Annotated in this window: 120 protein-coding genes, 3 tRNA genes and 1 pseudogene (2 of these 124 running past the window's edge); 61 read left to right on the top strand and 63 right to left on the bottom strand. The window is 49.8% G+C overall.

Annotated elements, in window-relative coordinates:
- On the top strand, positions 1 to 158 hold the final stretch of the coding sequence (gene nikR, locus PV02_RS05270) for a nickel-responsive transcriptional regulator NikR (protein ID WP_256622339.1). The gene continues 265 nt to the left of window position 1, outside the view; the window shows 158 of its 423 coding nt (coding positions 266-423); its start codon lies beyond the left edge, outside the window; its stop codon occupies positions 156 to 158.
- On the opposite strand, the gene PV02_RS05275 is transcribed toward nikR, so the two are convergent.
- The 7 genes from PV02_RS05275 to PV02_RS05305 all read right to left on the bottom strand — a co-directional run bounded on the left by PV02_RS05275 (position 153) and on the right by PV02_RS05305 (position 7111).
- On the bottom strand, positions 153 to 524 hold the full coding sequence (locus PV02_RS05275) for an ArsR/SmtB family transcription factor (protein WP_256622340.1): 372 nt from the start codon (positions 522 to 524) through the stop codon (positions 153 to 155). The genes nikR and PV02_RS05275 overlap by 6 nt on opposite strands.
- A 135-nt stretch (positions 525 to 659) precedes the next feature.
- Positions 660 to 3365 carry a cation-translocating P-type ATPase gene (locus PV02_RS05280; RefSeq protein ID WP_256623058.1) on the bottom strand — a complete coding sequence of 902 codons (2706 nt, stop codon included), beginning with the start codon at positions 3363 to 3365 and terminating at the stop codon, positions 660 to 662.
- 60 nt (positions 3366 to 3425) lie between these two features.
- Positions 3426 to 4340, bottom strand: coding sequence for a PfkB family carbohydrate kinase (locus PV02_RS05285; protein ID WP_256622341.1), 915 nt, complete (start codon positions 4338 to 4340; stop codon positions 3426 to 3428).
- 39 nt (positions 4341 to 4379) lie between these two features.
- Complete coding sequence (locus PV02_RS05290) at positions 4380 to 4688, bottom strand: PAS domain-containing protein (protein ID WP_256622342.1); 309 nt, start codon at positions 4686 to 4688, stop codon at positions 4380 to 4382.
- Between the two features lie 343 nt (positions 4689 to 5031).
- Positions 5032 to 5307: a ferredoxin-thioredoxin reductase catalytic domain-containing protein gene (locus PV02_RS05295; protein WP_256622343.1), complete on the bottom strand. Its 276-nt coding sequence runs from the start codon at positions 5305 to 5307 to the stop codon at positions 5032 to 5034.
- A gap of 84 nt (positions 5308 to 5391) precedes the next feature.
- Positions 5392 to 6603, bottom strand: a complete 1212-nt coding sequence (locus PV02_RS05300; protein WP_256622344.1) for an FprA family A-type flavoprotein — start codon at positions 6601 to 6603, stop codon at positions 5392 to 5394.
- A 19-nt stretch (positions 6604 to 6622) separates the two neighbouring features.
- On the bottom strand, positions 6623 to 7111 hold the full coding sequence (locus tag PV02_RS05305) for a ferritin family protein (RefSeq protein ID WP_256622345.1): 489 nt from the start codon (positions 7109 to 7111) through the stop codon (positions 6623 to 6625).
- A 299-nt stretch (positions 7112 to 7410) separates the two neighbouring features.
- Between PV02_RS05305 and PV02_RS05310 the strand changes: the two genes are divergently transcribed.
- Together PV02_RS05310 and PV02_RS05315 are read left to right on the top strand one after the other, a co-directional pair.
- Positions 7411 to 8514 (top strand): inositol-3-phosphate synthase, encoded by a 1104-nt coding sequence (locus tag PV02_RS05310; protein ID WP_256622346.1) that lies wholly within the window; start codon positions 7411 to 7413, stop codon positions 8512 to 8514.
- Between the two features lie 20 nt (positions 8515 to 8534).
- Complete coding sequence (locus PV02_RS05315) at positions 8535 to 9368, top strand: DUF429 domain-containing protein (protein ID WP_256622347.1); 834 nt, start codon at positions 8535 to 8537, stop codon at positions 9366 to 9368.
- Positions 9369 to 9389: 21 nt separating this feature from the next.
- Here the strand turns inward: PV02_RS05315 and afpA are convergent, their stop codons facing one another.
- From afpA to PV02_RS05355, 8 genes are all read right to left on the bottom strand, one after another.
- Positions 9390 to 9944 (bottom strand): archaeoflavoprotein AfpA, encoded by a 555-nt coding sequence (afpA, locus tag PV02_RS05320; protein WP_256622348.1) that lies wholly within the window; start codon positions 9942 to 9944, stop codon positions 9390 to 9392.
- 43 nt (positions 9945 to 9987) lie between these two features.
- Positions 9988 to 10686: a ferredoxin--NADP reductase gene (locus tag PV02_RS05325; protein WP_256622349.1), complete on the bottom strand. Its 699-nt coding sequence runs from the start codon at positions 10684 to 10686 to the stop codon at positions 9988 to 9990.
- A gap of 5 nt (positions 10687 to 10691) precedes the next feature.
- The gene (locus PV02_RS05330) at positions 10692 to 11318 is read right to left on the bottom strand and encodes a flavodoxin family protein (RefSeq protein WP_256622350.1); all 627 of its coding nucleotides are present in this window, start codon (positions 11316 to 11318) and stop codon (positions 10692 to 10694) included.
- 21 nt (positions 11319 to 11339) lie between these two features.
- Positions 11340 to 11531, bottom strand: coding sequence for a 4Fe-4S dicluster domain-containing protein (locus tag PV02_RS05335; protein ID WP_256622351.1), 192 nt, complete (start codon positions 11529 to 11531; stop codon positions 11340 to 11342).
- A 16-nt stretch (positions 11532 to 11547) separates the two neighbouring features.
- The gene (locus PV02_RS05340; protein WP_256622352.1) at positions 11548 to 12921 is read right to left on the bottom strand and encodes a multiheme c-type cytochrome; all 1374 of its coding nucleotides are present in this window, start codon (positions 12919 to 12921) and stop codon (positions 11548 to 11550) included.
- Positions 12922 to 13064: 143 nt separating this feature from the next.
- Positions 13065 to 13382 carry a carboxymuconolactone decarboxylase family protein gene (locus PV02_RS05345; RefSeq protein ID WP_256623059.1) on the bottom strand — a complete coding sequence of 106 codons (318 nt, stop codon included), beginning with the start codon at positions 13380 to 13382 and terminating at the stop codon, positions 13065 to 13067.
- A 127-nt stretch (positions 13383 to 13509) separates the two neighbouring features.
- The gene (locus tag PV02_RS05350; RefSeq protein ID WP_256622353.1) at positions 13510 to 13728 is read right to left on the bottom strand and encodes a DUF2180 family protein; all 219 of its coding nucleotides are present in this window, start codon (positions 13726 to 13728) and stop codon (positions 13510 to 13512) included.
- 8 nt (positions 13729 to 13736) lie between these two features.
- The gene (locus PV02_RS05355; protein ID WP_256622354.1) at positions 13737 to 13976 is read right to left on the bottom strand and encodes a DUF2180 family protein; all 240 of its coding nucleotides are present in this window, start codon (positions 13974 to 13976) and stop codon (positions 13737 to 13739) included.
- A gap of 418 nt (positions 13977 to 14394) precedes the next feature.
- On the opposite strand from PV02_RS05355, the gene mer reads away from it, so the two are divergent.
- The 3 genes from mer to PV02_RS05370 are packed head-to-tail and all read left to right on the top strand — an operon-like array spanning position 14395 to position 16966.
- The gene (mer, locus tag PV02_RS05360; RefSeq protein ID WP_256622355.1) at positions 14395 to 15381 is read left to right on the top strand and encodes a 5,10-methylenetetrahydromethanopterin reductase; all 987 of its coding nucleotides are present in this window, start codon (positions 14395 to 14397) and stop codon (positions 15379 to 15381) included.
- A gap of 27 nt (positions 15382 to 15408) precedes the next feature.
- A complete protein-coding gene (fpoF, locus tag PV02_RS05365) occupies positions 15409 to 16437 on the top strand; it encodes a F420H2 dehydrogenase subunit FpoF (protein ID WP_256622356.1) in 1029 nt (342 codons plus the stop codon).
- A 10-nt stretch (positions 16438 to 16447) separates the two neighbouring features.
- Positions 16448 to 16966 (top strand): nicotinamide-nucleotide adenylyltransferase, encoded by a 519-nt coding sequence (locus PV02_RS05370; RefSeq protein ID WP_256622357.1) that lies wholly within the window; start codon positions 16448 to 16450, stop codon positions 16964 to 16966.
- Between the two features lie 58 nt (positions 16967 to 17024).
- Here PV02_RS05370 and PV02_RS05375 read toward each other — a convergent pair whose 3' ends face one another.
- Positions 17025 to 17555, bottom strand: coding sequence for a (2Fe-2S)-binding protein (locus tag PV02_RS05375; RefSeq protein WP_256622358.1), 531 nt, complete (start codon positions 17553 to 17555; stop codon positions 17025 to 17027).
- Between the two features lie 38 nt (positions 17556 to 17593).
- On the bottom strand, positions 17594 to 18625 hold the full coding sequence (gene arsM, locus PV02_RS05380) for an arsenite methyltransferase (protein ID WP_305891139.1): 1032 nt from the start codon (positions 18623 to 18625) through the stop codon (positions 17594 to 17596).
- Between the two features lie 212 nt (positions 18626 to 18837).
- On the opposite strand from arsM, the gene PV02_RS05390 reads away from it, so the two are divergent.
- Positions 18838 to 19524, top strand: a complete 687-nt coding sequence (locus PV02_RS05390; protein ID WP_256622359.1) for a cobalamin B12-binding domain-containing protein — start codon at positions 18838 to 18840, stop codon at positions 19522 to 19524.
- A 47-nt stretch (positions 19525 to 19571) separates the two neighbouring features.
- Here PV02_RS05390 and cysS read toward each other — a convergent pair whose 3' ends face one another.
- Both cysS and PV02_RS05400 read right to left on the bottom strand, forming a co-directional pair.
- Complete coding sequence (gene cysS, locus PV02_RS05395; RefSeq protein ID WP_256622360.1) at positions 19572 to 21017, bottom strand: cysteine--tRNA ligase; 1446 nt, start codon at positions 21015 to 21017, stop codon at positions 19572 to 19574.
- A gap of 53 nt (positions 21018 to 21070) precedes the next feature.
- Positions 21071 to 21143: transfer RNA gene (locus PV02_RS05400), tRNA-Cys, on the bottom strand.
- 134 nt (positions 21144 to 21277) lie between these two features.
- Between PV02_RS05400 and PV02_RS05405 the strand changes: the two genes are divergently transcribed.
- The 4 genes from PV02_RS05405 (at position 21278) to PV02_RS05420 (ending at position 26904) form a co-directional block, all read left to right on the top strand.
- Positions 21278 to 21595 carry a hypothetical protein gene (locus tag PV02_RS05405; protein ID WP_256622361.1) on the top strand — a complete coding sequence of 106 codons (318 nt, stop codon included), beginning with the start codon at positions 21278 to 21280 and terminating at the stop codon, positions 21593 to 21595.
- A 296-nt stretch (positions 21596 to 21891) separates the two neighbouring features.
- A complete protein-coding gene (locus PV02_RS05410; protein WP_256622362.1) occupies positions 21892 to 24510 on the top strand; it encodes a PAS domain S-box protein in 2619 nt (872 codons plus the stop codon).
- Positions 24497 to 24946 carry a response regulator gene (locus PV02_RS05415; RefSeq protein WP_256622363.1) on the top strand — a complete coding sequence of 150 codons (450 nt, stop codon included), beginning with the start codon at positions 24497 to 24499 and terminating at the stop codon, positions 24944 to 24946. The genes PV02_RS05410 and PV02_RS05415 overlap by 14 nt, the downstream gene beginning before the upstream one ends.
- Positions 24947 to 24957: 11 nt before the next feature.
- Positions 24958 to 26904 carry a PAS domain-containing protein gene (locus PV02_RS05420; protein WP_256622364.1) on the top strand — a complete coding sequence of 649 codons (1947 nt, stop codon included), beginning with the start codon at positions 24958 to 24960 and terminating at the stop codon, positions 26902 to 26904.
- On the opposite strand, the gene PV02_RS05425 is transcribed toward PV02_RS05420, so the two are convergent.
- The 5 genes from PV02_RS05425 to trpD are packed head-to-tail and all read right to left on the bottom strand — an operon-like array spanning position 26901 to position 31329.
- Entirely contained in the window at positions 26901 to 27455 is a 555-nt protein-coding gene (locus tag PV02_RS05425; protein ID WP_256622365.1) for an adenylate kinase family protein, read from the bottom strand. The two genes, PV02_RS05420 and PV02_RS05425, sit on opposite strands and share 4 nt — an antisense overlap.
- A gap of 24 nt (positions 27456 to 27479) precedes the next feature.
- Entirely contained in the window at positions 27480 to 28067 is a 588-nt protein-coding gene (locus tag PV02_RS05430; RefSeq protein ID WP_256622366.1) for an anthranilate synthase component II, read from the bottom strand.
- Positions 28064 to 29638 (bottom strand): anthranilate synthase component I, encoded by a 1575-nt coding sequence (gene trpE, locus PV02_RS05435; protein ID WP_256622367.1) that lies wholly within the window; start codon positions 29636 to 29638, stop codon positions 28064 to 28066. The genes PV02_RS05430 and trpE overlap by 4 nt, the downstream gene beginning before the upstream one ends.
- Positions 29631 to 30308 (bottom strand): phosphoribosylanthranilate isomerase, encoded by a 678-nt coding sequence (locus PV02_RS05440; protein WP_342765629.1) that lies wholly within the window; start codon positions 30306 to 30308, stop codon positions 29631 to 29633. The genes trpE and PV02_RS05440 overlap by 8 nt, the downstream gene beginning before the upstream one ends.
- A complete protein-coding gene (trpD, locus tag PV02_RS05445) occupies positions 30271 to 31329 on the bottom strand; it encodes an anthranilate phosphoribosyltransferase (protein WP_256622369.1) in 1059 nt (352 codons plus the stop codon). The genes PV02_RS05440 and trpD overlap by 38 nt, the downstream gene beginning before the upstream one ends.
- 195 nt (positions 31330 to 31524) lie before the next feature.
- On the opposite strand from trpD, the gene feoB reads away from it, so the two are divergent.
- Genes feoB through PV02_RS05460 form a run of 3 tightly spaced genes read left to right on the top strand, consistent with a single transcriptional unit; the run spans position 31525 to position 34363 of the window.
- Positions 31525 to 33552 (top strand): ferrous iron transport protein B, encoded by a 2028-nt coding sequence (gene feoB, locus PV02_RS05450; protein ID WP_256622370.1) that lies wholly within the window; start codon positions 31525 to 31527, stop codon positions 33550 to 33552.
- Positions 33549 to 33713 (top strand): hypothetical protein, encoded by a 165-nt coding sequence (locus tag PV02_RS05455; RefSeq protein WP_256622371.1) that lies wholly within the window; start codon positions 33549 to 33551, stop codon positions 33711 to 33713. Before feoB ends, PV02_RS05455 begins: the two co-directional genes overlap by 4 nt.
- On the top strand, positions 33710 to 34363 hold the full coding sequence (locus tag PV02_RS05460; protein ID WP_256622372.1) for a metal-dependent transcriptional regulator: 654 nt from the start codon (positions 33710 to 33712) through the stop codon (positions 34361 to 34363). The genes PV02_RS05455 and PV02_RS05460 overlap by 4 nt, the downstream gene beginning before the upstream one ends.
- Before the next feature lie 51 nt (positions 34364 to 34414).
- On the opposite strand, the gene PV02_RS05465 is transcribed toward PV02_RS05460, so the two are convergent.
- On the bottom strand, positions 34415 to 35902 hold the full coding sequence (locus PV02_RS05465) for a cobyric acid synthase (RefSeq protein ID WP_256622373.1): 1488 nt from the start codon (positions 35900 to 35902) through the stop codon (positions 34415 to 34417).
- Between the two features lie 138 nt (positions 35903 to 36040).
- On the opposite strand from PV02_RS05465, the gene cbiT reads away from it, so the two are divergent.
- The 7 genes from cbiT to PV02_RS05500 all read left to right on the top strand — a co-directional run bounded on the left by cbiT (position 36041) and on the right by PV02_RS05500 (position 40416).
- Positions 36041 to 36595: a precorrin-6Y C5,15-methyltransferase (decarboxylating) subunit CbiT gene (gene cbiT, locus PV02_RS05470; RefSeq protein WP_256622374.1), complete on the top strand. Its 555-nt coding sequence runs from the start codon at positions 36041 to 36043 to the stop codon at positions 36593 to 36595.
- A 105-nt stretch (positions 36596 to 36700) separates the two neighbouring features.
- A complete protein-coding gene (locus PV02_RS05475; RefSeq protein WP_256622375.1) occupies positions 36701 to 37312 on the top strand; it encodes a cobalt-factor II C(20)-methyltransferase in 612 nt (203 codons plus the stop codon).
- A gap of 17 nt (positions 37313 to 37329) precedes the next feature.
- Positions 37330 to 38064 (top strand): precorrin-4 C(11)-methyltransferase, encoded by a 735-nt coding sequence (cobM, locus tag PV02_RS05480; protein ID WP_256622376.1) that lies wholly within the window; start codon positions 37330 to 37332, stop codon positions 38062 to 38064.
- 62 nt (positions 38065 to 38126) lie between these two features.
- Entirely contained in the window at positions 38127 to 38573 is a 447-nt protein-coding gene (locus PV02_RS05485) for a cobalamin biosynthesis protein CbiG (protein WP_256623061.1), read from the top strand.
- Complete coding sequence (locus PV02_RS05490) at positions 38570 to 38923, top strand: cobalamin biosynthesis protein (protein WP_256622377.1); 354 nt, start codon at positions 38570 to 38572, stop codon at positions 38921 to 38923. The genes PV02_RS05485 and PV02_RS05490 overlap by 4 nt, the downstream gene beginning before the upstream one ends.
- Entirely contained in the window at positions 38892 to 39695 is an 804-nt protein-coding gene (gene cobJ, locus PV02_RS05495) for a precorrin-3B C(17)-methyltransferase (protein ID WP_256622378.1), read from the top strand. Before PV02_RS05490 ends, cobJ begins: the two co-directional genes overlap by 32 nt.
- A complete protein-coding gene (locus PV02_RS05500; RefSeq protein ID WP_256622379.1) occupies positions 39685 to 40416 on the top strand; it encodes a precorrin-8X methylmutase in 732 nt (243 codons plus the stop codon). Before cobJ ends, PV02_RS05500 begins: the two co-directional genes overlap by 11 nt.
- A 43-nt stretch (positions 40417 to 40459) precedes the next feature.
- On the opposite strand, the gene PV02_RS05505 is transcribed toward PV02_RS05500, so the two are convergent.
- The 6 genes from PV02_RS05505 to PV02_RS05530 form a co-directional block, all read right to left on the bottom strand.
- Entirely contained in the window at positions 40460 to 41116 is a 657-nt protein-coding gene (locus tag PV02_RS05505; RefSeq protein WP_256622380.1) for a cytochrome c biogenesis CcdA family protein, read from the bottom strand.
- Between the two features lie 9 nt (positions 41117 to 41125).
- Positions 41126 to 41632 carry a thioredoxin family protein gene (locus PV02_RS05510; RefSeq protein ID WP_256622381.1) on the bottom strand — a complete coding sequence of 169 codons (507 nt, stop codon included), beginning with the start codon at positions 41630 to 41632 and terminating at the stop codon, positions 41126 to 41128.
- A gap of 90 nt (positions 41633 to 41722) precedes the next feature.
- Positions 41723 to 42409 (bottom strand): 2,5-diamino-6-(ribosylamino)-4(3H)-pyrimidinone 5'-phosphate reductase, encoded by a 687-nt coding sequence (locus PV02_RS05515; RefSeq protein ID WP_256623062.1) that lies wholly within the window; start codon positions 42407 to 42409, stop codon positions 41723 to 41725.
- Positions 42410 to 42467: 58 nt separating this feature from the next.
- Entirely contained in the window at positions 42468 to 43322 is an 855-nt protein-coding gene (locus tag PV02_RS05520; protein ID WP_256622382.1) for a CBS domain-containing protein, read from the bottom strand.
- Positions 43323 to 43336: 14 nt separating this feature from the next.
- Positions 43337 to 43792, bottom strand: coding sequence for a universal stress protein (locus PV02_RS05525; RefSeq protein WP_256622383.1), 456 nt, complete (start codon positions 43790 to 43792; stop codon positions 43337 to 43339).
- A gap of 29 nt (positions 43793 to 43821) precedes the next feature.
- The gene (locus tag PV02_RS05530) at positions 43822 to 44925 is read right to left on the bottom strand and encodes an amidohydrolase family protein (RefSeq protein WP_256622384.1); all 1104 of its coding nucleotides are present in this window, start codon (positions 44923 to 44925) and stop codon (positions 43822 to 43824) included.
- 372 nt (positions 44926 to 45297) lie between these two features.
- On the opposite strand from PV02_RS05530, the gene PV02_RS05535 reads away from it, so the two are divergent.
- Entirely contained in the window at positions 45298 to 45621 is a 324-nt protein-coding gene (locus tag PV02_RS05535) for a DUF167 domain-containing protein (RefSeq protein WP_256622385.1), read from the top strand.
- 408 nt (positions 45622 to 46029) lie between these two features.
- The gene (locus PV02_RS05540) at positions 46030 to 46515 is read left to right on the top strand and encodes a toprim domain-containing protein (RefSeq protein WP_256622386.1); all 486 of its coding nucleotides are present in this window, start codon (positions 46030 to 46032) and stop codon (positions 46513 to 46515) included.
- Here PV02_RS05540 and PV02_RS05545 read toward each other — a convergent pair.
- The 3 genes from PV02_RS05545 to PV02_RS05555 form a co-directional block, all read right to left on the bottom strand.
- A complete protein-coding gene (locus PV02_RS05545; RefSeq protein WP_256622387.1) occupies positions 46508 to 46888 on the bottom strand; it encodes a DUF356 domain-containing protein in 381 nt (126 codons plus the stop codon). The genes PV02_RS05540 and PV02_RS05545 overlap by 8 nt on opposite strands.
- Positions 46889 to 47063: 175 nt before the next feature.
- The gene (gene proC, locus PV02_RS05550; protein WP_256622388.1) at positions 47064 to 47879 is read right to left on the bottom strand and encodes a pyrroline-5-carboxylate reductase; all 816 of its coding nucleotides are present in this window, start codon (positions 47877 to 47879) and stop codon (positions 47064 to 47066) included.
- 57 nt (positions 47880 to 47936) lie between these two features.
- A complete protein-coding gene (locus tag PV02_RS05555; protein ID WP_256622389.1) occupies positions 47937 to 48428 on the bottom strand; it encodes a multiprotein bridging factor aMBF1 in 492 nt (163 codons plus the stop codon).
- 80 nt (positions 48429 to 48508) lie between these two features.
- Here PV02_RS05555 and PV02_RS05560 point away from each other — a divergent pair, with 80 nt between their 5' ends.
- Both PV02_RS05560 and PV02_RS05565 read left to right on the top strand, forming a co-directional pair.
- Complete coding sequence (locus PV02_RS05560; RefSeq protein ID WP_305891141.1) at positions 48509 to 49798, top strand: proteasome-activating nucleotidase; 1290 nt, start codon at positions 48509 to 48511, stop codon at positions 49796 to 49798.
- A gap of 109 nt (positions 49799 to 49907) precedes the next feature.
- Positions 49908 to 50498: an endonuclease dU gene (locus PV02_RS05565; RefSeq protein WP_256622390.1), complete on the top strand. Its 591-nt coding sequence runs from the start codon at positions 49908 to 49910 to the stop codon at positions 50496 to 50498.
- A gap of 42 nt (positions 50499 to 50540) precedes the next feature.
- Here the strand turns inward: PV02_RS05565 and glmM are convergent, their stop codons facing one another.
- Entirely contained in the window at positions 50541 to 51881 is a 1341-nt protein-coding gene (gene glmM, locus PV02_RS05570) for a phosphoglucosamine mutase (protein ID WP_256622391.1), read from the bottom strand.
- A gap of 105 nt (positions 51882 to 51986) precedes the next feature.
- Between glmM and larE the strand changes: the two genes are divergently transcribed.
- The 4 genes from larE (at position 51987) to PV02_RS05590 (ending at position 54616) form a co-directional block, all read left to right on the top strand.
- Positions 51987 to 52799 (top strand): ATP-dependent sacrificial sulfur transferase LarE, encoded by an 813-nt coding sequence (gene larE, locus PV02_RS05575; RefSeq protein WP_256622392.1) that lies wholly within the window; start codon positions 51987 to 51989, stop codon positions 52797 to 52799.
- Positions 52784 to 53221 carry a GNAT family N-acetyltransferase gene (locus PV02_RS05580; RefSeq protein ID WP_256622393.1) on the top strand — a complete coding sequence of 146 codons (438 nt, stop codon included), beginning with the start codon at positions 52784 to 52786 and terminating at the stop codon, positions 53219 to 53221. Before larE ends, PV02_RS05580 begins: the two co-directional genes overlap by 16 nt.
- Positions 53222 to 53231: 10 nt before the next feature.
- A complete protein-coding gene (locus PV02_RS05585) occupies positions 53232 to 53768 on the top strand; it encodes a DUF531 domain-containing protein (RefSeq protein WP_256622394.1) in 537 nt (178 codons plus the stop codon).
- 86 nt (positions 53769 to 53854) lie between these two features.
- A complete protein-coding gene (locus PV02_RS05590) occupies positions 53855 to 54616 on the top strand; it encodes a DUF166 domain-containing protein (RefSeq protein WP_256622395.1) in 762 nt (253 codons plus the stop codon).
- Positions 54617 to 54690: 74 nt separating this feature from the next.
- On the opposite strand, the gene PV02_RS05595 is transcribed toward PV02_RS05590, so the two are convergent.
- From PV02_RS05595 to PV02_RS05610, 4 genes are all read right to left on the bottom strand, one after another.
- Positions 54691 to 56646, bottom strand: coding sequence for a hypothetical protein (locus tag PV02_RS05595; protein WP_256622396.1), 1956 nt, complete (start codon positions 56644 to 56646; stop codon positions 54691 to 54693).
- Positions 56647 to 57104: 458 nt separating this feature from the next.
- On the bottom strand, positions 57105 to 59015 hold the full coding sequence (locus tag PV02_RS05600; protein ID WP_256622397.1) for a hypothetical protein: 1911 nt from the start codon (positions 59013 to 59015) through the stop codon (positions 57105 to 57107).
- A gap of 262 nt (positions 59016 to 59277) precedes the next feature.
- Positions 59278 to 59796 carry a PEF-CTERM sorting domain-containing protein gene (locus PV02_RS05605; protein ID WP_256622398.1) on the bottom strand — a complete coding sequence of 173 codons (519 nt, stop codon included), beginning with the start codon at positions 59794 to 59796 and terminating at the stop codon, positions 59278 to 59280.
- A gap of 574 nt (positions 59797 to 60370) precedes the next feature.
- Positions 60371 to 60967, bottom strand: coding sequence for a PEF-CTERM sorting domain-containing protein (locus tag PV02_RS05610; protein ID WP_256622399.1), 597 nt, complete (start codon positions 60965 to 60967; stop codon positions 60371 to 60373).
- 201 nt (positions 60968 to 61168) lie between these two features.
- Between PV02_RS05610 and PV02_RS05615 the strand changes: the two genes are divergently transcribed.
- Positions 61169 to 62290 (top strand): DUF362 domain-containing protein, encoded by a 1122-nt coding sequence (locus PV02_RS05615; protein ID WP_256622400.1) that lies wholly within the window; start codon positions 61169 to 61171, stop codon positions 62288 to 62290.
- A 26-nt stretch (positions 62291 to 62316) separates the two neighbouring features.
- On the opposite strand, the gene pheS is transcribed toward PV02_RS05615, so the two are convergent.
- The 7 genes from pheS to PV02_RS05650 form a co-directional block, all read right to left on the bottom strand.
- Complete coding sequence (gene pheS / locus PV02_RS05620; RefSeq protein WP_256622401.1) at positions 62317 to 63795, bottom strand: phenylalanine--tRNA ligase subunit alpha; 1479 nt, start codon at positions 63793 to 63795, stop codon at positions 62317 to 62319.
- Between the two features lie 9 nt (positions 63796 to 63804).
- Positions 63805 to 65112, bottom strand: a complete 1308-nt coding sequence (locus PV02_RS05625; protein ID WP_256622402.1) for a tryptophan--tRNA ligase — start codon at positions 65110 to 65112, stop codon at positions 63805 to 63807.
- A gap of 138 nt (positions 65113 to 65250) precedes the next feature.
- Positions 65251 to 66471 (bottom strand): radical SAM/SPASM domain-containing protein, encoded by a 1221-nt coding sequence (locus PV02_RS05630; RefSeq protein WP_256622403.1) that lies wholly within the window; start codon positions 66469 to 66471, stop codon positions 65251 to 65253.
- Positions 66422 to 67237: an RAD55 family ATPase gene (locus PV02_RS05635; protein ID WP_256622404.1), complete on the bottom strand. Its 816-nt coding sequence runs from the start codon at positions 67235 to 67237 to the stop codon at positions 66422 to 66424. Before PV02_RS05635 ends, PV02_RS05630 begins: the two co-directional genes overlap by 50 nt.
- A gap of 161 nt (positions 67238 to 67398) precedes the next feature.
- Positions 67399 to 68007: a translation initiation factor IF-2 subunit beta gene (locus PV02_RS05640; protein ID WP_256622405.1), complete on the bottom strand. Its 609-nt coding sequence runs from the start codon at positions 68005 to 68007 to the stop codon at positions 67399 to 67401.
- Positions 68008 to 68031: 24 nt separating this feature from the next.
- The gene (locus tag PV02_RS05645; RefSeq protein WP_256622406.1) at positions 68032 to 68550 is read right to left on the bottom strand and encodes a 50S ribosomal protein L16; all 519 of its coding nucleotides are present in this window, start codon (positions 68548 to 68550) and stop codon (positions 68032 to 68034) included.
- A gap of 232 nt (positions 68551 to 68782) precedes the next feature.
- Positions 68783 to 69847: a DUF1786 domain-containing protein gene (locus PV02_RS05650; RefSeq protein ID WP_256622407.1), complete on the bottom strand. Its 1065-nt coding sequence runs from the start codon at positions 69845 to 69847 to the stop codon at positions 68783 to 68785.
- A gap of 46 nt (positions 69848 to 69893) precedes the next feature.
- Between PV02_RS05650 and PV02_RS05655 the strand changes: the two genes are divergently transcribed.
- The 4 genes from PV02_RS05655 to PV02_RS05670 all read left to right on the top strand — a co-directional run bounded on the left by PV02_RS05655 (position 69894) and on the right by PV02_RS05670 (position 71724).
- Positions 69894 to 70433 (top strand): MogA/MoaB family molybdenum cofactor biosynthesis protein, encoded by a 540-nt coding sequence (locus PV02_RS05655; protein ID WP_256622408.1) that lies wholly within the window; start codon positions 69894 to 69896, stop codon positions 70431 to 70433.
- A 171-nt stretch (positions 70434 to 70604) separates the two neighbouring features.
- Complete coding sequence (locus PV02_RS05660; protein WP_256622409.1) at positions 70605 to 70964, top strand: RAD55 family ATPase; 360 nt, start codon at positions 70605 to 70607, stop codon at positions 70962 to 70964.
- Positions 70942 to 71310 carry a DUF7504 family protein gene (locus PV02_RS05665; RefSeq protein ID WP_256622410.1) on the top strand — a complete coding sequence of 123 codons (369 nt, stop codon included), beginning with the start codon at positions 70942 to 70944 and terminating at the stop codon, positions 71308 to 71310. The genes PV02_RS05660 and PV02_RS05665 overlap by 23 nt, the downstream gene beginning before the upstream one ends.
- Positions 71311 to 71463: 153 nt before the next feature.
- A complete protein-coding gene (locus PV02_RS05670; protein WP_256622411.1) occupies positions 71464 to 71724 on the top strand; it encodes a YhbY family RNA-binding protein in 261 nt (86 codons plus the stop codon).
- A 16-nt stretch (positions 71725 to 71740) separates the two neighbouring features.
- Here PV02_RS05670 and PV02_RS05675 read toward each other — a convergent pair whose 3' ends face one another.
- Positions 71741 to 72103, bottom strand: coding sequence for a DUF190 domain-containing protein (locus PV02_RS05675; RefSeq protein WP_256622412.1), 363 nt, complete (start codon positions 72101 to 72103; stop codon positions 71741 to 71743).
- Positions 72104 to 72196: 93 nt separating this feature from the next.
- Here PV02_RS05675 and PV02_RS05680 point away from each other — a divergent pair, with 93 nt between their 5' ends.
- On the top strand, positions 72197 to 72661 hold the full coding sequence (locus PV02_RS05680; RefSeq protein ID WP_256622413.1) for a hypothetical protein: 465 nt from the start codon (positions 72197 to 72199) through the stop codon (positions 72659 to 72661).
- Positions 72624 to 73742, top strand: a complete 1119-nt coding sequence (locus tag PV02_RS05685; RefSeq protein WP_256622414.1) for a cytochrome c biogenesis protein CcdA — start codon at positions 72624 to 72626, stop codon at positions 73740 to 73742. The genes PV02_RS05680 and PV02_RS05685 overlap by 38 nt, the downstream gene beginning before the upstream one ends.
- A 28-nt stretch (positions 73743 to 73770) precedes the next feature.
- Here the strand turns inward: PV02_RS05685 and crcB (PV02_RS13270) are convergent, their stop codons facing one another.
- The 9 genes and pseudogenes from crcB (PV02_RS13270) to PV02_RS05725 form a co-directional block, all read right to left on the bottom strand.
- A complete protein-coding gene (gene crcB / locus PV02_RS13270) occupies positions 73771 to 74124 on the bottom strand; it encodes a fluoride efflux transporter CrcB (protein WP_342765634.1) in 354 nt (117 codons plus the stop codon).
- A gap of 150 nt (positions 74125 to 74274) precedes the next feature.
- Positions 74275 to 74640: pseudogene (crcB, locus tag PV02_RS13275) on the bottom strand (fluoride efflux transporter CrcB); the annotation flags it as partial.
- Positions 74633 to 75829 carry a molybdopterin molybdotransferase MoeA gene (locus PV02_RS05695; RefSeq protein WP_256622416.1) on the bottom strand — a complete coding sequence of 399 codons (1197 nt, stop codon included), beginning with the start codon at positions 75827 to 75829 and terminating at the stop codon, positions 74633 to 74635. The pseudogene crcB (PV02_RS13275) and the gene PV02_RS05695, both read right to left, overlap by 8 nt.
- Before the next feature lie 15 nt (positions 75830 to 75844).
- On the bottom strand, positions 75845 to 76129 hold the full coding sequence (locus tag PV02_RS05700; RefSeq protein ID WP_256622417.1) for a ubiquitin-like small modifier protein 1: 285 nt from the start codon (positions 76127 to 76129) through the stop codon (positions 75845 to 75847).
- 80 nt (positions 76130 to 76209) lie between these two features.
- A tRNA-Pro gene (locus PV02_RS05705) sits at positions 76210 to 76287 on the bottom strand.
- Between the two features lie 61 nt (positions 76288 to 76348).
- Positions 76349 to 77122: an ABC transporter permease gene (locus PV02_RS05710; protein ID WP_256622418.1), complete on the bottom strand. Its 774-nt coding sequence runs from the start codon at positions 77120 to 77122 to the stop codon at positions 76349 to 76351.
- Positions 77123 to 77130: 8 nt separating this feature from the next.
- Positions 77131 to 77682: a UbiX family flavin prenyltransferase gene (locus tag PV02_RS05715; protein WP_256622419.1), complete on the bottom strand. Its 552-nt coding sequence runs from the start codon at positions 77680 to 77682 to the stop codon at positions 77131 to 77133.
- Between the two features lie 2 nt (positions 77683 to 77684).
- Entirely contained in the window at positions 77685 to 78062 is a 378-nt protein-coding gene (gene lpdD, locus PV02_RS05720) for a prenylated flavin chaperone LpdD (protein WP_256622420.1), read from the bottom strand.
- On the bottom strand, positions 78063 to 79265 hold the full coding sequence (locus tag PV02_RS05725; protein WP_256622421.1) for an HD domain-containing protein: 1203 nt from the start codon (positions 79263 to 79265) through the stop codon (positions 78063 to 78065). It abuts the gene before it with no gap.
- 87 nt (positions 79266 to 79352) lie between these two features.
- On the opposite strand from PV02_RS05725, the gene cofD reads away from it, so the two are divergent.
- The 21 genes from cofD (at position 79353) to PV02_RS05830 (ending at position 97149) form a co-directional block, all read left to right on the top strand.
- A complete protein-coding gene (gene cofD, locus PV02_RS05730; RefSeq protein WP_256622422.1) occupies positions 79353 to 80270 on the top strand; it encodes a 2-phospho-L-lactate transferase in 918 nt (305 codons plus the stop codon).
- A gap of 150 nt (positions 80271 to 80420) precedes the next feature.
- Positions 80421 to 80828, top strand: a complete 408-nt coding sequence (locus PV02_RS05735; protein WP_256622423.1) for a hypothetical protein — start codon at positions 80421 to 80423, stop codon at positions 80826 to 80828.
- Between the two features lie 35 nt (positions 80829 to 80863).
- Positions 80864 to 81985 (top strand): magnesium chelatase ATPase subunit I, encoded by a 1122-nt coding sequence (locus tag PV02_RS05740; RefSeq protein WP_256622424.1) that lies wholly within the window; start codon positions 80864 to 80866, stop codon positions 81983 to 81985.
- A gap of 11 nt (positions 81986 to 81996) precedes the next feature.
- Positions 81997 to 83385, top strand: coding sequence for a VWA domain-containing protein (locus tag PV02_RS05745; protein ID WP_256622425.1), 1389 nt, complete (start codon positions 81997 to 81999; stop codon positions 83383 to 83385).
- A gap of 51 nt (positions 83386 to 83436) precedes the next feature.
- A complete protein-coding gene (gene hpt, locus PV02_RS05750; RefSeq protein WP_256622426.1) occupies positions 83437 to 83991 on the top strand; it encodes a hypoxanthine/guanine phosphoribosyltransferase in 555 nt (184 codons plus the stop codon).
- 1 nt (position 83992) lies between these two features.
- On the top strand, positions 83993 to 84985 hold the full coding sequence (dph2, locus tag PV02_RS05755) for a diphthamide biosynthesis enzyme Dph2 (protein ID WP_256622427.1): 993 nt from the start codon (positions 83993 to 83995) through the stop codon (positions 84983 to 84985).
- A 3-nt stretch (positions 84986 to 84988) separates the two neighbouring features.
- On the top strand, positions 84989 to 85576 hold the full coding sequence (locus tag PV02_RS05760; protein WP_256622428.1) for an METTL5 family protein: 588 nt from the start codon (positions 84989 to 84991) through the stop codon (positions 85574 to 85576).
- A 78-nt stretch (positions 85577 to 85654) separates the two neighbouring features.
- Positions 85655 to 86518, top strand: a complete 864-nt coding sequence (locus tag PV02_RS05765; RefSeq protein WP_256622429.1) for an exosome complex RNA-binding protein Csl4 — start codon at positions 85655 to 85657, stop codon at positions 86516 to 86518.
- A 26-nt stretch (positions 86519 to 86544) separates the two neighbouring features.
- Positions 86545 to 86823, top strand: a complete 279-nt coding sequence (locus PV02_RS05770) for a DNA-directed RNA polymerase subunit L (protein WP_256622430.1) — start codon at positions 86545 to 86547, stop codon at positions 86821 to 86823.
- A gap of 193 nt (positions 86824 to 87016) precedes the next feature.
- Complete coding sequence (gene pscS / locus PV02_RS05775; RefSeq protein WP_256622431.1) at positions 87017 to 88177, top strand: O-phospho-L-seryl-tRNA:Cys-tRNA synthase; 1161 nt, start codon at positions 87017 to 87019, stop codon at positions 88175 to 88177.
- Positions 88178 to 88244: 67 nt separating this feature from the next.
- Positions 88245 to 89198 carry a mechanosensitive ion channel domain-containing protein gene (locus PV02_RS05780; RefSeq protein ID WP_256622432.1) on the top strand — a complete coding sequence of 318 codons (954 nt, stop codon included), beginning with the start codon at positions 88245 to 88247 and terminating at the stop codon, positions 89196 to 89198.
- Between the two features lie 75 nt (positions 89199 to 89273).
- Positions 89274 to 89344: transfer RNA gene (locus tag PV02_RS05785), tRNA-Gly, on the top strand.
- A gap of 384 nt (positions 89345 to 89728) precedes the next feature.
- Positions 89729 to 90328, top strand: coding sequence for a GxxExxY protein (locus tag PV02_RS05790; RefSeq protein WP_256622433.1), 600 nt, complete (start codon positions 89729 to 89731; stop codon positions 90326 to 90328).
- A 4-nt stretch (positions 90329 to 90332) separates the two neighbouring features.
- Positions 90333 to 90536 (top strand): hypothetical protein, encoded by a 204-nt coding sequence (locus tag PV02_RS05795; protein WP_256622434.1) that lies wholly within the window; start codon positions 90333 to 90335, stop codon positions 90534 to 90536.
- A 210-nt stretch (positions 90537 to 90746) separates the two neighbouring features.
- On the top strand, positions 90747 to 91238 hold the full coding sequence (locus PV02_RS05800; RefSeq protein ID WP_256622435.1) for a GbsR/MarR family transcriptional regulator: 492 nt from the start codon (positions 90747 to 90749) through the stop codon (positions 91236 to 91238).
- Positions 91235 to 92464 carry a COG1361 S-layer family protein gene (locus PV02_RS05805; RefSeq protein WP_256622436.1) on the top strand — a complete coding sequence of 410 codons (1230 nt, stop codon included), beginning with the start codon at positions 91235 to 91237 and terminating at the stop codon, positions 92462 to 92464. Before PV02_RS05800 ends, PV02_RS05805 begins: the two co-directional genes overlap by 4 nt.
- Positions 92465 to 92473: 9 nt before the next feature.
- Positions 92474 to 93682: an ABC transporter permease gene (locus tag PV02_RS05810; protein WP_256622437.1), complete on the top strand. Its 1209-nt coding sequence runs from the start codon at positions 92474 to 92476 to the stop codon at positions 93680 to 93682.
- Positions 93683 to 93684: 2 nt separating this feature from the next.
- Entirely contained in the window at positions 93685 to 94383 is a 699-nt protein-coding gene (locus tag PV02_RS05815) for an ABC transporter ATP-binding protein (RefSeq protein WP_256622438.1), read from the top strand.
- 98 nt (positions 94384 to 94481) lie between these two features.
- Positions 94482 to 95093, top strand: a complete 612-nt coding sequence (locus PV02_RS05820; RefSeq protein ID WP_256622439.1) for a YkgJ family cysteine cluster protein — start codon at positions 94482 to 94484, stop codon at positions 95091 to 95093.
- A 171-nt stretch (positions 95094 to 95264) separates the two neighbouring features.
- Complete coding sequence (locus PV02_RS05825) at positions 95265 to 96038, top strand: CBS domain-containing protein (protein WP_256622440.1); 774 nt, start codon at positions 95265 to 95267, stop codon at positions 96036 to 96038.
- 103 nt (positions 96039 to 96141) lie between these two features.
- The gene (locus tag PV02_RS05830; protein WP_256623064.1) at positions 96142 to 97149 is read left to right on the top strand and encodes a CBS domain-containing protein; all 1008 of its coding nucleotides are present in this window, start codon (positions 96142 to 96144) and stop codon (positions 97147 to 97149) included.
- A gap of 81 nt (positions 97150 to 97230) precedes the next feature.
- On the opposite strand, the gene PV02_RS05835 is transcribed toward PV02_RS05830, so the two are convergent.
- Entirely contained in the window at positions 97231 to 98370 is a 1140-nt protein-coding gene (locus PV02_RS05835) for a hypothetical protein (protein WP_256622441.1), read from the bottom strand.
- Positions 98371 to 98832: 462 nt separating this feature from the next.
- Here PV02_RS05835 and PV02_RS05840 point away from each other — a divergent pair, with 462 nt between their 5' ends.
- Positions 98833 to 99774, top strand: a complete 942-nt coding sequence (locus PV02_RS05840; protein ID WP_256622442.1) for a mechanosensitive ion channel family protein — start codon at positions 98833 to 98835, stop codon at positions 99772 to 99774.
- A 23-nt stretch (positions 99775 to 99797) separates the two neighbouring features.
- Here the strand turns inward: PV02_RS05840 and PV02_RS05845 are convergent, their stop codons facing one another.
- Complete coding sequence (locus tag PV02_RS05845) at positions 99798 to 100799, bottom strand: hypothetical protein (RefSeq protein WP_256622443.1); 1002 nt, start codon at positions 100797 to 100799, stop codon at positions 99798 to 99800.
- Between the two features lie 420 nt (positions 100800 to 101219).
- On the opposite strand from PV02_RS05845, the gene PV02_RS05850 reads away from it, so the two are divergent.
- A complete protein-coding gene (locus PV02_RS05850) occupies positions 101220 to 101936 on the top strand; it encodes a PEF-CTERM sorting domain-containing protein (RefSeq protein ID WP_256622444.1) in 717 nt (238 codons plus the stop codon).
- Positions 101937 to 101995: 59 nt separating this feature from the next.
- Here PV02_RS05850 and PV02_RS05855 read toward each other — a convergent pair whose 3' ends face one another.
- From PV02_RS05855 to PV02_RS05875, 5 genes are all read right to left on the bottom strand, one after another.
- Positions 101996 to 102511 (bottom strand): gamma carbonic anhydrase family protein, encoded by a 516-nt coding sequence (locus PV02_RS05855; protein WP_256622445.1) that lies wholly within the window; start codon positions 102509 to 102511, stop codon positions 101996 to 101998.
- A 556-nt stretch (positions 102512 to 103067) separates the two neighbouring features.
- Complete coding sequence (locus PV02_RS05860) at positions 103068 to 103979, bottom strand: ATP-grasp domain-containing protein (RefSeq protein ID WP_256622446.1); 912 nt, start codon at positions 103977 to 103979, stop codon at positions 103068 to 103070.
- A 1242-nt stretch (positions 103980 to 105221) separates the two neighbouring features.
- On the bottom strand, positions 105222 to 107861 hold the full coding sequence (locus tag PV02_RS05865) for a tetratricopeptide repeat protein (protein WP_256622447.1): 2640 nt from the start codon (positions 107859 to 107861) through the stop codon (positions 105222 to 105224).
- Between the two features lie 262 nt (positions 107862 to 108123).
- On the bottom strand, positions 108124 to 108783 hold the full coding sequence (locus PV02_RS05870) for a dienelactone hydrolase family protein (RefSeq protein WP_256622448.1): 660 nt from the start codon (positions 108781 to 108783) through the stop codon (positions 108124 to 108126).
- Complete coding sequence (locus PV02_RS05875; RefSeq protein ID WP_342765630.1) at positions 108780 to 109439, bottom strand: phosphoribosyltransferase; 660 nt, start codon at positions 109437 to 109439, stop codon at positions 108780 to 108782. The genes PV02_RS05870 and PV02_RS05875 overlap by 4 nt, the downstream gene beginning before the upstream one ends.
- 255 nt (positions 109440 to 109694) lie before the next feature.
- Between PV02_RS05875 and PV02_RS05880 the strand changes: the two genes are divergently transcribed.
- Positions 109695 to 112916, top strand: coding sequence for a tetratricopeptide repeat protein (locus PV02_RS05880; protein ID WP_256622449.1), 3222 nt, complete (start codon positions 109695 to 109697; stop codon positions 112914 to 112916).
- 70 nt (positions 112917 to 112986) lie between these two features.
- On the top strand, positions 112987 to 113084 hold the beginning of the coding sequence (locus PV02_RS05885; RefSeq protein WP_256622450.1) for an HAD family hydrolase. Its footprint extends 547 nt past the window's final position; the window shows 98 of its 645 coding nt (coding positions 1-98); the start codon lies at positions 112987 to 112989; its stop codon lies off the right edge, out of view.

The raw sequence follows: 113084 nt of genomic DNA on the forward strand, positions 1-113084 counted from the left end.
CTGCTATTCACATCCATCTCGACCATGACAATTGCCTCGAGGTGATCATCCTTGACGGGGAGGGTGAGGAAGTCAAGACCGTTGCCGAGAAGATCATGGCCCTCAAGGGAGTGACCTACGTAAAGCTTAACACGGCCCTGCCTGCAGAAAGCCTATAATTCCTTCTGGAATCTGTCGCTGATGGAACGTTCAATGGTGTGTAAAAGGGATCTTCCGAAATCAGTGAGATAATAGGTCTGGAAATTCCTTTCTCTTTTTGATTCCACCATATTTGCATCCTTGAGCAGCTTAAGATGATATGAGAGAGCGGAGTGTTTATAATCCGTGATCTCAGCCAGTACGCAGACGCAGAGCTCGCTCACTTCAAGTGCCCTGAGGATATGTATTCTGACAGGATCGGAAAGGACCTTAAAAAGAGATACCAGGGGACCGACATCCTCCTGCATTGTCTCATGGACCAGCATGGCTACTTTATCAGGAAGGATGTAAGGTTCCGGACACTCTGCATTTGGCTCGATTTTCATCATGTGACTATTGTTCTTGTGAGATAATAAGTTTTGTAATACTCCGCGACAGTCCATATATTATTAGTTCAGGCCCTTTGAACTAAATAACGGAGCGTACTTCCTGCCGCTGGGCCCTGTGTCATTCTGGCTACATCATTTCATACCCCGTACTCCGTATTTGATACCTTCCGCAAAGAGGAGCGTTATGAATGCAACTCCAAGCGGCAGTACCCAGTCGGAGGGTGAAAGAGGCACAAGCTCAAATATATCGTTCAGGAACGGGATGTACATTACCGAGAGTGTGAGCAGGACAGTGCTGAGCACACCTACTATCATCAGCCGGTTGCTCAGGATGCCTATCTTTGTGACAGGTTCTTCAAGGGATCTGAAAGCGAACGGTATGAAAAGGATCATGCTTACAATGGTGGCAAACGTAAGCGTCCTTGCCATTGTGGTATTGCCTGCGGGGTCATTGAGCAGGAACACCAGAAAGGCCGACGACGCCATGGCGGCAGCCATGCTGACCATGATGATCACATTCCTCTTCTTAAGCAGGCTCTCCTCCGGGTCCCTCGGTGGCTTATTCATGATCTTTTCCTGCACAGGATCAAGACCTAGGGCTATTGCAGGCATTATCTCGTCGAACATGTTGATGAACAGGATCTGCAGGGCAAGCAGGGGAATAAGGTCAAAACCCAGCAGTAGAAGTCCCAGCATGATAAGCGTGACCTCTGTGAAGTTCCTGGAGATAAGATACGTTGTGAACTTCTCTATGTTCTCGTAGATCGACCTGCCTCTCTTGACAGCCTCTACGATGGTTGCGAAGTTGTCATCCTGCAGCACCATCAAGCTGGACTGCTGCGCCACGTCAGTTCCTTTAAGTCCCATTGCCACGCCTATGTCAGCTTTCCTCAGGGCGGGCGCGTCATTGACGCCGTCCCCGGTCATGGCGACGATCTCCCCATTCTTCTGCAGCGCTTTAACTATCCTCAGTTTCTGCTCGGGCATTGTCCTTGCGTAGACGCTGATCCTGGAAGCTACCTTCTCGAACTCCTCTTCGCTCAGCTCGTCAAGCTCGGAGCCTGTCACGGCACAGTCTGCCATGATGTGCCGTATCTTTCTGTCACTCTCGCCAAGAGGGCCGGTGTCGGTATGGCAGGCATCCGCATCATCCAGAAGTCCGACGTGCCTGGCTATGGCCTTGGCTGTATCCGGATTATCTCCGGTTATCATAATTATCTTGATACCCGCATCGTGTGCTATCCTCACGGCCTCTCTGACCTCATCCCTCGGAGGGTCTATCATGGCCACGAGCCCTAGGAAAGTCATATCCCTCTCAAGGTCTTCTGCGGAGGGGTCCCCGGGGTTCTCGTTACAGGCAACTCCGAGCACACGGTATGCAGATGAAGCCATTTCATGGTTCATATCCAGTATGATTCTGCGCTCGTCATCTTTCAGGTCGAGGGCATTGCCTTCCTTCTCTATTCGGGAGCAGCGCTCAAGGACATACTCGGGAGCTCCCTTTGTGAAAGAGATTCTCCTGTCCTCCTGCCTGTGGACGGTTGTCATGAGCTTTCTCTCGGAAGTAAAGGCGATCTCGTCGATCATGGGATATTCCTTATCAAGTTCATTCTTCCACAGCCCGGCCTTTGCGGCAACAACCACAAGGGCTATCTCCGTTGGGTCTCCCACGGTGTCCCAGTCTCCTTCTCTTTTCTCAAGGGACGACGTGTTACACAATGCAACAGCCTTGAGTAACTTCTTTGTAGTATCGTGATGGGAGATATCAATCTTCTCTTCTTTTCTCAGGAACTCTCCTTCGGGAGTATATCCTGAACCGGTTACCTCGATAACCTGCCCGCTGGCAAAGACCCTTTCCACAGTCATCTCGTTCCTGGTAAGCGTCCCTGTCTTGTCGGTGCAGATGATCGTAGTTGAGCCCAGGGTCTCGACAGCCAGCATTTTCCTCACGATGGCATTATGCTGGGCCATTCTTCTCATCCCGAAGGCAAGTGTGATCGTCATAATAAGAGGTAATCCCTGGGGTACTGCAGCCACGGCCAGTGCAAGCGCCACCAGCAGGATCTCGGTGAGAGGAGCCCCTGTGAGCAATCCCAGGATGAATGTAGTGAGTGAGGCAAGCAGAGCTATCGCTGCAAGCTTCTTTGATAGGTTTGTAACTTTTTTCTGCAGGGGTGTGGGCTCGTCATCAGCCTGGATGAGGCCTGCTATCTCCCCGATCTTTGTGCCCATTCCTGTGGATATGACCACAGCCCTGCATTTACCGTGAACTATCTGCGTGCCTGCGAATATTGCCTCTCCCACGTCTTTCCATACAGGCTCGCTTTCACCTGTAAGGGCTGCCTCCTCGACCCTGAGGCCGTCCGATCTGAATACAACCGCATCTGCAGGGATATTGTCTCCCATCTCAAGGACCAGCACATCGCCGGGTACGACATTCTTTGTCTGCACGTTCCTGAGCTTATCGCCCCTGATAATCGTAGTCTCGGGCCTGACAATGTCCTTCAGGGATTCAATAGCCTTCTCTGCCCTGTATTCCTGGATGAATCCCAGTATAATCACAAGGGCTATTATGAACAGTATCACCCAGAAATTTATAACCTCGTCAGCCAGAAGAGAAATGATAGCTGCTGCTATGAGCACCCATACAATAAAATCGGCAAACTGCCTTTTGAATATCCGCCAGGCTGTCGTCTTTTTTCTTTCTGTCAGCTCGTTGTAGCCATACTTCTCAAGTTGCCGGGACGCCTGCTCTTCTGTAAGTCCTTTTTCGGAAGTCCCTGCTTTGGCAAATATCTCTTCAACAGACGGAAGCTCATCTTCCACCGGACCTTCCACCAATTCACTCTCCCATACATTGATTGAAGGATTAACATTTATAGATATTTGTACCGCCTTTCAGGATACAAGTCTGAGGGCATACTCCCTGGAGATGTAATTCTCAGTGCTCATGCAGACCTCGGTGGCAAAACCAATGCCATTCCCGATAATGTGGTCCCATGCATCCGCGGGAATGTTCCCGGGCTGCTTCCTCCCAATGCCTTCCCTGCACAAAGTGTACACGATCCCTGCATTGAAGCTGTCTCCTGCACCCACGGTGCTGACAGTCTCTATATCCGGTGTGCTGTAGTATTCTGACAGCGAAGGGGTTCGCAGATACACTCCTCTGCCTGAGGTGGTGTACACAAGGCAGTCGCCTCCTGCACCAAGTACGTAGTCATAGGCTTCATCAGCATTCCTGCACCCGCCAAGAGACATCATATCCTCATCCGAAGCCCTGATAATATCGGCCTTCCGGATGTTACTGTCGATAAGGTGTCCGATGCTGTCAATATCAGGCGTGAAATCCTTCCTGATGTTAGGGTCATACAACACAGTCGCGCCTGTCCTGGCTGCTTTCCCAAGTATCCGGTTCAGCCCTTCACTGAGAGGTTCCAGGCACGCAAGGATGGAGCCGAACATGAGGATATCATCTCCCTTAAGATCCATGTTAGACTTCAGTTCCCTCTCCGACGGGAAGTCCTCATAAAAACTGTAACGGGCATTGTTGGCACTATCCAGTAGCGCCAGGGCCAGAGGGGATTTCCTGTTATCATATCGGGTCACATACTGGCCTGACACCTTGTTCTCTTTCAGGAACCCGCATATGGTGTCTCCAAGGGCATCTCTTCCGAATTCGCTTACCAGTTCGACAGGAATGCCTGCCCTGCCAAGTGAGACCGCGCTGTTGAGCATCGCTCCTCCGGGGCAGGCGGCTACAGGCTTACCCTGTCTGAAAAGTATATCATAGAACGTTTCGCTGATTGCAAACACGCAGGAAATGATAACACCCCGGTATGCAGTGAATGTGCTTCAGTCCAGCAGTGTTATCACTGTCGTGAAGTAGGCAGGCTCTCCGCTATCATCTCTCTGGATGAAGGTATGGTCCTCTGCAGGCATTAGTTCGCCACTCTTTGTCTTTACCCTGTATCTCAGGGTGAGCCTGTAAGCTCCCTCCCTTGCGTTCTCAAGCAGTTCGAGCATTACACCGGGCAGCTCCTGCGGATCGACGATATCCTCATATGTGAGTTCTCCGGAGCTGAAGTCCTCAGGTCTGTACCCCAGGACGGATATCTTTGCTGAGATAATCTTTACAGGTCCATTCTTTACTGCGGGGCGCACGAGGACTATCACCGGCAGCTGCCTGATAAGATCCTCCAGGGCCCTTGTATATGTGCCATATGCGGGCTGGCTTGCAACAGACGTCTTTTCCTGCTCCTCTGCCTGAAGGAATGCCCCTTCTTCCAGATCATTGGCTTCGATGTCCGATATTACTCCCCCTATACCTGTGGCATCTTATTTCCTAAAGATGCCGAATGATCAGTAATCTATCATCCTCTGATTTAAGCCTGTCTTCAGAGAACGTGTTTAAGTATCGGATACTTCCCATCGGTCAAAAAAGCAATGAACTGTTGAAGGAAGGGGGAAAGTTTCCCCTTCCTGTGCAGGAATCGCACCTTAGTCCTTATTTTATGAAAAGACCGCACTTGCAGGAGCCACGCGTCTCAAGGTCCTTTGCCCTTGCGGCACACGGGCAGATGATCTTTTTATCCTTCTCCTTGTCCCCGGTCCTCGGCTGGCAGAAGCAGTACCATTCTCCAAATTGTCTCTTGTTATTGCAGATACCTTTTACCGCAGTGGTGATGACATCCCAGTCACTGTTCAGCTTGTATCCGCCGTTCTCTGCATTCTTCTTCGAGCGTTCATAGAATTCAGCTTCAAGTTCTCCGTCAAATCTCATTTTTACCACGCTGTTTTATTGTTTTTGTTTTACCGTTGTCCTATACTTTTACCATTATTCTATAATAATGCTGCCATATCTAAATCAGGATCTTGTCATTTCCTTTGCAATCTCTGCAAGACGGCCACCGATATCCCTGCATGCTTTCAGGTCTTCTTTGAAAGGCCTGAACTTGACCTGCAGGCTTTCCATGGCAAGTTCGTATCTTGCTGCTTCCATCTCCTTCTCCATACCTTTGGTCGCACCGCCGCCCCAGCCATAGGACCCGAAAAGGAAATATTTCTTATTCTTCGGATGAAGCCCTGTCATGTATGTCAGGAATCCGGCAACTGTGTAGAACATCTTATTGTTCATCGTAGGGGAGCCAATAGCAATGACCGGCGAGTCCATGATCTCCTTCATGGTCATGCTCCAGTCATTCTTTCTCAGGTGACGTATCCTTACTTCCACACCTGCCTCCCTGACACCCTCGGCAATCTCCATCGCCAGTTTCTCGGTGCTGCTCCACATGGTGTCATATATCACAAGCACCTTCTCTGACACCTCCCCCCGTGCCCACCTTCCATAGGCTTCGATTATCCCTGCCGGGTCTTTCCTCCATATTATCCCGTGGGCTGGAGCTATCATCTCTATGCCTATTCCAAGCTCGTTCAGCTTATCGATGTATTTGAGTACCTGCGCACTGAAAGGCAACAGGATGTTAGCATAATAGACAGCTGCATCTTCCATTACATCATCCACTTCGTCATCAAAGCGCTTGGAAGTTGCCACATGCTGGCCGAACGCATCATTGGAGAATAGTATCCTGTCTTCCTTGAGATATGTCTGCATGCTGTCAGGCCAGTGCAGCATGGTCGCCTCTATGAACATCAGCGTCTTCTTCCCCAGTTTTATCTCATCCCCGGTCTTTACCACCCGGAAGTTCCAGTCATCACATCCCATCTCCTTATAATGCTCACATAGTCCTGATTTCCCCTTCGGGCTTGCAATGAGGGTGGCATTCGTGGCAATGTCCATGATAGCAGGCAGTGATCCCGAGTGATCCATCTCCACGTGGTTGGAGATGACATAATCGATCTTTGCAGGGTCAACGAGCTGTCTTATCCTCCTGAGCATCTCGTCCGAGAAACTTGCCTTCACCGTATCGATAAGTGCTATCTTCTCATCGATGATCAGGTATGCATTGTAGCTTCCTCCTTTAGGGGTCTCGTATCCGTGGAAGTCCCGAAGGTTCCAGTCAACAACGCCTACCCAGTAGATCCCTTTCGCTATCTCCAATGGCTGTAGCTCATCCATAATCCCGTCTCCTGTATATTCACGTCTGCATCCTGAACTCGGTGGCTGCTTCAAGAAGCTCGTCTATTATCCTGTAGTGGCCTCTTTCGGCAGCGGCAACATTCTCAAAGAAGGCTTTCTGCTCCTCGTCATCTGTTCTTCTTGCCAGCTCTGTGTAGAAATACTCGCTCTTGTGCTCAAACCTGAGGGCTGCCAGGAGAATACTTATTTCTCCCAGTTCCTTGCCGGAGAACTCCTTTGTGAAGGAAGCCTTGAAATCAGGGTAACTGAATTCCACAACCGGAGCTTTTTTTTGTTCCCTGTACTGACGAAGATATTCTGCATGTTTCTTTTCCTCATCTGCAAGGAAGATATAAAGACCCATGACAGTTTCACTGCTCATACCGGACGCTTTTTCCATATAATACTCCCGTCCTTCGTTTTCAAGTTCAATGGCCATTGCAATTGCTTCGTCAACGGATCCAAGCTTGTCAAGCTTGTCAGATATTTCTTTTAACACATCTTTCATGCTCATATCTCCGACAGAATGAAAGTCAAGTATAGTCAGTCAAATGCGATCCTGTTTTTGTTTGCCTGCCTATGAACAAATCCCACTGCTTCACGTTATCAAAGTCGGGCTTAATATAACTTTCGAAGGTTGGCTCCGTTTAAAGCAGGTATGAACTGGGCATTGTTGATCCTTTTTAGAAAAAAAAGGCTGGCTAAACCTTTATTTAGAAACCTTTTTATTCACTATCATCCTTTACAAAGGTTATATTTAGTTTGATTCCAGTATTTTAAAAGTATTATTTTGATAGAGGTAATGTGATGGATAAAATCAAGATCGCAATTGCGGGTATTGGCAATTGTGCAAGCTCTCTGATCCAGGGTATCGAGTACTATAGGGACAAAAGTGAAAACGACTCCATAGGATTGATGCACTGGGATATCGGTGGTTACAGGCCTTCCGATATTGAGGTGGTTGCAGCCTTCGATATCGACATGAGGAAAGTGGGAAAGGATGTTTCGGAGGCTATCTTTGCGCCGCCTAACTGCACTGCTGTGTTCTGCAGTGACATTCCCAAAACCGGCGTACTTGTAAAAATGGGCTGCACACTCGACGGCTTCTCAGACCACATGAAGGATTTCGATGAGAAGAGGACCTTTGTACCTTCAGGACAGCCTGAAGCCACTAAGGAGGGTATCGTCAAAGAGCTGAAAGACTCAGGTGCAGAGATATTACTCAACTATCTTCCGGTAGGCTCTGAACAGGCAACCCGGTTTTATATGGACTGCGCCCTTGATGCCGGTGTTGCATGTATCAACAACATGCCTGTCTTTATAGCAAGTGACCCGGAGTGGGCTGTCAGGTTTGAAAAGAAGGGTATCCCAATAATTGGGGACGACATCAAGGCACAGCTGGGTGCCACCATCACCCACAGAACGCTGGCGGACCTTTTCAACAAGCGCGGTGTGAAACTGGAGCGAACCTACCAGCTTAATACCGGCGGTAATACTGATTTCCTGAACATGCTCAACCGCAGCAGGCTTGCCTCTAAGAAAACGTCCAAGACAGAAGCTGTACAATCCGTAGTCGCACAGCGTCTGGACGATGACAATATCCACGTCGGACCAAGCGATTACGTTCCCTGGCAGAACGATAATAAAGTTTGCTTCCTGAGAATGGAAGGCAAGCTCTTCGGGGACGTGCCCATGAACCTGGAGCTGCGTCTCTCAGTGGAGGATTCTCCAAATTCCGCGGGTGTAGTGATAGATGCCATCAGGTGCTGCAAGCTTGCCCTTGACAGAGGGACTGGCGGCGTGCTTTATTCACCGTCTGCCTATTTCATGAAGCATCCTCCCAGGCAGTTCACCGACGATCAGGCTCACAAGATGACCAGTGAGTTCATCCGCGGCGAGCGTGCAAACTGAAAGCCGAAACAGGCTGCAGCATGATATATACTGAAGGACAGCGCCGGATATATGGTGTTGACTTCAGTGGCTCAAAGACAGCATGCAATAAGATATGGATAAGTGAAGGTATTGTCAATGAAGGTATCCTTGACATCTCTGCCTGTTACCCTATATCGAAGGTAGTTGCAGGCGGGGCAAAGGACCTTGATTCATGCCTGCTTGCAATGCGGTCCCTGATAAAGGGAAGTGGCAAAGGGATATTCGGTATGGATTTCCCTTTCAGCCTGCCTCATCCGCTGCTTTTTTCCGGGAATAATGATTCTGACTGGAGATCTTTCATAACTGCTTTTTCCGGCAGGTATTCCTCAGCCGAGCAATTCCGTGAGGATATGAGATCACTTGCCCCCGGCAGTGAGCTTAAGCGCCTGACTGACACAGAGGTCAAAGCTCCGTTCTGTGTGTACAACCTCCGGCTCTACAGGCAGACCTATTTCGGTATCCGTGAAGTGCTGAGCCCTCTTGTGACCGAGGATTCGGCACGCGTCCTGCCCATGCAGGAACCTGCCAGTGACAAGCCCTGGCTTATAGAGGTATGTCCCGCCTCTACGTTGAAAAAAGAAGGCCTCTATATCCCTTACAAAGGCAGGTCTTTCCGGGACTCAGAAGCAAGAGAGTACATCCTTGAGGAAATGCTGGACCGGGGAATAACTCTCTCCCCGCTCATAAGGGAGGCCGCCCATAAGAATGCAGACGGGGATGCCCTTGACAGTATAATCGCAGCCTTTGCAGTCTCCAGGGCCGTGAAGCAGCTGGACCTTTTACGGGAATCGCTCCCGCAGATATATCTTACTGAAGGTTACACATTTTTCTGAGGGACGAGCATCTCTGCAGCATCAGGTCCTGTCAGGCCTGCTCACGCCGATTATATCGTACAGGTCTGAAGGCTTCTGGATCACGGTGATATTCTCCATCCCTGCAAGTTTCTCTGTATTGGAAACGTCGATCTCCCTCATCTTCAGGTTGATGGTCTTTCCCTGGGGTGATATGGTCTGCACACTCCCTCTCTTCTGGTCCACTGCCATTATGTAGATCGGGGTTTCGCCCTTTGCTGTCTGGGCAACTGCGTTTGTGAGCAGGGTGTCTGCTATCCCATAGACGATCTTCGCAACGGTGTTGGCAGTGGCAGGAGCAATGACAAGTGCATCATAGTGGCCCACCTGCAGGGGTCCCACAATGAAAGGTGAGTTAGGTCCTCCTTCCTTCTTGAAATCTGGGAAGTCTTTCTGCAGGTCGCCCCACATATGGTACCACTTGAGAACAGTTTCCCCTTCCTTTGAAAGGAAGACTGTTATCTCGACATCACTTCTTTTGCTGATATCCACCATTACGTCGTACGTTTCCTTTATCAGGTCCCCTGAGCCTGTTATCCCCCATACTATCCTCTTCATTTTGTAGTCTCTCCTGGTATTATTGTGTATATTGCCGCCTGTGTCAGTATCCTATCAGCGATTCTTTCTTTATCCTCATGTCCGGTATGCTTAGGGAGCGCAGTATTTCCACCATCGAGTCTACCATGGGAGGCGGCCCGCAAATGTAAAACTCCCTTATTGCATAGTCAGGCAATTCCCTTCTCACAAGGGTCTCGCTGATGCGGTCCCTGGACCCCGTCCAGCCCTCCGAGGCCCTTGTCAGGGTCTGGAACACCTTCAGGTGAGGGTTCAGGCTAAGCATTTCCGATAGCTCCTTCCAGAATATCATGTCCTCTTCGCTTCTGTCACTGCAGATCAGCACAATGTCCGTATCCAGTGACATATCAGTGCAGTATCTGCAGATGCTCCTCATGGGGGTGATACCTATCCCTCCGCTGAGCAGGGCAATCTTCTCGTATTCTCCCTCATAGGTCATCTTGCCGTAGGGACCGCTGATGTTGAAGGTATCTCCTTTTACCATGGAATCCAGTGCATCCGAATATTCATGGCCGGTGAGTTTCTTTGTGAACTCCAGGTGCTCTTTTTCCGTAGGGCTGCTTGAAAGGCTGAACGGTTTGCTTATGCTTTTGCCGTTAACATCAAGCGTTACCACAATGTACTGCCCTGCTTTATAATCAAAATCCTCAGGCCTTCTGAACCTGAAGCTTTTGATATGTTCGCTGCGCCTTATTATCTCACTCACATGTGCCTGGAATTTCAATCTATTTACTCCTGCTCTGCCTTCTTTATTAATAATGTGGTTTCCATCAGTTTTTTCATTGTCCTGCGGAGGCTCCTCAGCCCGTCGGGGTCCTCGGCTACTCCTTCGGCTCCCTTGTCCTTTGACCAGAAGGTTCCTCCCAGGTTGGACCCAAAAGATCCCCCTCCGACAGGTATCATTTCGCTGATAACGTAAAAGTCATGTATGGCCCTGATGGCAGGCTCCTGTCCTCCTATTCGGTCTCCTCCCACGGCTGCTGCAGCACCTACTTTATTCATGAACGCTTTCGGGTCACGGGCGACCACGGCCCTGCACCTGTCCAGTATTGTCTTTGTCTGGGCGCTGAGTGTGCCCTGGTAGACCGGAGTGCCTATTATCCAGGCATCGGCCCGGATCATTTTCTCGTACAGCTCCACAAGATCGTCCTTATGGATGCATCCCTGTTTGGTACGCACGCAGTAGTCACAGTGGATACAGAACTTCATGTCCTTTCCGCTTGCAGAGAAGTATTCGGTTTCTGCACCGTATTTCTCCCGTGCATAACGCAGGGCTTCGTTCACAATATAATCTGTGGCTTTCTTCCTAGGGCTGCCTGATATACCAAGCAGCCGGATAGCTGAACCTTCGGACATATGGCACTCCTGTCTCCTTGATCACTCGATGCTTATTGATTCCGTGGGGCAGGCGTCAATGCATATCCCGCACTCAACGCAATCTTCTGGCCGGGCGACAACGGACCTGAGTTCTCCGCTTCCGTCCTCCTGAAGCTCTATCGCGTTTGTCGGGCAGGCCTGGACGCATGCTCCGATGCCTTCACATTTGCTTTTATCTACTTTTACAGGCACTACTATATCCTCCTTTTCATTGTTTTTTCTCCGGGTTGAGAAGCGTCAATAACAAAGTCAGCGCTATCAGCGCGACAGCTGCCATGGGAGCCGTGAAACCGGGTGTTTCTGCCTGGGCCTCCACAGGCCTGTCAGGGTCATATATGCTGCCTGATGCCTGGACCATGCTTATCACAGGCACTTCATGCACCCCTTCTCCGAACAGGTGGTCCACCAGTCCCTGGGGCGCTGACATATATTTTAAGGTTGCAAGCACAGTTACCGGGTATGCCGTATTTTCCGGCAGGGTGAAAGTGTGCTCCTCGATAACGGTCTCCCTGGGAGCTATCCTGTTATCTGCAATGACCCTGTCCGCAAGCCAGAAGCTCAGGGTCTCGTTCCCTGCACCGTCCCCAAGCACGGTATTATACATCATGCCCGGTTCCATGCCCGGGGAGCTGCCCACTTTTGCTGTGCTGTAGATATTCTGTCCCTTGCTGTCGGTAACTTCCACCTGCAGCCACAACTGGCGGATCTCGGAGACTCCTGTGGGCAGCATGTGGCCTGCACCTGAGTTGGTGATAGCTACCTCGATAGTGACATTGTTTCCTTTGTTTGCAGTAAGGGGTGCATCAAGGCTGAGAGTTGCGGCTTTTTGCAGTCTCTCAATGGCGAGCTTCCTTTGTTTCTCAGCTCCCAGCATCCCAGTTACGAATGCATTTCCTCCTACGGTGCCGTGCAGTGATATGTGCTCCCTCTTTACTGAACTTGATGCGGACCTGCCGGGATTAGCCTTGAATTCGGTAATTCCCGGGCTCATGTGGCAGTCCTGACAGGTCACACCGTTCTGTCCGTAGTAGCTCTCTTTCCATGTGCTGTAGGTATCATCGATCACAAGGCCATTGACAGGATGACTGACCTGGTGGCACATGCCACAGAATTCAGACTGCGTGTGAAGCTCCAGATATTCTGAGGCGTGGTAAGCTGACTTCGAATCATTGAATGGCCCCCATTTCATATTACCCGGACTGGCGATGAAAGGCGCATTGCCGGTGCCGTTACTGCCAGAGACCGTATGGCAGAAGTCACATTGAACTCCTTCATGTGCGATCTCACTGAGCTGTGATCCGTCTGCAGGGGGTATCTCGCCGGCAAGTACGCCTATGGGAGTGTGACAGCGGGAGCAGAACTCATCGACCAGCCCTTCAGTATCCTTGCCGGCTGCATGGAACTCCCGCTGGTATAAGGGGTCAGCATATGCATTTGCATGCATCGTTCCTTCCCATTGGTAATGGATGATTGCATGGCACTGCTGGCATTTGCTGGCAGCTGTGAATTCCGATGAGGAATATTCTCCTGCAGGTGTGGGCTCTGCTGCACTCGTACAGCCTGCAAGTAATGAGAACGCCATGATCGCGGTCAATAGGATGGTGGCTCTGATAGTGTTTCCTCCGTTTTGGTATGGTGTGCCATGCAGCAGGCGCAGCTCGTAAGGTCAGTGCCCGATGCAATGGACAATTAAGATCAAAAGAGGACCAGGGGTCCTCCTGATCCTTATTTAAGCATTCTCAGTGCATGCCTGCAGGCTGCAACAGCAGGTGCTCCGGAGGTGATGAAGATCACATCCATCACTTCCATGATCTCCTCTTTTGTCGCTCCGTGATTGAGGGCGCTCTTCATCTGAGCAACAACGCAGGTCTCACATTGCTTTGAGGCTACTACGGCCAGTGCCATCAGGATCTTTGTCTTTGCAGGAAGCACACCGTCCTTGAGAAGCTTGCTGTTGCACATATTGTACTTGTGGAGGAACTCCGGTTCCAGCTCGTCAAGGGTCTCCAGTATATATGGTGTGAACCCAAGTTTCTCGGACATGTCTCCGAGCAGTCCTTCGTGCCTTGTTTTCTCCCCGTTTATTATTCTGTCCTTATTCCCTTTCTCATCTTCGTATCTCTTTGCGTTTCCACACATATCTTCCAACTCCTTGTTTGAGAATGAACGTTCAGTCGAATCCGTCCTCGATGGTATGATCCAGGCAGTAGCTGCACATTAACCGGGGCAGTCCCTTTGGAAGCCTTTCCACATGAGGCGGCTTTCCCACTGACACCGGCAGCTCAAATTCCCTGGCATGGTCCATACATAGTCCTTTGCCGCATACGATACACACACATGCAGATTCAGTGTCCTTTCCTGTTTCCATGCAATCATAGCATTTCATCATGATATCACCTAGTAGTTTTCCTTCAGGGCCTCATGGCAGGGTATGCACAGTATTTTCTTTATATGCTGCACATCCTCGTATTTGCATTCGACTCCCATGCCGCATTTTAACCTGATGCTGTATTCCCCTTCCCATACGGGAGTGTCTTCCCTTACCAGGTGTTGTTTACATACTCCTCTTCCGCAGACTATACAGATAGCTACAGTATCAGTGTTTTTGTCATTTTTTGAGCATTCATAACATTTCATGCTGATCACTTCTTTTTGATATATCTGTTAATACCAGAGATTTACATTTTCAAGAACAGGTCCGTTAGTGAGGCCTGAATGCCACTATGTGTCCGTGATGCTACCAAGTACTGAACTTCCACCTCCCCATAGATGTTAGTTATTGTTTTGTCAAGGAATCATCTGAAACTTCTGTAATATATCTGTATCGGTGACCGCGTCTTTCACTGCTGTATCCATAGTGGAGTGCGGGTTTTTATATATGTTAGTGGATAATTCCATCAGGACCTGATACAAGGACTTACAGAAAATCAATGTGCTGTTGCCCTACAATTGTTCCCTGTTCTATGTAACTCCCTTTTCTGATGGCGAACCTAACCAACAAAGTTTTAAATATGTATAGCCACCTGAATAACAACACTTTTACAGGAGGATTCAAATGACATTTGGAATAGAGTTTGTACCAAGCGACCCGGTTCTCAAGATCGCTCACTATGCAAAGCTTGCTGAAACACAGGGATTCGATAACGTATGGATCACTGACCACTACAACAACCGTGATGTGTACTCCACCTTAGCTGTTCTTGCCATGAACACCAACAGCATCAAGCTGGGTACCGGTGTGACAAATCCGTACACCAGGAACATCGCTGTGACAGCTTCAAGCATTGCTTCCATCAACGAGATCTCCGGAGGTCGTGCGATCCTGGGCCTTGGTCCGGGAGACAAGGCAACTTTTGATGCAATGGGTATCTCATGGGACAAGCCACTGACCATGACAAAGGAGAGCATTGAGGCACTCCGTGCATTCTTCACCGGCAAAAAGGTCAACCTGGCCGGCGAAATGGTCAAGATCAGCGGTGCAAAGATGGCATTCAAGGCAGGCAACGTACCTATCTATATGGGTGCACAGGGCCCGAAGATGCTCGAGCTTGCCGGAGAGGTTGCTGACGGTGTACTGATCAACGCATCCCACCCCAAGGACTTCGAGGTTGCTGTTCAGCAGATCGCTGCAGGCGCAAAGAAGGCAGGACGCGACCCCAAGGCGGTTGACGTTGCAGCATACGCATGCTTCTCCATCGATGAGAAACCTGAGAAGGCAGTCAACGCTGCAAAGGTCGTTGTGGCATTCATTGTTGCAGGCTCACCTGACATGGTCCTTGAGCGCCATGGCATCGATGTCGCAGCAAAGGCTGACATCGGCGGCGCAATCGCAAAGGGTGACTTCGGTGCACTCATGGGCGGCATGGTAACTAATGAGATGATCGACGCATTCTCCATCTGCGGAACCCCGGCAGACTGCAAGGCAAGGATCAATGACCTGCTTGACATCGGTGTGACCCAGATCGTTGCAGGATCCCCGATCGGACCTGACAAGGAGAAGGCCATCAAGCTCATCGGTAAAGAAATAATCGGACAAAAGTAAACAAATAAAACACGTCGGAGGCAATTAATGGCCCATCCCAAGATATTAGAGGTCATTGAACACGACGTCTGCACAGCTTGCGGGGCATGTGTTTCAACATGCCCTGCCGGCGCTATTGTCATGAACAAGCGTGCAGAGATCCGTGACCCTGATAATTTAGAGTTGTACGTCAAAGGAGCAGCACCCAATGTATGTGAGGGATGTCTTACATGCGCAAGGCTCTGCCCTGTAATTGACGGATATGTGGAAGACGAATTTGCAAATGTGAAAGAGTTCTTTGCAGCAAAGAGTGCTATCAAAGGCCAGGACGGTGGTGTCACTTCAATACTGGCAAAGACTTTGCTCGAGACCGGCACTGTGGATTGTATTGTAGGTATCGCCAGGGATGATCAATGGGGTACTGAACTTATACTTATGACCAAGCCTGAGGATGTTGACCAGACCACAGGTACCAAGTATACTTATGATTCAGTTCTTTCAGCTCTCAGGGAGCCCTTTGAGAAGTATGACAAGATCGGTGTGATCGGCGTCCCCTGCCAGGCACATGGAGCGCGTCTTATCTTTGAGAACGCAAGCGACAAGATCGTTGTTATTATAGGCCTGCTGTGCATGGAAAGCTTCCACCATGATGTGATGACCGAGAAGATAATCCCTGAAGTAATGGGGCTTAAGCTCGAAGATGTGGTCAAGATGAACTTCAATAAGGGGAAGTTCTGGAACTACACGAAGGACGGTCAGGAGCACAGTGTGAAGATCGCGGATGTTGCCCATTATGCAAGGAACCCCTGTCACCACTGCTGTGACTATACCTCAGTGTTTGCCGATATCTCGCTGGGTTCTGTTGGAGCTCCTGAAGGATGGAACAGTGTGTTCATACGCACGGAGGAAGGAAGGAAGATCTTCGACCTCGTGAAGGATAAAGTTGAGATCATGGAAGACCCGAAGCCGGGACTGGACATGGTCAAGAAACTTGCCCAGATGAAGCACGACAACAACAAGAAACACTACCTTGAAGTATGTGAAGAGTTCACATTCGATGAGTGTGGCTTTCACTGATGGTTGTTAAATGCAGATGAGAAGAGCGTTCTATATAGGACGCTTTCAACCATTTCATCTCGGGCATTATTCCGTCATTACCAGCATAGCCCGGGATGTGGATGAGCTGGTCATAGGGATAGGTAGTGCACAGAAGAGCCATGAGGCAACGAACCCTTTTACTGCCGGTGAGCGAGTGATGATGATCCGGCATGCTCTCAGGGACACCGATATCACCCATTATGCAATTCCGATAGAGGATCTCCAGAGGAACGCTGTATGGGTGTCGCATATCGTTTCCATGACCCCTCCTTTTGACATGGTATATTCCAACAATCCCCTGGTCATCAGGCTGTTCGAGGAGGCCGGGATAGAAGTGCACCAGCCGCCAATGTACCACAGGGACGGCTATTCCGGAAGGGAGATCCGCAGAAGGATTATTGCCGGTGAGGACTGGAAGCATCTGGTACCTCCTGCCGTGATTGATATCATCGAGGACATCGATGGCGTTGAGAGGCTCAGGCAGGTCTCCAGGACCGATATCGATTGAGTTTCATCCGGGAAGCCCATTGACACCCATGACGGGTCCAACGGGATAAGGCAAGTGGTCAGTGTTCCTTAAAGCCCTTTGCTTTCTTAATTGTCTCACCGAAGACAGGGCTACAGCACCTACCAGCAGGGTTCTTTATTTTACACTGGCTGGCAGCCTCCGGATCATAATATTTCCTGATGGCATTCATATCCGTAATCTTCTGCTCCCTCACAGCACGTATGACCTCTTCCTGCGTTATCCTGCTGCAGTAACAAGCATACCTGGGGTCGGCATCCTCCTTGAACCACAAAGGTACAATAATATCCTTTTTCCTAAAGGTAGTGCCCGTCCTGTCATTATAGTAGGCTATGTCGCACTTTTCATCCATGCACAAATAATAATCTTCCTGGCCTGCCTTCTCTTCCATTTCCTTTCTGAGCAGGTGTCTCACTGTGGTATTCTCAACATGCCTTCCTTTTTTCCTGCAGAGGGGACACGGGGCACTCTCCCTCGAAGTATCCTGTCCTACCCCGCCGCAACAGTCTGGTGTTAGCGGGATATGTTTAAGCGGTATTCCCTTCCCGGGGCTGCAACAATCGTTTGTCATGAATGCCTCTACTTGATACGGTTTTGGTGCGTGGCTGCTTATTTCTTTCGCAGCTCCAGCTTCAGGCTCTCAAGCGCATATCCAGAGTACTGCCTTTTACTTATGTCCTTATCCTCATCGATTATCCTGATAGTGAAGCCTGCTTCCCGTATGATCCTGAGATACTCGTCTTTCAGCAGGGCTCCGCCCACGCAGGCACATATGAGCTTCTCGTCAATCTTCTCTTCGGGTGTCAGATCCTTCAGGAGAACGATATCCGACAGGTACATCCTTCCGTTGTCTTTCAGCACCCGGTATGCTTCCCTGAAGACCCTTGACTTATCGGGAGCAAGGTTAATGACACAATTGCTCATGACCACGTCCACCGAGCCGGTTTCAACCGGCAGCTTCTCTATGTCCCCCTGCCTGAACTCCACATTCCCGAACCCGTATCTCTCAGCGTTCTCCCTGGCTTTTGCAAGCATCTCTGCTGTCATATCCACGCCGATGACCTTTCCGGTCTTTCCGACTTTCCTTGCAGCCAGGAAGCTGTCAAAACCGGCGCCTGAGCCCAGGTCGAGTACAAGCTCGCCCTCATGTATCTGCCCGAGCGCAGTGGGATTGCCGCACCCGAGGCCGAGGTTTGCATCCGGGAACGAACTGATGTCATCGCTTGAATATCCGATGGAACCTGCTATCTCCTCCCCGCTGAGATCGCCGCAACAGCCGCATCCCTGAACCATGCCCAGGGCGATCTGGCCATAGTTCTTCCTGACAGCACCCTTCCTGGTGTCTGCATCCATCACGCTGCCAGGGCAGCATGAGTCCACCTTCTCCACTCCGCATTTCTCCAGTATTTCCTTCATCATATCATCCTTTATGCTGTAGATCACATATCTGCCATCCTTCTCATATCGCAGGATGCCTGCCTCCGTAAGTATCCTCAGGTGACGCGATATCGTGGTCTGGTCCTTTCCTGCGATAGCAGAGAAATCACAGGCACAGTGGTCCTGCTTCAGTAAGCATCCCACGATAGTCAGTCTTGTCCTGTCGCCCAGAGCCTTAAAGAAGCTGGCTTTATCTTCGATCATTATCTATGTATATTTGTACATATGTACATATAACTAACGATAAGGCCATGATCCTGCTGCAATAACTGCATTATATTATTATAAGCATAGATGCATATTGTCTTATCTTTTGTATATTCGCACGCAATAGCCATATTGCACTCCGTTTATGATATATAGCCCATCTTAGTGATAATCTATTCATTGTTTTATGTCCCACTTTTACCGGGGGGTTGCGGATCCAGGAAAAAAAGCAAGAGATCCTTGAGAGAGCAAAAAAAGCGATCATGGAGTTTGATGACAGGGCGGCAACAGAAGTCGCTGAGGAAGCCCTGGATGCCGGGATCAGTCCTGCCGAGCTCATAGAGGACGGCTACACTGCGGCAATGAATGAGATCGGTGAACTGTTTGCAAAGGGTAAGATATTCCTGCCCCATGTTATCGCAGCATCCGAAGCGATGCAGAGCGCTATTAAGACACTTACGCCTGAACTTGAGAAGACCAGTGCCCGGACCAGCTCCAAAGGCACCATCGTTATCGGTACCATTGAAGGCGATATCCACTCCATCGGAAAGGATATTGTGGCAACCATGCTCAGGATCTCAGGTTACCAGGTATTCGATCTTGGCAGGGATGTCCCTATAATATCCTATGTAGAGAAAGCGAGGGAGGTTAAGGCGGATATAGTAGCTTCCTCGGCACTGATGAGCATCACGATGATCAATCAGATACAGGTAGAAGAACAGCTCAAAGAGGCAGGCCTGCGTGCAAGCCTTAAGACCATGGTAGGCGGTGCACCTGTGACCCTGGAATGGGCAAGAAGGATCGGGGCCGATATCTATGCCGAGAATGCGGGAGATGCTGTGAACAAGATCAACGCATTGTTCCGGGATAAGAACCTAGCGGATCCAGGCAAGTGAATACAGCCGGTTTTTCAGGGCCGGACCGGAAACTGCGGATTCTCTTTTCAGGCTGGTGTCCGCCTCCACCTAACGCCTTCCTTCCCGTCCTCGATTACGATGCCCTTATCCTTTAGCTCGTCCCTGATGGCATCGGCCATTTTCCAGTCCCTGGATCTCCGGGCCTCCTCACGCTGCTGTATCAGGGAATCTATCTGCCCATCGGAAAGTCCTTCGGCTGCTCTCTCCTGCGTGCCACTGATATCTTTCCCGAAAACACCCAGCACATCGTCCATCTCTGAGAAGAGATCAAGGACAGCTTGCAGGGATGCTTTGTCAGGACTGTTACCGGACATGCTGGCATTGACCTTGCGGGAGAAGACAAAGAGATTTGCCAGCGCTTCCCTCGTATTGAAGTCCTCGTCCATTGATCGAATGAAGGCTTCCCTGGCTTCATGGATCTCGCCGTACAGACCAGGGTCCACCCCTCCCTGCTCAGGCGCGCTGTCCATGGCATATCTCACATTGATTATTGTGTTGGCTATCCTTTCATAGGCCCTTCCTGCCTCTTCAAGGTGCAACCTGCTGTAATCGATAGTATTGCGGTAATGGGTATTGAGTATAAAGAACCTGATGACTTCCGGTGGAAACTCCTCAAGTACCTGCTTTATTGTGAAAAAATTACCAAGCGACTTGGACATCTTCTCCTTGTCGATGGTCAGGAAGCCATTATGCAGCCAGTACTTACTGAATGGCTGTTTGCCCGTGCAGCCTTCTGACTGGTGTATCTCGGCCTCGTGGTGCGGGAATATAAGGTCCGCCCCGCCTCCATGGATATCAAGCTGCTGCGAGCCGTACTTCATGGACATGGCAGTGCATTCAATGTGCCATCCCGGCCTTCCCCTCCCCCAGGGGCTGTCCCATCCCGGCTCGTTTGCGGAGGATGACTTCCAGAGCACGAAATCAAGGAGGTATTTCTTGTCCTCTTCCACATCGATGCGGGCACCCGAGCCCTCCATCAGGCCTTCCACTGTCTGGTGGCTCAGTATACCTATCTTGTCCATGGAGCTTGTGAGGTCGTAATAGACATTACCTTCTGGTGTCGCATAGGCAAAACCCTTGAGTAGCAGTAACTTGATGGCATCTATGATCTCGGTTATATGGCCGGTAACCGTAGGTTGCCTGTCAGGCGCTTTTACATTGAGGCTTCCCATATCCTCGATAAAGGACCTGGTGAACCTGGCGGACAGTTCGAAGGGATCCTGTCCCGTTTCCCGTGCCCTGTCCAGTATCTTGTCATCGACATCCGTCACATTGGATATGTAGTTCACATCGTAGCCACGATAGCAAAGGTATCGCCTGATCACATCAAAGGATATGTAACTCCTGGCATGACCCAGGTGGCAGTGGTCGTACACGGTAGGGCCGCATACATACATATTCACTTTCTTTCCGTGGATGGGGATAAACTCTTCCATCTCCCTGGTCAGTGTGTTATAGACTCTCAATGCCATCAGTAAAGCCTCATTGGTATCAAAAGACCCTGCAAAACGTGAAGTGTGGTACATGCCGAGGGGAAGATTCGAACTCCCGGAAAACCGCTCTGCAGGCGGTCACATTGGCCACTCTGTCACCTCGGCGCTCCCATGATGTGACTCATGCTGTAATCTAATGTCTGCGGGTTGCTTTATTTAGTTTTTGCTTGCGGCAATATGGCTGCTGCGTGATTGGGGCTCCTCACCAAAAAATATATCCGATATCATTTCAATGCATTTTGAAATATCTGGTGCCGATCATGCATGTCGTATCCATCGAACAGGTGCTGCCATGTATAGCAGACCCATGGAAGCTCAGGATAATAGCTCAGCTGGACCAGCGTCCGGATCTTCCCCTGCTGGCTAAATACCTCCCCGGGCGCTACAGCGAAGGGCTCGGCGTCGTCATGGCAAAGAGCGGGTACAGGGAGATCACATTCTACAGCGATGGCAAGGTGGCTGTGCGCATGGTGGATACCAGGGAAGAGGCCGAGAAGTTCATTAACAGCATGCTGTCCATGGCTTTGACCAAAGCCCTGCTTCAGGAAGAGATGTAGTTCTCCTGCGGCTGTGTACTGATTGTTGAACAGCACTCCTCCTGTCAGCATAAGAAACAGTCCGGATCGTATGGTGTCAAATTTTATATGCATTGACACATATTATCTATAAAGCCTATATTAATTTATTATGTCTGATGCCGTACTATTGCATTATTCCTGACTGACGCCTGATGCCGGGAGGGAGCAGGTACAGTCAGCTCTTGCACGATTCCTGCAGGATAAGGCCGGAAAAAGGAGTAAATGAAAAATGTACGCATTCCCCGTGGATCATCAGGATGCAAAGGGTGGTTCCTGTGAACTATGAACCGTTAGCCGGCATAATCAGTAATGCAGCATTGCTTCTTGCTCTCTGGGTAGTGTATGAAGCGACCTTTTTAAGCGTGAATGTCAGCACGGGCCTGAAAAAGGTCCTAGCGGGAATCGTCATCAGCCTTATATGTATTGCACTCATGCTGAATCCCTGGGAATTGTCCCCGGGTATATTCTTTGACACACGTTCGATCCTGCTGGGCATCACGGGGCTGTTCTTTGGTCTTGCCCCGACGCTCATAGCCATGTCAGTTGCAGCTATCTTCCGGCTATATCAGGGAGGGGCTGGCGTCTGGATGGGCGTTTCCGTCATAACCACGTCTTCTCTGCTGGGATTGTTCTGGAACAGCCGCCGTGAGAAGCTGAAAAGGGCATTCGGAAAACTTGATCTTTACATTTTTGGGTTCACTGTCCATGCCATAATGCTCCTGTGCACTTTCCTGTTGCCTCCTGAGCTTGTAATGAACACCCTCGGTAAGATCTTCCTTCCTGTTTTGCTTATCTATCCCCTGGTAACTGTCCTTCTGGGAAACATGCTGAACTATCAGATAGACAGGAAAAAGTCCCAGGAGTCACTTGTTGAAAGCGAGGAACTTTTCAAGACGGTTTTTGAACAATCGGCGGTAGGAATGGCCCAGGTTGGCCCAGACTTCATTATCCGTAAAGTGAATGCCTGCTTTTGCAGGATAGTTGGTTCCTCAGCGGAAGAACTGGCAGGAAAGGATATGCGGAAAATGTTCCTGACAGCAGGACCTGATGCTGGGAATGAGGGTATGGGCCAGCTGCTTGAAGGAAATCCCGGATCGTACGATATTGAAAAACAGTACGTGCGTAAAGACGGGCAGCAGGTATGGATACATCTTTACATGAGTGTTGTCAGAAAAGAAGATGGCTCCCTGAAGTACGCCATTGCGGTCATTACTGACATAACCGAGCGGAGGGCTGCCAAGGAATCGCTTGAGGAGAGTGAGGAGCGATTTAAACTTTTCATGGATAACTTCCCTGGATATGCATATATAAAAGACGAAACCGGAAGGCACTTGTTCTGTAACAGGAAGCTGGAGGAAAGGCTTGGGTCGAGGTGTGAGGACCTTGTGGATAAATCCAATGAAGGTGTATTCCCTGCAGATACGGCAAGGCATTTTTCCCTGAATGACCGGTTGGTATTACAAAACAGGGATACTCTTGTTACTGAGGAACAACTGCAGGGAGATGACGGTACTGAGACATTCCTTACCTATAAGTTCGCCATCAACAGGAAGCAAAGATTGCCATATCTGGGTGGTATCTCTCTTGATATCACTGACAGAAAGCAGGCAGCTGAGACTTTAAAGACCTACAACCAGCGCCTGAGCATCCTGCACCGGATAGATACTGGGATAATCAGTGCTCATTCCCCGGAAGAGATCGCAAGTACCGTACTGCAATGTCTGCGCCATATGATCGGTTGTTCCAATGTACACTTAATGCTGTTCGAAAAGGATGTTTCAGAAGCCTATGTATTTGCAAGCAACGGTGATGCGGGCACTACCTTCTCTGAAGAAGCCCGATTTATCGTCCAGGCACACAGGCAATTGAGCGAGCTGCATTCGGGGTATGTACTGTCCTTTCATGAGATCTCGGAGTTTGAAAGCTTGTTCTCTCCCGCCTCGGGTAGCATCTCCCCGGGAACCTTCCTTATGGCTATCAGTGCCCCGCTTTTGCTTGAGGGGGAACTCATCGGCGCCCTTGGTCTTTTGTCTTCCGAGTCTGGTTTTTTCAAGGATGAGCACCTGGAGATAGTCCAGGAGGTCGCTAATCAGCTTGTGATTGCCATTCAGCAGGCCCGCCTCAATGAACAGATAAGACGCCATAGCTGTGACCTGGAGGAGAGAGTAAAACAACGGACAGCACAGCTCGAGGCAGCTAACAAGGAGCTTGAAGCCTTTGCATATTCCGTATCCCACGACCTGCGGTCACCTCTCCGTGCCATCGACGGCTTTTCAAGGATAATAGTGGAAGACTACGCTGACCGCCTGGATGAAGAAGGTAACAGACTGCTCAATGTTGTGAGGGATAACGCGCAAAAAATGGATAAACTTATCACTGACCTGCTCTCTCTTTCACGTGTCAGCAGGAATGAGATGAACCTGACAAACATAGATATGTCCGGCATGGCGGGGTCCGTCTACAGAGAGCTGGCATCGCCTGAGGTAAAAGACAGATTCAATATAGACATAGGTCCGATGCCTGAGGGTTACGCAGATCCTGTCCTGATGAAGCAGGTATGGAGCAATCTGATATCCAATGCCATGAAATACACCCTTCCCCGGGATGAGCCTTTCATATCTATGGGAGGTTACAGGGAGGACGGAAAGAACGTTTACTACGTAAAAGATACGGGAGTCGGATTCGACCCTAAGTATGAGCATAAGCTTTTTGGTCTTTTCCAGCGTCTGCACACAGAGAAAGAGTTCGAAGGGACAGGCGTGGGACTTGCCATTTTACAGCGCATAGTACACCGCCACGGTGGAAGCGTCTGGGCGAAGGGTGCAGTAAACGAGGGTGCCACATTCTATTTCTCATTACCTGTCAGGGAGGTATCAGACAATGATGGAAAGTGAAGTGGAGATATTACTGGTGGAGGACAATCCCAATGATTCGGAGCTTGCTCTGAGGGCACTGAAGAAGAACAAGATAGCAAACAATGTCGTGGTTGTATCTGATGGCGAAGAGGCTCTTGACTTTTTCTTTGCAAGAGGCAAGTTTTCCGGGAGGGATGCGGAGAAGGTTCCAAAAATGGTTCTCCTGGACCTGAAGTTGCCTAAAATGGACGGACTGGAGGTTTTGAAAGTGCTTAAAGACCATCCTTCCACAAGGACCATTCCCATAATCATGCTTACGTCCTCCAAGGAAGAGAATGATATTGTGGAGAGCTATCGCCTGGGTGTTAACAGTTATATCGTCAAGCCGGTGGATTTTGACAAGTTCGTCGAGGCTGTCCGGGATATAGGCCTGTACTGGCTTCTTCTGAACCAGTTGCCCCCAGGTAAAAGGTGAGAGTACGGATCATGGAAGAAAAAGACCAGCTGCGCATACTGTTCGTTGAGGACATGCTCTCTGATATGGAGCTTGCGGAGAGGGAACTGGCCAAAAACGGGCTTATCTTTGTCTCGGCAAGGGTGGAAACGAAAGAGCAATTCCTGAAGAGCCTGGATGACTTCAGGCCCGGCATTATCATCTCGGATTACTCACTTCCCTCCTTTGACGGCATGCAGGCGCTCAGGCTGTCCCTGGACCACGATGATACGATACCCTTTATCGTTTTTACAGGCTCCATGAACGAGGAGACAGCTGTGGCCTGCATGAAAGCCGGGGCTACAGACTACATTATCAAGGAGCATACAAAACGGCTCCCTTACGCTGTACGCGAGGCGCTTGAAAAGAAGAAGATGCGCCTGTCAAGAGACCAGGCTGAGAAGGAACTTGCCCAGAAGAAGGAAGAGCTGAACAACTATTTCGATAACGCTCTTGACATGTTCTCTATAGTGAGCACAGACGGTTTCTTTATACGCCTTAACAAGGCATGGGAAAGGGTGCTCGGTTTCAGTATCGAGGAACTGGAGGGGAGGTTATTTCTGGATTTTGTCCACGAGGAAGACACCGATGCGGCAACAGATGTATACTCCGCCCTGAAAGCGGGTCAGGAAATATCAGGCTTTGCCAGTCGTTTGAGATGTATTGATGGCTCTTATAGGTGGATAGAATGGAAATCCTCGCTAAAGGACGGCCTTATCTATGCAGCTGCCCGGGATATCACGGATCGTAAGCGGGCAGAGGATGCTCTCAGGGAGAGCGAGGAACAGCTGCAGTTAGCGATGGAGGTCTCAGAGCATGGTTTCTGGGACTGGGATATGGACAGCAATAAGGCCTATTTCAGTCCTAAATGGTACAGCATCCTTGGTTACGAACCCGGCGAACTCCCCATGACCTTCGATACGTGGTCGGACCTCCTTCACCCCGATGAACGGGATATGGTGCTCGAGTCCCTGCTGGCCCACCTCAAAGCCCTGCAGTATTTCAAAATGGATTATCGTATGAGGTCAAAGTCCGGTAAGTGGGTATGGGTGACCGGGCGCAGCAGGTCCTTCAGGGTGGACGGGCAGGGCGTGCCTCACAGGGCAGTGGGGACATACGTTGATATAAGCAAGCGCAAGAAGGCAGAAGAACAGATGATCATAGCAAGGATAGCTGCCGAGGATGCTAACCGCAGCAAGAGCGAGTTCCTTTCAAATATGAGCCATGAGCTCAGGACCCCTCTGAGCGGAGTGATCGGTTTTTCGGATATCCTGCTTGAGGAGCTGTCCGAGGGTTTGAACGAAACGCAAAAGAAGTACATCTCCACGATCAATCGCAGCGGCAATCAGCTACTTCATCTGATCAATAAGATACTGGATATATCCAGCATCGACTCGGGCAAGATGTGCATGAGGCCGGACCGCCTGAACCTTCGTTCTGCAGTTGAGCATACGTACACGGTTCTGAATCCCATGGCACTCAGGAAAAGGATCGAACTTAGTTCAGACATAGACAGCAGCCTTATCGAGATAACTGCCGATGTGGGGAAGTTCAAGAGCATACTGTATAATCTTGTGGAGAACTCCATCAAGTTCACGCCCGAGGGCGGGACAGTAACTATCAGTGCTGTTCCTGAGGGGGATTGCATAAGGATCTCCGTGAGTGACACCGGTATCGGTATTCCCCTGCAGGAGAGGGAGCGTATATTCGAGCCTTTTTTTCAGGTGGATGGCTCTGCATCCCGTAATTATGGAGGTACAGGCCTCGGGCTTATGCTGGTCAGGGAGTATGTGAAGATGCACGGAGGAAGAATATGGGTTGACAGTGAGCCCGGTAACGGCAGCACTTTCACATTCATCATTCCTGCAAGGCCACAGTCTGCCGGGAGCCTTTGGCAGGATCTCTCTCCCGGAAGTGGCCGGGCAAAAAAGTTCATCTAGGCCTGATCGAAAAAATCCTCGCTCCAGTCCACAGAACCCGGCCTGTATCTGGCAGCCAGTTTATCTTCCTGACCCGCGGCAAGCCCTTCAAGGATAGCTACAACGTCATCAAAGGTTCTCTCAAGGGATTGGGATGTGGTATCTATCTCAAAGACATTATCGCACCAGTCCACAGCCTCGCAGAGAATTATGTCCAGGGCTTCCGCTTCAAGGTTCTCCTGGACTTTTTCGGCGGAGTACTTCCTTTTCTGCAGCCTTGCCCTGAGCACGTCAGGCTTTGTTCTCAGGACTATGGCGCTGTTGGCAATATGATGAGAGAGGTGGCTGTCAAGCACAGTGATGTTATTGGGGTCCGCCATTTCCCACACACGCCTCTCAACAAGGTCCATATCGGCGACCACACAGTCCCTCTCGGTATCCACTTCCGAGTACAGTTTCTCCTCCTTGATCAGTTCATTGAGGTGAATAACGCGGTACGGAGTCCTGCTCTCAAGCAGACTGGTGACTGCTGTTTTCCCGGTGCCGGGTGTTCCCGTGATACCTATAAGCATAGTATCACATAAGCCTGCAAAGGCTTAATCCTTATCCATGCCCGCTATCCTCAGAAAGTTACCGATGATACGCATGCCGCTTTCCGTAAGGATGGACTCCGGGTGGAACTGCACTCCATAGACCGGGAACTCGCTGTGCTCCACAGCCATAATGATGCCGTCTGCAGTTATTGCAGTCACTCTCAGTCCCTTTGCCAGTTCATCTATTGCCAGGGAGTGATATCTTCCTCCCCTGAAGGTTTCCGGCAGTCCCTCAAAGAGCCTAGAGTCCTGATGCCTGATGTCGGAAGTCTTCCCATGGACAGGCCCGCCCTTTGCATGCTCTATGGTGCCCCCGAAGGCGGCATTTATGGCCTGGTGGCCGAAGCAGACCCCAAGGACCGGTATCCTGGGTCCGAACTCCCTGATGATGTCCAGGCAATTGCCGGAGTCTGCAGGCTTGTGGGGAGTGCCCGGGCCGGGAGATATGACAATGGCGTCAGGTCTCATTTCCCTTATCTCTTCAGGCGAGATCGTGTTGGGGACTACCATGGTATCCGGCTCGAAGACCGAAACGTAGTCCACAAGGTTCCAGACGAAGGAATCCCTGTTGTTCATAAACAGCACTCTCATTGTTTCCCTCCTATGGCTTTTATCATGGCGGCCATCTTTCTCTCGGTTTCCTGGAACTCGTAAGCGGGTTCTGAGTCAGCGACTATCCCCGCACCAGCCTGGACATAGGCTGTGTTCTGCTTGATCAACACCGTCCTTATGACAATGGCAAAGTCAGCATCCCCGTTCCAGGAGTAATAGCCGACCCCACCTCCATAGATGCCTCTGGCTGTCGATTCCAGCCTGTGGATGATTTCCATTGCCCGGACCTTAGGAGCCCCTGACAGTGTGCCTGCCGGGAAGATGGCCCGTGTGGCGTCGAACTGGTCGCATTCGTCCCTCATCTCCCCGCTCACAGTGCTCTCGATATGCTGCACGTGGGAGTACTTGATGACGCTCATCAGGTCATCGACATTTACAGTGCCGCCCTTTGATACCATCCTCACATCGTTGCGCCCGAGGTCCACCAGCATTATGTGTTCGGCCCGCTCCTTCCCGTCATCAAGCATCCGGGAGGCAAGCATCCTGTCCTCCTCCTCGGTGCTGCCCCTGGGACAGGTTCCGGCTATGGGGTTGGTTATCACTTTCCTGTCATAGACTGTCATCAGGGTTTCAGGGCTTGCACCCACGATGCCTATGTCCCTGAAATTGAATATATACATGTAAGGGCTTGGGTTGATATTCCTCAATCGGATGTACAGCTGCAGGGGTGTCTGGCTCATCCTGACAGTGTATCTTCGTGAGAGCACTATCTGGAATATGTCCCCGTCAACAATGTGCTCCTTTGCCCGGAGGACTGCCTTCTCGAAGGTCTCCTGGTCTGTATCGGCCACAGGTTCCTCCGCATCGACATTTCCGAGGATGCTGTCACTTATGCCAATGACTGCTGCCATGTGCAGTGATCTCTCCATCAGCCTTGCATCCGCGCAGGCGTGCTCGTAGACTGCCTCAAGATCGCTCTCCTCTGTCACGAACGGTGTAATGACTATGTAGGTTTCACCGGTCAGATGGTCGAAGACAAAGGTCTTGGTCATAATGGCAAAGTGCATATCCGGGGTGTCCGCATCAGGCTTCTTATCTATTCCCAACCAGGAACCGTAAACAAGGTCGTAGCTGTTGTATCCGATAGCCCCTCCCAGGAATGTCTGCCTGTCAAAACGCTTCCGGTTCAGCAGGACAGTATCATTGCTTGTGGGGAAGATGTCACGGAATGCATCCAGTGCGTCCCTGCCTTCCTTTATCCTTACCCTGTACCTGCCCCCGATAAGTGACTCTGCCGGTCCCATGGCCTTCACCCTCCTGTATATATATTGTGAGAGTTCGGAGCTTACCTGACATTCAATTGTCAGGAAGCTATCCTTTATGGACACCACTATCTCAGGCTCGAAGCCTGCAAAAGAGTACCTGGCATGCCTCTTCTCTTTCTCCACTGATTCCAGGAGATAGGAGTGACCCGCATTCTGCAGGGTCGCGTATAACTGGAGTGGTGTACATACACTCTCCACCTTTGCCATAAGCTGCACGATCGCGGGTTTCTGCGAACCCCTTACAAGGGATACGAACTCTTCCTTACTAAGATCAAAATCAGGCATTGGTACACCTTGCTTCTTTTATGAACCTGCATACCTTTGCAGGGTCCTTCTTTCCGTCCGTCTCAACACCGGAAGCAGTATCCACTGCAAAGGGCAGGACCTCATCAACTGCATGACGGACGTTCTCCGGCTTCAGCCCGCCGGCAAGTATTACCGGAATATCCGTATTTTCCACGATTTCCCTGCTTACCGACCAGTCATGGGTAAGCCCTGTGCCCCCGCTCATCCCGGCCCTTGCTGAGTCAAGCAGTATGGCGTCTACCGATCCGGCATCACTAAGCTCTTCAACTTGTGTCAGAAGGTTCCTGGTATCTCCGGCGGAATCTGCAGGCACCGGGAGAGTCTTGATCACTCTCTGTCTGCTGCCTTTCAGCCCGTCCCTTATGATGCCGATATCCTCCGCTCCCAGGTCGTTATGTATCTGGATAGCATCCGGGCGCACCTGCCCGATAAGCTCCAGGGCCTGTGAGGCACTGTCCGGCATTATGACAAGTACGGAGTCAACGAAAGGAGGCACACGGTCGATAAGCCGGGAGGCTGCAGCTGCGTCTATCTTCCTGGGAGTCTGTACGGGCACCTCGGTGATGAAACCCACTGCATCGGCCCCGCATCTGACAGCCATGTCGATGTCTTCAGCACACTGCATACCGCATATCTTCACTTTTGGCATGTGTCTCATTTAGTGCCTCATAGGTGCGTTTATCATCGCAGAACTCCATTAGCTTCTCAAGCGCCTTGCCGCTGTCTATAGTTTCCTCGACCAGAGGAATGGCCTCTTTTACCGAATCAGTCCGGCCTGCAAGGTAAAGTGCAGCAGCAGCATTAATTACTATGATGTCCCTCTTTGGTCCCCTCTCTCCTTTCAGCACATAGATGATGTCGAGGGCGTTCTCTTTGGGCGTGCCGCCGACAATATCTGTGGCCTTTGCCCTTTTGACGCCAAGCTCTTCCGGTGTCAGTGTATATGTTCTGATCTTGCCGTCCCGAAGTTCGGCCACGCAGGTTTCCGCAAGCGTGGATATCTCATCCATGCCGTCTCCATGGACCACCATCGCCCTCTCCACTCCCATTTTCCTCAGGACCTCAGCCAGGGTCTTGCAGAGCTTCCTGTCAAAGACCCCGACGAGCTGTACCTTCGCATTGGCGGGGTTCGTGAGCGGGCCAAGGATGTTGAACACTGTCCTGCCCAGCTCCTGCCTGATGCCTGCAACCCTTTTCATTGAAGGGTGGAAGACGGGAGCGAACATGAAGCCGATGCCTATGTCCTCTATGCTCTGTCTCACCTCTTCAGGTGCTTTGTCTACCTGTATGCCAAGTTCCCTTAGGACGTCCGCACTTCCGGAAAGTGAGGTAATTGAGCGGTTGCCGTGCTTTGCCACTGGTACTCCGGCTGCTGCTGTGATGATCGCTGAGGCTGTTGAGATGTTGATAGTGTTGTGCCTGTCAGCCCCCGTGCCGACAATATCAACAAGGGTTCCCTCTACTTCCGGATAGATGAGCTTAGCTGCTTTTTTCATACCAAGGGCAAACCCGGCAATCTCATCTGCAGTCTCTCCTTTCATTTTCAGGGCCACGAGCAGACCCGCGATCTGGGCGTCATTGGACTCTGTCAATATCTGTGTGATAGCATCCTCAGCTTCTTTTATTGTCAGGTCCTGCCCCTCACTTACTTTCTTGATATAAGCCTTCATTATCCAAACACCTTGTAATCATTAATGTATAATATTGTACATTAATGACTAAACATGGCTTTATTGTATATATACCTATAGGATGTCCGTATCTCTTTTATAATGCTAAGATTGTTAGGGGTACAAACACTTATATGCTTGAACTAACTATTGGGCATATTATAGGCACGACTACAATTGTGAGGCACATGAAAAATGTTGAACCTTCTTAGTAAGAAAAGTTGCTGCAACTTAGAAAACACTAGTCAAAGCAACCTTGAAAGAATAGTCCTGATAGGGAACCCCAATGTAGGGAAAAGTGTAATCTTTAATCACTTCTCCGACAGTTATGCAGTGGTTTCCAATTATCCTGGAACTACCGTAGCCGTAAGCACGGGTAAAGGAAAACTTTGCGGGAAAGAGTACGAAATAATAGATACTCCCGGGATGTACTCTCTGCAACCGATAACAGATGAAGAGAGGGTTTCGCAGAATTACCTGTTCGATAACAAGGTGTTTGTTTACCTGCATGTGATCGATGCCAAGAACCTTCAGCGCATGCTCCCTCTCACACTCCAGCTGATAGATGCCGCAGTTCCGCTCATACTCGTCCTGAACATGATGGATGAGGCCCGGAACAAGGGGATACGCATCAACGCAGCCAGGCTTGAGCAGAAGCTGGGAATCCCGGTGGTCTGCACAACTTCCATCACGGGAGAAGGGATGGACAAGCTCGAAGAAGCAATATCGACCTACGATCCCGGACATGTTGCCAGTAAGGTGGAGTACGGCAGGGGAATAACATATGCCATCAATTCTATATCCTCTCTGCTCAGGTCTGAATACGCCATTTCGAAAAAAGCGCTTGCACAGTTGCTTCTTCTCAATGACGGACTTGCACTCGGGAAGGTGAGGCAGAACGGTGAGGATATCACAGCGATAGGGAAAATAGTCGAAAGTACCGAAAAAGAGTACTCTGATCCTCTCAACTACGTAATGACCATTGAAAGGCAGGTTTTTGTCAATGATATTACCGACTATGTCATGACAACTGAAGCGGTAGCGGATGAAAACAAGAAAATGGATCACAATGGCACTCGCAAGTCCCTCGGTGAGCGCATCGACAGACTTCTCATACAACCCGTAACCGGCATTCCGATATTGCTGCTTGTGCTGTACTTCGGGTTGTATAAATTCGTTGGAGGATTTGCGGCGGGAACTGTCGTGGACTATCTTGAAAGCACACTGTTTGGTGAGCACATTAATCCGTGGGTGATCGGGAACTTCAATTCACTTGTCCCATATCCGGTCATACAGGACCTGTTTGTAGGGGAGTACGGGATACTCACACAGGCAGTAACATACGCTATAGCACTCATTATGCCTCTTGTCGGGGCTTTCTTTATCGTGTTCTCCATTATAGAGGATACCGGCTATCTGCCCCGCCTTGCAATGCTCATAGACCGTGTTTTCAAGAAGATGGGGATGAGCGGAAGGGCCGTTATCCCGATGGTGCTTGGTTTTGGATGCGCCACCATGGCAACCATGGTCACCCGGACCCTTGAAACCCGGCGGGAAAAGCTTATTTCAAACATGCTGCTGGCCCTGGCAATTCCATGCTCTGCACAACTGGGCGTAATACTGGGCGTGTTGTCATTCAGCTCAGCGGCACTGGCAATATGGGCTGTCGTTATAGGCCTTGAGCTTGTGGTCATAGGTTACCTTGCATCAAAGGTCATTCCAGGGGAAAAGCCCAGTTTCTTTATTGAGATGCCTCCCCTGAGGCTTCCAAAACTGTCAAACGTGCTTGTGAAGACCTATTCGAGGATGCAGTGGTACTTCCTTGAAGTCCTTCCGCTCTTCGTGCTCGCAAGCGTGCTTATATGGGTAGGAAGGCTTACCGGCCTGTTCGATATAGCTGTTCGCCTGCTGGGCTATCCTTCTCAATGGATAGGCCTTCCGGCTGAAGCAGGACTAATGTTCTTCTACGGTTTCTTCAGGAGGGATTTCGGTGCAGCAGGCCTGTTCGATATGTACAATGCACAACTGCTGACCGGCGTGAACCTTGTGGTTGCGTCCATCACGCTGACACTGTTCATGCCGTGTATCGCCCAGTTCCTTGTGACCGTAAAGGAAAGAGGGGTCAAGACAGCGCTGGCAATGGCAGCCTTCATCTTCCCGGGCGCCTTCGCTGTAGGGTTCCTTGTAAATTACTTCCTCACTGCATTCGGGGTGGTACTGTGAAATGTCCTCTTTGCGGTAAGGAGTTCGATGAGCCCGACCGGTCTAAGTGCTCGGGCTGCGGTAGGTTCAGTTCATGCAACATGCAACGCTGCCCCAACTGCGGATATGAGATAGCACCGCAGACCAGGCTGGAAAAGTTCGTCAGAGGTATATTAAAATGAAACTAAGTGAAGATGGCGAGAACATCCTTGAAAGGATGTGGGTGCATATCAATGAAGAGAAGAACGACTCAATGGACCTGGGATCGCTTGGCCTTGAGGCGGGTTCCCCTGTGATACGGGAACTGCTTGAGGCCGGCAATATCACATTGTCCGGCTCCCATGCCCGGCTTTCCGAAAACGGCAGTTCTGCAGGCAGGACTGTTGTAAGAAGACGCAGGCTGGCAGAGCGGCTTCTTGTTGACGTGCTCAACACAAAGGAGCAGCATGTAAGGAGTTCTGCATGCGAGTTTGAGCATATACTGCACAGGGGCATTGATGAGAACGTGTGCATATTGCTGGGTCACCCGCGTACATGTCCCCATGGAAAACAGATCCCTGAAGGGGAATGCTGCAGGAAGGCAAGGGAAGAACTTGAGCATGTGGTTGCACCTCTCTCCGCATTGAAGAACGGGCAAAGGGGCAGGATCGCCTATTTTGATATGAGGGAAGAGCAGAGAATGCAGAAAATGCTTGCAATGGGGGTGCTTCCTGGCATCCCGGTGAGTCTTGTCCAGTCATATCCCTCATATGTCTTCGACCTTAACCACACAAGGTATGCAGTGGATAAAGAGATTGCAGACAGTGTGTATATAAGGATAGAAAGGGATTGAAAGTCCTGACATGCGGTCGGGTGTCAGGGCTAGTTGCAGGGGAGAGCAGAATCATTCCTGCTCTTCAATGATCCTGTATATCTTTTCCATATCAAGGCAGCTTTCCACGACCCCGGCAAGCTCCTCGTAGGCCTCTTCCTCGGTCATGACGACTTCCGGCAGGTACTCGATGCCCTTCTTCTCTGTCAGATATATCATGAGGGCGCGCCTGACGTTTGCATTCTCGAAGAGGCCGTGCAGATAGGTGCCCACAACTGTGCCTGTCCCGTCAATGCTGCCATCGTTGCCAAACACTGTGTTTGAGGTCTTCGTGGCGCCCATGTGTATCTCGTATCCCCAGACCTCCTGTCCCTTTATGTGACTGAATATGGGGCCTCCGGCAACAACTTCCTTACGTACCTGCGTGGTCATCTTCTTGTATTCCCCGAAGGCTGTTTCCGTATCCAGCAGGCCAAGGCCATCGTAGTCCGCTTCCACTCCGTTCTCCACTCCGGAGTCATGTATTGTTCTCCCAAGCATCTGGTAGCCGCCACAGATACCGAATATAGGGACCTTGCCATAGAGACCCCTTATCTGTGCATCCATGCCGCTTTCCCTGAGATCGAGCAGGTCGCTGACTGTGTTCTTGGTGCCGGGTATTATTACGCAGTCCGGCTTGCCCAGATCCTCGTCGAGATTGACATAGCGCACGTGCGCGATCCTTTCCAGTGGCTCGAAATCAGTGAAGTTTGATATCCTGGGCAGGCGGATGACCGCAATATCCACATCGTTGATGCTTTCCTTCTTTTCCTGCCCCTTTTTCTTCTTGCGTATGGCCATGGAATCCTCGGAAGGTATCTTGAGGTTGTAATAGGGCAGCACTCCCAGCACGGGCACGCCTGTAAGCTCTTCAAGCTGCCGCAGGCCCGGCTCGAGTATGGCAGGGTCACCCCTGAACTTGTTGATAACGAATCCCCTGATCTGCTGGCTCACGTCCTTTGGCAGCAGGGCCTTGGTGCCGTAAAGACTGGCGAAGACGCCGCCGGATTCGATATCTCCAACAAGGATAATGGGTGCGCCGGTTATCCTGGCAGTACCCACATTGACGATGTCACGGTCATAAAGGTTGATCTCGGCAGCCCCGCCTGCGCCTTCCATGACTATGAGCTCGTATTCCGATTCAAGCCGTTCAAGCGCTCCCCTGAGGACGCCGTGCATTTCCTCAATGGAGTCGTAATAGTTGCCGGCAGATTTGTCGGCGTATGGCTCGCCCAGCACTATCACCTGCGATGTCCTGTCCCCTTTGGGTTTGAGGAGCACGGGGTTCATGTCGGCTGTAGGCTCGACACCTGCTGCCTTGGCCTGTATCGCCTGCGCGATGCCTATTTCCTTGCCGTCCTTTGTTATCCAGGAGTTCAGGCTCATGTTCTGGGCCTTGAAAGGCGCTACTTTGTATTTCCTGGAAAGGACTTTGCAAAGCCCTGTGACCATTATGCTCTTTCCGACATCTGATGCAGTACCAAGGACCAGTAGTTTCTTTGCTTTTTTGCCATCTGCCATTTGCAACAACCCTTCGAGTGGACTTTAGGTTAATTTGAATCTTGTAATAGTCCAACAGTTTTATGAGGGACAACTTATATCTACTTAACTCCAGTTAATCTTAGTAATAACTCCAGTTTATCTTAGTTAAGGTGGAACATGACTGAACTTTTGCATGTAAGTGGCGGACCTACAAAACCCGAGATAATTGCAATATCCCTATCTAAACTTGATTTAAGAAATGGGGACAGTTTTTTCGATATCGGCTGCGGTACAGGGGCTGTATCTATCGAAGCTAATAAAATTGCGCGTGATCTGAAGATACATGCCATCGATGCCAGGGAAGAGGCAATAGAGGTTGCAAGGAAGAATTTCAGTTCTTTTAATGTGGGCAACGTGACCCTGTACTCAGGCGAGTCTTCGGATATCCTGAGCATGCAGCCTGTCGGAAGCATTGGCTGTGCATTCATAGGCGGCACCAAGAATATTTCCAGGGTGCTTGAGGTGCTTGCAGAGAAGAAGGCCCGAAGCATCGTGGTGAATGCTGTAAGGATAGAAACAGTCGTAAATGTAATAAACAAGTTAAAAGAACTTGGCTTATTCGATGAGGTACTGCACGTTATAGTTTCGCGTGGTGCTCCCCTGACCGGCGAGACAATGTTCAAGCCTGAGAACCCTGTTTATATCGTTGTAGGCAGGTCAGGCACAAACTGACAGGGCGGTTATTAGCGGTAATCATTATCGTAATTATAGTTAACTTACAATCAACTTATGGTAAAGCTATGATAAGCGCAATATTAAGCGTATGGTGATCTAAAAATGCTTGTTGGAGTAGGACTTGGACCCGGTGACCCGGAACTTCTGACATTGAAAGCTGTCGAAACCCTGAAAAAGAGCTACAAGGTCTATGTTCCCGGCCGCCTTGCAGCGGAACTGGTAGCGCCTTATGCGGAAGCCGAAATACTGGACTTCCCCATGCTGACCGATTATAATGTGCTCAATGCGGTCTGGAAGAAGAATGCGGAAATGATAGCAGAAGAATCCAGGGATAAGCTTGTTTCCTTCGGTCTTATCGGTGACCCAAACTTCTTCTCAACATTCACTCATCTCAAGCGTGTGATGAACAGGCTCTATCCTGACGTGGAGACCTCGACCATTCCGGGTATAAGTTCCATCACCTCCTTCGCCGCACAGACAGGCGCAGAGGTGGATGCATCCTTTGAAGTAAGCGATGGCTCCGACAGCAAGTACCGCATAAGGCTCAAAGCCAGCAGGCCTCTTGAGATCATGGACTCCTACAAGAAAGAAGGTTTCAGCAAGTTCATATTTGCAGAGAGGCTCTTCAGCCCGGAAGAAGTGATAATAAAGGAACAGGATAAGTTCCCCGAGAAGGGTAACTATTTCAGTATCATCTTCGCGGAAAAGGAGTGACTCGGAGGGGTATCATAATGACAAACAATAAAGTATACTTTGTAGGCTCCGGACCGGGCAATGAGAAGTACATAACCGTTGCGGGCCGTGAACTGCTGGAGGAGGCGGACCTGGTCATCTACGCAGGGTCCCTTGTGAATCCCAAGGTGCTTGACTACTCCAGAGGGGAAAAGATAGACAGTTATGGCCTGACCCTGGATGAGACCAACAAACTTATCCTTGACAACCTCAGGGCCGGCAAGAAGGTAGTAAGGCTGCACAGCGGCGATCCATCTCTCTATGGCTCCATCGTGGAGCAGATGGAGGAACTGAAGAATGCAGGCGTGGAGATAGAGATAATTCCGGGCGTATCCTCGGTTTTCGCTACGGCTGCCGCTCTCCAGACTCAGCTGACACTGAATAATGTATCCGAGACGCTCATAATCACCCGTCCTGCAGGGCAGACCCTGGAAAAGGACCAGATCAGGGAGCTCTCCAGGCATAACGCCACCATGGCCGTTTTCCTGGGAACCCAGAAGATAGAGGAGATCATGGAAAAGGTCGAGTACCCGCCGGAGACCCCGGTGGCAGTGGTCTTCCACGCGTCATGGCCTGACCAGAAGATTATCAAGGGCACAGTGGCCGATATTGCAGGCAAGGTCAAGGAAGCAGGCATCAAGCGCTCGGCCATGATACTTATCGGCGGAGTCGTGGACCCTGTGAACTACGGGAGGTCTTACCTATACGGAGTGGCACAAGAACCGCTGTCATAACCTTCGAGCGCAATCTCGGGGTAGCACAGCGCCTTGGCAGGCACCTGGAAGCCGATGTCCTGATTTATGACAAGGACGTCTTCAGGAGGGCATTCGAGGAGTACGGTTCCATCGTGGCGGTCTTTGCTACCGGGATAGTGGTGCGTGATATAGCACCGCTAATCCAGGACAAATGGAAGGACCCGGCTGTAGTGGTGGTGGATTCGAATATGAACTTCGCCATTTCCCTGCTGGGAGGCCATCACGGCGGTAACGAGCTGGTCCGGAAGATCTCCGAGATAGGGCCCGTGCCTGTCATCACCACGGCCACGGAAGTGCACAACCGCAATTCCGTGGAAGGTATTGCCAAGTCCCTTGGCTGTGATATCGTCAACAGGCCTTCCACCGTGCAGGTCAATTGTGCCCTGCTCGAGCAGGATGTGGAAGTCCTTGAGATAAAAGGGCCGAAGATCGTTATTGTAGGTGACGACGTGTCCGTCCTGAAGAAAGAAAAGGCAGAGAACTCATGATAATCGGCATCGGAGCGCGCAGGGGAGTCAGCAGTCAGGAGGCAGTGGATGCCATCAGGAATGCTCTGGCAGAACTTGGCAGGGATATCTCCGAGGTGCAGGTGCTTGCATCCGCAAAATTAAAAGAGGACGAAGAGGGCCTGCATGAGGCAGCAAGCGTCCTTGGACTTGAACTGAGGTTCATAGATCACGATGAATTGAACAGATATGATGCGCCGTCTGCTTCCCAGGCAAAACGCTTCGGGCTTACAGGTGTGGCAGAACCGGCTGCACTGGCGCTATCGGAAAAAAAAGAACTGATATTAAGGAAGAAGGTTTATGGTAGGGTCACAATCGCAATCGCAGAGTGAAGCGTCCGGGAAAGGAAGGCTGTACGTCATAGGTATAGGCCCGGGTTCCGTGGAACAGCTTACGGTAAAGGCAAGAGAGGTCATAATCAACTCCGATTATGTTGTCGGTAACGGCACTTACCTTGATCAGATGGCAAGCCTGCTGGACAAGCAGAACATAGTGCGCAGTGCAATGGGCAAGGAAGTCGACCGCGCACGCAAGGCAGTGGAGCTTGCACAGAACAACGTTGTTTCCATGATAAGCGGCGGGGATGCCAATATATACGGCATGGCCGGTCTTGTGCTTGAGGTTGCAGAGCACGCCAACCTCAACGTTGAGATCGAGGTGCTGCCGGGAGTAACAGCCATCACTGCAGCAGCCAGTGTGCTGGGTGCGCCCATTGTCAATGATTTCTGCACGGTTAGCCTCAGCGACCTGCTGACCCCTTGGGAGGTCATCGAGAAAAGGCTTGATGCTGCAGCATCCGCAGACTTCGTAATGTCCCTCTACAACCCGAAAAGCCGCCAGCGCAACTCTAATTTCTCAAGGGCTATCGAGATAATCAGGCGCCATAAGGAGGACTCCGTCCCTGTGGGCCTTGTAAAGAACGCCCTCAGGGACCAGGACCAGGACTACATTGTCACAACACTTGGCGAGGTCCTCAATTATAATGACTGGGTGGACATGAGCACCACCATCCTTATCAGCACGAACGATTCCCGCATATGGGACACGCCTTATGGCAAACGCATAATCACTCCAAGGGGGTATCACAGGAAATATGACTACTGAACCCAGAAAGACAGGTGCGGGTATCGAAGACCTTGTGGAGATGACCACTGAGATCGACCCGGAGCTAGTCGCCATCTGTAACGACCTTGGCTCACAGACCGATGAGGCAAAGGCAATTTACATGACCAGCCGTAACATCGCCCGCAAGCTTGTGGGTGATGAGACCGTTGAGGATCGCGTAAAACAGCGCTGTGTTACCTCAACCGGCGACCCGGCTGTTGCAGATATCATGCGCTTTGTCAACGATCCTGTCAAAGCAGGTGTGGAAGCCATCAAAAGAGGCGCTCCTATTCTTGTTGATATCAATATGGTCAAGGCAGGGATCACCAAAATGGGACACAAGTGTGAGATTATCTGCGTGCTCGATAAGGACGAGGATGCGGAACTTGCCCGCAAGTACGGTATTACCAGGACCGCAGCAGGTTTCCTGAAATGCAGGGACATGCTCGAAGGATCTATCGTCGCTATCGGCAATGCACCATCTGCCGCCTTTGCTGTATGCAGGATGATCGAGAGTGGCATCAGGCCCGCTATCATCGTGGGCACGCCTGTGGGTTTTGTCAATGCGGCAGAATCCAAGGAAGCTGTCCGGAGCATGGATGTTCCTTCAATCACATGTGTCGGGACACGTGGCGGAACTCCAATGGCAGTTGCCTGTGTCAACGAACTTGTTGCAATAGCAAATGAAAGCAAATGTAAGTGCAAGTGTGCGACAGAATAAGGCACACTGCTTCTTTTCTCTTTTTGCCTTGAGATCCTTTCTTTCATACATAGAGAGCTGCAGTATTGGTATACACCATCCAGGAACCTGCAACAATAAGTAGTGCCCCTGCAGCCTTTTTAATAAAGGCGTCATACCTGGCTATCCTGCCGAGCCTTGCAGAAGATATGTTTGCTGAATACGCTATGACCAGCATGGGGATCGCAAAGCCCATGGAGTAGATGAACAACATTGACGCACCGTAGGCCATCTCTCCTTCGAGGGCAACGGCAGCAAGTATTGATCCAAGGATGGGCCCTACACAGGGTATCCAGACAACCCCCAGTGAAGTGCCAAGGAGCAAGCCCCCGAACATACTGCCTTTCTGTATATGTATATCACGGGTGTAAGGTGCCAGGATGCTCAATACGTCCATATCCCGAAGCATGGATATGCCGAATGCCACTATCAGCAGTCCTGCAAGTATCCTTAAGGTACCGATATGGGAGAACAATGCTGCTCCAAAGACTGAGGCCATGATGCCCATGAGGGTGAATGACATGCTAAGGCCCAGTACGATGAAAAGTGGCCGCAGCTTACCTTCCCCGGTTGAATATGCCAGGATGACCGGAAGCAGCGGCAGAACGCAGGGTGAGAGCACACTTACAACACCTGCGAAAAAGGAAGCTATCGGTCCCAGTGTGAGAGTATCAAGAAACATAATTCTGTTTCAGGGACTTGTTCCGCTGCGCTCTGTCAGGCCATAGTCAAGCGTCTGCGTAAGCACTGCCTTTCTGGTAAGCCCTATAAATCTCGCCTCTTCCCTGTTCGTGGTCGCCTGACCATCGGATCTCATGTACACGTACTGCTGATCCTCGATGCCGGTTATGACGAACGAGTCCGGTACGTAGCTCACGCTGAATCCCAGAACCCCTACCTTTTTTGTGTCAATGTACATCACGCTGGCCCGGCCCTTATACTCTGCAGCGATCTCTTCCATAATAGGTTTCTGGGCTCTGCATGCAGGGCATCCGTCATAGCCTATCTCGACAAGCACAGGCCCGTCCTCAAGAGCCCGGTTTATATCGCGCAGGCTGGTTACGGTTAGCATGCTCTCGTTATTCCCGGATGATGTGTTGGTGACACTTCCTTCATTTCCTATGCACCCGCCGGCAGCCAGCACCAGGGCAGTAAGAATGAGGAGGTGCAGGGTCATTTTATGCATGTTGTTCCCCATGATAACTAAATCCTTATTGACTTCCGGATAAATATCTCTTTGGATAGTACACAGCCGTTGCTTTTAATGGCAGGCCGGCTATGGTCCTGCTTAGGGTTCGGGCAGTACTTTCCACCTGCAGAGAATTCCTTCATCCATCCTCTCGGCGCCCAGCAGGTCGAGTTTCAGTATCTCCTTTTCGGGAAATCCGTCACCGTCCACAAAGGTGGGGGCTGTTCTGCCGCCTATAACAAGATTCCCTATGAACGTATATATCTCATCAACCAGGCCAGCAGAAAGCATTCCCCAGTTGAGGGTAGCCCCTCCTTCGACCATGAGCCTCTTCATTCCCATTGCCTTCAGTTTCCCCATCGCTGCAGCAAGGTCTACTTCATCATCGCCTGCGCAGACAACAGTCGCTTTCTCCCGAAGCTTTTCAATCCTGTCGGCAGGCGCGGATCTTGATACGAGTACTATCCGCATACCCTCGCCCTTGATGAGAATATCTGCGTCAAGGGGTGTCCTTGCCTTGCTGTCCACCACTATCCTGGCCGGGTTCTCCTCCAGTCCTGCCTGTTTGCGCTCGAGCTTTCTGCCCTGGGATTTGACAGTAAGGCTCGGGTCATCGGCCAGTACTGTCCCGATACCTACCATAATGGCATCCGATGAGGCACGAAGTGAATCCATCCTGTCAAAATCCTTCCTTCCGGATATCCTCACCTGTTTTCTCTCCTTGGTGGATATCTTCCCGTCAGCAGACATTGCCGAGTTGATGAATACAAAAGGTCTCTCCGTCATGACCATATCCTGTACCGGAAAAAGAGTAAGTGCGGGCCTTCCGGCAGAAGGTCCGTTATCAGTCACTGTTAACAACCGCTTTCAGGAGGTTACGGTCCCTTAGCAGGCCCAGGAACCTCTGGTTGGCGTTCACTATGGGGATCTGGTCGATCCTGTTGCGCTTCATCTTAAGAGCACACTCACTGACACCCGAGATATATGCCGCCTTTACAAGGTCCTTGACCATGATTTCCTTCGCGGGTACTGACGGGACCTTCACCCTGGATACGCTGTAATAGATACTCATGGTATCCCTCATGGATTCCCAGGTCCACTCGTCATCATCTGCGCCATTGGACATGTCAGCCATCTCCACTGTGTCCTCGATGATACTTGCATTTATTATATCCCTGTCTGTGATAATGCCCACTACCTCAAGGTGGCTGTCAATCACAGGGACCGCTTTTGTCCTTGCAAGCTCCATTATCCTTGCAACAACGTTCAAGGGCGTATCTGTCCAGACGGGTACTGAGGAAGGGCTCAGGTACTGGCCAACGTGCTCCACGATATTCATCTCAGCAAGCACCGCTATTATATCGGCAACTGACAATATGCCAACAAGTTTCTCGTCTTCCACAACAGGAAGCCTTCTGATGTTATTCTCCAGAAGGATCTTCGATGCAACAGTTATGTCTACATGGGGTTCGATCGTTATGGGGTTGCGGGTCATAAGCAGAGCAAGCTGCTCTTCTTCCGGGTTTTTCAGCAGGTTTGCTCTGCTGACGATCCCCACGACCTTGCCGTCCTTGAGGACAGGCACTCCTGATACTCTTTTCTCTTTTAATAAACTATGGACTTCATCCCTGGAACCAGGGAGGGTTGCATAGGCAACATCAGTCCGCATTATATCCATAACTTTTACATTCTTTGGCATATCTTACTCCCTCTTTACTCCTTGCCGGACCTGCCGCGCACAACAAGCACTGGCACCCTGGAATTACGAATGACATTCTCAGCCACGCTTCCAAGTAAGAAATGATCGAGCCCCCTCTTTCCAAGAGTTCCCATGATTATAAGGTCCATATCCTGTTTATTTGCAAAATCAACGATCTCTGTTCCCGGATGTCCTTCAAGGATAACGGCTTCAAAAGGAATGCCTTCCTTCTGTGCAATTTCTCCCACTGATGCTGTTATCTCATTTGCTTCCTTTTGAAGGAGTTCATACATCATCTCCCATCCCGCATCCATGGGTATGGAGGCAAAAGCAGCAGTGTCAACAACATACCCTGCATACAGTTTAGCCCCGCACATCTTGGCAAATTCCAGTGCATGCTGGACTGCCTTCTTGTTCTGTTCGGATCCGTCGGTTGCAATAAAAATCTTCTTATAGAGATCGCTTTTCATAGTCCCTCTCCGTAGTGAACACACTTGCTTCATATTATCATGGACAGGATATCATCAGGTCTTCCTCTTCTGACGATAGTGCTTATAGGATTCCTTGCACCTGCAAGGTTATGTGAATTTCCATTGAGGATCATTATTTTTGCTTCATTCTTTTCCAGGATAGAACCGGAGGTCTTAAGTCCTAATACTGCTGCACCCATAAGCGTACACATAATAAATACTTGTCTGTCCTCCAGCCCGAAAACCTTGGACAATATCTCCATTTCCGGGAACATGCTGACCGAGTTGAGCATGACATTATCTGTTCCCACAGCCACTGTGATGCCCTCTTTGAGCATTTCCTGGACCGGTGGCTTTCCTGCTCCCGTTATAAAATTGGATCGCGGACAGACAACAACAGGCAGCTGGCGGTCAGCGATCTCCTTCAGGTCACCTGCCTGAGCTTTGGTAAGATGTATCAGCAGATCAGGGTCCAGGGAGAGAGCTTTCTCGATGTCGCTTCTATCGTTCTCTCCGGCGTGGATGGCGAACATCTTCCTTTTCTCTTTTGTACTTGCTCTTATCTGCTCAAGCACCTTCATATTCACATCATTGGCTCCGCTCATCCCGATGCCCTGGGATCTTTCCAGCAGCTGTTCTATCTCCCTGAGAAGCACATCCGTATCTGCATCATGGTTTCTTGGCCTTCCAAGCTTCATGCACTCTATATCATGTCCCTTGGCAGCCTCCTCGAGCGCAAGGACCCCCTGGAGTCCTCCCTCCCTGAAATCTGCAAAAGCGCAGGTTCCTGTCATGAGCATGTCCCGGATGGAATGTTCCATTGCTTTCACAAGCTCGAGGTAAGGGGTCCTGTTAAGCACCTGATGTTTCAGTCCGTCAGGAGGGCGCACAAGAGCATTCAGGTCCCTTTTTACGCAGTAGTCTATGCATTCTCCCAGTACGGGATCTTTGAGCACTGAGTCGCCTATGTGGGTATGTGCATTGATAAAGCACGGTGCGATAATGTTCTTTGAGTCGTTCCTCTCTTCCGAGACTTCCCTGATGACTCCGTCCCTGATGACCACGCAACCTTGAATGATGTCCATTTCAGGACCGTATATAATGGTTCCGTATACTGTCTTTTCAGTGGTCATGCTCATCCTTCTCTGTAAATAATTGCGACAGTATTTAAAGTTGTAGTGAACATTCTTCCGGCACTATGTTCCGGCACCTGCATCTCTTGAGATGTCGTTAAATTTATATATTGCTTTCTATAAGGTATAGATGCGTATTGCTAGGTCCTTGCATGAGAGCATGGCAGAGCCTATCTGTGATTGTACAGACAACCTCAATGCGCTACACACATGATAATGCGACAAAAGCCTGTCACGAGGGAAACTGGGAGGGACAGCGGGGATCCCATAGGATGAACTTCCGGAGTTAGTGCGCCGGGCGACAGCATTATCACATTGACCTTTTAGTTTCTGATCGGTTACTTCTTTGTTCCTGTTATTCCCGGTGATCTCATGTCCTTTGAGGATGCGATAAAGATAGCTTCAGGCGGTGTCATTATAGATATCGAAGTAACGCCTGGCTCAAGGAGGACATGTATTCCGGGAGGCTATAATCCCTGGAGGAAGAGGATCGAGGTGAAACTCTCGGAGAACGCCCAGAAGGGTAAGGCTAACGAGCAGCTGGTGGAGGGTTTTTCATCCCTGTTCGGTGTCCGGGAAGCAGATATCTCCATCGTCACAGGTCTGAAGAACACCAAAAAGTCTGTCCTGCTCATGGGCGTCAGCCGGGAAGAGGCTGTGTCTGTTATGGGCAGGGGTCTTGATAAGCTCGCCTGATAAGATGAATACTTTCACATAGCTCGGCTTGAGTTAATATAATCAGAATGTCTTTCTAATAACTGAGGTGAAATAGATGGATGATTTCTTTCAAAACCTGGTAGCAAGAGCTGCTTACTACGAACAATTCGAAGAATTCGTTCGCTATTACAAGTGATAGTGCCTTTATCCTGCCGTGCATCCTCCTAATCCCAACAGTCAAGTTCCACGGGCGGCAGGTATCATACTTTCACTTGTTTTCAATTTATATGTTTTTAATGTCCCCATGCAGGACTTGCTGGATATGTATGCATTGACAGTCATCTTTTAATCACATAATGGTTAATTCTCTGTCAGAGCTTAGGGGATATCACTGAACGACAATTTTCCGGCTCAGGCATAGCAGCTGATCCTATTATCCTATACCGCATGACCCATGAAGATAACAACAGGCAGGACCGTGTCTTTAAAGCACCCTTGCAGGTCTATGAGAGGCGACTCGAGAACATTGAAGAGTTATTGGCCGAACTGGTCCTGCTTGCAGAAGAGAACGCGGTGCTTATAGTAGAGGGCAAAAGAGATATCCAGGCACTCAACAGGCTGGGTGTGAAAGGCCACTTCGAGATAGCAACACAGCGCTCGCTCTCAAATTTTTGTGAGAGCATTGCCCGGCTGAATGAAAAAGTGATTATACTTACTGATTGGGACCGGCGTGGGAACCTGTTAATGCTCAAGATGACAAAGCATTTTCAGTCATTTGGTATAACTCCCAATACCCTTTTGAGAGAACGTCTGATGTCCATCGTCCAGAAAGAAATAAAGGATGTGGAAAGCTTACATACCTTTGTGGTAAAACTCAGGCAGGCAACAGGACATTCCACAAGCGAAGATGGTTTTGTAAACGAGATCAGATGATATCCTGATGGTGGTGCGGTTCCCACGTTCTCTCAAACTCAGGATAGAGCTCGGACTTGTCCATCAATTCCGCATATACATCATGCCTTGGACTAACTATCACAACGTGCGCAGGCGGGTGTATCTTTCTCAGTTTACTAATGGCTGCACCTGCATTGTTATCCAGTTCAACCAGTGCTGCTGAGTTACATTTTGCCCTCAGGGGCACGCCAGCGACGCTAACGAGCAGATTGTCTGCAAAGTTTGGCTCAATCCTTTTAGGCTTGGATGCAAACCTCATGTGCCCGTAGTGTTCAAGGTCGTGTAATGCAACATTCACTTTATCCGGATTATCGCCTCGGATAACGGCAAACGATTTTACTTCAATCCCCATTTTATTTTATCCCCCTGTGTTTTTCATGCCAGTAAATCATTCAATCCTTTTTCTACCTCTCCACAAGTAGGTATAGGAATACCAGCCTAAATCTTATTAAAACTTTGCGGATAATAAACCTTTCTCTTAATATATGAGGGAAAATGAGGGAAAAATAATAATAAGAATCAGATTCTTATTTGCCAAGCTCCTTTGAGCGATTGGAGGATGCGATCACCGCTTTCATGAATGCCGCTCTGATACCGCTTTCTTCCAGTTCGTATATGCCTCTTATGGTTGTCCCGCCGGGAGATGTGACCATATCCTTGAGTTGTCCGGGGTGAGTGTTGGTCTCGAGCATCATTTTTGCAGCTCCAAGCACGGTCTGTGCGGCAAGTATCAATGCACTGTTACGGTCAAGTCCTTCATAGACGCCTCCGTCGGCCATGGCCTCGATCACCGGAAATATGAACGCAGGCCCGCTTCCTGAAAGGCCGGTGACGGCATCCATCAGATTCTCCGGGACAGATATCGCACTGCCAACGGAGCGGAATATATTAAGGACATCCTCTGCATCCTCAGCAGATGCGTACTTTCCCTGTGCCACCGCAGAGGCCGCTTCAGCAACAGTTGCAGCTATGTTGGGCATTACCCTGACCACATGTGTTCCTTCGCTGAGCTCGTTCTCAATTGCTTCCAGCTTCACGCCTGCAGCAATGGAGATCATCAGCTTGTCCCCGGTGATGTCATCTTTAATAGAGGAGAGTACGGATTTCAGTATCTGTGGTTTCACAGCCAGGACAATGATGTCGGATTTATTCACAACTTCTCTGTTATCCTGTGTCACATTGACACCCAGACTATCGCGAAGTTCCCTCAATGAAGCCTCGAACACATCACTGGCATAGATGCCTGAACACGGAACGATCCCTGCACCGGATATTCCCTTGATAAGCGCACTTCCCATCTTTCCGGTTCCGATGAACCCTATCTTTTTACCAGCCAGACTCATGATTACCACTTGATTACCAGTTTGTTATTTAAAAATAAAATAAGCAGTCATTTCTAATTATTTCTTCTTTATCGTCACAATGTCTCCAAGTGTGGTGCCCTTGTTCAGGCGCTCCCCACTCCAGTCATCGTCGCCGCTCCTCTCGGTGAGTTTGATATCAAGCTCCCTTTCAAGCTTTTTCCGCACATCTTCTTCCGGAACGATCTCTCCGCGCTCAAGCTTTTTGATCAATGCAGCCTTTTCCTTTATTCTGGAAGCAAGTTCCTCATGGCTTAGCTGCTTCTTTTCCCTGGCTTCTCTGATGATATGGTCGTAATCATCAACCAGTTCACTGCCCATTGGCTCAAAGCGCTTGCCTGCGGGCCTGTTACCGCTGCTTCTCCTTTGGGTTACAGGTGCAACAGGTGAAACCTTCCTGGGGGTTGGTGCACGTTTCTCAACATTCTTCCCGTATTGTGAGCATCTTGGGCATACAGTGAGTTCACTACCGTCTATACTGATCTTGGAAGAAGGCCCTTTAATATCAGCGCCGCATATTTCACATTGCATAGATCTCAACTCGAAAAGTCAAATCCCGTCTTTACGAAAGGGCTATATACCCTTTGCACTTAAATAATGTTCGGAGGCATATGAGCGAGACCAGCGACAGTGATGTGAATCACGGAAGATATGACTTTACCAATGTGAACAAAGCGGAATACGGTTATTTCGGTACTGAAAGCGAGGAGGATTTTTCTAAATACCTCCTGGACCGTATGAGGCAGCTCGAGTCGCGAAATAACCTCCTCAAGGAGCAGTGCGACCAGATCGAGTCCGAAAAGCGTTTTGTGGAAAGTCAGAAACTCAAATACGAAAGGGAAGTCAGAAGGCTTCAGGCTGAGATAGATCGCCTGAAAACGGTTCCTCTTGTAGTTGCAACCATAATGGACGTGATAAGCAACGATAAGGTCCTTGTGAGAAGTTCCACAGGCCCCCAGTTCATGGTAAACGTGTCCCAGTACATAGATGACAAGGATCTGGCCCCGGGAGCAAAGGTTGCTCTCAACCAGCAGACACTTGCGATAGTGGAAGTCATCCCGACGACAGAGGACCCTGCTGTTTCCGCAATGGAAGTAGTGGAATCACAGGATGTTGACTATAGCAACATAGGAGGCCTTGAAGAACAGATACAGGAACTTGTGGAATCCGTGGAACTGCCGCTTACAAAGCCCGAGTCTTTCAGGCGCATCGGTATCTCTCCTCCCAAGGGAGTGCTGCTTTATGGTGATCCGGGTACCGGCAAGACCCTGCTTGCAAAGGCAGTGGCACACCGCACGGAAGCGACATTTATACGGGTTGTGGGTTCCGAGCTTATCCAGAAGTATATCGGAGACGGTGCAAAACTTGTCCGTGACATGTTCGAGATGGCAAGGAAGAAGTCCCCCAGTATCATCTTCATAGATGAGCTGGATGCTATAGCCTCAAGGCGGCTCAATGACACTAACGGGGCCGATCGTGAGGTTCAGAGAACCCTCATGCAGTTACTTGCCGAAATGGACGGTTTCGACAACAGGGGAGACGTGCGCATAATCGCAGCCACTAACAGGCTGGATGTGCTGGACCCTGCCATCCTGAGACCCGGAAGGTTCGACAGGATAGTGCATGTGCCTATGCCGGATGAAGAAGCAAGGATGAGTATACTCCAGATCCATTCCCGCTTCATGAGCCTGAGCGAGGACGTCGATTTCAGGAAACTGTCACATATGACCGAGGGTATGAGCGGTGCCGACCTCAATGCCATCACCATGGAGGCAGGAATGCTTGCAGTGAGGCATGATAAAGAGTCTATTGGCATGGACGATTTCCTTGAATCGGTCAGAAAGGTGATGTCCAAGATAGAGATCAAACCTGAAGAACTGCCTGTAGGAATGTTCGGGTAAATCCGGCCCCCTTTTTTCATTTGTTAATTCATTCTTTTGTTTACTCTCTTTCTGTTATTCCCTGTGTCCCAAAGTAAACTACTTCTGCCATCCATTCATAAATTCTCTTGTGAACAGGTGTTTCCATATAAAGGATGAGATCCGTATTCTCGGGATAGACGACTCGGCGCTTACAGGAGAGAGGATACTCATCGTAGGGGCGTTCTTCAGGGGAGGTATGTGGCTGGACGGGGTGATGAGCTCTTACCTGACCCGGGATGGCATGGACGCCACTGATAGTATTATGTCCATGATAAGATCCAGCAAGCATTTTCCTCAGGTGCGTATCATCATGCTGGATGGCGTAAGCTATGGGGGCTTCAATCCCGTGGATATCGTCCGGCTGCATGAGGGGACAGGTATACCTGTTGTAGTGCTCATGAGAAAATACCCTGATCTTGAAATGATAAGGAAGGCCCTCTGCCATCTTCCTCAGGGAGATGAAAGGATGGCTATATTCAAAAGGGCGGGGGAGATAGTTGAAGTAAAGACTGCTGACCCGCTGAACCCGGTCTATATCCAGTGTTCAGGCATTGGTTTCAGGGAAGCTGCAAGAATAGTTAGGCTCAGTTCCACAAGGAGCAACATACCCGAGCCCCTGCGTGTGGCCCATCTCATTGCAACCGGGATAGTACTGGGTGAATCCAGGGGGAAAGCATGAATCCTTCCCCGCTTTGTTCAGTTCTTGTCTTCTTTATCAATATTAAATGCATCTCTCAACAAGCATGACTCCCTCAGCCATGAGTTCATCAGCTCTCAGTTTGGATTTTGCCTCCGCGAAGACACGTATGATCGGCTCAGTGCCGGAGGGCCTTATGAGTACCCAGCCATCATCGTGCCAGACTTTGACGCCGTCAATTGTATCAGCTTTCTGGCATCCGAGGAAAATGTCCTCCTTCACTTTGTGCATGGTCAGATCCAGGTTCTGGCATCTTATCTTCGTTTTTGAATTATGGTACACAGGGACGCTGGCGGAAAGCCCGGACAGCTTCTGGCCGCTGGCTATTATCTCCAGGAACTTGGCGCATGCCATGCCCCCGTCACGGCAGTACTGATGCTCCGGGAAGATAAGTCCTCCGTTGCCCTCACCCCCGAAGACAGCTCCAATGTCCATCATTTTCCTTGCTACATGTATCGATCCCACTGCAGTCCACACAAGTTCGACCCCTGCCTCCCTGGCAATATCCACCATCCTGGATGACGAACTGACAGGTGTGACGACAGGCCCTTTTTTTCTCTCCAGTACATACTTTGCCATCATAGCAAGCAGTACATCCTCGGGGATGAAATTGCCCTCCTCGTCAATGAAAACCGCCCTGTCCGCGTCACCGTCCTGGGCCACACCCATCACGGAGCCTGTCCTCTTGACAAGGTCTATTATCTCCGTAAGTGCATCAGGGGTAGGCTCCGGGTTCCTCCAGGGGAATGTGCCGTCCACCTGTGCATTCAGGGTCAGTATCTCGCAGCCCAGTTCCTTCAGCAGGAAAGGCAGCGTGGCTGAACCTGCTCCGCAGCCGGTATCAACAACGACCTTGAATCGCTTCTCCCTGATCCTGGCTGAATCCACGGAGTTAACAATACCCCTGATATAATAATCGTTCGCATGCAGGTCCTTTCTCAGATCCCCGGTCCTTTCCCAGCCAGCTGTAGCGAACTCCTTTGAGAAGTATATCTTCTCGACCTCTGCCTCGGCTTCCCTTGACAGTTCAGTACCGTCCTTTGCTATCAGCTTTACTCCGTTGTACTCACGGGGATTGTGCGAGGCTGTTATCACTATGCCTGCGTCGGCGAAGTTCCTTACATAATACTGGATTGACGGCGTTGGAACGATACCGATATCGATCACTGTAAGTCCTGTTGACAGGGCCCCGGCTATTGCTGCTGACATGAGCATATCTCCTGATGCTCTTGTATCCCTGCCTATGGCCACAATTCCCTTTGATTCCATGTATGTGCCAACACTCCTGGCAACATCCATCACAAGTTGAGGAGTAATATATTCGTTAGCAATTCCCCTTACGCCGTTTGTTCCAAAAAAAGCCATGTTCTATCTCCTGCCTTCTCATCCTGTAGTATGATATATCAGACCTGCACTTTATATTTTGTTAACGCGATGCTATTAATAAGAGATTCCTCTATATTGAAGATTATGTACGATGCAAGGACCGACCAGCTGAAAAGAGCAATAATGGACAAGGGTAGTGCCGTTGTGGCTTTTTCAGGTGGTGTCGACAGCTCAACCCTGGCCTATCTTGCTCATGCCGCTCTGGGAAACCGGGCTGTTGCAGTCACAGTAAAGCTGCTCTCCTTTCCGCAAAGGGAGCTCGATAATGCAAGACAGGTAGCCGAAGAGATTGGCATTCGGCACAGGATATTGGAATTCAATGAGCTTAATGTTCCTCTGATAACAGAGAACACTCCTGAAAGATGCTATTTCTGCAAGAAGGAGATACTGAAAATGCTTGCTGCCGTAAAGGATGAGCTTGGCTTTAATGTCATCATGGAAGGTAGTACTGCATCCGACACAAATGCCTACAGGCCTGGCAGAAAAGCACTTTCTGAAGCAGGTGATCTGGTTTATTCTCCATTCCTCGAACAGGGAGTGACAAAAGAGGAAGTTCGTGGAATAGCCCGTCATGCAGGTCTTTCGGTGGCTGAAAAACCTGCCTCCCCCTGCCTGGCATCAAGATTCCCCTACGGGAACGCGCTGACAAAGGACTCTATAAGGCGTGTGGAGGAGGCTGAGAATTTCCTGCTGGACATGGGCTTTACTGACCTGAGAGTAAGGGACCACCAAGGGATGGCCAGGATAGAGCTATATCCCTTCGACTTCCGTGAGCTTCTGCTGCACAGGGAGAAGATACTTTCCTACTTTAAGAAGATCGGGTTTGACTATGTGACTCTTGACATTGAGGGCTTCCGCAGCGGCAGCATGGATGAGGTACTTTGGAACCGGATGTAAGGATACGTGAAGCTCTGCCGGAAGACAGGGACTCTATCCAGGTTCTGATGTCCACGTATTTCCTTGATATCGAGGGAGTGAAAATCGAAGACTTCGCTGTTGCGCTCACTGGTACGAAAATAGTAGGTGCCGGTGCAATTGTGAACGGCCGCTTCCCGGAGGTCCATTCCATAGCCGTGCACCCGAACTACCGCGGAAAAGGCATAGGCTCGTCACTGGTCCGCTATCTCCTGATAAGGATAAAAGGCAGGAGTGATGTTGTATCCTGCGTTTATGCAAGGACCACTTCTCCCAGGTTCTTCGAGAAGCTTGGGTTCATGGAAATAGAACCGACAGCAAAGGCCCGGCTCTGGGAAGATTGCGCAGGATGCGACAGGTTAAATACATGCAGGCAATCTGTCATGTGTCTCAAACTGGGTTAACGGTGAAATAATGCTGACTCTCGGAATTGTCAATACTTATGATAAGATCAAAGTGCTTGACGCACATTACAGGGCCATCGCAAGGGCTGCTCCCATATGCCATGCGTTTGGATTCTCGCTTGCACTGTTCGATTTCCCTTTCAAGATGACCCCCGACGAACTGGTGGATTATGTTGCGGACAAGACAACTATAGGTGAATCCGGGAAATACCTGCGCATGCTTCATGAAAAGCGCAAGCTCTTTGTTTTCGAGCTTCCTAAAAAAGGCTTCCAGTCCCAGTTCGGTGAGGTTGTGGTGACATCCTCAAAGCCGGAGGAAAAACGTGCCGTCACACCGGAAGCACTTGCTGACGAGATCCTGCATAACCGCTCTTTCCTGCTGCTTGTGGGGCTCGGTCACAAAGGCCTTCCGAAGAATCTCTTTGAAGTAGCTCCCTTGCATCTTGATATCACCGGCAGTGGCGTTTCACTGGAAACATGTACTGCCATAGGCTGCATACCTGCCTATCTTATGGGTCTTGTAAGGATGAAGGCAAAAAAGCAATGATAAAAGCATCGATAAAGCTTTCCTGAAAGGTTTTCATAAACATATGCGGGAAAAGCTAATAAACATCCGGGCCGAAACAGAGAGACATGCGAGTGAACATCTTCTATTCGGGCGAGTTTGGGAAAAGGGTAATTGGCAATCTGGTCAATTCCGACAGTTTCTGCGTGGCCTGCGGCGATCTGTGCGATCACTGCAGGGAGCTGCGACCCGGACTTGGCAATATCATCACCGGGATCTTCGAGTTAAGGAATGACCTCCCCGATTTCGTTGAAGAGCCCATGGAATACATGCCGGAGCAGGTACCGGCTTGTGATCTTATTCTCGCTATAGATCTCAATCCTGACTTATTGACAGTGGTCCCTCAGCTTGCAGAAAAGTCCGGCGCAAAGGGAGTCATCATCCCTGTAGACGACTCAAGGGTCGTTCCGGCGGGCCTGGCAGAGCAGGTAAAACAACAACTGGAGCAAAGAGGCATTGAATGTGAATGTCCCAAGCCTTTCTGTGCCCTTGACCTGACAGGAAAGAAGTCTATCGATGATTTTGTAAAGCTGGGCTTTGGAAAACCTGTCTTAAAAGTCGATCTGGGCCATGCTGACGAAATCTTCACTCACGCAGAGGTCCTTAGGGATGCACCCTGCGGTTCAACCTGGTTCGTTGCAAAGAAGCTCAAGTGGTCAGATGTGAAGGATTATAAGGAAACCATATCCGGAGCTCACCATTCCTACCCCTGTACTGCAAGTATGGAGAGAGACCCGCAGATCGGTGATACTATCCTGCACGAAGCGGGTTATATCATAAGGAAAAGCGCTGAAGAAGCAATGGAGAATGCGTCAAGGAAAAATAGATAAGAAAGGGGTGTTTTATCCCCTTCCTTTACTGGACAAGAATACCACATCCAGGATTCCAGCCGTTAATAGCTGGTTCAGGTTGTAACTACTTCTATTATCTGCGTGTCTTCTGTCGTCTCAGTGTCATTCTCATTTTCGGTCTCATTAACGGCTTCCATATCTTCCGTCTCGTTCATGTCCTCAGTATCATCAACGGTTTCCATGTCTTCAGTTTCGTTCATGTCCTCAGTATCATCAACGGTTTCCATGTCTTCAGTTTCGTTCATGTCCTCCGTCTCGTTAACTGATTCCATATCGTCTGTCTCGTTCATGGCTGTTTCATTATCTGTCTCAGATATTTCGCAGAACCCGAGGGTTATCCATGCATTATCGTCTCCCATCTCTCCGATGTTCCTGATGTCTACTGCAATGACATAACCTTCATTGTTTGGCGGAAGCATTCCATCCCATGTGTCTTCGAAGTGGATGACAATGGAGTCAACTACCTCCCCGGTCTGATCAGTCATATTTGTCATGTTGCTGCCAGTCTGGTTTGTCATGTTGGTCATATTGTCACCGGTCTGAGTGCCATTCATGCCCGTTTCCTCTTTCACGAACATGGTCTGGTTCGTCTCGTTGTCTGTCACTTCAGTCCAGTTACCGTTCTCATCACTTACGGATATTATCTGGTCTGCAGGCACATTGAGCATAACACTACCGATGGAAGCATTAGGGAAAGTCTCTGTAGTGTTGTCTGTAAGCTCTATGTTCGCAAAGTAGGGTGTGGTCTCGTTGTTGATAAGCATCGTGGCGTTCAGCTGGCCATCATATTCACTCTTATCCGGCTGGACCACATTCAGGTAGCAGGTTGTAATCCCTTCTCCCTTACAGGTTATCCAGGCCATGTCGTCTCCCGCATCACCGATGTTCTCTACCAGTGCAGCGATGGCATACCCCTGCTCGTTGACCGGGACCGTACCATCCCACTCATCCGTATATGTGATAGTTATAGGACCGCTTACATTCCCAGTTTCTGACATTGTGATCTCTGTCTGGAAATCTCCGAAATCATGTTCCACTTCATCACTCATTATCGCAGTGATCACTACGAGGAACTCTCCGAATGGCATTTCATTCGTTTCGTTTGTCTCTATCTCTGTGAACTCCAGCTCGTTTCCTTCAGCATCGGTAACGTTCTGTATGAGGTCCACAGGTGCATTCACCTGGATCTTGCTTATCTGCGCGTCCTGGAATGTCTCAAGAGTATCATTTGTCAGCTCTATTTCTGCAGTGTTGGACTCATTATCGATCATCACGCTTGCGTTGAGCTGTCCTTCATACTGGCTCTTGTCCTCCTGGACAATGTTCAGATAGCAGGCAGCCTCCTCAGTTGTTTCATTTGCATCAACATCAGTCTGGTTATCATCTTCTGGCTGCTCCTCATCTACCGGTGCTTCATCATCTACTGGGACTTCGCCATCAGTCTGATTACCATCGGTCTGGTTGCCGTCAGTCTGATTATCGTCTACAGGTGTTTCCTCGTCTATGGGCGTTGTCTCATCACAGAATCCAATTGTCACCCACGCACTCATATCTCCGGTTTCCCCGATGTTACTGACCTCAGTTGCTACGAGATATCCTTCATCATTCCTCGGGAATGACTGGTCCCAGTCATCTACGAAAGTCACAGTGACGGTAGTTTCAGGGCTGACCTCGACTTCTTCTCCCGGCTCAAGGCTGGTATTGAAGGTGCCGAAATCTTCTGTATCCTCACTAACCTCATTTATCTGCCATTCATTTCCTTCGGAATCAGTGGCACTTTCTATCTGATCTGAAGGAATGTTGAGCAGTATGGTCTCAATGGCTGCATCAGAAAAGTTTGTTGTGGTCTCATCCGTAAGCATCATTTCCGCGGTATAGGGAGCAGATGTGGACACATCCATACTTACATTCAGCTGTCCTTCAAATTCGCTGTTCGACTCCTGGACATCATTCAGATAACAGGCTGCACTGGCAAATCCTATTGAAAGGAATACCATAACAGCAGTCATCAGTGCTATTCTTAACCTCGTATTATTCATTTTCATATCGTACCACCTACATTTAAGTGTAGTCGATAATGCTTTTGTTTGTAGTATGTTATTCTCTTTGCGAAACATTGATGCATAATTTATATAGTAATTAAATATAGTGTGGCTGTTGGGACAGAAGCAAAATATGGAGCAGGCTACATAGAAAAAACGCGGGTGCTTCTTGACAGGTGTGGACTATGCTCTCAATGGTAAAAAGAACGGCTGTATGATAAAAGGCTAAGGGCCGGAGGATTAAGATAAGAATCAAATATACAAAATCAAAAATGATGGCAAGAAAAATCGAGCAGGGGGCCGGCATAAGGACCGGAGCCTTTTAGCCGTCCGTATTAAGTCCTTCACCGGCCTCCTAATGTATTTTTTACTTACAGTCCTCTAAAAGAGGTTCAGGTATTTTCTCTTGGTATATCGTAGCTCCTTCACACGGTATCGTTCATATCTGCTTCGTCCACGTCCGTCTCGTTCATGTCCTCGGTCTCATTGATTTCTTCCATGTCTTCAGTTTCGTTCATGTCCGTGACATTCTCAGCAGTCTCATTCTCGCAGAATCCAAGGGTTACCCATGCATTATCGTCTCCCGTTTCTCCAATGTTACGGAAGTCAACAGAGATAAGGTATCCTTCCTCATTGACAGGCAGAGTTCCATTCCAGCTGTCGTTGAGATAGATGGTTATGGGCCCTGAATCTGTTGTATTGTTGTCACCCTCATCATCCGCTTCGAATCTCTCGAGCACTGTCATGTTGTCGCTCAGATCGACCAGTGACCAATTGCCAAATGGGGCTGTCACATTGTCTATCTGATCGGCAGGCATATTGAACAGTATTGTCTCGATGGTTGTGTTCGGGAAGATATCCAGGGTTTCGTTTGTGAGTTCGATCTCAATGAAATACGGTGCTGTTTCATTGTTGACCATCATCGTGGCGTTAAGATCGCCTTCGTACTCACTCTTGTTGTCCTCAACATCATTGATGTAACACACAGTAATGTTTTCCATATCATCAGTGACATTGTCCCCTGGTGTCACATTACCGTCTCCAGGTGTGACATTGCCGTCCCCTGGAGTTACATTACCGTTTCCAGGTGTTACGTTTCCGTCCCCTGGAGTTACATTACCGTCTCCCGGTGTGACATTACCGTTTCCAGGTGTTACGTTTCCGTCCGTGACATTCTCCGCTTCACAGAAACCAAGTGTTATCCATGCACTATCGTTGCCCTCTTCCCCTATGTCCTCTACATCTGCAGCCACTACATACCCTTCGTCGTTCTCAGGGAATGTACCATTCCAGCTGTCATTGAAGTATATGGTGACCGGGCCTGTTGCATTGACGCTTTCGTTCATGGTTATCTTTGTGAAGAACCTGCCGAATGGGTTCTCAAGATCCTCATTCATTGTGAGCATTGTTGTGAAATTGCCGAACGGATTCGGTTCTTCTTCAACTATTTCCGAGATATCCCACTCATTTCCGAGGGTATCGTTCGCGTTAACTATCTGGTCCATCGGCACGTTCAGCACGATGGTCGTCAGTGTTGCGTTCGGGAACGTTTCCTGTGTAGCGTTGGTCAGTTCAATCTCCGCTGTGTAAGGCGTGGTCTCATTGTTGACCAGCATTGTAGCGTTGAGATCGCCCTCGTACTGGGTCTTGTTCTCCTCTACAATGTTCAGGTAGCAGGTTGTCACATTGGTGACGTTGTCTGTAACATTATCTCCTGGTGGTGTTACATTACCGTCCCCCGGGGTCACGTTGCCGTCCCCTGGCGTTACATTTCCATCTCCAGGAGTGACATTGCCGTCACCTGGTGTTACATTACCGTCTGTGACGTTATCATCACAGAACCCGAGAGTCACCCAGGCGCTGTCGTTTCCGGCATCACCTATGTTCTCGATGTCGACTGCTATCACATACCCTTCATCGTTCTCAGGGAATGTGCCGTTCCAGCTATCGTTGAAGTTGATAGTCACCGGACCGCTTGCATTCTCAGCATTCTCATCGATCTCAGCCATAACAACTGTGTTGGTCTGGCCTTGTTCATCTATCTCTACTATTGACCAGTTCCCGGCCTCACTGCTCGCACTTTCTATCTGTTCTGCAGGAATATTGAGCAGTATAGTGGTCATCGTGGCATTCGGGAACACTTCCAGAGTCTCATTATCCAGCTCGATCTCGGCTGAATACGGAGTGGTCTGGTTGTTTATGATCAATGTTGCGTTAAGGTCGCCCTGATATTGGCTCTTGTTCACCTCAACCTCATTTATATAGCATGTCGCACTTGCAAATCCGATTGACAGTATCGCAATAGCAACAGCTAAAAACACAATTCTTTGTTTCATAGTTGTACCACCCGCTTAAAGTGTTATACATATGGTTCTTTTTTTAACTTAAGCGACTTGCGAAACTTTATTTCGGAGATTAATGCAGGCGAATAAGTTCTGCAGCATGCTTGGAATCAGAAAGAGTGCAATTATAGTGTCTTTGAGCGGGACATGATAATCAGTGTCCACATGATATGAAGAATTGTTCAAAATAAGAAAGGCTTACGCAAGAAGCAGTTCAGAAAATGGCATAATACGAAAAATAAAGGAAGGAGTGAACTTACTCCTTTCTGCGCTGGAACATGAATGCAAGTCCGAGAATTGCAGCTATTGGGAGCGCAACGGTCGGGAACTCTGGGATTTCCTCTATTTCGCCATCGTCTTCATTAAAGCAGAACGTGACGTGGCTGATGTCCTTGTTTGCAGGTGCAACGAGTCCTTCATCGCCGGTTGCGCCATCAGGGTAATAGTATATGTAGGCCCCGCCGCCGGATTGCTCACTGCCTGCCTTCACAACCACTGCGCACACAGGGTATTCTGACTCCCAGTCGAAAGTTCCACCATTGCTGTTTAAGATTGTAATGTTATTTCCAGCATAAGCATATACGCCATCCATGCCATTCTCTTGATCCCATTCATCGATCTTATATGCAAAGTCGCTGTCGCAATCAGTCTGACTGCACTCGAATTCGGCGTTGCCGGAGGTCCAGTTCAGGATATGGACTGGTGTAATACTGGTTGCTGTTGCCAATGGCATGAGCGCCATAAGTATAAGCAACACTACTAATATTCTTTTCATTTCATACCACCTTTACGATCATTATTTCGGTCTTTTGATAAGACGTTCATCTATCAACCTTTCTTACTATTTATTATTTCCCTACTAATCGCTATCATCATACTCATAATGATGATTTCCTTCGTTTTAGGGAATTTATTCAAATCAATAATGCCACGTTCTTCGGAACTCAAGCTCCCGCTAATTCTTTTAATCGGCTGTTCTTATATAATCTCTATGGGCCACAAGGTCTCTATTGCATGCTGTCGAAACTACTTGCCTGTCTGGGGAATGGAACTTCAACACGGCCTGTCGGGTGGAATCTCACATCTACTCCGGAAAAATGATCGTGTTCTCCTAAAACGGCATTGTTGACGTGTACACGCAGTATTCTCATTATATCAGCGAATAAGACGATGGCGATGCAAAAGAGCACCGAAATCATTACTTTGTAAATGAGGTCCTTTTACGACTCTCATACTAAGACTAAAATAAGAACCTAAATTGATATTACCTGTCCGGAGGACAATATCGTTCAGAGACACGGTGTAATGCCAAAAGCAAAAAAAAGAAAGAGGAACAGGGAGGAGTAAGCTTACTCCTTCCTGCGCTGGAACATGAATGCAAGTCCCAGTATTGCTGCGATTGGCAGTGCAAGTGTCGGGAACTCTGGGATTTCCTGAACTTCTCCATTCAATCCAAGCCATACGCTCTCAGGGTTTCCTGGAAGCCTGGTAACGTGCAGGACTACGGAATAGTCATTCACGTTCTTTGGAAGTACGCCGTCCCATTCCTGGCTCATCTGTATCTTGATGTATTGTACAGTTCCCTGGTCGCCGCTTTCCCTGTCAACTGCTGTGAGCATTGCTCCGAATCCTGCATTGCCCTGTCCCTTGTCATCCTCAACTACCCAGTCGACCTTCGGGTTGTCATCTGAGACACTTGCGATCTGGTCTGCCGGGATGTTGAGAAGCACTGTCTTCATAGAGACCTTTTCAGTGTTAGGCTCCATGACCTCAAGTTCTATTGTTTTGCTGACATCATCCACTGTGATCTTGATATCGATATCGCCGTCATAGTACTCATTGGCATCTTCTTCGGTCAAGTGGAATTCTGTTACTGCTGCACTAGCTGTCCCCACAATCATTAGCAGAAAAACTGCCATGATTAATGCAAGTTTCATATTTTTCATTGTACCACCATTTTTTATGTACAAGCCTAGAGTGGCCTCTTCAAGTATTTATATTTTATTGGCATTATAAAAATGCTCATAATGATGATGAGCACTTAAAGGCTCACTATATATTGTTTTCTACACTTTTGCTCTCCTATAATATTTACATCCAGCTAAATGCCGTAAAAAAGATTAGATACTCTGTCATTAGATGGACTTATGGCCAGCAAAGTCTCCATTATACCCTGCACTGACTACTCCCTTGCCGCAGGGAGTGTCAGAGCCTCGGTCGATCTGATAGGCGGTCTCCTGCCTGTTATCCAAACTGGTGACCGGGTGCTGCTCAAGCCCAACATCCTTGCCGCGCGCAGGCCGGAGAATGCCGTAACTACGCACCCTGCCATAGTTTCCGCAATGTGCGAGCTGGTGCGCGAGGCAGGAGGCATCCCTGTGATCGGCGACGGCGCTGGTATCGCCTGCCCGGGGGCAACTGCAGAGGCCTTTGCAGCATCAGGGATAGCTGCAGTGGCAGAGGAGCTGGATGTTGAGCTCATCAACTTCCAGACTGCAGGTTTTGAAAAAGTGGATGTTCCCCTCGCCATGCATTTCCCAAAGCTCTTTGTATCAAAGGCTGTGCTGGACGCGGATGTCATCATATCCCTGCCCAAGCTCAAGACCCATGAGCTCACCTACTATACGGGGGCTGTCAAGAACATGTTCGGAGCGCTGCCGCTCAAGCATCGTAAAGAGATGCACCTCCTTGCTGAGAGAAAACTGTTCGGGGAGGCGGTCATCGACCTTTACTCCGTTGCAAGGCCCCACCTTGCTGTAATGGACGGTGTAGTCGGCATGGAAGGCAACGGTCCGTCGCACGGCAAGCCTGTGAACACAGGTGTTATAATGGCAGGTTATGACCCGGTTTCCCTGGATATTACTGCATCCAGGCTGATAGGGCTTGACCCGATGGAGGTTCCCACTACAAGGGCGGCGCTTGAGAGGGGATTCGGTACTTGCGAGCCTGAAATTGTGGGAGCTCCGCTTGAAGGGGCATCGGTAAAGTACAAGCCTTCCAATGGTGGCATCCTGTTCAATGTCCCGACTTTCATCACCCGCATATTCGGAAGATACTATTCAGTCATGCCGGGCATTGATAATTCAAGGTGCATCCGGTGCGGGGCGTGTGTGAGTGCCTGTCCTGTTCATGCGATAGGGTACGAGGACGACAAATTAAGCATTGATAAAGAACGATGCATCCTCTGTTACTGCTGCCGGGAAATGTGCCCTGAGGACGCGGTAGGATCCGAGCGTTCACTGCTTGCAAAAATACTTGCAAACGCCTGACATGCGGAACAAAAAAGAACGCCAGCTCAGAGCTGGCATATCTCGCTCCTGCGCAGCCAGTCGATATCGGACTGGTACAGGAGGCGCAGGTCCTTAAGTCCCAGTTTCAGCATGGCCAGCCGGCTCACGCCAAGACCCCATGCCAGTACCGGGTATTTGATCCCCAGTGGGTATGTCACTTCTTTTCGGAACACGCCTGCTCCTCCAAGCTCGACCCACCCAAGCCCGTCCACATAGACCTCGGGCTCGACACTGGGCTCCGTGTACGGGAAGTAACCGGGCCTGAAGCGCACATCCTCGAATCCCATCCTGTGATAGAACTCTTTCAGGCAGCCCAGCAGGTTAGCAAAGGACATGTCCTTGTCCATCACGACGCCTTCAAGCTGCTCGAACTCGGGGGTGTGGGTGGGGTCGATGGTCTCACGGCGGTAGGCCCTGTCGATGGAGAAGGCTTTCACCGGGGGCTCGGGGTTGTCTGCCAGATACCTGATGGTCAGGGCTGTGGTGTGTGTCCTCAAAACATTCCTGCAGGCTATCTCCTCGCTCCAGGTCCCTCCCCAGCCGGTTGAATCGGTATCTCCGCCGTACTCGTGCATGGCGCAGACATTATCCTTGTATTCCCCCGGAAGTTCCGAAGTGCTTGAAAGGTGGAATGTGTCCTGCATCTCCCTTGCAGGGTGATCCTGGGGCTGGAAGAGCGAGTCGAAGTTCCAGAAAGAGCTTTGAACTACCTCTCCCTTTATCTCGGTGAATCCCATATCCAAGAAGATGCGCCGCATCTGGTCTATCAGGCGCTGGTATGGATGGGATTTTGCTCCGTAGACCGGTTTTGGCTTAGTGTGGATGTTGTAGGGCCTGAACTTCAGATCCTTCCACTGCCCGCTCTTGAGCATCTCCGAGCTGATCTGGGCAACCTCTTCCTCTATGACGATGCCTGAGGCGACAAGCTCAAGTCCCTGGGCAGTGATGCTGACAGAACGGTGTTTGTCCTCTTTCCTGACCGCCAGTTTGCGCTTGAGCAGGTCTGCGATGGTTCCCGCATCCGCCTCAAGTTCTCCCGGGGTTCTTGCCTGGCCATTGAACTTTGCCAGTGCCTGCTCGTCCTTTCCTGTTACCGCCTTTCCGGTGGGGACGACTACACCATCCTCGATGTTTGCCCAGCCTTTGCGGCGCAGCCATCCTGTGGCTATCCCTGCCACTTCCGGGGAGAACATCTGCTTGAGATCCTGCATGGGTGTAGGTCCTGAGATACCCTCAATGACCATCCTTTCCGGAAGCCCTTCGGAAGCATATTTCCTGCCTTCATCAGTAAGCTCATAGTTCTCGGTGACAGTCTCGTCAACTTCTGCAAGCCCTTTCTCCTCCAGCAGGAAAGCCGCCTGCATTGCAGTCTCGACCTTCATTCCCGCTTTTCCGGCAAGCTCTCCGGGGCTCGCCTTACCAAGCCTCTCAAGTGAGATTAGCACATTCTTTTCATTAGATGTGATATTGTATTTAGGGGTCATCAAAACGCCTCATTTCCTCTTTAATCCGTACTCATCAAGCCTGTCCTTTGCCTGTTCGCGCAGTTCCTGGTGCTGCCTGAGGAACTTCTCCATCCTTTCGGCAGCAAGAGCCTTGCACTTGCCACAAACCTTCTGTCCGCCCACACATTCGCTGTATATTTGGGCAAGCTCCTCCTCATCCTCTACCAGGTGGAACATGAGCAGTTCATAAACAGAGCACTTACCTGGCTCTCCGCCAAGCTGCTTCTGCTCCTCAAGGGTCATCCGGCCGCCTGTCTTTGCCCTCTTGACCTTCTTTGCGGCCTCCTTCGGGTCCTCTGTGAGTGAGATGTAACTTTCGGGAACGCTGCTTGACATCTTCCCGCCCTGCAGTCCGGACATGAACCTGTGGTATGTGGAACAGGGGGGCACGAATGCGTACCCGCCAGACTCAAGCTCTACTTCCCTGACGATCCTGAGCAGCTCCTCGAAATCATCACAGTCCTGGACATCAAGATGCCCCTCGAACAGTTTTGACCTGCCGGGGATGCGCTCCTGAAGTTCCTTCATGGCATCCGGCGGTGCAGTCTTGCTCCTTATGCTGAAGTATCCCCTGCCGTCCTTATCCTCGCGCCTTTCTATCTTTAGCATGTTCATCTTGTTGCCCAGTCCTCTGGTCAGGCGGATGTGGGGGTCCTGGTCCGCACCCACAGGGATCACCGTGGGTTTTGGCCCGCCGTACTCTTCCAGCTGGGGATGCAGTATGTCCGCACTCTGGGTCACGGCACTGAGCATATGGGAGACACTTGTCTCTCCCGTGAACCCATATATGGCACTAAGTTCCGAGAAATTGGCCTTTGCTCCGAGCTCGAATGCCAGGTCCTTTACCTTCTGTGAGCCGGACTGGAAATATATATGTCCCTTTTGTTCGAAGCCAAGGGCTATAAGACTGATAATGTATTCTTCGATACCGATATCCCTGCATCTTTCCCAGGGGATGCCCCTGACCGCATGTGCCTCCCTGTCTGCGATGCCGACAAACGCATCAGCTCCCTGCTGCTGGTGCCATATTATCTCTTCCATCACCATCTTGTGCCCGAGGTGTATCTTGCCCGAGGGCATAAATCCGCTCATGACGGAAAAAGGTTTTTTGTTGTTCATTGCATCGGCTATCAGGTCATAATCGCGATGACCGAAAATGATCTTTCTGCGCATGTACCTGTGCGGATTGGGGATTTCCGGAAGCACATCCTCAAAAGGCAATATCCCGAACTCTTCGAACAGCTTGGAATAGTCCTCTATGAGCAGTGCGCTCCACGGGTCGATCTTCATGTTCATTTGAGACCTCTTTATATCGAATGGTCAAACCGGAGCACTCGTTATCATATATGCCTGTCGCATAAAATTGTTAGTAAAAATACTTAGTGATATGTAAATGTTATTATCGGTACACAGGGCTACGGCGAGCAGCCTGCGTTACAGGTCCAGCAGTTTCCTGTCGTACGGCTTCGATGCTCCCTCAGGTATCCTGTCCACGAGTTCAAGGTACTGTTTTTCCTGCATGAGGCAGGTGCTGCGCTGTCCCCTGAAGGTTTTGTCCTTGCGTATGCTGTCCCAGATATCCTTCATGCTGTTCTCTGTGATGTTCCCGTAGCTGAAAGGAATATAGGGGCAGGGTTTTACAGCGCCGTCCACGCAGACATGCAGCCATCTCTGTCCTGCCATGCAGCCAAGCATCTTGCCCTCGAAATAGGAATTTGCAAAAATACGGGGCCCTTTTCCGGTGGAATTGATGCGATGGTACATGTCAAGGACCTTCCTCCTGTCCTCCTCCCTGATGACGGCATCGCCCTGCTTCTTAGGGACGGATTCCCACAGGGAGAATTCATGCACCCCGAGTTGCCTTGCAAGCTCATACATGGCAGGCAGTTCCTCTATGTTCTTCGGAGAAACGTGTGTCGCCATGGTGACAAGCAGGCCTGCCTCAAGCCCCATTCTCATGGCGTTGGTTGCCATCTTAAAGGCACCGTCGAGACGGCGTACAGAATCATGTTTTGCCGGGTTGGTGGAATACAGGCTCACAAGCAGGTTGTGCAGTCCCGCTTCCTTGAGCCTTCTCGCGTTATCGGGAGTCATCTCGGTGCCGGGGGTGTACATATTGACAATGGCGCGCTCCTTGTCCACATACTTGATGAGCTCGTATATATCTTCCCGCAGCATGGGATCGCCCTCAGTGAACACTATGACCATTGCTCCCATATCCAGGACCTCGTCTATGGCATGCTTGATAGTATCGATGTCCAGGTCACCTTCACCGCCGCTTACCACACAGTGCTCGCACTTGCATCTGCACTGGCGTGTGATCTCAAAAGAAACCGTTTCCGGGATGTATCTTCCAAGGGCTATCTGTGTTTCGGCTATGAGAAGCCTCTTGAAAGCTTTGCTGGGGATAGGGGGGAGCCATGTGGAAGCCACGACATGGTCCTTTGTAACAAGGGCCGGCCTTTCCTCTTTGAGCCTCTCGTTGATCCTGCTCAGAAAAGGAGCGCACGCCTTATGAAGGCCCCCGGTGGCTTTCAACTGGATAAAATCATCTTTCTTATCCATTCTGATGGAAAGCCCCGGTATCGAGAGTAAATTGATGTTCTCATCCTGTGAGTCTTTGTGATCCGCTTTCATCGGTTTTTGTCCTGCCATTGAATATCTCTGCGGAGAAGACATCTGCTTCCTTGCCTATGACTGACTGTGTCGGGTATACTATGATGCCATGATCTGTCATAACATAAGGGCGTAACACCTCGTCGTGCTTGGTGCCCCGCATCTTGAGTATCTCGACAGACCTGATCCTTTCTCCGCCAATCCTGAATACCTTAAGGCAAATAACACCTTCGGCAAGATATTCCTCCACACTGAAATGTTCAGGATCATTATTAAGTTCGCTTGTTATCAGGGTGGTACAGTCAAAGCTCTCGATGTTCTTGATGAATTCAAGGATGATGTACCTGACATTGACAGGGTCGGGTGTGATCTTGAGCGAGGTCATGGAATCAATAAAAAGGCGCCTGGCCCCTATTTCCCTGATGCTTGCATATATCTGCCGTAGGACAGCCTCAATGGTGCTTGTGTCGGTATCACTTCCAGGGTCAGCGTCCTGGTTCTTCTTGATGTACCTCTCATAGGCAATGGGATCCACCCTGACTATCCGCAGCTTGTCTTCCTTTACAAGCCTCTCGAGGTCCCATCCATGCCTCCACATATTGCGCATGATGCGTGCGGGCGATTCCTCGAATGTGATGTAGATGCCGTTTTCTCCGTATCTTGTAATGCCTTCATAGAGGTACTGCGCTCCGAAAGTGGATTTCCCGGCCCCGGGCCCTCCTATCAGGAGGATCACGTCGTTCTCTATGAAGCCGCCCTCGATGAGCTGGTCAAATCCGGGTATTCCCGTGGGTATGCGAGCCATTCAAAACCTCAGTGCAAAGCTAGGATCTATATTATATTTACAGGCATTATATAATATAACCTGTTCCTTGCTATGAGAAAAATCAGAACAATCACAAGTAATTAACAACAGTAAAATAAAACAGGTGGATCAGATATAGATCTGATCCGGGTGGTGTGCCTTTATACCTTCTCTGCGAAGGCCAGGGTACCGCTTAAGCGTTTGACCTTTATCTTCACTGTCTGGCCCTTTGCGGCACCAGGCACGAAGACTGTGTACTTATCCACCTTGGCAATGCCGTCGCCTTTGGAGCCGACTGCATCGATATGGACCTCGTATTCCTTGCCCTCTTCGATGGCATCCTGTTTGACCGGCGCTGTGCTGCGTCTCTTCTTCACGGGCCTGTGGGCGCCGCATGCAGAGCATTTCAGTACGAGCACTCTTTCCATCTTGGTGAGCTGTGTGTCAGGCCTTGAGCATTCAGAGCACATGACAAATTCTTCAACATAGGCATTTATATTGGACTGTATCTGATCCTTTGAGAACCTTCCCTGGAATATAGCCCTCATGCCTTCGATCTTGCCCGCCGTACCCATCTCACGCGTGAGGTATTTCATCACATGATCGGGTTCCCTGTTAAGGACATCCGCTATGTTGAGGAAATTGTCCAGGATCGTGGTCTTGCCTTCCATCATTATCCTGGGCTCCGGGATCACGAAACGGGCATCCGTGGTCTCCTTGTCTGGCAGGTTATCTATCGCACGGTCCAAAAGCGCTTCGTAATCTTTCATATCATCACTCCCAAAGTCAACACTTTACTGTACAAGCTCCAGTCCCTGGTCAATGGTGATCCTGACAGGGGTTGGCAGCTTGTGTCCCGCCTTTCTGAGTGCATCCTTTGCTGTTGCAAAGTTCTCTTTGTTGACTGAGATGGTAAATATCTTCTGGCCAGCGGAAACCCTTGCTGCGGTTCCTACGTTCTTGCCGAAAGCACCACGCATACCACTGGATACACGGTCTGCACCTGCTCCGGTTGCCTGCTTGTTCTCCCTGAGTACCTCGTGCGGATAGACTCTCAGCTTGAGGTGGTATCCTGTACGTCCGGCTGCCGCCGTGATAGCCTTGTTGGCAGTGATACGTGCAGCTTCAAGGGCTGTGTGGCGTATCTGGCACCTTTCGTCGACCACGAGTGAAAGCTTGACCGGGAAATCTGTTGTCTTGTTACCCATGTCGTAGTGGATGACCTGGCTTCCAGGCACACCACCCATATATTTCCTTCTTGTGAATGAACGCTGTCTCACGTTCCTGTACATACTTCCTGGTTTTCTTACCATGAGTTTAAGTCTCCTTGGATTGATTATTGGGATAGGTCACTATCAATTTCAGTTCTAATCCGTTCCTAATTGATATATCCGTATATGAATTTGTTGATATCGTTAATTATCCGTCGGACACGATTTCATCTGGATGGTTCTTCTCCTACTACTTAGGACTTTATAAGCCTTATTGTACTTCTCACCCGTGTCCATTCCACTTGGACCAGCCTGTACTTTCGCCCCTGCATACTTAGCTTTTCTCCCGAAGGTACGGGGCAAGCAGACCGTAGCATCCTGAAAGCATCATATTCCCGAAAGGAGCTGCAAAATGCAGCTTCTCCCAGAGGCGCGTGTCTCTATTATCTGCTTTCATGTTTTTCAGCAGGTTTAGCCTGGGGCCTGTTACCATGACCGACCTTACGAGGTCAAAGCCTTCAGATTCCTTTGTGTAGCATCCATGCCCCCCGTCATTGAACACATCATCGAACGAGAGCCTGCCTTCAGCGAAAAGAAAGATGTGCTCCTGCAGTTTCTCCCCGGTAAGGCTGGATGTATGGTGTTCGTAAAGGGCTGTCACCCTGTCATCTTTTACCAGGGCCATGAGAGTATGCCCGTTGCCGATGTTAACGACCACGGACGGCTGTCTGGCGGCAGGGTCGAACAGGGCCCCGAAGATTGCCGCAGGACCGGTGTCCATAAAGACAGTTCCCTTTTGTCCTAATAGGTGTGCTGCTGCTCTCATACGGGTAAGGTCTGCCGGGATGCTGTCACTTCCATATGCGAAATTCCGCCACTCTCCTCCTTCGTCTATCAGTCTCTCGAATATCCTGAACCTGTAGATGCGGTTGCTCAGGTCAGGCGAATTCCCGTGGTCCTGAACGGCGACAGCGACCATTCCGGGCATCTCAATATCAAAGGCCGCCAGAGCATTACCAATAGCATCCAGGTCGATATCCTGCAGGATGATCTCCTCCGGATTCTCCGGGATTACCTGGTCCTGGCTGACTATCCTGATCCCCATTTCCTTTACTTTTTCAAGGTCATCATTGATGGTAAGTGCTGCGTCAATGGTGGCATACACCTCCAATCCCTGCCTGAGATGCTGCCTCACAGCCCTTGACGAAGGTCCCCCTCCCATCAGGCTGCCTTTCAGGAAGATATCCTTCTCCCGGGAACTTGCATCACTTACCTTCCCGGCAACTATCACCGTTGGAGCTGGCATTACCATAAGGAGGCTGTTCTCAACCTCTCTCTCCGTGTCATAAAGGACTATGTCCTGGGTACCTGTACCTATGTCTATTGCCAGTATTCTCATTATTGCATCGAGTTATTCATATACCTGGGTGCGTATAAAAGTTGGCATGAACGATCCCGGTGCAAAGGAGCATGATAAAGGCAGCAGAGGCCCCTATAGTTTTGCAATTATTACTATCTCAAGTTCCAGATTTGAAAAATTCGGGTCAGTCTCCTCCCCGCAGGAGGCAGATGACAGGTCGGGCCAGGTCATGGAAAAGCTGATCCTCCAGGGAGGTCACAGGGTTTCTTCCTACCAGCTTGTTGACGATGACAGGGAATCCATCACCGGTGCGGTTGATAAGGCCGCAGCCTCGGATGCCCACATTATAATCACAAGCGGAGGTACGGGCCTGACTTCAAGGGACGTGACAATAGAATCCGTTGTGCCGCTGTTCAGCAAACAGATGCAGGGTTTCGGAGAGCTCTTCAGGTACAAGAGCATTGAACAGATTGGCACTTCCGTTATTCTCACCCGTGCATCGGCGGGAGTCCTGTCCGGCAAGGCTGTCTTTTGCCTTCCCGGCTCCCCGGCTGCAGTGGAGCTTGCCTTGGGGGGCATAATTCTCCCGGAAGCCGGACATATCGTGAAACATGTAGGTGAGTGAAGAAAAAAGTTTTATATTGTTTGTTATATGTACATAGCAGAGTAATAAGCTAATATAGGGCGATAATTATATATTGCTCATATTAGCAAAAGATATGCACTTCACTGTAGTCCCAACAGAGCACCGATATGTCAAAAACACTTGTTACATTGTCCCGGTAACGGAGAACCAATGCCCGGTTATTCACTAGGTATCAAGGAACTGGATGATTATTTAGGCAGCATCCGGGAAGGCACCAACCTTATGATGATAGGTCCGCCCATGAGCCGCAAGGACGAGCTTCTGGATGCTATCCTGTCCCACAACCTTGGTGTCGATGACGGCGTGATCATAGTCTCCACCAGGGAGCCCGGAGAAAGGGTGCTCGAATGGTTCACCGAGCAGGGCTTGGACATATCTGCAGCCAACATAGGCATAGTAGACTGTGTTACGAAAACTCTCGGAATGGGCGCGCCTGACACGGCAAGGATCAAGAGGGCTTCCAGTCCTGTGGACTACAGGTATTGGTGTGAAGATCAGCCAGTTCTTTGAGGACTTCTTGGTCAAAAAGAGAATTGGAAAGGTCCGGCTTTCTATCAATTCCCTGTCCACCATACTGATGTACTCGAACCTCCAGACCGTTTTCAGGTTCCTGCATGTTTTCACAGGGCGTGTGAAGGCTGCCAATGGCTTCGGTCTATACGTAGTGGAGGATGAGATGCATGACGCTCAGACCATAGCTACCCTCAAGCAGCTCTTTGACGGCATGATCGAGATAAAGGATATTGGAGACTCTTATGCCATGAGGGTTGTAGGCATGACCTCAAAGCCTACTCCCTGGTTCGAGTATGATATCAAAGGTACGAATATAATTCTTAACAAGCCCAAAGATCTATGATCCGGCATTTGATATATATGCAGAAGCCCGTTTCATGCTGACATGCGCAATAGGGCATAAATGCGGTCCTGACTGTGTCGGACATATGTTTTTCATTCATATCGCTCATAATATACAATCTCAATGAGTCACAATTATCACAGGTGTCAATATATGGAAAAGGACAAATTATACAAGCTGAAATCGGAAGCATCTTCCTTAAAGCCAATACTCAATATAGGTAAGAACGGCATCACGGATCCTGTAATTGAGGAAATAAAAAAGCAGGTAAAGGCATATCGCCTTGTGAAGATAAAGATGCTGAAGACAACTCCTGAGGGAGAGGACTTAAAGCAGGCAGCTGAAAAGCTGGCCGAAGCAACAGGCACAACCCTTATAGAAGTGCGCGGGAGCACAGTAGTGCTCTACAAGTGATCCTGTCCTGGATTTGTCAGGCTTTTCCGGTGAACCTTTCACCGGATACAATCTCTACATTTTCAATGATCATCACTTTTCCGGGCAGCATCCTTCTCAGTTCCGGAATTATTCCTCTTATCCTCTCTTCCCTGTCGACTGCCTGGATTATCACCGGCAGGTCCGTTCCAAGCCGAAGCACACTTGCAGTATGGATCCTGTCATGAACCCCATAACCCTCAATGCAATGATGCACTGTAGCTCCTGCGATGCCTTTCCGCTTTAAGAACTCAAGCACTGCATGATGTGCGCTCTTGCCCATGTGCGTGTCATTCTCGCTCATATATATCCGAAGGAGCATTGCCTTCATATTGTCCGTCTCAACGCTTTCATTTTGCATAGGTTCCCTTTAATCATTACTTATTGCACTGCAAGTGTAAGTGTTTTTGGCTACCTGGTAAGATATATAATCTTAAGATAACAATGTTATCTCATGGAGAAAGGGCGGTTTCCGGTAGTTCTCACAGGAGTTCTTGCACTTCTTATCCTTGCAGGAGGTATCTATGCAGGAGCAGTTCACCTGAAGGCGGATTCTCGCGAACTGAACGTGAATTCCACCCGGGCAGTGAGCCTGGTGCAGGATGACCCGGCAGCAGCTGCCTATATGTCTGACAACTTCAGGGTTTCAGGCTGGAGGGCGACAAAGACCACGCTTATTGAAGGGGCTGAACTGGCAGGTAATATCCCGGCCAACCTTAGTGCAAGCACAGCAGACGACACCCGGGTATGGAAAGTGGAGATCATGGAGCGGACCTGTGCATGTCCCGCGCCAAATAATCTCTATGTGGTTGAAGGCTATGTGGATGCCAGCACAGGAGAAGTCCTTCATGTCAGGACCATGAAGGCCCCGGAGAAAAACTATGAGAGAGAGACCTGTGCCTCAACAGCCTGCCACTAAAGGCCTTCTGGCAGCTACTGCCATCCTGCTTCTTGTCCTGTATATGCCTGCAGCCGCAGCCGTGCCGGATGAGGTGCAGGTGGAATATTTCTACGATACCGCCTGCAGCAAATGCTCGAAAGCGGCTCCCGTGATCGAGGATGTTGCATCCCGTTATGAGACTGCCAATCTTACCTTCTATGATATAAGATCCTCGTACTCGTATGCGCAGCAGTATGGGATAACCCTCGTGCCTGCCGTTGTCATCAACAGGAGTGTTGTCATCACCTATGATGACTACAAAGGGGATACCGCACTGCTTGAGGACCTGCTTGTAAAGGCCATCGAGAACCCTCCTGAGACTATGATCCCTGCCGGTTCCCGGGATGGATCTGCGACAGAAGATCGTGGACTCCTAATTGGCAGGTCCCACCTGCTTGTATTCATAGCCGGGCTGCTCGCGGGTTTCAATCCATGCCTTCTGGCAGTCATGGCTTTCCTGTCCTCTGCCATCCTCTCCTCAAACGGGACACGCAAGGAAATGCTGACCCTGGTTTGCGGTTTTTGTGCAGGGATATTTGTGACCTATATGGTAGTGGGTATAGGGATCCTTAATACTGCCAGTTCTTTCCCCGGAATGCAGGAGACCCTTGCTGAGGCAATGGTCGTGCTGATCTTTGTCCTTGGGCTATGGCACCTTTATGATGCGTACCACATGAGGTCGCATCAGAAAACTACATTCAGAACACCCCGGTTCTTTATCCGTCTCATGGGAAACATCAAAGGCAGGAACATCATGCTACTGTCATTTATGGCAGGGGCTGTATTCTCACTGGTGAAGGCTCCCTGCGTAGGGGCTGTGTACCTTGCGATCCTTGATATGCTTATCTCAGGCAGCGATCTCACCGGTGGTCTCATCTACCTGGGCATCTACAACCTTGGTGTGGTCCTGCCTATACTTGTGCTGGGAGGAATGCTTGCTTTCGGACTGGACCCTGGGAAGGTCTCGGATTTCAAGGAAAGAAGGCGTGTCGAGATACGCCTCATAACAGGGCTGACACTTCTCCTGCTGGCTGTGCTTCTTCATCTTAAAGTGATATGAGCTCGCCGCAGTATGCTGCAATTTCCCTTCAGTGACCGGTGAACAGGTATGCAGCCATGACGCCTGTCATGCACATGGCAAGGTTCAGTGTGATATTCAGCAGGGAGTATTTCGCTTCTCCCTGTTCCATGAGCCTGAAAGACTCATAGGCAAAAGTGGAGAAGGTAGTAAAAGAGCCAAGCACTCCGATGCTTAACAGATATATAAGGGAGTCGGATACGGAGGAGAAAGTGATCAGGGCAAGTGCGAAGCTGCCTATGGTATTCACAGCCAAGGTGCCTGCGGGGATCTCACCTGCTTTCGGGATTGCTCCTGATACAAGGAATCTGAGAACTGCACCTGCAAATCCTCCTGCTCCTACAAGGAGCAGTCCGCTGGTGATAGTAAAACCTCCTGATATGGCCGGAGAAAGTATCAGAACAGCCAATCCGGCGATAGCGTATGCTTTTGGGCTGACATATCTGCCAAAAGGCAGTTCTGCCGTGCTTAAGGCCGAAGGGAGGGCCACTCTTTCCCGGAAGGCGCCAAGGTAGATGACAGACTCCCTGCCTATGAAGACTCCTCCAAGTGTGAGCAATACGTTCTCAAGCATGTACACGGATGCATCCAGTAGCGACATCTGGAAGGTCTGCACCGCAAATGTGGAGAATGTTGTGAAAGAGCCCAGGAATCCTATCCCCAGGAATATCCTGGTCCTTGGGTTCACGTACCCAAGATATTCGGAACTGTAGAGCAGGAATCCCAGCAGGACACTCCCGAGTACGTTAACCGCAAGCGTGCCTGCTGACGGGCTGAAATGGCCTGAAAATGCAAACCTGGCTGTTGCGCCCAGCACTCCTCCCATGCCTATGATGAGCAGGGGGCGGTATTTTTCATAAAAAGCTGCCTGTTCACTCAATCAGTACAACATCCACTTCGTTTCCTTCCTCGTAGCCTTCCACGTTCTCGGGTATGATGACAAATCCGTTGGATTTGGCAATGGAGCTCAGGATACCCGCTCCTGCTGTCATGAGCGGCCGGGCTGTATTTCCTTCAAGGATGACCCTTGCATAGCTCACATAACCTTCCCTGGAGTTGATCTTGCCTGTAAGCCTTGCCTTTACTGTGATGTCAGGTATCTGCGGAATGTTGCCTTTTTTACGTATCGCCGGCTTCCCGAATGCAAAGAGCGCCACCAGGCCCGCGGCAGGATATCCAGGCATGCATAATACGGGTATTTCTCCTATGACTCCGAGGGCTGTGGGTTTACCGGGGCTGAGGCCGACACCGTGCACCAGTTTCTCCCCCATGGAGGCCAGCACATCAGGCACGTAATCCTTCTCCCCTACGGATGTGCCGCCGGAGATCACGATAAAGTCAGCATCCATGTTCTCCGATATGGCCTTCTTTATAAGCTCCCTGTCCTCGGGAACTATGGGGCAGCACCTTGGCTGTGCACCCCACTGCCTTACATACAAACCTATCATCAGGCTGTTGATGTCCAGTGTTTTTCCCGGTGGTGGCACTTCGCTGCTGCTATCAAGCGGGATCAGGTCGTTGCCTGTGGGAATTACGGCTACCACTGCACGGGAGTAAACCTTGACTTCTCTGATGCCTAGGGATGCAAGCACTGCCACATCACAGGGGCGCAGGAGATGACCCCTATTGAATATTATCTCGTTCTTCCTCACATCCTCCCCGATATCGCCTATGTTCTTTCCGGGGTGGACCTGAGCACGCACCTCTATCATATCGCCGATGCATATCGTATCCTCTGTCATGAGCACTGCATCCGCATCGTCCGGCACATAAGCTCCGGTACCGACCGGACAGCAGGTTCCCTCATCAATACCATCCCCTATCTGCAGTATCACGGGATTGGTGGGTGAGGCTCCCATGATATCGGCTGAGCGGACGGCGTATCCATCCATGGCTGAGCGGCGATAGTGCGGGACATTCCGTGGCGCAAGTATGCCGGTGGCAAGCACCCTGCCCACGCCTTCACAGATCGTGATGTTCTCAGTGCGATCAAGAGGCTTTATAGCAGCAAGGAACCTGTCCCTTGTATCGTTCACGCTGCTGCGCTCTTTAAAGATCCTGCTGTCCATGCTTTCCTCTCATGCTCATCCGCCTGACACGGGCGGGAACACGCCGATCTCATCCCCGTCCCTGACTTCCGTTGCCAGGCTTTCCATGTGCTTTACATTATTCCCGTTAAGGAACACATTGATGTATCCGCGAAGCTTAGGCTCGTCGCCTGTTCTCTCAAAAATCATTTCCTTCAGGGCCGGGTACTGCCCCATAAGATTGAACAGCACCTCCTGCACATTATTCCCATCGAGCTGCAGCGAGGACTCGCCCGCGATCTCTCTCAGGTTTGCGAAGAGTTTGACCTTGACCTTTGCCATGGACCCTTATTCTAAACGTATAAGTAATAAAACTATCCAATGTAAGCAATTCCGTAAATGCAGCACAGGTATAAAGTAAATGGTGGGATAGCGCGGATTTGAACCGCGGTCCAAGCGTCCCAAACGCTCGAGGATGGACCAAGCTACCCTACTATCCCAGTCAGAAGGGTAGCTCCTCAATATACTTCTTCACTTAAATAGATTGCGTGAGGATTGGCTCTAATGGTCGCCCGCCTTGTCGAAAGACCAGCTTCCAATGAGTATCATGGTAAAGGAGAACACGATGATTATTGTCATGGAGCGCATGATCGGCACTTCTGATGCCCCGAGAAGCGCCCACCTGAGTGCCTCTACCCCATATGTGAGCGGATTGAGCTGTACGGGTATGCCCAGCCACGGAGGCAGGTTAGCCATGGGGTAGAACGCAGTGCTTGCCATCAATGTGGGGAAGGTGATGAAGGTCATCATCATCTGGAATCCTTCGTGCGATTCTATTCTTGAGGCAAGGGTGATCCCAAGTCCGATAAACCCCATCCCCGTGATAAACATTATCAGGATGCTTAGCAATTGTCCTGTCACGGATACGTATTCCACAACGAACATACCGCTGATCACCATAAGCAGCGTGCCTTGCACCATGGCTGCCGTAACGCCTCCCGCAGCTTTACCAAACGCTGTATAGAAGCGGCTGACAGGCGCCACGAGTATCTCCTTCAGGAAACCGAACTCACGGTCCCAGATGATGGAGACGCCTCCCATGAGCGATGCGAACAGCACGGACATACCGATGATGCCTGGTGCCATGTAGTCTATATAGTTACCTGAACGCATGGTCATTGTGGTGCTCAGGGCGGACCCCATTATTATCAGGAAGAACAGCGGGGTTGCCAGGGACCCGATGATCCTGGAACGTGAGCGCCTGTAGCGAAGCATCTCCCGCAGCCACAGGGTGAACACAGTGTTCAGAGAATGCTTCAGTCCGGTAATCCCCATAATTACAATTATCCCCAGCGTTTGTAAATTTCGTTATTGATCCCCATTAGGTCAAGGGCCCTGCCTGCCATGGAGTTGACCAGGTCGTCTATTGTGGCCGGCCTGGAGTAAAAGCCCGGGCATGCGGGCAATATTATTGCTCCTGCCCTTTCTATTTTAAGCATGTTCTCCAGATGTATCTGGTTGAACGGGGTTTCCCTGGGCATCAGGATGAGCCTTCTTCTTTCCTTCAGGCATACGTCTGCTGCGCGCCCTATGAGATTGTTGGACATGCCGCATGCTATCTCGCCCAGGGTCTTCATGCTGCAGGGGGCCACTATCATCCCGGCGAACCTGTGCGAACCGCTTGCAATAGGTGCGGTGAGCTCTCCTTCGCCATAGACATGGCTTGCCATATCCTCTATCTCGATGACCGAATAGTCCGTCTCTATCTCTATTATCTGCTTTGCAGTCTTTGTTATTACCAGGTGGGTCACGATGTCCATCCTGGAAAGTATCTCCAGCAACCTTATGCCGTATATGGAGCCTGAGGCGCCGCTGATTCCAATGATTATTTCCATTTTTATCCTTCCCGCAGGATGCCGGATAGTTCCTCGATCATCCCTTCCGCAACGGAGACTATTTCCTCTATCTCCCTTTTAGTTATATCGTCCACATGGATGCCGGCAATAAAGACCGTTGTCGAGCGGCTTGCCTCGCTGAGTTCCCTTGCTCCCTGCAGTGCAAGTCCATCCTCCCGGTGTCCCGGCACCGTGACCACAGAGGACGAGGCACGTCCTGATGTGCTGTCAAAGATGCCCACACCCACGGCCCCCACATGTGAAGCACCGCCCGTAAGCTTTACGCTCAGGTCGTTGCCGATGCTTTCCCATTCCAGCAAGAGGTTCGCTCTACCTGCGGCACGCTCGATGCGCCGGGAAGAAGGTTCCTGCTTTTCCATTCATCCCTCCAGGTCCGTCAGGCGGAACTGTTTGATCTCTCTCCTGACATCAAAGAAATCCCTGGCAGCCTTTCCGACCGCATCACGGTTTTCCTGTGTGGTGTAGACCCCCATCTTCCAGTTATCCCTGTGAGCCTGTTCCAGGGTTGCCACCACATGCGAAGCCTCATCCAGGCGCAGCATCCTTCCGTTGACCTTGACAAGGGCTTTCATCTCAACTATCGCGGGGTCCCTGGGTATGTCTATAAGGATCTCCTTGCTGTCAATGCCCACCATGTCGGCGATCTCTGCCTCAATGCGCCTTACGTTCCTGCGCTGTTTGAGCACGCTATCGCCCACCTCCTCGAAGCCCACATACAGTGCTCTCTTGTACAGTCTCCTGCCGTCCAGCCTTGCTGCAAGCTCTCCTGCGTAGCCTCCGTTGTTGCGTATCATCTCGAAGGTTCTGGCATCGTCCATCATCCTGAGTTCAAAGGGATCAAGCATATCCTGGTGAATAAGATCCTCAACCGCTCTCACGAACATAGTTTCGGCTATCCTGGATACGTGATGGTAATAAACAGAGGGGTGCATCAGGAACCTGGAAACAAGCAGTGACTCCGCAGCCTTGACCCCCCCGGCGGCCACTACCAGTTTGTTCTCGTAGAACTGCATCTCGTTTATCAGCCGCGCATGGTCCACAAGCCCGAAAGCGACTCCGGTGTAATGTGAATCCCTCACAAGGTAATCCATCTTGTCCACATCTATCTCGCTGTTGAGTATCTTGCCAAAGTCTGTCTCGCCTTTGATGTGCTTCTCTATCCTTGCCGGATTGATCCCGTGGTCGGCCAGTATCTCGGCAAGCTCTCCCTTTCTGAGTATTTCCCTGATGTCTTCGTGTCCCTGACGGGTATAATGCTTAACGAGGCCCTCGGTCACATGTGAAAAGGGCCCGTGGCCAAGATCATGAAGCAATGCGGCTACCCGAAGTTCCTCTTTCTCATCTCCTGTAACAGTATCTATCCTTGTTGTGAGCATGCCTGCAAGATGCATCACCCCCAGAGAATGTTCAAAACGGCTGTGGTTGGCTCCGGGGTAGACAAGGTTTGAAAGCCCCAGCTGGCTTATCCTCCTGAGACGCTGCATGGGGGATGAGTCTATCAGGGCCAGGGTAAGGGCGTCAAGCTCTATATATCCATGGATGGGGTCACGGATGACTTTCATATGTTTTAAATATATTTCATGGTATAAATGCTATCTTGAGCGTTATCCCTTTATCATCTATACCGATAAGCGCAGAGAGAAATTATCATGCTGGTACTATCAGGCGGGACAGGGACTCCCAAGTTATTGAACGGCCTCCGTAAAGTGATGCCGGAAGAGGATATCACCGTTATAGTGAACACTGCAGAGGACTTGTGGGTTTCCGGTAACCTGGTAACTCCCGACATTGACACTGTGCTTTATCTCTTTTCGGACATGGTCGATCCGGACAAGTGGTGGGGCGTGAAAGGCGATACTTTCCGCACCTATGAGCTCATGAAATCACTCGGGCACAGGGAACGGATGATGCTGGGTGACCTTGACAGGGCCACTCATATAATGCGTACGGAATATCTAAGGGAAGGCCATACCCTGACCGATGCCCTCAGGAAACTCTCGGCATCCATGGGGATAAGAGCCAGGGTGCTTCCCATGTCGGATGATCCCGTATCCACGATGATAGTCACACCTCGGGGTAAGATGCACTTCCAGGATTTCTGGATTGCCAGCCGCGGGGAACCTGAAGTGCTGGACGTCTTCCAGGAAGGGATGGAACAGGCATCTATCTCCCCTGCTGTTGCAGAGGCGCTGGAAAACGGGGATGATGTCCTGATAGGTCCCAGTAACCCCATCACCAGTATCGGACCCATTATCGGGTTGCCGGGAATGGCCGATATCCTCCGGAAGAAGAACGTGGTAGCGGTCAGCCCTATAATAGGCAATGAGCCCGTGAGCGGCCCTGCAGGGAAACTTATGCGCGCGAAAGGCCTGCCTGTTTCTTCTTTAGGAGTGGCTGCATACTACAGGGATTTCCTTGATGTGATGGTTATCGATCAGCGCGATCCGGTGGATGATGCAATGTTTGCTGATATAGGCTGCAGGGTCGTGCGTACTGACACTCTCATGAAGACCCGGGAGGTCAGCATGGAACTATCCCGGCAATTGATACATCTGTTTAAGGCCTAAGGATTATCCCGGCATCAGGCCGGCTTTTTCTTCATATCCAAAAGCGCTTTCATTCACGAAGGTTTATGTAAATACATTTTTATTATTATAATATCATAATAGACTTGATATATTCACAATGACATTAAATACTCTGAAAAAGGTGAAATTTTGGGTGATGAATGGAAAATTGACCTGAAGATCCCTGACGTAGGAACAATGATCACACTGTTCGCAACTGCAGTGTGTTCTGTCATCCTGAGTGCGGCAGAGATCGCTTACACAATGATGTGGATAACCTCGGCATATGAAAGGAACGGCAAGGACTTTTTTATCGACCTTCTGAATGCCAAGGCTCTTACCTGGACAGCGGAGTACATAGTCGTGGCAGGTTCGCTCCTGCTTGTTTCGTCTATCATCTTCCTGATCTCCATGGCAGTTTCATTGTATGAACTGAACGCCCTTGCAAAAAGGGATGATAGAAAGACACATACGAGAGTTATATTCGGACTGTTTGCCATTGGACTTGTATTGCTTTTCCTGGCACTGATATCCGCAATAATACTGAGGTACCTGTAAACACGATCCTGTAATCTTGCCTGGAAGGCGATAAAATGAGCTTGAACATCAGTGGAACAATAACAGAAATCCCCAAAGACATTGAAAAACCAGTCAGTCCTCTGGAGGATGTCATCCGTCCGATAACAAAAGTAGAAAGGGTGTTGTATCCCATATCTGCTGTGGTAGGCCAGGAGAAAATGCTCAGGGCCCTTATACTGAACACGATTAACCCTTCAATAGGCGGAGTGCTTATACGCGGCCAGAAGGGAACAGCCAAGTCCACAGCCGTAAGGGGAATTGCGGAGATACTCCCTGAGATAGAAATAGTCGAAGGCTGCAAGTTCAACTGCGATCCGGCAGATCCGGAGAACTTATGCTGGGAATGCATGGGAAAGCGCTCGAAAGGGACCCTGCGTATCCTGAAAAGGCAAATGAAAGTAGTGGACCTCCCGGTAGGTGCCACCGAGGACAGGGTAGTGGGCAGCCTTGACATAGAAAAGGCTGTCAGGCAGGGAGTACAGGCTTTCGACCCCGGTATCCTTGCACAGGCAAACCGCGGTATCCTCTATGTGGATGAGATCAACCTCCTTGACGATTTCGTGGTTGATGCACTGCTTGATGCGGCAGCTATGGGTGTGAACACCGTTGAGCGTGAGGGAGTGAGCGTAAGCCATCCTGCAAACTTCATAATAGTTGGCAGCATGAACCCGGAAGAAGGAGAGCTCAGGCCGCAGCTGCTTGACAGGATAGCACTCCAGGTGGAGGTCACGGGTATCTATGATGTGGAGCAGCGCATCGAGATAGTGGAGAGGAGGAACCGGTTTAACGAGGATCCGAAGATGTTCATGCGCGAGTTTGAGAGCGAACAGGAAAAACTGCGCTCAAAGATCCTCAAGGCCATGCAGCTGCTGCCAAAGGTGACCACTACAAGGGATAACCTGCGCACCATTGCAGAGATATGCATTGTCTTCAATGTGGACGGCCACCGGGCTGATATCATGATCGAGCGCACGGCGCGCACCAATGCAGCCTACGAGGGCAGGGAGCGCATCACAAACGATGACATCATCGAAGCTGCTGAGATGGTGCTGCCACACAGGATGCGCAAGAGACCCTTCGAGGAAGAGGAATTCAGCGCTGACCAGTTGAGAGCGGTTGTAGAAGGCAATCTCTGAAGGGTGTGCATATGAACTCGGGTGACCATGTCCGGAAACTTAGGGCGAACCTGCCGCGCAACTACGGGGTAAAGGTGATGTACCTGGGCGCAGCCGTGCTTGGCTTGCGCATACCCCGGGAGGGAGTGACGGATATCTGTAAAAAGGACACTGATGCTCTTTACGGGATCCTGTACAGGAACATCGAGCAGATAAGGCCCGGGGAGATAAGCGCAGTCTATATCCTGGCGGACTCCGATCATCTGGAAATGGAACCCTCAAGGTTCTTTGAGCCCCTGCTGGGAGGCATGGCAAACAAAGCCCCCGGGATACCGTCCGCAGAGGCAGGAAATGCCACTGCTTCTATCCTGAGCATGAAGGATGTGCCGGTTTCAGACACCCCTGCTGGTATAATTGACGGGAGCTCAGGTGCCCTTGTTGAACTGATGCCAAGGGAGTATGTGCCTATAGATGCTACCTCCGGGGATGAGGGACATTTGTCGTCTGAGCTGGAGGGCCGTCAGGAAGAAAAAGGTGTCAGTGCAGCTTCTGCAGTGCACAGGGAACTGCAGGAGGACAAGACGGTGGGCAGAATAATGAACGATTTTGCCCGCAACTCCCAGAAGAAGAGACTTGCCTCCGGCAGGCTGAAATCCGGGAGGCGTGCGGAAGTGCTGACCAAGAGCAAGCGTGGGCGCTATGTCCGTTACAGGATGCCAGGCGAGAAGATCACGGATATCGCGATAGCTCCTACGGTGCGTGCAGCTGCTTTCCACGCAAAGGATGGCAAGCTTGAGATACTCAAGGGAGACATCAGGGAAAAGGTCAGAAGGAGGCGCGTCTCAAGCCTTATCACCGTGGTGTTCGATACCTCGGGTTCCATGGACGAACATGATAAGATAATGATCACCAAGGGTGTTGTCGTAGCTCTCCTCAAGGATGCCTACCAGAGGCGTGACAGGGTCTCACTGGTAACCTACAGCGGCAGGTCTTCCCAGCTTGTACTGCCTTTCACGTCATCGGTGGAGGCTGCCAAGCGTTATCTTGAGAAGGTTCCCTTCGGCGGCACCACTCCCATGGCAGCAGGCATGATGACCGGGCTGGACACAATACTGCGCGAAGTGAAAAAGGAGCCTTCCGCTGTGCCGATACTGGTGCTCGTGACAGATGGGACCGCCAACTGTGCCCTGCACCTGGGAGGCAACATCAGGAGGGAAATACTGCAGGTGTGCAAACAGATAGCCAGTCACCATGTCAATATGCTTATGGTGGATATCAGCCCCACGGGCTCAAAACTGGTAAAGGAGATGGCTGAGCAGAGCAAGGGCAGTTACTATCATCCAGGCTCGCTGAGCAAAGAGGCATTGTATTCTGCGATCGCTCAGGAAAGGGACTCGAGGACTGATTTCGCGCTTGTCTAGTACAGGCGCTGACAGCCTGCTTTTATATCATATCGCGTATTAAGCCATATTATGCTTGAAAAACTTCACGAGTCCCTGAGGAACGCCCCTATAGTGCGCAGGGGTGATTATAACTATTTCATACATCCGATATCTGACGGTGTCCCTTTCCTGGAGCCGGAGCTGCTTGAAGAGATCACTGATCATATTCTAGAGATATCCGACATGGATGTTGACAGGATACTGACCATAGAGGCAATGGGTATTCCCCTTGCAACATCCCTTTCCATGAGAACCGGTATCCCCTTTTCAATAATCAGGAAACGTCAGTACGCTCTTGACGGGGAGATCGTTCTCTCGCAGAAGACCGGATACTCAAAGGGCGAACTGTATGTGAACTCCGTGAAGAAGGGCGACAGGGTGCTTATAGTGGACGATGTGGTCAGCACCGGTGGCACTCTCATACCGCTGCTCACCGTGCTCAGGGATGCAGGGGTGGAGGTATCGGATACCGTTGTGGTCATAGAGCGTGGTGACGGCGCTTCAAGGCTGAAGGACATGGGCTTCAGGGTAAAGACCCTTGTCAGGATCAGCGTGAACGAGAAAGGGGTCTGCATAGAGGATTAAGATGGCAGTGGAAGGTTTTGATTTCCAGATAGAGCGCATCGTTTCCATAATCAGGGATACCGGCGCCAGGGTCATAGGCCTGCAGTTCCCGGAAGGCTTCAAGCGCAGGTCGCCTGTAATTGCAGCGCAGCTGGAAGCCGCAACTGATGTAGATGTAATCATATCCGGTAACCCATGTTTCGGGGCATGTGATCTTGACGTGGCCCTGCTGGACAAGGTTGATGTGCTTTTCCATTTCGGTCACGCCCCCCTGGATGATAATGCACTGCAGGACAAGGTGTATTTCATCGAGGTAAGGTCCGGGGTGGATGTATCCGATGTTGTCAGGAAGGCACTGCCTGAACTAAGCGGGCACAGGATATGCCTGCTCACTACAGTGCAGCATGTCCACAAGCTGGAGGATGCCTGCAGGATACTGGAAGCCTGTGGCAAGGAGTGCGTGATAGGCCACGGTGACAGCAAGATCGCCTATCCAGGCCAGGTGCTGGGCTGCAATTTCTCTGCAGGACGCAGGGAGGAGTGTGACGAGTACCTTTACATAGGCAGCGGCGAGTTCCATCCCATGGGTGTGGCGCTGGCAACAGGGAAGAACGTGCTCATTGCAGATCCATTCGTAAATGAGGTCCGCAGGGCCGACTATTCAAGGGTGCTCAGGCAGAGGAGCGCAGTGATAGCAAAATCCCTTGATGCACAGGTATTCGGGATAGTCGTGTCCTCCAAGCCGGGACAGGAGCGCATGCAACTGGCGCGGCAGCTGAAGGAAATGGCCCTCAGGCATGACAGGAACGCACACATACTTATCATGGACCTGGTCACGCCGGACCAGTTGCTCCAGTTCAAGGTGGATGCTTTTGTTAATACGGCATGCCCGCGACTTGCGATCGACGAGGTGGGCAGGTTCAGTGCTCCCATGCTGACGCCACAGGAGTTCGAGATAGTGCTTGGGGAGAGAGACTGGGAGTCGCTTGTATTTGATGAGATCACAGGTGATTGACCCTTGAAACAGCGTAAGCTTGAGATGCTGCTTGAGAGGGTGGAGGGCTTCGAGTCCCCCAGTGCCGCTCTTGAACAGTACGCAACCCCGGCTGTCCTTGCTGCCGAAATACTGCATTTTGCCTACATGCAGGGAGACCTGGAGGACACGGTATTTGACCTGGGGTGTGGGACCGGCATACTTGCCATAGGGGCGAAGCTGCTGGGTGCAAGGGAGGTCACCGGTTTTGATCTGGACAGGAAGGCCCTTGAGACCGCCCGCAGGAACGCCGAGTCTATGGGTGTGGATGTGGAATTCGTGCATGCTGATATCTCTGAGATAGAGGGGCATGCCCATACGGTGGTGATGAACCCTCCCTTCGGTGCCCAGGCCAAAGGCAACGACCGACCGTTCCTTTTAAGTGCCTTGAGAACCAGTGATGTGGTATATTCCATCCATAATAGTGGGAGCCATGATTTTATCAGCAGGTTCATAGGTGATGCCAGGATAAGCGACTGGTATACAACCGCGTTCCCGCTAAAGAGGACATTCAAATTCCATAAGAAAGATGTAGAGATTATCAATGTAGAGATTTACCGCATTATGCGATAAATGCTTAAGGCATAATGCTGTTTTATTCGAGGATCAGTATTTTCAAACTTTTAACCCAATTCCAATTTCATAAGAGGGATGCTAATTAGGATAAGAAATAGGAGAAAGACTTCACGCAGAAAGATAAAGTCCTCCACTTCCGGGGATGTGCAGGCCAGTGAAGTTGATACATCTGTTGAAGCCCCCCTTGCCCGGGCCGAACCTGCAGAAACCAAGAAAGCCTTTAACCAGAAAGCGGCAGCTAAGAAAGCGCCAGCTGCAAAATCAGGGGCAAGGAAGAACTCTGCTGCAAAAGCGAAGGCAAAGGCCGAAGAACCTGAGGCAGAAAAAATCAAGACTCCGCCAGTGAGCGGTTCAAAGGAAGAATACAAAATGGATGCAAAAGAAAGTGTTTTTGTCATGCCCGGTGATCTGATAGGTACTACGGAAGAGTTCACAGCCGGTAAAGGCACCTATGTTGATGTAGGGGACATACATTCGATAGGTACGGGATATGTACATGTTGACAGGAACTCAAGGGTGATATCCGTGCTTCCCAAGACTAAGACACCACCGCAGCTCAGTGAAGGGGATATTGTCGTTGGCAGCATAAGCAACATACGTGAATCCGTCGTCCTTGTGGAGATCGGTGCCATCAAGGGCAAGGGAGAGCGCGAGTTCCAGATGGATGGTCCCGCAGCTATCCACGTTTCAAATGTGAGGGACTCCTATGTAAAGAACCTCTCGCAGGAGTTCTCCATGTCCGACATCGTCAAGGCAAGGGTGATCAATACCCAGAACATGCGCCTGAGCACTGCCGAAGAGTCGCTTGGCGTCATGAGGGCCAACTGCTCCAGGTGCAGGACAGTCCTTGAGAAAGACGGCAACAAGCTCAAGTGCCCTTCATGCGGTTATATTGAGAAGAGAAAACTATCTTCCGATTACGGAACCGGAATAATCTGAATATTTATTACTAAGGTGAGATAAAGATGGAATTGAAGATCATTGATAAGACCGGAGACGAGATGCATCTTGAGATCAAGGGCGAGACCCATACCCTTCTCAACATGCTCAAGTCGGTCCTCCTTGCTGACAGCAGGGTGCAGATAGCGACCTACGACATGAAACACGTTTCTATCAGCGACCCTGTGCTCTTTGTTAAAACAGACGGCGCCGATCCAATTGAAGTCATAAAGGATGCTCTCAGGGTGCTGGTTTCCCAGTGCGACGAGTTCATCACTGTTTTCTCAAAGGCCGTAGAGGCATGAAGCACCTTTCCCAAGGTGCATTTTCTCTTTCTGCTCATTGCTCGTGGGGCCAGGCGGGTGCAGCTTTGCGCCTGCAGATGTCACCTGTCTTTCACATGATCTTTTCCCGGCTTGCCTCGATGAATATTCTTAATTAGTATTGGGTCACTATGCAAAAAGGTAATTGTAATAAGAATCCTTGCAGGTGAAGACGATGGCACTTGATGATGCAGCACTGAAGAAGTTTGGTTTTATCCCACGTGAACCGAAGGATGCGATCAATATCGATCCGCTCCAGACAGGCGGCAAGCTTACGGAAGAGGCCCGCCGTGCACTCCTTGAATGGGGAGACGGTTACTCGGTGTGTGACTTCTGCGGCGGTGTGCTGGACCTTATCAAGAAACCGCCGATAGAGGAGTTAGTTCACAGCGCATTACCCGAGTTTCTCAATACCGATGCTGTAAGGCTCACCCACGGGGCCAGGGAATCCAAGTTCGCTGTCATGCATTCAATAGCAAAGGAAGGGGACTACATGGTCCTCGACAAGGTGGCGCACTACTCTTCCTTTGTTGCCGCCCAGCGTGCAAGGCTCAACGTTGTCACAGTTCCGCACAGTGAAAGCCCGGAGTACAGGACGGATGCTGAAGGCTATGCAACGGTCATAGAGGAAGTTATCAATAAGACCGGAAGACCGCCTGCACTTGCACAGGTGACCTACCCCGACGGCAGCTATGGTAACCTTGCGGACGTGAAGAGGATATCCGATATCTGCCACAGCTATGACGTACCTCTGATGGTGAACGGGGCATACTCAGTAGGCAGGATGCCCATCGATGCAAAGGCTCTGGGAGCTGACTTCATCGTGGGAAGCGGGCACAAGTCCATGGCTTCCTCGGGACCTATAGGCATCCTGGGTGTCAGGGAGGAATATGCTGATACGGTATTTGCAAAATCCCCGACGCATCCAGCCAAGGAAGTGGAGCTGCTGGGCTGCACCGTGAGAGGTGCTCCCGTAATGACCATGATAGCCTCCTTCCCGCATGTGGTGCAGCGCACCAGGAACTGGGACAATGAGGTGGCGGACGCCAGGTGGTTCTCTTCAAGGATGGCCGACCTTGGCATCGTGCAGAAGGGTGAGAGGCCGCACAATCATGACCTGATGTTCTTTGAGGCGCCGGTGTTTTACGAGATATCCCAGAAAGCCAAGAAAGGCCGCTATTTCCTGTACCGGGAACTTAAGGAAAGGAACATCCACGGCATCAAGTCGGGACTGACCAAGTATTTCAAGCTCAGCACCTATCAGGTCGGAAGGGATAACTTAAAGTATGTTGCCGACTCCTTCGAGGAGATAATTGAAAAACACAGGACCGCTTAGTAAATTCCCCATGTGTATTCCCCAATAATATCCCCATTGCACGCTTTAACGACTACCCCGATGGATTATGCCCATTAGTAAGATACTGAGGAAAAAACGTGCAGACGAAGCACTGACCAAAGTGAAGGTCAAGGCAGGGACGATCAACAAGGCTCTCAACAAGCTGATACTTTTTTTCATGTTTGTGATCCTTCCCCTCCAGGCCGCCATAATAGCGATCAGGCAGGAATACATAGTTGTTCCCGAGCTGATCCTTGTCTTCCTGGAGGCGATTGTCACCATATTGGTGTCATATACCCTTGCAACGGTCTTTATCAAGCTGACCATCTACCTGGTTCCCGACCGCTTTGATGGTGCAGGCACCCAGGAAGAGAAGATACTGTTCAGCAAGATCTATGTCGCTTTCATATACGCCCTGTCGACACTGGTGGTGTTCTGGCAGCTTGGCATAGATTCCAGGGACATGGCTATATTCCTTGGTCTTATTGCTACGGGTTTTGCCTTTGCCCTGAGGGATGTCATATTTTCCTACTTCGCATGGTTCATCCTTCTCACAAAGAAGCCCTTCAAGATAGGCGATTACATTGAGATCGGGGACGAGGAAGGCATGGTCAAGCATATCGGCCTGTTCTATGTGGTCGTGGACCACACTCCTTCCACATACGAGGACTTCCATAAGATACCCAACAAGGTATTCCTCGAGAAAACCATCACCAATCACGGTAAGGGCAAGTTCAGGCTGACCTTTGATTATTACCTGAAGGACATCCCTGCATATCTCGACGACCGCATAGAGAGCATCCGGGAGAAGGCAAGGTCCGCCGGCTACGGAGACGCCCGCTTCCACCTGGATTCCGACCACGACGGCCTGAAGCTCACCACAGAGTACAGGGCCACGTTCGAGTCAAGGGAAAAGACGAGACACAACCTGCTCTGCATTATCATGGAGGAGCTGGGCATCCTGGGAAGCAATGAAGCCCCGGTTGCACACGACCGCAAGAAGGCCAGGTATTCCCTTTGAGAATACCCCTGACCGGACCCCCCGATACCATAAAGCCTTTAATCTCAGAAGTAATACTAAGGATGTATCATGCGCGCGGCTGTGGTTTAGCGGTATGACAGAGGCTTCCCAAGCCTTTAACCCGGGTTCGAATCCCGGCAGCCGCATGCGGTTTTTGTATTGTTGGTTAGTTTCATAAAGGCCGTTGTTTTAAACGTTCATTTTTGATAGGTTCTGGTTTTTGATTGCACAAAAGCTGAGTAATGGTTATTTCGAGTTTTTTGTACTCTAGTCTAGTTAAAACTTTTCAATAAAAAATAGAAACATATATATTATTTAAGTATTAAATATCTTCTGTCAAGATAAAAGAGACAAATTAGTTAGATAATTAACTAGTCAGCAAAAAGTCATTAATAATATAGAAGGTCTAAGTATGAGTCCAACAGATAATGTTATTGAAGCTTTCCGTTTAATTTTCGTTCTAATGATATTAGGTTATATATTGTATGTAACTGCCCAAACACTGGAATATATATGATAAGGCGAATGCAATGGATTTAACAAACATTGCATATCTTTTAGGTTTTGTTTTGCTTATCCTGATAGTTTCACTTTTTATAAAAGACGATTCAGCTCATTCTAAATCTCATACTAATCTAAAATTAAGAAAAACAAAGAGGACTTATAATAGCTTTTCTCAAAATGTTGAAAAATCAAAAATGGATACTAATTTTGAGAATATAATTAGTTTTTTAGAAAATGAAGTTAAACTTCGATATGGCAAAAACAAAATCGAAAAAGATTATCAAGATGATTTGTTTCAAGCTTTTGGAGTTTTGAGAGAAAGACACGGATATGAAATAAAATATGAATCTAAAAATGGAAGACATAGGGTTGATTTTTCAGTTAATGATTCTATCGGAATTGAACTAAAAGTTCATAGAGGTGGTGCGCAAGTTAAGAAGGAGCTATTTAATCAACTCACTGACTATGCAAATTATTATCCGAAAATGATTGGTATTGTTGTTAACGTTAGCGATAAAGATGCTCCTAGTAAAATCCGAGATGACATTTATTGCAAGATGAAGCAACAAAATGTAATTTCACAAAGTAATTATTATATTATTATATTGAACATATTAAGTAGGTGACAAAATGGCAAAGAAAAGTAATAAAGGGTTATTAGACATGAACCCCTTTGGGGAAACAAAAGGACCAAAGACCTCAAAAGGACAAATGAATAAAATGATGACAGGCGACGGCAGACGAAATTTCGAAAATTTGTCTTTTGATGATAAAATTAGTTGTATAGCAGGTTTGGGTGTATCAAAGAAGAAACAGACTAAAAAGGGTAAATAACATTTTCACTTTTTATAATCCCTCTACGTTTCCAATTTTTCCATTACATAAGCGTTCAGGTTAAAAGGCTTATCAGCTTTTGTATTTTGCTTCATCACTCGCTACTTCCATTCAACTCTCTCTTCAACTCCCATCATGACCACCAAAAATGATATATGTTAATTTATTACATTTATTGTAATCACTGGAAATCGCGTAAATGTGGTTATGATGAGGACTGCAAAAAAGGAATTTGAGAATCTGGTGTATCAGGGGATAAAGTCCCAGGGATTTGACGAATTGTCTTCCAGGCTGGTCGCAATCCTGTATTCTGAGCCGGGCCCGGTGACACTGGAAGAGCTTTCTGTACTTACGGGATATAGTTTTTCGGCAGTCAGTGCAACAATGAAACTGCTCAGCGGCATAAAACTCGTGGAGAAAACAAAGAAGCCCGGTTCAAAGAAGCTCTACTTCTCAGTTCAGAGGAATATGCTGACGCTGACCATTGCTGCAATACGGACCAAAAGTGAATTCATGGTAGCCCCTGCGCTGAACGACCTTCCCGGCATAATTGAAAAATGCAGGAACAGCAAAACTGAAGGTTCCGAAAGGACACTCAGGGTAATAGAACAATATTACCGGCAAATGGTTGCACTGGATCTGATTTTTAAAAACCTGATCGAGTTTACGGAAAAAATACAAAAAGAGATGATCACGGAATGAATCACACTACAAAACAGACATACATGGCCCTGCTGATACTTGTAATCCTTCTGGCAGGAGCAAACACTGTCCAGGCAGTATCTGCCGGCGATGAGTGCCTGACAGCGGTCGTGGAAGACATAAGTCCCAGTTCGGTAGGCATCAATGAACAGTTCACCGTAGGTATCAGCCTTGAGAATTGCGGCACCAGGGTCCCTGAGAACATCACTTTTGAGATAATCCGCATCCCTCCGGATATCATAGTCACAGAGAGCCTGGTCGCCTATATTCCAAAATTCGTGTACCGTGACAGCGAAAGGCAGCTGAGGTACCATATGAGGACGACCCCTGATGCAAAACCCGGCCCTCATATCATAAGAATGAGGCTGACATACGGAAGTGACGATGCATACGTGGTAAAATATTATGATGCCGAAGTGATTGTGACAGGCGAACATGCAGAGCCAAGGATATCCTCTGTCAGGACAAATCCCCGATACATCTATGAGGGAGATACTGTCGATCTGAGTCTGGAAATAGAGAATTTCGGTAAAGGGATAGCAAAATCCGTGGTAGTCAACCTGGATCATGATTTTAAGGGGATAACCAACTCTACTGTCGGCTCCCTTGCCACAGGTGGCAACCAGACAGCATTGTTCAAGTTCAAGGCAGGCACGGCAGGGACATTTGTCATCCCTGTTATAATAAGCTATGAAGACGACTACGGGAAGCAGAGGGACGAATATGACATCCAGCTGACCGTGCTTGACAGGAAAGGGAACCTGAACGTCGCATCTGTGAAGGTCGATCCGGTCCTTCCTTACGAAGGGGATACTGTCGAACTGACAATGAGAATCGAGAACTCCGGCGACAATTCCATAAATTCTGTACGGGTCTATTACGATCACCCGTTCAAGGGATTGAAGGAATCTTTCATCGGAACCCTTGACCCCAATGAAGACGGGCCTGCCGTAATCACCTTTGTAGCGGATGAGGCAGGAGAATACCAGCTGCCGGTAACCATAACATACAGTGATGATTTCGGAGAGGAGCAGATCAGAACGAACATCAATCTCATTGTTATGGAAAAGAGCAGCGGGGCAGGAACAGCTATAATCGTACTGCTGATCCTGGCAGTTATCGGCGGCCTTATCTATTATAATTACAGGACCACAAGATCAAAAGATGCGGTCATCAGGCAGCTCATGGAAGGCAATGGCAATTCGGATGGCAGCAAGAAAGAATGAGGGCCCGGCATGATCAATGATATAAGGGTGGGAGCCCTCATTGCATATTGCAGTGTAAAAAGAGGGAACAAGAAAACCCTCATTTTCATAGTTTTTGTCCTCTCCCTCATCTTCATGAACCTGGTGTTCCTCCCGTCAATGATAGGAGGGCTTTCAAGCCTGTTCACCGGGTTCATGCAGGACTATCCCTACGGGGATATCGTCATTGAGCCGACCGGCGATAATACCTACATCAACAATGCTGATAGCGTATTGAGTAAGGTCAGGTCTGTGGAAGGCGTGAGAGCCGCTACAAAAAGGCTGGATGTGGGTGCATCCATCAACCATAAGCAGAAGGTCGTAGGTGTAACGATAACCGGAATGCTTCCCACAGAAGAATACGAGATCTCCCGGTATCCGTATATCATCTCTGAAGGGGATTTCTTAAGCGATCTCTCCAGGGATGAGATCATCATTGGCGCTATGATCGCAGGGACCGGTTTCGGATCAGAGATATATGACAACCTGGGCGAAGTAAGGCCGGGAGCATTTGTTGACGTCACGTACAGCAACGGGGTAAAGAGGATATACAAGGTCAAAGGCATCATGGAAGGCACATTCGAGGTTGTCGATCTCAATGCCCTGGTCCACTACAAAGAGATCGAGGATGTGTACGGCCTGGAAGGAAAAGAAGCCACCAGTGTAGTGGTCAGGGTTAAAGAACAGGGGACGGAAGCACAGATACAGGACAAGATAAGGGAAGCGGGCGTGAATGAGCAGATATTTACATGGGCTGACAAGTCGGAGTCCCTCATAAGGCAGGCAATGCAAAGCATGGGCGCCATAGATACCATGTCCAAGATCGTGAGCCTGATTGTGGGTGCGGCACTGGTGCTCATCATAATCTACATCAATGTGCTGAACCGGAAAAAAGAGATAGGCATCCTCAAAGCAGTGGGTATCACCCCAAGGTCCATTGTGCTGTCCTATGCATTCCTCAGCACCTTCTATGTTTCCCTGGGAATATCCGCAGGATTGGTGCTGTACTTATCGCTTATGCTCTACTTCCAGGCAAATCCGGTAACATTCTATGAAACCATGCAGATAAGGCCCACTATTGATCCCGTGCTGCTTGTCCAGAGCATAGCCACCATGCTTACGCTGTCAGTGATAGCCGGGATACTCCCTGCCTGGAGCGTATCAAGGGAAAGCATACTCAAAGCGATCTGGGGAAGGTAAAAATGATAATAGTAAAGGACCTGAAAAGGTGCTACGGCACGGGAGATACGGCTGTCAGGGCACTCAAAGGTGTCTCATTCGAGATCAGCAAAGGGGAATTCGTAGCCATAATGGGTGCATCCGGAAGCGGGAAAACAACCCTGCTAAGGATACTGGCACTCCTGGACGATGCAACGGGCGGGGAATATACTATCAGGGGACTGAAGGTTTCAAGCCTGCCTGAAGCAGAAAGAAGCTATTACAGGCTGACACAGGTCGGTTATATCTTTCAGGACTATGCGCTTATCAGTGAGATGAGCGCCGCCGAAAATGTGTACCTGCTTTCGCTGATGGAAGGGAAATCAAAGAAGGAATCGTACAGGACTGCCCTTGAGGCGCTGGAAAAGGTTGGCCTGGAAGGAAAGCATGACAGGGTTCCCGATGAATTGTCTGGCGGCGAAAAGCAAAGGGTGGCGATCGCAAGGGCCATTGCAAAGAAACCGGACATCCTGTTTGCCGACGAGCCCTGTGCCAACCTGGACACCGCCAATTCTAAACAGGTGCTGGACGTATTCAAGGACCTGAATGAGAAATATGGCCAGACGATCGTGATGGTAACACATGAACCCTGGCACATCGACTATGTTGACAGGGTGATCACTTTCAAAGATGGCAGCCTGCTTAGCGATGAGAGAAAAAGTGAAGGACCGAAGGAGCATTAAAGAGTTAAAGAGCATGATCGCTCCGCCAGCAAAAGCATTATATCCTTCCTGTCTTTTTATTCCGCTCTTATATTCTTTTATGAACGAAGACAGAGTCGGTGAAAAAGATCATGGGAGAAAGCGTGGCCATCAGCCTGGCCGTAAAAAGGGCAGTCCGTTATGATATCATCCAGAGCATCCTCAGGCATTACGAATGCCCGCCCTCATGCCAGTCCCATTGCTGCAGCAAAGGGCAGATACACATGTTCGAGGATGAGCTGAAGGTGCTGTCCTCCCTTGATCCCGCAAGGGCAGGGAAGATATGTAATGACGCTACTTCACCCAGTCTTTATCTTATGCAGGCTCCGTGTTCCTTCCTTAACGACACAGGCAGGTGCCACGTATATGAGAGGAGGCCCACGGTATGCGGCCTGTATCCCTTCAAGGTGAACACATCAGGCAGTACCATTGGCCTGCAGCCATGTCCTGTGGGATTTCTGATAATCAGGGATTTTGCTTCCTGGGTAATTGACACCCTCTCAAAGTCTGATATTTCCTCCGGGGAAAGGTCCAGGCTGATCGGGGAGTGGCAGAAGAATGTGGAATCCTATGAACTGGAGCTGTCGGAGTTCCATTCCAAGCCGGTCCTTCTGGAAATGCAGATCCCATATGAGGATCTTGAGATGCTTTCCATGTTCCTTGCCTCAAGGAAACTTCCGGCAGAGAACTAGGGTCGTATCCGTCCTCTGAGGGCGGTCATGTCTCACATAGTTCTCATGCCACTGGTTACGCCTTCCAGAGGTTGGTTTTAAATAGTTGCGGATTCATTTTTTCTTTGGGGAAGATGTGCTGTAGTGTGAGCTTTTACCCCAGGGAGTGAAAGAATAACAGTTGGAGAAGTAATGTCAAAAGACCCTGTATCCATCAGGGAGGACGACTACATGACTCATGCCCGGCAGGTGATCCGGGATAATTTTCTCAGAGTTCTTCCCGTGGTGGACGAGGGGAACAGGGTGCTGGGTGTCCTTTCGGATCAGGACGTGCTTAATATCAGGTCCAGTAAGTCCAATGTGACCGTTAGGGGATACATCCGGGAAACACCCCTGATAACACCGGATATGGACCTTCTAAGGGCCGCCAGGGAGCTGCTGGATGCAAAACAGCACCATGCACCGGTGGTGAGTTCGAGCCTTGACAGGTCGATCGTCGGTATACTGAGCGATGTAGACCTCCTGAGGCATATTCAGCCAACGAAGAGGTCTCCCGCCTCTGTTGAAGAGATAATGACAGCCAAGGTAGAGACAGCGTATCCGGACGATAGCATTTCCAGGATATGGGACAATATGCTTCACTGGGATTACACCGGCATCCCTGTGGTATCCCACAAAAAAGAACCAATGGGAATTGTTACCAGGATTGATATAATAAAGGCGGGTTATGCCAGGATAGGCACCGCAAATATGCACGGAAGAAGTTCCGGTGGTTCTATGAGGGTGGAAAAGGTAATGTCCACTCCTCTGTATTCGGTAGCTCCGGAGTCCTCGATAAGTGAGGCAATCGGGGAGATACTTCGCAATGACATCGGCAGGATCAGCGTTACGGACGGGGGTAGACTGGTGGGTATTGCGGACAGGCATGATCTGCTGAGAGCGTGTCTGGAAGGAACGGGCTTATGATATCCGGTTCTTTTTACGGCAACATATGTTCGCAAACATCTATTATGTATTCCGTATTTTCGCTCCTTCTTTTTAAAGGGGTTAGACATAGCAAAAAAGTGTGGTGATATATTTGACTATAAGGGACAATGTTAGGATCACAGAGAACGAGGCAAGAGTGCGGCAAAACCTGCATTCCAATGGCAGGGCTGCTCAGCAGAAAAGTTCGATATTGTTTAATAACAGCCCTATAACGGAAGCCAGCCCTGTCGACTTCGATGAGCGGATATCAAAGCATGAGGGCGGTGTTATGGCCGTGGCAAGCAGGGAGGTCGTGACCATGCCTCCTACGACCAGCATCATAAACGCCATCAAGGCCATGACAGGTAACGGCTTCCGGCGGATCCCGGTGGCAGATGCCGGCACGAACAGGCTGGAAGGTATTGTCACATCAGTAGACATCATCGATTTCCTGGGAGGCGGCAGCAAGAACCTGCTCGTGGAAGAGCGCCATCATGGAAACCTGTTGTCTGCTATCAATTCTCCTGTGCGGGAGATCATGCAGGAGGATGTCGTCAGCATAAGGGATAATGCTGGCATTGATGATGCCATACAGACCATGCTTGACAATAACACAAGCGGGCTACCGATAGTCGACAGTGAGGGCAGGGTTGAGGCCATCTGTACTGAAAAGGACCTGATAAGGTTTGCAGCAAGCATCGCTTCCAGCAAGCCTGTGTCGCAATACATGACCCGGAAGGTCAGGACCACATCTCCTGACACCACCATCGGCGAAGCAGCAAGGATAATGATCGACAACGGCTTCAGAAGGATCCCCATAGTCAATAACGGGCATGTGGCGGGCATAGTCACTGCCTCTGACATCATGCATTACCTGGGTAAAGGCAGCGCCTTTGAAAAGCTTATTACCGGCAACATCCATGAAGCATTCGATGAACCTGTACTTCCCCTTATATCAAAGGACACAGTAAAGATAAGCCCGGAAACGGATATGGGCGAAGCAGCACGGATCATGGCAGAGAACAATATCGGTTCGCTGCCCGTAATGGAAGGCGACTACCTCGCCGGTATAATAACCGAAAGGGATTTCCTCAGGGCCATATCGGAATGAAGAGCAAGATCTTGCTCTTCACTTTTCCATGTTCTGTCAATCATCTTCTCAATGACTTTTTCCCTTAATTGTCTTACATCTCTACTGACCCTGCTGCTCTGTCTCTGCAAGATCGGTCATGTATATGTCAAAATACCCGCTACGCATGTCCACCCACACGAGAGTGTCCTCATAGATGGCAGGATACTCCTGTGAGGAAAGATCGGTTATTACCTGGCTCTCCTCTCCCGATGAGATATTGTACATATATATATCCGAATTCCAGCCTACCTCCGGGCTTGTGTTCGTATCAGCCATTGTATCGTGGTTCCTGTAATCCTCCCATACTATCCTGTCCCCGTAGATTGCGGGGAGGAACTGGTTTGATTCGTCTGTGGTGATCTGTGTCTCCTCTGCGGTGGTTATATTGTACATGTATACGTCCACATTCCATTCCAGCCAGTTATCTGATGTCAGGTCAGCATTACGCATATCGGCCCATACTATCCTGTCCTCATGGATGGCGGGTCCCTCCTGCCAGGAAGTATTGTTTGTCACCTGTATCTCCTCACCTGAGGAGATATTGTACATGTAGATATCCGCGTTGGAGCTCAGCACATCCTGCAGTGTCAGGTTCCCGTTATCCGTTGTGAGATTCACGTCGCGCGTATCTGTCCACACTATGATGTCCCCGTATATCACGGGGTCCACCTGCGGAGCCTCATCGTCGGTTATCTGTACCTCTTCTCCCGATGTGATATTATAAAGATATATGTCTGCGTTCCCGTTGCGGGTATCTTCCCAGACTACCCTGTCGTCGTATATGTCAGGATACCACTGGTCTGATTCGTTATCTGTCAGTCGTGTCTCTTCTGAGGATGTGATATTGTACATATATATGTCAGCGCTTCCGTTGCGGGTGTCTGTCCACACGACCCTGTCCCCGTATATCCTCGGCCCTATCTGCAGGGACTCGTCTGCACTTATCTGCATCTCTTCTCCCGCCGATATGTTGAACATGTATATGTCTGCATTCCATAGAGCCTGCTCATCAGAACTTATATTGGAGTTGCGCCAGTCGGTCCATACGACGGTATCTGCATACACTGCAGGATCGTTCTGGTCCGCCTCCTCCATTGCCACGGGTGTGATGTTGACTTCAGTCTGTGCCGCAGCATTACCGCCCGCAATGAGGAGCAGTGCCGTAAAAAAACAGATCGTGACTTTCTTTTTAGTGATCATTATATATCTCCCTCTCTCCTGTCCCATTTTGCATGCAGGATTATCTGGCCCTATATACCATATCGTTTTTGAACCAATGTTTATAAACAAGGATGCGCTGAAGTATGGCCCGATTTTCCTGTTTTTCTCGAGGTTTTGGAAAAAGGATCAAAAATATGTGTAAACACATATGAAAACCCGTCAGTGCAAAAGAAATAAGGATATAGTGTTACCCGTAAGGTTTTAAAACAATGGACAATTATAACTATTCGTTAGAGTTACGGCACGAGGTGTGTTTGTTCTCAACGTACCACCCACCCCCCACATACCCAAACCCTATTCTTAAGGCACACCTCTGCTACTAACCGGGTGAGGACACACAGGAGAACTATGGGGACCAATGCTGTCTGTAGTCTCGTTCGGCATAAACCTATATAAGCATCAAAACCATGGTAGGTAAAAGCTTTTGAAAAAGGTGCTTGTATGGTCACAGAGCCACCCAATGGGAAGAAAAACGGAAAAACGCTCAATGAGTTTACTGGACGGCTCAAGCATACGTTTCTGAACAGGACTATCCTGCTGTTCGTGTTCCTGAGCCTTGTGATGGCATCCATAGTCTTTGCCAACCAGCGGAGTCTCATCAACATACCTCAGCCCATCATGGAGTATGTGGAGCTGATCATCACTATCCTTGTTTCGTATGCACTGACTTCTGTCATCGCCCGGTTAACGGTTAACAGGATAGTGAACTTCCTCGGGGATACATTTGAACCTGAACAGAAGATACTGCTCACCAAGGCCTACATAGGTTTGCTGTACTCTATAGCTACTGCCTTTATCTTTGTACAGCTGGGAATAACGGTCCAGAACATAGCGATATTCTTCGGTCTGATAGCAACCGGTTTTGCTTTTGCTATAAGGGACGTTATCCTGTCTTACATTGCGTGGTTCATTCTCCTGACTAAAAAGCCGTTCAAGATCGGGGACTACATAAGTATCGAAGGGGTCGAAGGGCTTGTCAAGCATATAGGCATGTTCTACGTACTGCTGGATGATTCCCCTGAGACGTATGAGGATTTCTTTAAGCTGCCTAACAAGATGTTCCTGGAAAAACCTATCCGTAACTATGGGAAAAACCGGTTCAGTAATGAATTTGATCTTTACCTGAAAAAAATGCCTGTTAATCTCGATGAAATATCCACGGACCTTGATGGTCTGCTGGAGAGGCTCTCAGAGGAAGCAAGTAAAGCAGTTTCCACAAGGGTGACCATGATGCTAGATTCTGACAAGGAAGGCATGAAAATAAGGATCTACTATAAATCTACTTACAAGGATCGGGATCTAATAAAGGACCGGGTCCTCAGGCTGATGTTCCGGGAGTTCCATAGTATCTCAAAACAAAACAAGGACGAGGATGACAGCTAAGGAGAAGATGCTCCTTTTCTCTGTCACCAGATAAGTGAGGCATATTCAAACTCAAAATCAGCCACCTCCTCAGGGTCCAATCCCAGGTCCGAAAACATTTTCCTGAAAGTGTTCCTGTAATCCTCCTCAGGGATCTCTGTTCCTATTGAAAGCCTGACCTCGAGGTTTACTCCTCCCTTGGGGTCGATCCGGACAATATAGTCGTTTCCATTCTCACGATGGATTATCCTTGAGTTCTGGACAACATACGTGATGCTCCCTACAGGCCTGTTATCCTGGTAGAATATCTGTCTTGTCAGACCCGTTCCTGTGGTCGCCGTAAAGGCGAACCTGTCGCTTATGGTTTTCATATCGTCATAGGCCGAGTTAAAATCCGGTTCCTTGGTAATTACCTCTGTATAACTGCTCTCATTCCCAATACTGCCCTTTAGCCGGAGAACATGGGTCTGTGCCTCTGCATCACTGATCCTGAAAACGGCTCTGAGGCGGGCTCTTATTGTCCCGTCGTCAGGCATGTGATCCGTCCCGGTGCCTTCAAGCTCTGTATCCTGACGGGCCTCATCATAAAAAGTGAGCTGGGTTGTGCCGTTCTCAAATCGCAGCTCCATGAACACGCCTTCTGAAAAATAATAGTTCATGGAGCGGACCCAGAAATTGTTTCCCAGGTATGACCTGACCTGTGAGACATCAGGGGACCAGACGCCTTCGGCATCATGCAGTTCCGAATCGATGAAGTTGGGACCATCAACTACATAACCTGCCTGTCTGGCATTGGCCATCACCTGGTTGTAATCCATTTTTTGCAGATTACGCCCTTCACTGTAATAGGATGCATTGTCCATCGATATCAGCGCGAAAGCAAAGGAAGCATATATAACTCCTGCCAGTCCCGTAAGCAGAAACACGGTGATCTGACCTTTTTTACGCAATGTGATGCCCCTTTTGCCCCACACCCACAGCATCAGCCCTGCGAATATCGTTCCTGAAACGATCACGGACAGATCGAATGCTGTGAGCTCTGCCATATATCCTCCAAATTTGATTCATGACTGCCATCAGGCAATGCCGTCTTTCACAATGAGATGCAAAAGGACCTCCCAGGTACTGATACCAAAGACGGGGAATCGTTCAGTTACTTTCTCTTCCTCTTGAACAAGGTAGCTACGACCGTTGAAGCCAGAGCCATGACAGCCATTTTCTTGAGTCCCATATTCAGTGTACCTCCTGTATTCTTTGTAGAGAGTTACGTACTTTCATGTTTGTCACTCTTACCCCCAATAATTAATCCTGATAAAAGTCTATATACTTTAAGGTAATATTCTTACTTATCAAAGGTACCGTGGTGCACTTCGAGGGGTACAATGCATGCGATACCCAATTATATAAGATTTGCTTTATAATAGATTGCTGGCAGAAGGAAATAAGCCAGCTACTTCGGGGATAATATGAAAAACGGTTATTTGCTCTTACTGTTCTTTGCAGTATTGTTTATTGCAATTGTAGGTTCAAACCTTCAGCGTGAATACACTCCAGTGGAGATCACTGACAACATTACCTCTCCTGCAGCGTTACGGTCCGTTCCTGACAACAGCTCCTCCGGCACGGAAGATACGGCGGATGAAAAGCCCGGCTGGTGGCTGCACAAGGGCCGCAGCTATGTGTCATCCGTTTACCTGAATGATACGGAAGATATGTCAAAAGACAATACATCAGAGAACGGTACCTTTGCAATTACAGGTGTAGACCTGGTGATCCTTCTCAACGGCCAGAATGCGGGAAGTTACCCCGGAAATGAATTTGCTTCCAACTCGCAGGTGACTGTTGAATACCTTGTTACCAATACAGGCACAACAGCACTTGATGGTGTAGTTATCACAGATACGGTGTTTGGAGATATCGGGGAATACAAGTCTCTCGGTGTCGGGGAAAGCATTAGTTTTGGAAGCCCGGTCAGCGTTCAGGAGGGCCAGTTCTCCAGCAAGGGGAAAGTCATTGCATTCAATGAGAGCCTCTCCCGTACATGCAGTGACGAGGAGGATCTCTACTACTTCGGTGTAAGGTCAACGGAAGACCCGGTCTCAGAGATACCGGAGTTCCCGACAGTGCTTCTGCCAGTGGTGCTGGTACTAGGAATGATGTTCGTATATGGAAGAAAGGTATAGGCAGGCACGAACCTGCTGTTTAAACGTATCAGGGTGATGTCTGGAATGCAGGATCCCTGTCATTCCTGCGACATCCTCTTATAACTTTGTGAAAGCTCCACATACGAGGCAGCATTCTCTTGGATATGTTCTTTCTCCCTTTCCGTTACCTGCCTGTTGAGCTTTCCGGGAATGCCAAGGATGACGCTCCCTTCAGGGAACACTTTTCCAGGGGATACTACTGCGTTGGCGCCGATGATGGAATGATCCCCTATGACAGCACCATTCAGTACTGTAGCGTTCATTCCTACCAGGACATTGTTACCTATACTGCACCCATGCAGGACTGCCCCGTGACCTATTGTCACATTATCCTTTATCTCCACTTGCAGGGAAGGGTCAGTATGGATTACCACGCTGTCCTGGATACTTGTCGCCTTGCCTATGATTATGCTTCCCATATCGCCTCTGACCACTGCATTGAACCACACGCTGGAGAAGTCTCCTATCTGCACGTCTCCGATTATCTCCGCAGATTCAGCAATGAAGGCTGTATGGGCAATTAAAGGTGTTTTCGACCTGAATTGCCGGATCATCCACTCACTTCCTGACTCGTTAGCTTTCTGACTCTGTATGTTTAAAATGCCATCGGAATATTAGACGCCTTATTATTTAAGAAAGGCTCTTTAAATTCAATAGGGTTTATCTTAAATAAAAACGAGCTGTTATATGTTAATGTCAGGATGAGTTCCAGGGGCACCCGAATCAGTCTATTATTATGGGTGGGAACGATATATTCTGCAAGAGTGGGGTGAATAATTGAAACAGCTAAAAGAGTGTCCTCAGTGTAAGGCACGCCTGCACGAAGGGAGTCAAAACATACAGCATTGTGAGATTTGTGGATATTGGACCCGGAAAGGGACAGCCAGACTGGATCCGTTGATGGTATTTGCATAAGGTGGGTATATGGAAAAACAAGAGCGTAAATCTTGTTCCAGGTGCAAGGGAACTCTTAAGAAGCAGATGCTTGGTATGAATCTGCTTTATTTCTGTCCGGGCTGTGGGTACCATGTATCGGACCACTTCCTTTAAGCACGCAGGAACACCTTATGGAAGTACTTCCATTTTTTAGTTGCCTTCTTTCAGAAAGGCTCAGTCATCGAACATACCAAGCCTGATCTTGATAAAATTGTATATCTCGTCAGCTATGTCTATATCACAGCAACTCTCTATACCGTGGAAGCCGGGTGAGGAATTAGCCTCGCATACCTTGAAGTGATTGCCGTCAAAGAGAAGGTCGATACCGGCGATATCCAGTCCGAAGATGCGTGCGGTCTCGGTGGCAAGCCATTCTATCTCAGGTGTCATCGGGTATTCTTTCACTTGCCCGCCGGTAGAGAAATTTGCCTTGAAGTTGCCGTTCCTGGAGGTTCTTTCTATACAGGCTATGGGCCTGCCTCCAAGGACAAAGACCCTGAGGTCCCTGCCTTTGCTTGTCCGTATGAACTCCTGCAGTATTATGTTGAGTTTCTGGTCGGTGGAATGTATCAGGGTCATCAGGTCATCGAAGCTTGCCTTGTTCTCAGACAGATACACACCCTTTCCACGGGAGCCCGATATGGTCTTGATCACAAGGGGGAAACCCAGGTATCTGTCCACCAGGTCTACGTTCACCGGATACTTAGCCAGCATGGTCCTGGGTACGGGGATGTTGTTCTCGGCAAGTATCTGTTGTGAGTAAAGCTTGTCCTTGACAGTGTCTATGCTGTGTGCCGAGTTGAACGTGTGGACACCAAGCTTTTCGAGGTGCCTGATGACAGCCATTCCAAAATAAGTCGTTCCCGCTCCGGTGCGCGGAAGAAGGAAATCCGGCAGTGATACGATCTTGCCGTCAAGAAGTATGCTCTTTCTGTCCTCCCTGGTCACAATGAGGTCTATCTGCTCAGGTCTGACCACCTGTATCTCTATATTCCTTTTTTGAGCCGTCTCTATCAGGCGGTGAATCTCATAGGCATCAGGCCACAGTTCGTTCTGGGCGTACTTGTAAAGAATCCATCCCCTCATCCCGGTAAACCTCTATCGTATGTTGCTATATGATTGATTTATTAGTATAAAGACTGTGTGATAAAAGTCTACAATAACACTCCTTGCCTGAGTACCCGATGGTCAGGATTTTATAGCATCCGGTCGTTGCGCAGGAAAGATCAGGCAGGTCTTAAAATGAAAACAGAAGATATGGTTATTTATGCGATTGCTCTTGGCGTACTGGTAAGCTTTGTTATATATATGTCTACAAGCCCTCTTCCAAGCAGCCACAATATGGTGGAAACAGTTACGATTGGTGGCATATTTGCTTACATGTTCAGTCACGCAGGCCTTCTTTGAAGATCATCTTCCGGTCAGCCTGTAAAGCACATGCCAGGTGTCCGCTGTCAAATATCTCCTGCCTTATCAGTTCCAGTTTCACTTCTGTTCCCGTAGATTTCCCGAACAGGCACAGGCGATCTTTTCAGGCTATCACGGGTGTGACTTCAAGGCTGACCATGAACCGGCCCCCGGTCCGGCAGTATGCCGAAGAGGGTGCTGCCAAAATGCATCACTATTTCCCTGAACCCATATCTCTCATTACAGATCTCAAGTGCCTGGCTGTGCCTGGGCCGTCCAGCATTGCATCCGGTCCAAGGGTGCCAAGTGTCCTGTAATGTAGTCCAATGCCTGATGAAGCTTTTTATTTAAACGGAATCAAGTACTCATGAGAGTGATTCTTTTTCTTTGTGATATCCTTCATTGTGCTGCTGCATCATACCGGGACTGTTAAAAAGCATTATATCATAATGATGATACTCATTATATATTAAACTATAGATATATTTATATAGTAAAATCAATTACTAGAATATGCAGGTACAACACCTGTAATGCAGGCAACTGCAGTGACCAAAAGTATAGGTACGGTATGCAACTCAGCCGGAATACCGGCATAAAAACGGAAAAACGAATGTAACTGCAAACGGAACAAGGGCAAATTTCCATCCCCCAAAAACGTAAACTTTGCCCTTATCCCGTTGCAGTGGTACACAGTAAGTGGAGTATGAGCGGTTCAGTGGGAATTCATGGGGAGACCGGGGATTCAGAAGAGGGTGGGGAACGGGAGTGTGTGGTCAAAGGGAGCATGAGTATGGGCGAACAGGGATACATTCCGGTGCTTCCGGGATGTATCGGGGTTATTGTCAGAACTAGACTTAGAATTACGATCCGGAATTGCTATTTGATCGTTCCTCCGTCAAAGGTATTGGGTGGTAAATGTCAATTACCACTCAGTTCCCTTGCTTTTTCATACATCCAGTGAGCATCGTTTTCTTTCCCCATGTTCTCAAGTATGTAGCCGAGATTGTTAAGCGTGCACGCTGCGCTCTCCTTATAGGACTGGTTTTCCGGTTCGTCCTCCAGTATGATAGCATACCTCTTAAGTGCGTTCTCATAAAGGAGTTTCGCCCTCTCTAACTCTCCTTCCTCCAGCAGGAAGTATCCAAGGTTGTTGAGTATATATGCTGCACTCTGCTGGTATTCCGTATTATGCCTGTCTTCCTCAAGCATATCCTGATATTGCATGAAGGATGCCTCGAACAGGGCCTTTGCCTCTTCAGTCTGTCCCATGTCCGTCAGCAAGGCCGCCAGTCTGCGCCTGAGGGATGCCGTCTTTTCCATGTAGTGCAGATCCGAGGGATCGTGTGAGGCCAGTTCCTCGTAGGAGGACAGTGCAGTCTCATAATAGTTCTTCGCTTCTTCCATATATTCATTCTTATCAAGCAGCTCTGCCATCCTCTCCAGTATGGTTGCACTATCCTTGCCGATGAATGCATTCCCGGGGTCCATCCCGGCAAGTTTCTCGTACATCCTGAGCATCGTGTCATAACCTTTGATCTTCTGCTCGAAATCCTCTATCCCCGGTATGACCTCTTTCAGGTTATCCAGCATGCGGACGACTTTCAGGCGGTACTGCGATGTCTTGCCTTCCCCGGAAAGCAGTCTGAGGTAGATATCCAGTCCTTCAGCAAGACGCCCCTCCTCTATCAGCAGGCTTGCGATCTCTTCCCTGAGGTCTCTCGTGTTCTGGAAGTACCGCAGGTTATCAGGCTCTAAGGCTACCAGTCTCTCACGCATTGCAAGTATCTTTCCATAATCACGGATCAGTGATTCCCTGTTGCCTGCGTTGAGTGGCTCCCTCTCCAGGTGCAGAAGGATGCTGTCCACTTTTTCCCTGTGAGCCTTTACTGACGGTTCCAGCTCACACAACCTGAAATAGATATCAAGTGCCCTGTGCTGCTCCTTCATGCTGAGAATGATGTCCCCGGCTGCTTCAAGAGCAGATGCCTGCTTACCGGCATACTCCCGCTCACCCTCATCACCGGACTTCAAAAGGCCGTACATTGAGGCGGCCCTTTCGAAATATTCGGCAGCCTGTGCCTGCATGCCTATGTCCGACATCAGTTTCCCTGTTTCATCCAGCAGGCCTGCGATATCCTTCTTTGTATCAGCATCATCCGGCATGATGGCAGCAAGATCATCAAGCTTGCCGATCACGGTCTGATAGGCCCGCACCCTCTCTGCCGTATTCCCATGACTGCCTGCGAGATTGCGCAGGTCATCGATAATGGACCTGGCGCCGGACAGGAATATCTCATCGGATGCGTCTTCCCGGAGTGCCTCCAGCGCGATATCGGAAGCCCTGATAAAGTCCTGCATGGCTGCGGTTGCCTCGCCGGTCCCTTCAAGGATCTTCCCGCGGATATCGAGTGCAAAGGCAAGGTTCACCTGATATGACATGTTGGAAGGATCGGCCTTTTGCAGGATCTCGCAGGTGGTAAGTATGAATTCATGGATACGGAGTTTTTCCCCGGGCTCTTCTTCCTCATCCGTCATCTCGTTGAGCTCCCTGAGAGCAGATATGGTCCTGGAGCGATATTCCAGGTCGTCCGGATACTCTTCAAGTGCCTGCTGAAGGGAGAGAAGCTTACTGATGAGCCTTTCTTTTATGTCCCCTGGCTCAGGTGCCGATCCGGCACCAAGTACGGGGATAGTGCCCCCGGAAGGGATGTCTCCGGTGCCATCGGTATCTTCCGTCTTTTCTTCAGCAAGGCGCTGCTGTATCTCATGTGCCTCACTGTAAAGTGCCTCGGCATCTTCAGTCTTGCCGGAAGCAGCGAGCGTGTCTGCATAGCCTGCCAGGGCAAAGGTCAGCCTCTCCTGGTAAAGCGTTGTCGGGTCCATCCGGACGATCCCGCGGTATGTGTCTACCAGCTGCCTGTACTTCTCCTCAGAGATGCCTCCCGGAGAACTGCTGCTCTCGAGGCTGAGTAGATTCTCAAGGATGGTTGCCATCTTTAATTGCAGGGTTGCGGCCCTGGCAGCATCCTCCGGGCTCTCCCTCAGTATGCGGAGAGCCTTCTCAAAACTTTTCTGCGCTGCCTCCTCTTCACCCTCTTCTGCAAGCAGGGCGCCAAGGTTATTCAATGTTGACGCAGCATTTGACCTGTAAGTCATATTGTTAGTGTCACTTCCCAGAAGTTTATCATAAGCTTGTACTGATATATCATAACTTTTCCTTGCTTCTTCCCTTGATCCTCGCTTTTCAAGGATACCGGCCAGATTGCTGTAAATACCCGCCCTCAGCTCGTTGTCCACATGACCCCTGGCCGAAAGCTCGTTGCTGATTTCAGCAGCGGCCCTGTACCTCTCAAAGGCCTCCTCCTCCCGGCCTTCAGAAAGCAAAAGGTCGGCGTGTGTCTGCAACACACTGGCACGGATGTCGGGTGAGTCTGAATCCTCTGCACTGATCTCTGCCAGCTCCAGGGCATGAAGCGCGTCCGCATACAGCCCTTTCTCGATGAGGGACACCCCTTTGTTCAGGTGCCTGACTGCTATATCTCTTGATTGTTTGGACATGGGTGGTATTTCTCTGGATTTTCGTTATAATAGTGAGCATTGCTAGTAAATACTAATGTCTGTTGATGCTATAACCCAAAGCAACAGTCAGCATGGTATTATAATTTTCTGCCGTGACGCTGCTAGTTACACTACGTGCTTTAAAAAATCACCTGTAAAGCCTGCGGCAGCCAGGGAAGTGATTCCCGGAAGGGCCTGTCATCAGCTCCTGTCCGGTAGTCTTATTACGGGGCTCCTGATCAGCTCTTTCTGAAGTTTATTTTTACTGCTGTGAACCCAGATGGGCCGTGAACCATTCCCCTGCCAGTGCAGCTACTTCTTCCAGTTTGCCAGGCTCTTCGAACAGGTGGGTTGCGCCGGGAACTATCCTCAGTTCCTTCTCTGCTCTCAGCCGGTCCAGGGCCCACTCGTTCATACCTATCACCGGCGTGTCCCTGCCCCCCACGATAAGCAGTGTAGGGGACTTGACATTTTCCAGAGGCTCTTTTGTAAGGTCCGGCCTTCCTCCCCTGGATACCACGGCTTTTATATTGTCCGGCCTGAGGGCAGCGGCTGTAAGGGCCGCAGCAGCGCCTGTACTAGCCCCGAAGTAACCGATGTCCAGATGATTCGTGTCCGGACGCTGCAGCAGCCAGTCGGTAGCTGCAACAAGGCGGATCGCAAGCAGTTCGATATCAAAGCGAAGCTGGGCTGTGATTGCATCTATCCTTTCCTCTTCCGGAGTAAGCAGGTCAAAGAGCAATGTTGCAAGCCCTTCTCCCTGCAGCTGCTGCGCAACGAACCTGTTCCGGGGGCTAAGCCTGCTGCTCCCGCTTCCATGTGCGAACACTACGATCCCGGTGGCATTATCCGGTATGCTCAGGTTCCCTTCCATCCGGATGGAGTCCAGAGGGATGCTTACAGGCTCGTCAACCACGCTCATCCTTTTCCCTCCTGCCTGTTCCTTGCTGCCTTTTCAAGTAATTCGCAAACTTCCTTGTCACTGGTCTGGGTAAAATCCGAGTACCAGGCACCAACCCCGTAAAAAGGTTCAGGCGTTGTCAGGCATATTGCCTCGTCAACCTCGGCTGCAAACTCTTCGCAGGTGTCCTTTGCTGCGGTGGGCACTGCAACGGTCAGATGCGCAGGTTTCTGTGACATGACAGCCTTTACTGCAGCATTCATGGTAGCACCCGTGGCAAGCCCGTCGTCTATCAGGATGACCGTCCTGCCAGCCAGATTCGGCTCGGGACGTCCTTTGCGGTATAACTGTTCCCTTCGTTCCAGTTCAACCTGCTCCGCAGCTGCGACGGCAGCAATTGTATTGTCTGTTATCCCCAGCGACCTGACCACATCCATATTAAGCACGCGTATACCCCCGCTGGCAATAGCGCCCATGGCAAGCTCCTCATGGCCAGGCACTCCCAGCTTTCTCACAATGAACACATCAAGTTCCGCCCGCAGTTCCCTGGCAACCTCAAAAGCCACAGGCACTCCTCCTCTTGGTAATGCAAGTACGAGCAGGTCCTTGCCTCCTGAATACCCGGAAAGCCTCTCTGCAAGCTTTTTGCCTGCATCTGTCCTGTTCCTGAACAACACTATTGGTTCCCTCCCCTATTTTATAATGTCACTACTTACTATTTTACTTATGCGCACGGGACCAATGTGAGGAAGTCCGGGACATTGCAGCGTTTTCCCCATGATGTCATAAGTTTAATTTTGGGAGCGCAGCAATGCGGAAATACTGAGCATATGCTCATGATGTTAAGTAACAAAGTTAATTAAATAATATTCGTTATATGTATATATCTTAAAATCTATCCTCGAGTAACCACATCACGCTAAAGGATTCCCATGAAAACGAGAAGATATGTGCTTTCCTTGACATTGATGCTTATTGCAACATCTCTTTTTTGCTCTCTGGCAGCCAGTACCGGCAATGAGGCAAAGGATCTGAATTCAAACGCTGTTGCTCTCACGAAGAACGGTACTTATGACCTGGCCCTTCAGTATTATGACCTATCCCTTGCTCTGAATCCTTCCGATGCGGGAACTCTGGACAATAAAGTCTCGGCTTTGTTCCTTTCCGGGCAATACAAGGAAGCCTATGAAGCAAACGAGGTTCTGCTGAACAGGTATCCCGGCTCTCCGGCTGCCCATTTCAAGAAAGGGCTCATCCTCTACGCGACAGGGGACTATGAAGGTGCTGTGAGTTCTTACGACATGTCCCTGAAGATGCTTACAAAAGGCGGTTCGGACTATGACAATGGATTTGATATCGGAAGCGTTGTTCTTTCAGGCAGTGACACCAGTTCCCTGGCCGGCTCTCAGGATAATTCCCTGATTGCGTCCTTTGATCCAAGGGCTGCCAGCATCCTTTACCAGAAGGGTAAGGCGCTTGAGAAACTGGGAAGGTATGAAGAGGCTCTGGAATGCTATGAGAATGCAACGGGCGTCACTTCGGGCTTTGCAGACTCCCTATTCAGGAAGGCTGTCAGGTCCTATGAATCAGGGGAATATGATAAGGCTGTCCAGTCCCTGGACAGTGTTCTCCTGATGGAACCTTATAATGCTGCAGTATGGTACCAGAAGGGCCTTGCACTGGACGCAATGGGTGATCATGAGGGTGCCATCAGCTGCTACAGCCAGGTGGTTGAGGTCGATCCCTTTCACAGCAGTGCCCTTCTGAGCAGGGCAAAAGCCTGGGAAAAACTGGGTGATGCAGGATCAGCAATAGAAGATTACGATCGTTTGCTCCTTATCGATCCCTCCAGTACCGAGGCGTGGTATGGCATAGGACGCAATTATGAGGCACAGGGTAACTATGAATATGCCTTGAGGGCCTATGAGCAGATCCTTGTGTATGATCCTGGCAATAAGGCGATCTGGTCAAAGAAAGGTTTCCTGCTGGATTCCCTGGGCATGTATGATGAGGCCATCCTGGCTTACGACACGGCTCTTCAGCTCAGGAGCGAGCGCGTAAATTCTGTTGCAGGCCAGCAGGCTCAAGTGTCTGACATGTTTGCCTCTGCCGTTGAATCAATGCCAGCCTATGATGAAAATCCCGCCTTCACCTCGGATACCGCAGGTATCTGGTACAATAAGGGTCTGGCCTATGACAGGCTTGGAAGGCATAAGGAGGCTGTTGATGCCTATGACAAGGTGCTGGCCCAGGAAAAGGGTATTGCCGTGGTATGGTATAAGAAAGCTGTTGCACTGGACAAGATGCAACAGTATGACAAAGCCATTAACTGTTATGCTCAGGCTCTCAAGATAGATCCCTCAAGCGCCAGGGTATGGTACGAGACGGGCCGGGACTATGACCGCTTAGGTAAGACCGGCCAGGCGCTTAAGGCATACTCGTCTGCTCTTGAGCAGGATCCGTATTTCGCAGCAGCATGGTATTCCAGTGCTTCAGACATGTCCAGGCTTGGGAAGCATAATGAGTCCCTGGAATACTATGACAGGGCCCTCGAACTTGAACCGGGGTCCGTCGATGCGTGGTTCAGGAAAGGTAATTCCCTTGAAAGCCTCGGAAGATATGATGAGGCTCTTGTGTGTTACGAGCAGGTGCTTCAGCTGCAGCCTTCCCACCCCGATGCTCTGGAAAAGGTCAATTCCGGATTGAAGGGGCAAAGCGGTAATTCCAGTATCCTTCTGGGAACTGCTGCGGGAGCGAAAAACAATAGTCTGATCGGAGGTATGGGCAACAGTGTACAACTGCCCGATGCCTTTGTCCTGTACAATGCCAACCCGCTCACTTCCGCACCCGCTACCAGGAAGGCAGGAAGCACTTACGAGATACTTGGCATGCCTGTAGGCCTTGATCAGCTTTGGGCAGGCAGAGGTGACGCCCTTAACGGGCTGAACAGGCCTGAAGATGCTATGGCCTGCTACGACAAGGCACTCATGCTCAACAGCAATTCGGCTGCAGCCCTCTCAGGAAGAGGCTCCTCTCTCGATCTCCTGGGGATGCATCAGGAAGCGCTCTCATTACATGAGAAGGCTCTACGCGCACAACCCAATGATCCCGATGTACTTCTAAGGACAGGTATATCCTATTACGGTAGCATGGATGAATGGACAGCACTGGAATATTTTGACCGGGTGCTGCAGCAGGACCCCAATAACCGTGAGGCTCTCTATTATAGGGCAAACGTAAGTGAGAGGCTGTCGCTCTACTCCTACGCCATAGACTCTTACGATGCTATGCTTGCAGAAGATCCCCTGGACAAGGACATCCTCTATAAGAAGGGATTAGCTCAGTATGAGGCGCAGATGTATGCAGACTCAATGGCCACATTTGACATCATCCTTGAGCATGATCCCGCCAACCTGACAATGCTTATGCACCAGAGCATGTCCTCAGCAAAGCTGGGTAAGTATGAGAAGGCTATAGGGTACTATGAGCGTATACTGGAAGCAGAGCCCGGAGACATTGAAGTGCTCTTCATCATGGGAGCTACCTATGAGAGATCCGGCCAGTATTCAATGGCAATCGAAACCTACGATCGCATACTGGAACTTGAACCTGAGAACACCAGGGCATTGAACCATAAGGGATTTGCATATTACCTTATGGGTGAGCCGGCAAAAGCGGCTGATGTGTTTGACAGGTCGATATCCATAGACTCAAGCAACCCGTCCTCATGGTACCACAGGGGCATGCTGGCATATCTGCTCAGCAGTCCCAAAGGGGCGGTCTACTATTACAACAAGGCGCTGGAACTGGATCCTGACTGCACTACGGCATGGTACAATAAAGGTTTCGTTCAGAATGTAAGAGGAGATACCGAAGGTGCCATCGAAAGTTACGACAGGGTTCTGCAACTGGACCCTGTTTCCATCTCGGCCATGTATAACAAGGAATTTGCCCTGTATCGACTTGGCAAGTCTTCGGAGGCAGCTGAGATACACCAGGCCATAGAGCTTATCGATCCGGAATTCGTAATATCGCTGCAGGACAGGGGCACAGCTTTCTTCCTGCCAGGGTCATACAGCGATACCCTTGATTACGAACTGCCTGTAAGATGGTACGATGGCAATTCCGAAATCATTAGCGTGAATCAGACATGAGCTCAGGGGCCTGACTTCCGTCAATGGGGATATCACAAGCTTTATCGTGCATATCTCCCTTTTTTCACCCATGCTGAACTCTCTTATCTTTGACATGGACGGCGTACTGCTGGACTCCATGAACTCGCACGCAGATGCCTGGATACAGGTTTCCCGCGAATGGGGTGT

The sequence above is a fragment of the Methanolobus chelungpuianus genome, from assembly GCF_024500045.1.
In the GTDB taxonomy this organism is placed as follows: domain Archaea; phylum Halobacteriota; class Methanosarcinia; order Methanosarcinales; family Methanosarcinaceae; genus Methanolobus; species Methanolobus chelungpuianus.

What these genes read in the sequence shown, in the direction of transcription:
- PV02_RS05275 (WP_256622340.1), bottom strand. Translation starts at nt 524, where the DNA reads ATGAAAATCGAGCCAAATGCAGAGTGTCCGGAACCTTACATCCTTCCT.
- PV02_RS05295 (WP_256622343.1), bottom strand. Translation starts at nt 5,307, where the DNA reads ATGAGATTTGACGGAGAACTTGAAGCTGAATTCTATGAACGCTCGAAG.
- PV02_RS05300 (WP_256622344.1), bottom strand. Translation starts at nt 6,603, where the DNA reads ATGGATGAGCTACAGCCATTGGAGATAGCGAAAGGGATCTACTGGGTA.
- PV02_RS05305 (WP_256622345.1), bottom strand. Translation starts at nt 7,111, where the DNA reads ATGAAAGATGTGTTAAAAGAAATATCTGACAAGCTTGACAAGCTTGGA.
- PV02_RS05310 (WP_256622346.1), top strand. Translation starts at nt 7,411, where the DNA reads ATGGATAAAATCAAGATCGCAATTGCGGGTATTGGCAATTGTGCAAGC.
- PV02_RS05315 (WP_256622347.1), top strand. Translation starts at nt 8,535, where the DNA reads ATGATATATACTGAAGGACAGCGCCGGATATATGGTGTTGACTTCAGT.
- afpA (WP_256622348.1), bottom strand. Translation starts at nt 9,944, where the DNA reads ATGAAGAGGATAGTATGGGGGATAACAGGCTCAGGGGACCTGATAAAG.
- PV02_RS05330 (WP_256622350.1), bottom strand. Translation starts at nt 11,318, where the DNA reads ATGTCCGAAGGTTCAGCTATCCGGCTGCTTGGTATATCAGGCAGCCCT.
- PV02_RS05340 (WP_256622352.1), bottom strand. Translation starts at nt 12,921, where the DNA reads ATGGCGTTCTCATTACTTGCAGGCTGTACGAGTGCAGCAGAGCCCACA.
- PV02_RS05345 (WP_256623059.1), bottom strand. Translation starts at nt 13,382, where the DNA reads ATGTCCGAGAAACTTGGGTTCACACCATATATACTGGAGACCCTTGAC.
- PV02_RS05350 (WP_256622353.1), bottom strand. Translation starts at nt 13,728, where the DNA reads ATGATGAAATGCTATGATTGCATGGAAACAGGAAAGGACACTGAATCT.
- PV02_RS05355 (WP_256622354.1), bottom strand. Translation starts at nt 13,976, where the DNA reads ATGAAATGTTATGAATGCTCAAAAAATGACAAAAACACTGATACTGTA.
- mer (WP_256622355.1), top strand. Translation starts at nt 14,395, where the DNA reads ATGACATTTGGAATAGAGTTTGTACCAAGCGACCCGGTTCTCAAGATC.
- fpoF (WP_256622356.1), top strand. Translation starts at nt 15,409, where the DNA reads ATGGCCCATCCCAAGATATTAGAGGTCATTGAACACGACGTCTGCACA.
- PV02_RS05370 (WP_256622357.1), top strand. Translation starts at nt 16,448, where the DNA reads ATGCAGATGAGAAGAGCGTTCTATATAGGACGCTTTCAACCATTTCAT.
- PV02_RS05375 (WP_256622358.1), bottom strand. Translation starts at nt 17,555, where the DNA reads ATGACAAACGATTGTTGCAGCCCCGGGAAGGGAATACCGCTTAAACAT.
- arsM (WP_305891139.1), bottom strand. Translation starts at nt 18,625, where the DNA reads ATGATCGAAGATAAAGCCAGCTTCTTTAAGGCTCTGGGCGACAGGACA.
- cysS (WP_256622360.1), bottom strand. Translation starts at nt 21,017, where the DNA reads ATGGCATTGAGAGTCTATAACACACTGACCAGGGAGATGGAAGAGTTT.
- PV02_RS05415 (WP_256622363.1), top strand. Translation starts at nt 24,497, where the DNA reads ATGATGGAAAGTGAAGTGGAGATATTACTGGTGGAGGACAATCCCAAT.
- PV02_RS05420 (WP_256622364.1), top strand. Translation starts at nt 24,958, where the DNA reads ATGGAAGAAAAAGACCAGCTGCGCATACTGTTCGTTGAGGACATGCTC.
- PV02_RS05425 (WP_256622365.1), bottom strand. Translation starts at nt 27,455, where the DNA reads ATGCTTATAGGTATCACGGGAACACCCGGCACCGGGAAAACAGCAGTC.
- PV02_RS05430 (WP_256622366.1), bottom strand. Translation starts at nt 28,067, where the DNA reads ATGAGAGTGCTGTTTATGAACAACAGGGATTCCTTCGTCTGGAACCTT.
- trpE (WP_256622367.1), bottom strand. Translation starts at nt 29,638, where the DNA reads ATGCCTGATTTTGATCTTAGTAAGGAAGAGTTCGTATCCCTTGTAAGG.
- PV02_RS05440 (WP_342765629.1), bottom strand. Translation starts at nt 30,308, where the DNA reads ATGCCAAAAGTGAAGATATGCGGTATGCAGTGTGCTGAAGACATCGAC.
- trpD (WP_256622369.1), bottom strand. Translation starts at nt 31,329, where the DNA reads ATGAAGGCTTATATCAAGAAAGTAAGTGAGGGGCAGGACCTGACAATA.
- feoB (WP_256622370.1), top strand. Translation starts at nt 31,525, where the DNA reads ATGTTGAACCTTCTTAGTAAGAAAAGTTGCTGCAACTTAGAAAACACT.
- PV02_RS05460 (WP_256622372.1), top strand. Translation starts at nt 33,710, where the DNA reads ATGAAACTAAGTGAAGATGGCGAGAACATCCTTGAAAGGATGTGGGTG.
- PV02_RS05465 (WP_256622373.1), bottom strand. Translation starts at nt 35,902, where the DNA reads ATGGCAGATGGCAAAAAAGCAAAGAAACTACTGGTCCTTGGTACTGCA.
- cbiT (WP_256622374.1), top strand. Translation starts at nt 36,041, where the DNA reads ATGACTGAACTTTTGCATGTAAGTGGCGGACCTACAAAACCCGAGATA.
- PV02_RS05475 (WP_256622375.1), top strand. Translation starts at nt 36,701, where the DNA reads ATGCTTGTTGGAGTAGGACTTGGACCCGGTGACCCGGAACTTCTGACA.
- cobM (WP_256622376.1), top strand. Translation starts at nt 37,330, where the DNA reads ATGACAAACAATAAAGTATACTTTGTAGGCTCCGGACCGGGCAATGAG.
- PV02_RS05490 (WP_256622377.1), top strand. Translation starts at nt 38,570, where the DNA reads ATGATAATCGGCATCGGAGCGCGCAGGGGAGTCAGCAGTCAGGAGGCA.
- cobJ (WP_256622378.1), top strand. Translation starts at nt 38,892, where the DNA reads ATGGTAGGGTCACAATCGCAATCGCAGAGTGAAGCGTCCGGGAAAGGA.
- PV02_RS05500 (WP_256622379.1), top strand. Translation starts at nt 39,685, where the DNA reads ATGACTACTGAACCCAGAAAGACAGGTGCGGGTATCGAAGACCTTGTG.
- PV02_RS05505 (WP_256622380.1), bottom strand. Translation starts at nt 41,116, where the DNA reads ATGTTTCTTGATACTCTCACACTGGGACCGATAGCTTCCTTTTTCGCA.
- PV02_RS05510 (WP_256622381.1), bottom strand. Translation starts at nt 41,632, where the DNA reads ATGGGGAACAACATGCATAAAATGACCCTGCACCTCCTCATTCTTACT.
- PV02_RS05515 (WP_256623062.1), bottom strand. Translation starts at nt 42,409, where the DNA reads ATGACGGAGAGACCTTTTGTATTCATCAACTCGGCAATGTCTGCTGAC.
- PV02_RS05520 (WP_256622382.1), bottom strand. Translation starts at nt 43,322, where the DNA reads ATGCCAAAGAATGTAAAAGTTATGGATATAATGCGGACTGATGTTGCC.
- PV02_RS05525 (WP_256622383.1), bottom strand. Translation starts at nt 43,792, where the DNA reads ATGAAAAGCGATCTCTATAAGAAGATTTTTATTGCAACCGACGGATCC.
- PV02_RS05530 (WP_256622384.1), bottom strand. Translation starts at nt 44,925, where the DNA reads ATGACCACTGAAAAGACAGTATACGGAACCATTATATACGGTCCTGAA.
- PV02_RS05535 (WP_256622385.1), top strand. Translation starts at nt 45,298, where the DNA reads ATGTCCTTTGAGGATGCGATAAAGATAGCTTCAGGCGGTGTCATTATA.
- PV02_RS05540 (WP_256622386.1), top strand. Translation starts at nt 46,030, where the DNA reads ATGACCCATGAAGATAACAACAGGCAGGACCGTGTCTTTAAAGCACCC.
- PV02_RS05545 (WP_256622387.1), bottom strand. Translation starts at nt 46,888, where the DNA reads ATGGGGATTGAAGTAAAATCGTTTGCCGTTATCCGAGGCGATAATCCG.
- proC (WP_256622388.1), bottom strand. Translation starts at nt 47,879, where the DNA reads ATGAGTCTGGCTGGTAAAAAGATAGGGTTCATCGGAACCGGAAAGATG.
- PV02_RS05555 (WP_256622389.1), bottom strand. Translation starts at nt 48,428, where the DNA reads ATGCAATGTGAAATATGCGGCGCTGATATTAAAGGGCCTTCTTCCAAG.
- PV02_RS05560 (WP_305891141.1), top strand. Translation starts at nt 48,509, where the DNA reads ATGAGCGAGACCAGCGACAGTGATGTGAATCACGGAAGATATGACTTT.
- glmM (WP_256622391.1), bottom strand. Translation starts at nt 51,881, where the DNA reads ATGGCTTTTTTTGGAACAAACGGCGTAAGGGGAATTGCTAACGAATAT.
- larE (WP_256622392.1), top strand. Translation starts at nt 51,987, where the DNA reads ATGTACGATGCAAGGACCGACCAGCTGAAAAGAGCAATAATGGACAAG.
- PV02_RS05585 (WP_256622394.1), top strand. Translation starts at nt 53,232, where the DNA reads ATGCTGACTCTCGGAATTGTCAATACTTATGATAAGATCAAAGTGCTT.
- PV02_RS05590 (WP_256622395.1), top strand. Translation starts at nt 53,855, where the DNA reads ATGCGAGTGAACATCTTCTATTCGGGCGAGTTTGGGAAAAGGGTAATT.
- PV02_RS05595 (WP_256622396.1), bottom strand. Translation starts at nt 56,646, where the DNA reads ATGACTGCTGTTATGGTATTCCTTTCAATAGGATTTGCCAGTGCAGCC.
- PV02_RS05600 (WP_256622397.1), bottom strand. Translation starts at nt 59,015, where the DNA reads ATGAAACAAAGAATTGTGTTTTTAGCTGTTGCTATTGCGATACTGTCA.
- PV02_RS05605 (WP_256622398.1), bottom strand. Translation starts at nt 59,796, where the DNA reads ATGAAAAGAATATTAGTAGTGTTGCTTATACTTATGGCGCTCATGCCA.
- PV02_RS05610 (WP_256622399.1), bottom strand. Translation starts at nt 60,967, where the DNA reads ATGAAAAATATGAAACTTGCATTAATCATGGCAGTTTTTCTGCTAATG.
- PV02_RS05615 (WP_256622400.1), top strand. Translation starts at nt 61,169, where the DNA reads ATGGCCAGCAAAGTCTCCATTATACCCTGCACTGACTACTCCCTTGCC.
- pheS (WP_256622401.1), bottom strand. Translation starts at nt 63,795, where the DNA reads ATGACCCCTAAATACAATATCACATCTAATGAAAAGAATGTGCTAATC.
- PV02_RS05625 (WP_256622402.1), bottom strand. Translation starts at nt 65,112, where the DNA reads ATGAACATGAAGATCGACCCGTGGAGCGCACTGCTCATAGAGGACTAT.
- PV02_RS05630 (WP_256622403.1), bottom strand. Translation starts at nt 66,471, where the DNA reads ATGGCAGGACAAAAACCGATGAAAGCGGATCACAAAGACTCACAGGAT.
- PV02_RS05635 (WP_256622404.1), bottom strand. Translation starts at nt 67,237, where the DNA reads ATGGCTCGCATACCCACGGGAATACCCGGATTTGACCAGCTCATCGAG.
- PV02_RS05640 (WP_256622405.1), bottom strand. Translation starts at nt 68,007, where the DNA reads ATGAAAGATTACGAAGCGCTTTTGGACCGTGCGATAGATAACCTGCCA.
- PV02_RS05645 (WP_256622406.1), bottom strand. Translation starts at nt 68,550, where the DNA reads ATGGTAAGAAAACCAGGAAGTATGTACAGGAACGTGAGACAGCGTTCA.
- PV02_RS05650 (WP_256622407.1), bottom strand. Translation starts at nt 69,847, where the DNA reads ATGAGAATACTGGCAATAGACATAGGTACAGGTACCCAGGACATAGTC.
- PV02_RS05655 (WP_256622408.1), top strand. Translation starts at nt 69,894, where the DNA reads ATGAACGATCCCGGTGCAAAGGAGCATGATAAAGGCAGCAGAGGCCCC.
- PV02_RS05660 (WP_256622409.1), top strand. Translation starts at nt 70,605, where the DNA reads ATGCCCGGTTATTCACTAGGTATCAAGGAACTGGATGATTATTTAGGC.
- PV02_RS05670 (WP_256622411.1), top strand. Translation starts at nt 71,464, where the DNA reads ATGGAAAAGGACAAATTATACAAGCTGAAATCGGAAGCATCTTCCTTA.
- PV02_RS05675 (WP_256622412.1), bottom strand. Translation starts at nt 72,103, where the DNA reads ATGCAAAATGAAAGCGTTGAGACGGACAATATGAAGGCAATGCTCCTT.
- PV02_RS05680 (WP_256622413.1), top strand. Translation starts at nt 72,197, where the DNA reads ATGGAGAAAGGGCGGTTTCCGGTAGTTCTCACAGGAGTTCTTGCACTT.
- PV02_RS05685 (WP_256622414.1), top strand. Translation starts at nt 72,624, where the DNA reads ATGAGAGAGAGACCTGTGCCTCAACAGCCTGCCACTAAAGGCCTTCTG.
- PV02_RS05695 (WP_256622416.1), bottom strand. Translation starts at nt 75,829, where the DNA reads ATGGACAGCAGGATCTTTAAAGAGCGCAGCAGCGTGAACGATACAAGG.
- PV02_RS05700 (WP_256622417.1), bottom strand. Translation starts at nt 76,129, where the DNA reads ATGGCAAAGGTCAAGGTCAAACTCTTCGCAAACCTGAGAGAGATCGCG.
- PV02_RS05710 (WP_256622418.1), bottom strand. Translation starts at nt 77,122, where the DNA reads ATGGGGATTACCGGACTGAAGCATTCTCTGAACACTGTGTTCACCCTG.
- PV02_RS05715 (WP_256622419.1), bottom strand. Translation starts at nt 77,682, where the DNA reads ATGGAAATAATCATTGGAATCAGCGGCGCCTCAGGCTCCATATACGGC.
- lpdD (WP_256622420.1), bottom strand. Translation starts at nt 78,062, where the DNA reads ATGGAAAAGCAGGAACCTTCTTCCCGGCGCATCGAGCGTGCCGCAGGT.
- PV02_RS05725 (WP_256622421.1), bottom strand. Translation starts at nt 79,265, where the DNA reads ATGAAAGTCATCCGTGACCCCATCCATGGATATATAGAGCTTGACGCC.
- cofD (WP_256622422.1), top strand. Translation starts at nt 79,353, where the DNA reads ATGCTGGTACTATCAGGCGGGACAGGGACTCCCAAGTTATTGAACGGC.
- PV02_RS05740 (WP_256622424.1), top strand. Translation starts at nt 80,864, where the DNA reads ATGAGCTTGAACATCAGTGGAACAATAACAGAAATCCCCAAAGACATT.
- PV02_RS05745 (WP_256622425.1), top strand. Translation starts at nt 81,997, where the DNA reads ATGAACTCGGGTGACCATGTCCGGAAACTTAGGGCGAACCTGCCGCGC.
- hpt (WP_256622426.1), top strand. Translation starts at nt 83,437, where the DNA reads ATGCTTGAAAAACTTCACGAGTCCCTGAGGAACGCCCCTATAGTGCGC.
- dph2 (WP_256622427.1), top strand. Translation starts at nt 83,993, where the DNA reads ATGGCAGTGGAAGGTTTTGATTTCCAGATAGAGCGCATCGTTTCCATA.
- PV02_RS05765 (WP_256622429.1), top strand. Translation starts at nt 85,655, where the DNA reads ATGCTAATTAGGATAAGAAATAGGAGAAAGACTTCACGCAGAAAGATA.
- PV02_RS05770 (WP_256622430.1), top strand. Translation starts at nt 86,545, where the DNA reads ATGGAATTGAAGATCATTGATAAGACCGGAGACGAGATGCATCTTGAG.
- pscS (WP_256622431.1), top strand. Translation starts at nt 87,017, where the DNA reads ATGGCACTTGATGATGCAGCACTGAAGAAGTTTGGTTTTATCCCACGT.
- PV02_RS05780 (WP_256622432.1), top strand. Translation starts at nt 88,245, where the DNA reads ATGCCCATTAGTAAGATACTGAGGAAAAAACGTGCAGACGAAGCACTG.
- PV02_RS05790 (WP_256622433.1), top strand. Translation starts at nt 89,729, where the DNA reads ATGGATTTAACAAACATTGCATATCTTTTAGGTTTTGTTTTGCTTATC.
- PV02_RS05795 (WP_256622434.1), top strand. Translation starts at nt 90,333, where the DNA reads ATGGCAAAGAAAAGTAATAAAGGGTTATTAGACATGAACCCCTTTGGG.
- PV02_RS05800 (WP_256622435.1), top strand. Translation starts at nt 90,747, where the DNA reads ATGAGGACTGCAAAAAAGGAATTTGAGAATCTGGTGTATCAGGGGATA.
- PV02_RS05805 (WP_256622436.1), top strand. Translation starts at nt 91,235, where the DNA reads ATGAATCACACTACAAAACAGACATACATGGCCCTGCTGATACTTGTA.
- PV02_RS05810 (WP_256622437.1), top strand. Translation starts at nt 92,474, where the DNA reads ATGATCAATGATATAAGGGTGGGAGCCCTCATTGCATATTGCAGTGTA.
- PV02_RS05815 (WP_256622438.1), top strand. Translation starts at nt 93,685, where the DNA reads ATGATAATAGTAAAGGACCTGAAAAGGTGCTACGGCACGGGAGATACG.
- PV02_RS05825 (WP_256622440.1), top strand. Translation starts at nt 95,265, where the DNA reads ATGTCAAAAGACCCTGTATCCATCAGGGAGGACGACTACATGACTCAT.
- PV02_RS05835 (WP_256622441.1), bottom strand. Translation starts at nt 98,370, where the DNA reads ATGATCACTAAAAAGAAAGTCACGATCTGTTTTTTTACGGCACTGCTC.
- PV02_RS05840 (WP_256622442.1), top strand. Translation starts at nt 98,833, where the DNA reads ATGGTCACAGAGCCACCCAATGGGAAGAAAAACGGAAAAACGCTCAAT.
- PV02_RS05845 (WP_256622443.1), bottom strand. Translation starts at nt 100,799, where the DNA reads ATGGCAGAGCTCACAGCATTCGATCTGTCCGTGATCGTTTCAGGAACG.
- PV02_RS05850 (WP_256622444.1), top strand. Translation starts at nt 101,220, where the DNA reads ATGAAAAACGGTTATTTGCTCTTACTGTTCTTTGCAGTATTGTTTATT.
- PV02_RS05855 (WP_256622445.1), bottom strand. Translation starts at nt 102,511, where the DNA reads ATGATCCGGCAATTCAGGTCGAAAACACCTTTAATTGCCCATACAGCC.
- PV02_RS05860 (WP_256622446.1), bottom strand. Translation starts at nt 103,979, where the DNA reads ATGAGGGGATGGATTCTTTACAAGTACGCCCAGAACGAACTGTGGCCT.
- PV02_RS05865 (WP_256622447.1), bottom strand. Translation starts at nt 107,861, where the DNA reads ATGTCCAAACAATCAAGAGATATAGCAGTCAGGCACCTGAACAAAGGG.
- PV02_RS05870 (WP_256622448.1), bottom strand. Translation starts at nt 108,783, where the DNA reads ATGAGCGTGGTTGACGAGCCTGTAAGCATCCCTCTGGACTCCATCCGG.
- PV02_RS05880 (WP_256622449.1), top strand. Translation starts at nt 109,695, where the DNA reads ATGAAAACGAGAAGATATGTGCTTTCCTTGACATTGATGCTTATTGCA.